The sequence below is a fragment of the Sphingomonas sp. BT-65 genome (assembly GCF_026107375.2).
GTDB lineage: Bacteria > Pseudomonadota > Alphaproteobacteria > Sphingomonadales > Sphingomonadaceae > Sphingomonas.
On the sequence record NZ_JAPCIA010000001.1, the window covers coordinates 1 to 112274 of the forward strand.

The window sequence follows — 112274 nt, forward strand, 5'->3', positions numbered from 1 at the left end:
CCCCACCCGGCCACCCATATGATGCTACCGCTGGGTGGCCGGGTGGGGGAGCGGGCCGGCGCCGCCAACCAAGCAAATGAACGCGCCGATCATCGTCACCGCTGTTCTGGGTCGTTCGGAGCAGGCGGCGCTCGATGCGTTGCGCCGCGAGCATTACCCGCCCGAGCGCAACGTGCTGCCCGCACATCTCACGCTGTTCCATCATCTCCCGCCATCGGTGGAGGACGAGCTCAAGCGCCGGCTGAGCGAGGCGACGCGCGGGGTGCGTGCGCCGGCGGCGAAGGCGGCGGGACTGATGTCGCTTGGGCGCGGGGTGGCGGTGAAGATCGAATCGCCGGGTCTAGCGGCGATCCGGCGCGAGCTGTGCGAGGCGTTCGCCGGGTTGCTGATGCCCCAGGATGCGGGCGGCTGGCGGCCGCACGTGACGATCCAGAACAAGGTTGCGCCGTCGATGGCGAAGCTGCTGATGGCGGCGCTGACCAAGGAATTCCGGCCGCGCGAGGTCGAGATCGCGGGGCTCGCGTCGTGGTGGTATCGCGGCGGACCGTGGGAGCCGCTGTCGCGCCACATGTTCGCTTGACCCGGTTTCAAAGCGCACTTATGTGCGCCGCTCGCCCGCGCCAGACCCGGCGGCGGGCCGCCTTGGTAGGGCGGAGTAGCTCAGTTGGTTAGAGCACGGGAATCATAATCCTGGGGTCGGGGGTTCAAGTCCCTCCTCCGCTACCATCAATGCCCCCGGGACGCTGCTCATACACCGCCCATCCCCGAATCACGGATCGTCTCCATCGCCACGAAGGTCGAGGTGCTGGCGACATGCGGAAGGCTCGAGATGCGCTCGCCGAGCACTTCGCGATAGCGGCGGATATCGGCGGTGCGGACCTTGAGCAGATAGTCGAAGCTGCTCGCGATCATGTGGCATTCCTCGACCTCCGGGATGCGCAGCACGGCGCGGCGGAAGGCGTCGAGCGCGTCCTCGCGCGTGTCGGAGAGCTTCACTTCGGTGAAGGCGATATGGTCGAGGCCGAGGCGTGCCGGATCGACGATCGCGCGGAAACCGCGGATCGTGCCGTTGGCGATCAGCCGCTTCACGCGCACTTGGCAGGGCGTTTTGGACAGGCCGACGCGGGCGGCGAGATCGGTGATCGCGATACGGCCGTCGGCGCGGAGCACGTCGATGATCTTGCGGTCGAACAAGTCCAGATCGGCGGCTTTGCCAGTCATATTTGCCTTCGCGTGGCGGAAAATGAAGGCAGAACGATACGCCAATGGGCCAGCAAAAGTCCAATCGCGAGGCGCAAAGCTGATAGGATGGTGCGACCATCTCGTCCGAGGCTCTCGATGACCGCACCCTTCGCCGATTTCGCGCCGCCCATCCGTCCACAGATCCCGCTGCGCGCGGCGATCACTGCGGCCTATCGCCGGCCCGAGCCCGAGTGCTTGCCCCCGTTGGTAGAGCAGGCGACGCTGCCCGAGGGCACGCGCCAGGCGGCTCGGGCGACCGCGGCGGCGCTGATCACCGCGCTGCGCGCCAAGCACAAGGGCACCGGCGTCGAAGGACTGGTGCAGGAATATGCGCTGTCGAGCCAGGAGGGCGTCGCGCTGATGTGTCTTGCCGAGGCGCTGCTGCGCATCCCCGACGACGACACGCGCGACGCGCTGATCCGTGACAAGATCGCCGATGGCGACTGGAAGTCGCATGTCGGCGACGGGCGCTCGCTGTTCGTCAACGCGGCGACCTGGGGACTGGTGGTGACCGGCAAGCTCACCGGCAGCGTCAACGATGCCGGGCTGGGCGCTGCGCTGACCCGGCTGATCGCGCGCGCGGGCGAGCCGGTGATCCGCCGCGGCGTGGACATGGCGATGCGCATGATGGGCGAGCAGTTCGTGACTGGTGAGACCATCGTCGAGGCGCTAAAACGCGCCCGCCCGCTGGAGGCGCGCGGCTTCCAGTACAGCTACGACATGCTGGGCGAGGCGGCGACGACGATGGTCGACGCCGAGCGTTATTATCGCGATTACGAGAACGCCGTGCGCGCGATCGGCGAGGCGTCGGCGGGACGCGGCGTGGTCGGCGGTCCGGGCATCTCGATCAAGCTCTCGGCTTTGCATCCGCGTTATGCACGGGCGCAGGCGGGCCGCGTGATGGGCGAGTTGCTGCCCAGGGTGAAGGCGCTGGCGGTGCTGGCCAGGGGCTATGACATCGGCTTCAACATCGATGCCGAGGAAGCCGACCGACTGGAGCTGTCGCTCGACCTGCTCGAGAGCCTGGCGCTCGATCCCGACCTCTCCGGATGGGACGGGCTGGGGTTCGTGGTGCAGGCCTATGGCAAGCGCTGCCCGTTCGTGATCGACTGGATCGTCGATCTCGCCGCGCGCGCTGAGCGGCGGATCATGGTGCGGCTGGTCAAGGGTGCGTACTGGGACGCCGAGATCAAGCGTGCGCAGGTCGACGGGCTGCCTGACTTCCCGGTGTACACGCGGAAAATCTATACCGATGTGGCGTACATCGCCTGCGCGCGGAAGCTGCTGGCGAACCGCGACAAGGTGTTCCCGCAGTTCGCGACGCACAATGCGCAGTCGTTGGCGACGATCTATCAGATGGCGGGACCGGATTTCGCGGTCGGCGATTACGAGTTCCAATGCCTCCACGGCATGGGCGAGCCGTTGTACGACGAGGTGGTCGGCCCGGCCAAGCTCAACCGGCCGTGCCGCATCTATGCCCCGGTGGGCACGCACGAGACATTGCTCGCTTATCTGGTACGGCGCCTGCTCGAGAACGGGGCCAACTCGTCCTTCGTCAACCGTATCGCCGATCCCGAAGTGTCGGTGGCCGAGCTGGTAGCCGATCCGGTCGAGCAGGTGCATTCGATGGATGTGGTGGGCGCGAAGCATCCCCTGATCGCGCTGCCCGGCGATCTCTACGGCGCGCGGCGCAATTCGGACGGGCTCGACCTGTCGAGCGAGACGGTGCTGGCGGGGCTCGGCGATGCGCTTCGGGCGAGCGCGGCGGCGGGCTGGGCGGCGGAACCCGCCGACCGGCTCGGCACTTCGCGGCCGGTGTACAATCCGGCGGACGGCAAGGACGTCGTCGGCACGGTGGTCGAGGTCAGCCCCGAGGCGGCGCAGGCCGCGGTTGCTGCGGCGCAGGCGGCTGCGGTGGGCTGGGCGGCGGTGCCTCCGGCCGAGCGCGCTGCATGCCTCGATCGCGCGGCGGACATCATGCAGGAGCGGATGCAAGTGCTGATGGGCCTGATCATGCGCGAGGCGGGCAAGTCTGCGCCCAACGCGATCTCCGAGGTACGCGAGGCGATCGACTTCCTGCGCTATTACGCCGCACAGGCGCGCGCGATGCTCGGCGCGGCGCACAAGCCGCTGGGCGCGGTCACCTGTATCAGCCCGTGGAACTTCCCACTGGCGATCTTCACCGGCCAGATCGCGGCCGCGCTGGTGACGGGCAACACCGTGCTCGCAAAACCTGCCGAGGAGACGCCGCTGATCGCCGCGCAGGGCGTCGCGATCCTGCATGAGGCCGGCATTCCCGCCGCGGCGCTGCAACTGGTGCCGGGCGACGGGAAGATCGGCGCGGCGTTGGTTGCCGCGCCGGGGACTCAGGCGGTGATGTTCACCGGATCGACCGAGGTGGCGCGGATCATCCAGAAGGAGCTGGCCAGGCGGCTGACCGCCGATGGCGCGCCGGTGCCGTTCATTGCCGAGACCGGGGGGCAGAACGCGATGATCGTCGACAGCTCGGCGCTGGCCGAGCAGGTGGTGGGCGACGTGATCGCCTCCGCGTTCGACAGCGCTGGGCAGCGTTGCTCGGCGCTGCGCGTGCTGTGCCTGCAGGAGGATGTGGCGGACCGCATCCTGGGCATGCTCAAGGGTGCGCTGCACGAGCTGTCGATCGGGCGCACCGACAGCCTCGCCACCGATATCGGCCCGGTGATCACCGCCGAGGCCAAGGCCAATATCGAAGGCCATATCGAGAAGATGCGCGGCATGGGCCGGGCGGTCGAGCAGATCGAGCTGGCGGGCGAAACCGCGCAGGGCACCTTCGTGCCGCCGACGATCGTCGAGCTGCAGAGCATCGCCGATCTCGAACGCGAAGTGTTCGGACCGGTGCTGCATGTGGTGCGCTACAAGCGCCGCGATCTCGACCGGGTGATCGATGCGATCAATGCCACGGGCTATGGCCTGACCTTCGGCCTGCACACGCGGCTCGACGAGACGATCGAGCATGTGACCGAGCGGGTCGAGGCGGGCAACCTCTACATCAATCGCAACATCATCGGTGCGGTGGTGGGCGTGCAGCCGTTCGGCGGACGCGGGCTTTCGGGCACCGGGCCCAAGGCGGGCGGGCCGCTCTATCTCGGCCGGCTGGTGCAGGCGGCCACGGTGCCGCCGGGGGTCGCTTCGACGATCGGCGATCCGGCGCTGCGCGACTTCGCGTTGTGGCTTGGCGATGCAGGCGAGGTCGCGCGAGCGGCGGGCGAGGCTTCGCTGGTGGGCGCGCAGGTCGAGCTACCGGGGCCGGTGGGTGAGCGCAACGTCTATGCGCTGCATCCGCGTGGCGCGATCCTGTTGCTGCCACAGACTCGCGAAGGGCTGATCACGCAGGTCGCGGCGGTGCTGGCGACGGGCAATCGCGCAATGATCGGCAACGCGGCGCTGCGTGGCGAGCTCGACGGCGTGCCGGCGCGGGTGTCGGCACGGCTGAGCTGGGCTGACGACTGGCGCAAGGCCGGGCCGTTCAGCGGCGCGCTGATTGAGGGGGATGCCGAGGCGCGCCTGGCGGCGTTGGCGGCGATTGCCGAGCTTCCCGGACCAATCGTGCTGGCGCAGGCGGGGACGCCGCGGCTCGACTGGCTGGTCGAGGAGGTCTCGACCTCGATCAATACCACTGCTGCGGGCGGCAATGCCAGCCTGATGGCCGTGGCCTGAGCGGCAAGCCGCGCTTGGCGCGCCCATAGGGGTTCGCCTTTGCCGCGGCGTTCCGCGCCTGCTACCCGCGCAGCGACGCTTGGGGAGAGGCGAATGCATTACGACGTGGTGATCGTGGGAGCCGGGCATGGCGGCGCGCAGGCGGCGATCGCGCTGCGCCAGGCGAAGTTCGAGGGGAGCATCGCGATCATCGGCGAGGAGCCGGAGCTGCCCTATGAGCGGCCGCCGCTGTCGAAGGAATATTTTTCGGGGGAGAAGGGGTTCGAGCGGATTCTCATCCGTCCGCGTTCCTTCTGGGAAGAACGGAACATTTCCATACTTACCGCCACTCGCGTTGCCGCGGTGGATCCCGCTTCGCACGAGGTAAGGACGGAACAAGGCGACAGCATCGGGTACGGCCACCTGATCTGGGCGACCGGCGGCAACCCGCGGAAGTTGAGTTGCGACGGCGGAAGTTTGCCCGGAGTCCACACGGTGCGCACGCGCGCCGATGCCGACCGGATGCTGGCCGAGCTGCCCCAGGTCACCCGCGCGGTGGTGATCGGCGGGGGCTATATCGGGCTCGAGGCAGCCGCAGTCCTCGCCAAGGCGGGCAAGCAAGTGGTGCTGCTCGAAGCGCTCGACCGCGTGCTGGCGCGGGTCGCGGGCGAGGCGCTCTCGCGCTTCTTCGAGGCCGAGCACCGCGCGCATGGCGTCGACGTGCGGCTGGGCGTCGCAGTCGACGGCATCGAGGCTGCGGACGGCAAGGTCAGTGGCGTGCGGCTCGCGGACGGCGAGCTGATCCCGGCGGAAATGGTGATCGTGGGCATCGGCATCGTCCCCGCGGTCGAGCCGCTGATCGCGGCCGGCGCGGAGGGCGGCAACGGCGTGTCGGTCGACGGCCATTGCCGCACCTCGTTGCCCGACGTGTTCGCGATCGGCGACTGCGCGCTGCACGCGAACGCCTTTGCCGACGGGATGCCGGTGCGGTTGGAGTCAGTGCAGAACGCGCACGACCAGGCGACCGTCGCGGCGAAGACGATCGCCGGGATCGAAGCGCATTACGACGCGGTGCCGTGGTTCTGGTCGAACCAGTACGACTTGAAACTCCAGACGGTAGGGCTTTCGACAGGGCACGACGCGACCGTGGTGCGCGGCGATCCGGCGGCGCGCAGCTTCTCGGTGATCTACTTGAAGGACGGGCAAGTGATCGCGCTCGACTGCGTCAACGCGACCAAGGACTATGTCCAGGGCCGCAAGTTGGTGGTCGAGCGAATGGCGGTCGATCCGGCAAGGCTGGCGGATGCCGCGACGCCGCTCAAGGAACTGGCGGGCTGAGAACCGGATTTCAGCTCATGCGTTGAAGGCGCATGCCTTCGAGCGTGATCCGCAGCTGGAATTACGATCCGGACGCCGCCCGGCTCGACATCCTGTTCGTGAGCGGGCGGCGCTACCGCTATTACGACGTGCCCGACCGCATCGCGCAGGGGATGCGCAGGGCAGTGTCGAAGGGGCAGTATTTCAACCGGCGTATTCGGGACCGATTTCGGTACAAGCTGCAGCGATGAATCCTCAACCGTTGGGCAGGATCAGGTATTTCTCGCCGGTCGCGCGGCGGTTGTAGGCGACGATGATGTCGGGCTGCACCGCCTGGTCGAGCGTGATGCGGCTGGTGTAGCTGCTGGCGAAAGTGGTGCGGAGTTCGGCGGCGACCTTGGTGCGCATGCGGACGACTTCCTCCATGCCGGCCGCCTGGAGATAGGGGGTGAGCAGCCATCCGCCGACGCCCCATTTCATGCCGAAGCCGCGCGCGATCTCGGTCGGCGCGGTGCTGAGGCCGCCATAGATATAGACCTGCTTCATCGTGGTGGAGCCATAGGGGCCGTTGGCGGGATTGGTGCGTACCGCGGCGGCCTCCATCGCGGTGAGGATTTGCCCCGCAAGCTTGCCGCCGCCGATCGCATCGAAGGCGAGGAAGGCCTGGGTCTCGGCGATGGCCTCGATCAGCTGCGCCATGAAATCCGGCGTGCTGCTGTCGACGACATGGGAGGCGCCGAGATCGCGGAGCAGCGCCGCCTGTGCTTCGCTGCGCACGATGTTGACCAGCGGCACGTCCTCGCTGCGGGTGAGCTTGACGAGCATCTGGCCGAGATTGGAAGCGGCGGCGGTGTGGACGAGGCCGGTATAGCCCTCGCGCCGCATCGTGCCGACCATGCCGAGCGCGGTCATCGGATTGACGAAGGAGGAAGCGCCTTCCTCGGCGCTGACGCCCTCGGGAAGCGGAAGGCAATCGCGGGCGCGGAGCAGGCGATACTGCGTGTAGAAACCGCCGCCCGCGGCCGCGACCGTCTTGCCGATCAGCGCCTGCGCAGCGGGATCGTCGCCCGCGGCGGCGACGGTTCCGGCCCCCTCGTTGCCGATCGGGAGCGGCTTGCCGGCGCGCGGGGCGACGGCGCGGCGTGCGGCCTCTGGGATTGCGGCACGGGCGCCGTCGGCGGTGGCGGTAAAGGCGCTGCTGTCGGCGGCGCTCAACAGCACGGCGAGATCGGAAGGGTTGATCGGGGTTGCCTCGACCCGGATCAGCACCTCGTCGCCCTGAGGCGCGGGGACGGGGACGTCGCGTATCGACAGTTCGAGCTGGCCGTCCTCGGTGACCGTGGAGAAGAGCTGGCGGGCCTGCGCGGGAAGGTCGGTCATCTTGGGCATCCTCCTGTTCCCCTCGACCATACCGCCATTTCTAAAAACCGTTCAACCCGACGCCCGCACGATAATCCGCTCGCTTGTGGCGGCGCCTTACGTTAAGGTGAGGTCCATGACCCAGGCTGCTGTCCCGTTCGAAGTTCCGATCCCCGTCGATCCGGCGGATATCGACTTCATGGGGCATGTGAACAATGCCAGCTATCTCAAATGGGTGCAGGAAGCGGTTCTCAGCCATTGGCAGAAGCTCGCTCCGACCGAGGAGGTCGCCAAGCACCTGTGGGTCGCGCTCAAGCACGAGATCACCTATCGCAAACCCGCCTTTCTGAACGACGAGGTGGTGGCGACGGTGCTGCTTGAGAAGGTGCAGGGCGTGCGTGCCTTCTACGAGACGGTGATCCGGCGCGGCGACGAGGTGCTGGCCGAGGTCAAGTCGAGCTGGTGCTGCGTCGACGCCAAGACGTTGCGCCCGGCGCGGATCGCCGAGCATATCGTCGAGCATTTCTTCGGAAAGCGCGAGGGGTAGGGGCGGAAGGCTCCGTCCTTCTCAGACCCCTACGCGCGCGGTCAGCGCCGCCACCATCCAAGCAGCCGCGGACGCGGGCCAATCGCGTTGCGATGCGGTCTGCGCCGCTCGCGTGCGCGGTGGATCGGGGCGACGACGATCATCGAGAAAATGGTGACGATTGCTATCGCAACCGCATAGGCACTCATGAGTCGGGGATCGATAGCAAGTCTCCGGCCGGTAAGCGGGAGCACGAGGTCCCCCAGCCAGCGGCGCTTACGGTCAAATAGACTGCCGATGATTTGAGGAGGCTAGCAGGCCGCGGGGGCCGCGGCCAGCGGCAAGCGCCGATTCAGCCAAGTATTTCGCGCACCGCGGCAACGGCAATCGCCGTTGCCCGGGCATCCTCCGCGTTGCGCGCACGGCGCAGGCCGGAAGTATCGATCAGATGTTGTAGGGTTCGTTCGATTCGGTTGTTCTGAAATTTCACTGGTTTTCCTGTTGGGGTTGCGAAGCCGGTTCGCGGCGTTCGCGCGCGCGATCGACGCTTTCCTGTCGTGCGGCCATGGCGAGCCAGGCGGCTTCGGCACGAAGGCAGCGTTCACGCACATTTTCGAGCGTCGCGGCATCGGCGTCGGCGCGTGCTCGCGCCGCGTGTTCACGATATGGGACTTGCGCCATCGAGTGGCTCCATTGTGGTCGGTGACTGGCGTGCGGCGCGCCGGGGCGACGCCGCACGCTTGAATCGCGGTTACTCTGCCGGGCTGAGATTGACCGCGGCCATCTTGCCGCGGCGATCCTCTTCCAGCTCATAGGTCACGCGCTGGTCCTGGGTGAGCGTGGCCATGCCCGACCGCTCGACGGCCGAGATGTGCACGAACGCGTCGTTGGTGCCGTCATCGGGGGCGATGAAGCCATAGCCCTTGTCGGCGTTGAAGAATTTGACGGTGCCGGTGATGCTCATGGAAAGTTCCTTCTTGTTTCGAGGGGCGAACCGACTGCCGGGATCGCCCCGGTGCCGCGGCTGCAGAAAGAAGGAAGTTGGGGCCGCAAAGCTCCGAGAACCGTCGATTTGCGACTGTAGCGATGGGAATATGGAGCAATAGCGTGAAAAAATCAAGGAGCTCTGCAAAGTCTTCGCGTATGGGCAATAAAATGAGCGAAAAATATTATCCGGCCCGAGGTGCGATCAGTTCCTTGCACCGCGTCATGACCGCAATGCCCTTCGCATCGGTTTCATAGCCACAAATGGTGAATCGGGCACGAAGATTGACGATCGGCATTGCGGCATTGACAATGCGCGCGCGGCTCAGAGCCAGCGCGGCACGCGGTTGGCATAGTCGATATAGGCGTCGCCAAACTTGCCGGCCATGTAGCGCTCCTCGCGCAGCACCACGCCATAATGGATCGTGACCGCGAGCGGGATCAGCATCCAGAACACCACCGGCGCATCCGCGGCGACGCCGATCGCGCAGTAGATCAGTGTCATGCCGAGATACATCGGGTTGCGCGTGAAGCGGTAAATGCCCTGGGCGACGAAGGCGGTGGTCGGCTGCCAGGGCGGCGCGGGCGTGCCGGCGCGGCGGAAGCGCGACACGGCCGCGACGATCGCCGCGACGCCGAGGAGCAGGAACAGCGCGGTGACGGTCCAGCGCAACGCCGCGGGCATGTCGAGACCCTGCGTCCGCACGACGAGGAATTCGAGCGCGAGGCCGAGAATCAGGAAGCCGAGATACAGGAGCGGCGGTGGGGCGATAACGCCAGCGGTGTCGCGTGTCGGTTCGGTCATGGCGGTCCCTTAACCCGTCGAATCGAACTTGTCGCGCTTGCGCTGGCCGAACAGCAGGCGGCGCTCGAGATGGAGGCGCGCGGCGGTGTAATAGGCCTCGAGGAAGGCGCGGTCCTCGCTCCAGCTTCCGCCCTGGTCGCGGCGGCCGATCTTGCGGCGGATGACCCCGGCGACGGTCGTGACCGTGTCGGGGTCGTTGCGGTGGAGCACGTCCTCCAGCCGCTGGATCTCGAACTGGCCGTAGGTTTCGAGCTCGTGCGGCGTGAAGCCCCAGGCGTCGGTCCGCGCGCTGTCGTTGGCGGCGAGCAGATCGGGCGCGATCTTCGGCCGCTCATTCTCCACCACCCAGGTGCCCGCGATCAGGTCTCCGGCGCGCAGGCGGTCGCGATTGAACAGCGGCATGAACAGGAAGATCCCCGTCCAGGCGAAGCCGAGCAGCGCCAGCCAGCGATTGCTGAACCCCTGGGCCTGCGCGCTGAGCAGGAAGATGAGCGGCAGGAACACCTCCACCTCGCGCATCAGGTTGCGCGCCAGGATCGCGCCGCCGGTGAGCCGTCCGCCGTCGCGCGCGACGACGCGCAGCTTGAGCATGCGCTTGCCGGGCGTGGCGGCGCGCACGCCGCTCTCGAACAGGGTGAAGTAGAAATTGCGCAGCAGGAAGAAGCCGAGCAGCCAGATGATCGCGGCCGGGCCGATGGTGCGGAAGCCGCCGATGATGAAGAAGGCGAGGACGGTGAGCGCGATGAGGATCACGAGCATGATCACCGCGTCGACCGTGAACGCGCCCGCGCGCGACCCCGCGCTGGCGAGGCGCAGGTGAAGCGTCACGCCCTCCGGCGTCACCAGCTCGCGCAGGCGGCGCTCCTTCTTGTCGGCGGCGGTGCGCGGCTCAGCCATGCGCGCGGCGTCCGCCCAGCGCGAAATAGCCGACCCACAAAGCTAACATCGCCGCGGCGATCGCGAAGCGCGCACCATCGGCGGTGATCAGCTGGCGCGCAAAGCCTTCGAGCAGGCCGGCGACGAGCAGCATGATCACCACCCCGATCATCACCAGCGCAGCGCGGCGCCCGGCCTCTCCGGCGGCAGCCATACGCGTGCGCGTGCCGGGAAAGGCGACGGCGCGCCCGATATGGAGGCCCGCCGCGCCGGCGAGGATGATCGCGCTCAATTCGGTCGAGCCGTGGATCATCAGCCAGCCGGTGAGGCCGACGCCGAGCCCCTTGGGGATGAACGCCGCGTACATCGCGCCGAGCAGCACGCCGTTGCTTGCGATCAGGAAGAAGGTCGGGATGCCGAAGGCGAAACCGAGTGCGAACGCCATGATCGAGATCTGGGCGTTGTGGGTGAAGAGGAAGGTGGCGAACACCTCGAGCCCGCCCTCCTTGGGACGGTCATAGAGGGTGGAGCGGAGATAGTCGGCGGTCGCGTTCATGTCGCGGCCGCTCGCCATCTCGGGCGGGATGATCGCATTGAACCAGGCCGGATCGCTGAGCACGAGGAAATAGCCCGCGACCGCGCTGGCAAGGAACAAGGCGGCGATCAGCAAGGTCTCGGGAAAGATGCCGCGCACCGCGGCGGGCCAGCCATAAGCGAAGAAGCCGCCGATCTGGCGCCAAAGCGGCTCGCGACAGCCGTAGAGGATGAAATAGGCGCGGGTGGAGAGGCTCTCGAGATAGGCGATCATCGACGCGTCGAGCGAGGTTTCGCGCGCGATCGACAGCGCCGAGAGCGTGGTGCGATAAAGACGCGGGAGTTCGACCAGATCCTCGTTGGTGAGGCGCTTGGGCGACTTCTTCTCGACGAGGTCGAGCAATGCTTCGAGACGCTGCCAGTCGGCCTCGCGCTCGGTGCGGAAATGGCGGACGCCGAAGGCGGGAGCGGTAGAGGCGGTCATGGGCGTTCGCGGTCCCGGACATAGCGTTCGGCGAGAGTGAGGGCGAGGTCGTCGGGATTTGCCTCGAGCACGTCGATGCCGAGACGCTTCAGCCGCTCGATGACGATACGGCGCTCGCGGATCAGGGTGTGGGCGATATTGACGCGGATCACATCGTCGACCTGCTCGGGGCGCGCATCGAGGATCGCGTCGAGCTCGGTGTCGTGGAACAGCACGAACAGCACGCGGTGGCGCTTGAGCATGCGTGCCGCGGCGGAGATCATCAGTTCGGCCGAGGTCGGATCGGTGAACTCGGTGAACAGGATGACGAGGCTGCGGCGCTGGAGGCGCTGGTCGAGCGTGACGAGCGAGAGGGTGAAGTTGCTCTCCTCCGCGCCATAGTCGATTGCCGCGGCGGTGCGGTGGAGCGTGGCGAAACCGCTGCTTCCGCTGACGCTGCCCGAATCCGCGCTGGGGCGGCCGGCGAAGCCGAACAGGCGGACCTGGTCGCCGGACTTGAGCGCGACGAACGCGGCGAGCAGCGCGGCGGAGACGGCGCGGTCGATGCGGGGGAGGCCGTCGACGGGCTCGCTCATCGCGCGGCCGCAGTCGATCGCGAAGACGACGCTGTTGTCGCGCTCGGTGCGGAATTCGCGTGCGAGTAGGGAGAAGTGGCGCGCCGAGGCCTTCCAGTCGATCGCGCGGCGCTCCATGCCCGGCTGGAAATCGGTGAGCGACTGGAACTCGGTGCCGTCGCCGCTGTCGGGACGGATGCGCGTGCCGAACTGGCGGCTGCGCAGGAACTGGCGCATGCCCTGCTCGCGCACCGGGCGCAGGCTGGGCAGGACGCGCACCTCGCCGTCCTCCGCACGGCTGCGCTGGCGCCAGGCGAGGCCGAGCGGGCCGGCGACCCGGGCCCAGATGCGCGCGACCTTCGCCGTGCCGCGGCGGCTGGCGGCGTAGCGGAGCGGCGCGGCGGCGGGATCGAGCGGTGCGGAGACCTCGGCGGCGTAGCGCAGCGCCGGGCCGCCCGCAGGGACGAGCTCGACCTTGTCGCCGACCTCGACCGAGCCGGGGAAGGCGGTGGCGAGATCGGCGTCGCGCAGCCGCGGGGCGAGCGCGCCGTCGAGGAAGGTGAGGACGAGGATCGCGAACACCCAGAACAGCGCGAACAGCCAGCCGTCCGGGCGAACAACGCCGAGCACCAGCGCGAGCGGGGCGGCCGCCAGCACCAGCGCCACCGCGCGCTGGGTGGGAACGATCAACGCGGTGCCTCGACCCGGTCGATCAGCTGCGCGACGATATCGTCGGCGCGGCGCCCGTCGATCTCGGCCGCGGGCGAGAGCACGACGCGATGGCGCAGCAGCGGCTGGGCGAGCAGCTTGACGTCGTCGGGGATGACATAGTCGCGGCCCTCGAGCGCGGCGGCGGCGCGGGCGGCGGCGGCGAGCGCCGAGGCCGCGCGGGGCGAGGCGCCGTTGGCGAGATCGGGATGGCCGCGGGTCGAGCGGATCAGCGCCACGACATAGGCGATCACCTCGTCTGCGAGCTTGACGCCAAGCACCGTTTCGCTCGCAGCGGCGATCCCGGCATGGTCGGCGACCTGCGCGACGCCGCTGTCCTCGGGCCGCGGCGATCCGGTGCGGGTGCCGTATTGCGCGACGATCGCGCGCTCGGCTGCTTCGTCGGGATAATCGATCGCAAGCTTGAACAGGAAGCGGTCGAGCTGCGCTTCGGGCAGGGGATAGACGCCCTGCTGCTCGATCGGGTTCTGAGTCGCGACGACGGTGAAATGGTCGGAGAGTTTTTCGGTGCCGCCGTCGATGGTTATAGACCGTTCCTGCATCGCTTCGAGAAGCGCGGCCTGAGTCTTGGGCGGGGTGCGGTTGATCTCGTCGGCGAGCAGCAGCTCGGTGAACACCGGGCCGCGCTTGAGCTCGAAGGTCGAGGTCTGGAAGTTGAACAGGCTGGTGCCAAGGATGTCGCCGGGCATCAGGTCGGGCGTGAACTGGATGCGGCCGAATTCGAGCCCGAGCGTGCGCGCGAAGCTCTGCGCGAGCAGGGTCTTGGCGGTACCGGGGGCGCCCTCGAGCAGGACATGGCCGCCCGAGAGCAAGGCGACGGTGAGCAGCCGCGTCGTCGCCGACTGGCCGACGACCGCTTTCGCCACCTCGGCATCGATCGCCGCGCCCAATGCGCGGACGTCTTCCAGGTTCATGCCTTCACTTCCTTTCGCCAATCGTCGAGTTTCTGTGCCGCGTGGAGCAACTCCGCCTCGGTTTTCGCGGTGCGGACCTGCGAGGCCGAGGCGGCATAGGAGGTTTGCGTGGGCAGGGCGTCGAGATGCGCGTCGAGCGTCTCGCCCTGCAGGGTGCGCGGTAGCGCGAGGCGGCGTGCCGCCCAGTCGCGGATCGCGTCCGCAAAGGCTTCGCCGCCGTCACGCGTGCGGCCGGCGCGGCGGGCGAGGCTGACGATGTTCTCGATCAGCGCACGCTTGCCGAAATCGAGCGCGCGCGGCTCGCGGCGCGGCGGGCCGAAGCGCGCCCAGGTGGCGAGGCCAGCGAGCAGCGCGGCGGCGAACAGCGCGAGCGTGACGCCGAGGAAGGGTGGCTCGAGCATCAGTTGGACGAGATTGCGGCCGCCCGCGCCATAGGGGAGCATCGTATCGAAGTTGATCGTGCCGGGATTGTCGGGGTCGAGCGCGGCGAGCAGCGCAATCGCGGCCTGGGCGTTCTGGCGATGCGCCAGGCCATAATTGTTGAGCAGATCCGGGTCGGCGAGGATGTAGATGTGCTTGCCCGGCACCTCGCCCAGCACGGCGCTGCCGTCCGGCGCGGCGATCAGCGAGTAGATCTTGTCGCCGTCCAGCGACTGCACGGTCTCCGGCGTGCGGAACGGACGGAGGTCGAGGCTGGTGGGGTAGGTGAGCCGCACCTTCGAATGGTGGTCGACCGTGACCTTGGTGACCGGCGCGAGCATGCGCATCAGCGTCGGTGCGGCGATCGCGGTCAACCGCTCCTCGCGATTCGGCCGAAGCTGCTGCGGGGCGGAGACCCATTTGGGCAGGATGATCAGCACCGGCGCGCTCTCGCCCGCCGCATCCTTGAGCGCGGCCTCGAGCTCGGCAGGCTTGGTCTGCAGGTTCGGGGTCAGGATCAGCAGCCCTTGCCCCGGCCGCGCGGCGGCGTCGCCCGAGAGCGCGACGGTGCCCCCGGACTGCTCGATCAGGTTGTTGAGCGCGCGGAAGCCGGTGGCGAAGCGCGAAGTGGGGCTAGGGGCATTGCCGCGCTGGCGGTCGACCAGCCCGCCATAGCCGCTGACCAGCAGGAAGCCGAGCATGAGCGCCACGCCGGCGGCGATCAGCAGCAGGACAGTGCGCGGACGGAAGGGGTTGACGGCATCGGCACCAGGCTCGCTTATTCCTCCCCCGGAGGGGGAGGGGGACCGCCGAAGGCGGTGGAGGGGTAGTCGCCACAAATGGACCGGCCCGCGGGGGGAGAATACCCCTCCACCAGCTTCGCTGGTCCCCCTCCCCCTCCGGGGGAGGAATTGAGTTGATCTGGCGCCGTTCATCGGTGCCCCAGCGCGAATCCGGCATAGTCGGCGCGGGCGCGGGTCCAGTCCGCCTCGCCGAGCGGATTGCCGGCGAACAGGCTGCGCTCGACGTCGGCGACGATCCGGCCGAAGACGGTGCGGGCGGCGTCGGGCAAGCTCTCGAACGCTGCGATGTCGCGGCTGGTGAGCGAGGGGCGCAGCGAATCGCCGCGCCAGCGCTCGATATCCTCGATGCTGCGATGGAGGATCAGGCGCACCGCCTCGGCATAGCGGCCCGCGGCGGCGAGGCGGTCGGCCTCGTCGAGCAAGGCGCGCGCGGCGCCGGCGTCGGGCGTCCAACCGGCGGGTTCGACGCTAGCCTCGCCGCGGCGGAACAGGCGCGCGGAGATCCATTCGCGGACCACGGGGAACAGGGCGAGGAGGAGGGCGATCACCACCAGCGCGATCGCGATCCACATCAGCACATACCAGCCGCCGCCGACCCAGTCGACGAAGCGGGCCAGCGCCTCGAACAGCTCGATCAGCCAGCGCGGCGGCTGGTTGACCTCGGGCTGACGCCAGGGAAGGTCGAACTGGATCGCGGGATCGGCACGCACCGCGCGATGCGCGGCATCGACGCGCGCCGGATCGCCAAAGGCGGCGGCGCCCTGCTGAGCGGCCCCCTGCTGAACGGCGCTGCCTGCGCCCGGTGCCGTCACTGGATTTCCCCCATGGCTGTGAGCGTTGGAGCAAATCGCCAAATTGCGCGCAACGCTTTTCGACCCTAACGGTTGGGAAACCGGGCTGTATGACCGGAATCGATCGAGCAGAGAGGGGCACAGCGAGTTGATCCGTACCATTATCGGCGTCGCCGCCGCCGCAGGCCTGGCCGCGTGTTCGGCCAGCGCGGAGGACAAACCCAAGAGCGCCGCGTCGGATGCGCCGGCGCAACGCGGGCCGGGCAAGGGCAAGGGGTTCGACCATGATCCCTATCCCTCAACCTACCGGGTCTATCCGGGCGTGCCGACGCTGTTGACCAACGTCACGATTCTCGACGGCGAGGGCGGGCGGATCGACAATGGCGCGGTGCTCTTCCGCGACGGCAAGATCGCCGAGGTCGGCCAGTCGATCGCGGCGCCCGAGGGGGCCCAGGTGGTCGACGGGCGCGGCAAGTACGTTACCCCCGGCGTGATCGATGTGCACAGCCATCTCGGCGACTATCCGAGCCCCGGCGTGCAGGCGCATTCGGACGGCAACGAGATGACCGCGCCCGTGACCGCTGAGGTCTGGGCCGAGCACAGCGTGTGGCCGCAGGACCCGGGGTTCAGCCGTGCGCTGACCAATGGCGGGGTGACCACGCTGCAGATCCTGCCCGGCTCGGCCAACCTGTTCGGCGGGCGATCGGTGACGCTCAAGAACGTCTATGCCCGCACGATGCAGGGGATGAAGTTCCCGGGCGCGCCCTATGGCCTCAAGATGGCGTGCGGCGAGAACCCCAAGCGAGTCTATGGCGCGCGCCAGCGCATGCCGGCGACGCGGATGGGCAACATCGCGCTCGACCGCGCCACCTGGGCCAAGGCGCAGGAGTATAAGCGGCGTTGGGACCGTTACGAGGACAAGGGCGGCGAGGTTCCCACGCGCGATCTGGCGATGGACACGCTGCGCGGCGTGCTCGACGGCGAGATCATCGTCCACAACCACTGCTACCGCGCCGACGAGATGGCCATCGTGCTCGATATGGCCAGGGAGTTCGGGTACAAGGTGGGCACGTTCCACCATGCGGTGGAAGCCTACAAGATCGCCGACCTGCTCAAGGCCAACGGGACCTGCGCGGCGGTGTGGGCCGACTGGTGGGGCTTCAAGATGGAGTCCTATGACGCGATCAAGGAAAACCTTGCGATCCTCGAGCGCGAAGGCGCGTGCGGCATGATCCATTCGGACGACGCCAACGGCATCCAGCGCCTGAACCAGGAGATCGCCAAGGTGCGCGCCGCGGCGAAGCGCGCCGGCTTCGACGTGCCCGAGGAGATCGCGTGGAAATGGGCGGCAATCACCCCGGCGAAGGCGCTGGGGATCGACAAGGTCACCGGCAGCCTCAAGCCTGGCAAGATGGCCGATGTGGTGCTGTGGAACGGCAATCCGTTCAGCGTCTATACCCGGCCCGAAAAGGTGTGGATCGACGGCGCGCTCCTATATGACGCTTATGACCCCAAACGACGGCCCGTATCCGACTTCGAGCTGGGTCAGCCGGGCGAGGGAGACGTGAAATGAAGGCGCTCCTTCTTACAGCGGCCGCGCTCGGCGTGGCGGTGCCGGCGGCGGCGCAGACCGTGGCTGTGACCAATGCCAGGCTGGTGACCGGTGACGGAGCGGCGCCGCTCGAGGGCGGCACGGTGGTGGTGCGCGATGGGCGCGTGGTCGCGGCTGGGCGCGGGGTCGCGGTACCGGCGGGCGTGACCGTCGTGGACGCGGGCGGACGCTGGGTGACGCCGGGCATCTTCGCGGGCTTCACGCGGATGGGCATCGTCGAGGTCGACGGAGTCAACGAGACCAACGACGCGGGCGCGAACAGCTCGCCGTTCAACGCGGCGATCGATGTGGTGCCCGCGGTCAACCCGCGGACCAGCGCGATCACCGTCAACCGCGCCGAGGGCGTGACGCGCGCGGTGGTCGCGCCGCAGGCGCGCGGGTCGATCTTCGGCGGGCAGGGCGCGATCATCGATCTTGGCGCCGATATGGACGCGGTGACCAAGGCGCGCGCCTTCCAGTTCATGGAATATGGCGAGACCGGCGCGGCGCGCGCCGGGGGCAGCCGCCCGGCCGCCTATGCGATGCTCAAGAACATCCTGTTCGAGGTGCGCGACTATGCCCGCGCGCCGGGCAGCTTCGCCGATCGCGGCAAGGATGCGCTGCTGACTCGCGCCGACGCGCAGGCGCTGGTGCCGGTGGTCAACGGCACGGTGCCGCTGCTGGTTCATGTCGAGCGAGCGTCCGACATCCTCGTGATGCTCGACCTCAAGCGCGAGATGCCGGGGCTCAAACTGGTGCTGGTCGGCGCGACCGAGGGCTGGACCGTGGCGCGGCAGATCGCGGCGGCGAAGGTGCCGGTGCTCGCCTCGGCGCTCGCCGACCTGCCGGCCTCGTTCGAGCAGCTCGCGGCGACCCAGTCGAACATCGGGCGGCTGCAAGCGGCAGGCGTGACCGTGGGTATCGGGATGATCAACGATGACGAGGCGCGGCAGGCGCGACTCGTCAAGCAATATGCCGGCAACCTCGTCGCTTTGGGCAAAATTCCGGGTGCGGCAGGGCTCGACTGGGGGCAGGCGTTCGCGGCGATCAGTTCGAAGCCGGCCGAGGCGATGGGGATGGGCGGCGAATTCGGCTCGCTGCGGCCTGGGCGGCGCGGTGACGTGGTGATCTGGGATGGCGACCCGCTCGAGATCGGAACCGCGGCCGTGCGCGTGTTCATCGACGGGGTCGAGCAACCGCTCGACACGCGCCAGGACAAGCTCAAGCAACGCTATTTCGATCCGAAGGAGGGTGCTTTGCCGAAGGCGTACGAGCGCTGAGCGCGAACGAACAGCCCGGTACCCTGGCGGAGCCGCGCCGCGCCGGACGGCCGCGCGACCCCGCCAAATATGGCGCGATCGTCGAGGCGGCGCGCGAGGCATTCTTTGCGCGTGGCTTTCAGGCAGCGACGATCGAGGACATCGCGCACACGGCGGGCGTGTCCAAAGTGACCGTCTATAGCCGCTTCGGGGACAAGGAGACGCTGTTCGAGGAGGTGATCCGCGTCGAGAGCGGGCGGATGGCGGCGGCGTTCGAGGATACGCTGGCGCGCGGGCATACGCTGGAGGACCAGCTCAACGCATTCGGCATCGCGCTCGCCGAGTTCAAATATAGCGAGGAGCATCAAGCGGTCGACCGCGTGCTGATGAACGAGATCGCGCAGATCCCGGAACTCGCACGGCGCTTCTATGCGGCGGGTCCGCAGCTCTGTTTCGACCGGCTGTCGCAGGTGCTGGGCGATGCCGCGGCGCATGGCGAGATCGAGATCGACGACCCGATGCGCGCGGCGGAGGATATTTGCGGGCTGTGGCTGGGCGCTGGCGATATGGGGATCAAGCTGGGGCTCGAGCCCTTGCCCTCGCCGCAGGTGATCCGCGCCAAGGTGATGCGGGCGACGCGGCTATTTCTCAAGATGGTCGGATCGAAGCCGTGACGATCGGCGTTGTGGGCGCGATGGAGGTGCAATTCATGCGGACGACTTATCTGACGATCACCGCGGCGCTGGCGCTCTCGGCTTGCGGCGGTGGCGGGCAGCAGGCGGTGAACGACGCCGCGGCCAACAACATGGTCGAGAATGTCGCGGACGCGACCAACTATCAGGCCGAAGTGATCGCACTGCCGCCGGCGCTGCAGAATGGCGTGTTCCTGCGCGCGGTGCGTGATGCTGGGTTCAATTGCCAGGAAGTGACCGAGACCGAGCGCTTCGATCCGGTCCAGGGCAATCCGGCGTGGCGCGTGACGTGCGACAACCGCACCCCGCACCTGATCTCGATCACGCGCGACGGCACCGCGAAGATCGTCAGCCGCACCGACGCGAGCTAGGTCCTAGCCCGATAAAAGAGGGGAGGCGGGCGGACCCGCCTCCCCTGAAGGCTCGGGGTTCAACTCCCGGCCGTGACCCGGTTGTGCCGGGCCACGGCCTTGTTCCTTGATCAGAGGGCGACCACGCCGCCGTCGTTCTTGGTGATCGCGACGATCGCCGAGCGCGGACGCGTGCCCGCCGGGGCAGTGCCGGTGGCCTGGGTCGCCGGCCAGCCGCTGGTCGGTGCGGCCGGTGTGCCGCCCTCGCCCGGGTGCTGGATACCGACGAACAGCGTGCGCCCGTCCGGGGTCGTGTCGACGCCGGTGATCTCGCACTCGACCGGGCCGACCAGGAAGCGCTTGAGCGTCGCGTCGGTGGCCAGCGCGCCGCGGCGCGTGGTCTGGGTCGCGGTGGCGCCGCCGGTGCCGCGGTTGGTGATCGTCACCGACGCGCCGTCGCCGGTCGTGCCCGGCATCGCGACGAGCATCTGGTTGTTGGTGCGATCGGTAAAGGCGCCGTCGTCGGTCTGGATCCACAGCAACGGATTGACCAGGCCACCGGCATTCTGCGGCCGCGAGAACCACAGGCCGTCGGGGCTGGAGAAGTCGTTGTTGGCGGTCAGGCCGGAGATGTTGACGTCGCTGTTCGAATCCGTCGAGTCGGCACCGAACAGGTAGATGTCCCATGCGAAGCTGGTCGCGGCGGGATCATCGGCAGTCTCGCGCAGGCGCAGGATATGGCCGTTGGGGTTGCCGAACTGTGCCGTGTTCGTCGCGCCGCGCGGGTCGTTATAGTGGCGCGGATTGGCGGCGTCGGTGCCGTTCAGCGGACGCAGCGTGGCATTGTTGTTGGTGAGGGTGAGATAGATCTCGCCGGTCACGTTGTTGGTCGCGGTCCATTCCGGACGGTCCATCTTGGTCGCGCCGACCGCGTCGCCCGCCAGCCGGGTGTTGACGAGGATGTCGATCTGGTTCTCGAACACATATTCGATGTCGCTGCCCTGTGCCGGGCGGTTCGGAACCTGGCCGAACACCAGCGGCACCCAGGTGCCGGTGCCGTTCGCGTTGAACTTGGCGACATAGAGCGTGCCGCTGTCGAGATACTTGTCGCCCACCGCCAGACGATCGGCGCGCTGCGCGTCGGCGAAGGTCCACGAGGCGGCGGTCACGAACTTGTAGAAATACTCGCCGCGCGCATCGTCGCCGAGATAAACCGCGAGCTTCTTGCCCTCGATGAACTTGCCGTACCACGCGCCCTCGTGGCCGAGGCGGCCGAGCGCGGTGCGCTTACGCGGTGCCTGGGTCTTGTCATAGGGATCGAACTCGACGCACCAGCCGAACTGATTCGGCTCGTTGCGCCAGTCGGTCGTCGCCGAGCCGCCCACGCCGGCGCGTGCGTCCCAGCGGCGGAAGGTGGTGTTCGTCGCATCCGCGGGGGTCACGGTCGACCAGCCGAAGCTGCCGCTGCCGCTGGTCACGCCATAGCGGCGCAGCGCGACCAGCTCGCGCGCAGTACGCTGGGCATCGTCGCCGCTGCGGCGGAAATAGCCGGCCCAATTCTCCTCGCAGGTGATGTTGGTGCCCCACAAAGTGTGGCCGTTGGCGCAGTTGTTGATCGTGCCGCGGCCCGCGGTGCCGTCGGTCGAAAAGGGCGTACGCAGCCATGCGCTACCGCGCACAGGGCCGTTGAACACGACCGGCGTGTTCGGCGTGATGCGGCGGTTGAAGGTCGAGTTCTGGACATAGCTCCAGGCGCGGTTCGCCCCCTCGACATATTCGGTGACCGACACGCCGTGCGCCTCGATCTCCTTGAGCGCTTCCGCCTCCGGGCGGACGCCGCCCGGGCTGGTCGGGCCGGCCGGGTGGAGATACTGGTCGTTCAGGTTCTCGTGGTTCTGGACCATCAGGCCGCGCACCGAGCTGTTGTCGTCGCGCGCGCCGGCGGCGGTGAGGCCGTACCAGTAGAGCGCGTCGCCATGGTCGCCGATGCGCTGCGCGAAATTGGTGTCGGTGCCGTCATTCTTGTACGCTGCGACGCCCGAAGCGATCGGATCGCCGAGACGGGTCATCACGGTGACGGTGTAGCCCGCCGGGACGGTGACCACGTCGTTCCTGTTCTTGGCGATCGAGGTGAAGCCCATGACTGCGGGGCTGACGGCGACGGTGGTCGTGCCCTGGGTCGTCTGACCCGCGTTGTCGGTCGCGCTGTACTGGAAGATCAGCGTCTGCTGCGCCGACACGCTCGGCGCGACGAAGCTGGCGTTCGCCGTGTTCGCGCCGATCAGCGTGGCGGCGGGGCCGCTGGTCTGCACCCAGGCGGAGGTAATCGCGCCATTGTCGGTCGCCTGACCGGTGAGCGTGACGACGCGGCCCGAGCTGGTGGCGCCCGAGGAGCCGACCGAGATCAGGTTGGGGAAGGGGTCCGCATCGGCGTTGGCGCTGTCGCACGCGGCGAGGACGCCGCCGCCGAACACCGCGACCGCCGCCGCCGAGGCGCCCGAACGCAGTGCGTCACGGCGCGAATAACGCTGCTCGATCAGCGCGTTGAGCGTGGGATTGGCGGTGTTGTTGGTGTCGACGTCGCCGTCGCTATAGCCAAAGGCCAGATCGGTGCTCTCGATCATGTTCTGGAACCCCCTTTTTGTCACCCTCATCCAGTGCGGATAGGGCTGTCGGGGCTGTGACCGCGGCGCTTTACAGTGTGATGGAGAAGCGTTGACGGCACCGTGTCGATTTGGCGACTCTTCGATGACAGGCTGTTTTTTACGGGGATAGATCGGTAGGGCGCAGGCGATGGAGGATGCGCGGGACAGCCTGGCCGATCGCATGGCGCAGCGATTCGCGGCGCGCGAGGTGCGGGCCGAGCCTCGATCGCCCGGACCGGTGAACTGGCGTCTCGCAGCCGCGCTGGCGGGCATGATCGCGCTGGGGCCACTGACGACGATCGTCGGGGCGGGCGTGATCGAGCATGGCGCGCGAGCGGAAGCAGCGCGGCTCCAGACGCAGGCGGCGCCACGGCTCAACGCGGAAGAACGGGAGCGGGCGGTGCGTGCGGCGCTGCGCACGGCGGCGCGCGACGCGGGCGTCGCGGTATGGCTCGACCGGGTGGCGGTCGCGATTCCGGCCGAGGCACGGGTCGCGCGCATGGTCAAGGCGGCGGACGGCGCGTTTGAGCTCGAGATCTCGACGCCCGATCCCGACCTGTTGCGCGGTGCGCTACGGGCCGATCCGGCGCTGGCTGGGTTCCGCGAAACCGGGCAGCGGCGCGCGGGCGCGATGATCGCGGTTACCTTGAGGTACGCCAAATGAACCGGGCGACGCTGATCGCGGGGATCGGTGGCGGCCTCGCGGTGGTGGCGCTGCTGGCGCCGGCGACCGGCACGGCGCTCGGTAAGCTGGGTCGCGCGCGCGAGGCTGCCACGGCGGCGAAAGCGGCGGTGGCGGCGCCGCGATCGGTCGCGGTGCCGCTGGTAGCCGCCGGGTTGCGCACACCGGGCGGTAGTGAAGCCGAGGCGGTACGCGGCTTGACCGGCCGGGTGCGGCGGCTGGCGGCCGAGGGCGGCGTGCTGGCGGAACAGGTCGCAGCGGTGCCGGCGGGCGAAGGGCTGGTGCGGTTGCGCTTGCGGCTCTCCGGGCCGGACAAGGCGGTGGTTGCGCTGGCCGACCGGATCGAGCGCGCGACGCCGCTGACGCGCTTCGCGGCGTGGCGGGTGACCGCGCTTCCCGGCGGCGGTCTGCGGCTCGAGGGCGAGGTGGTGGCGGCATGGCGTTGAACCGGACCGATGCGCTCGCGCTGGGCGGAGCGGCGCTGTTCGCGGTGGTGATGCCCGTCGCGCTGCTATGGCCCGGCGCAGATGTGAAGCTTCCGGCGCGTGCAGCCGACACGCGCGCGGTGGTGCCGCCGCCGATGCCGGTAGTCGCCGCGGTCTATGAGCGGCCGTTGTTCGCCGCGGTCGAGGCGAGCGACGAAATCCCCGCCGACGCACCCGCGCTGGTCGGCATCGCCGGGCGGCTCAACCGCGATGCGGTGGCGCTGGTGCGGCTGGCCGACGGCAGCTCGCGCAGCCTTGGCGTCGGCGAGAGTGTCGACGGCTGGCGGCTGGAGAGCCTGGCAATCGACGCGGCCTTCTTCACGCGCGGACGCGAGCGGGTGCGGGTGGCGATGGGCGCGTCCGATGCCACCGAAGATTCGGCGGCAGAAGAGCCCGTTCAGTAAATCCCGTCGATCTCCAGCGTCAGCCGCGGCTTGAGCGGTTTGAGCAGCAGGTTGCTCGGGGTGTTGAGATCCAGCTCCTCGCTGCGCAGCCGGGCATATTTTGCCTTGGCCATCGCCGCCGCGTCCTCGCCGTTGCGCAGGATGGTGGGCTTGAGGAAGATGAACAGCGTGCGCTTGTTGCGGCTTTCGCGGCGGCTCTTGAACAGCTCGCCGAGGATCGGGATGTCGCCGAGGATCGGCACCTGGCTCTTGACCTGGCCGTAATCGTCCGAGGTGAGGCCGCCGAGTACGATCGTCTGGCCATTGTCGACAAGCACGGTGGTGTTGATCGCGCGGCGATTGGTGATGAGGTCGCTTGCCTGCGTAAGCTGGGTGGCGGCGATCGACGAGGCTTCCTGCGCGACCTCGAGCCGGATGGTATCGCCCGCATTGATGCGGGGCAGCACTTTGAGCGTGATGCCGACATCCTTGCGCTCGATCGAGGTGTAGGGATTCACGTCGCCCCCGCCGCTGGGCAGGATCGAGCCCGTCACGAACGGCACTTCCTGCGCGACGACGAACTCGCCGACCTTGTTGTCGAGCGTGGTGATCTGCGGCGTCGAGAGCAGGTTCGACTTGGACGAGGTGCCGAGCGCCTGGACGAGGATCGAGAAGCTGTCGCCAATCGCGATATTGGCGGTGAGACCCGGGCCGAGCGCGGCGGCGAACGGCACGTCGAGCGCGTCGAGGATCTGACCCAGCGAGGGGCCGGCATTGCTGAACGAGGTCGCTGCGCCCTCGATCTGGTTGAGCACCGCGCCGCTGGTGCCGAGCTGGACCGCGAGCGCTTCGGCCTCCTCGCCGGTGATCTCGGCGATCGCGGCCTCGATCAGCACCTGCGGGCGGCGGACGTCGAGATCGGTGATCAGCGGCTCGATCGTGGCGATCGCGCTGGGCGTGCCGCGGACGACGACCGCGTTGATGTCGGGCGAGGGCTGGACGGTGAGCTCGGGCGTGGAAAAGCCCTGCGGGGTTTCGGTGCGCTGTTGCCCGAGCTGTGTCTGCTGCGCCTGGAGCGCGGCGCTGGCGGCGGCAGCGGCGGTGTCCGCCGGATTGCTGCCGCCCGATGCGACCATACCCCCGAGCACGCTGGTGGGGCTGCGGTAGCCGCCGCGCCGGTCGGAGAGGCTGCGGGCGACGGCATTGTTGGTCGTCGCCTCCTGGCCGAGCACGCCGCGCAGCACCTCGGTCACCGATTCGGCGTCGGCATAGTTGAGGCGGAACACGCGCGTCATCGGCGTGGCGCCACCCGGCGCGTCGAGCGAGGCGATCATGCGGCGCGCATCGGCGACCGCGGTCGGCGTGCCGCGCACGATCACGGTGTTGCTGCGCGCATCGGCCGCGACGCGCGCGCCGCCCGAGGCGGGGTCCCCGAGCACGCCCTGCAGCGCCTGCGCGACATCGAGCGCGCTGCCGTTGCGCAGCGCGATAGTGGCGAAGGTGAGGCCGCTGCCATTGCCGTCGAGCGCGCGCAAGATGCCCTCGATGCGGCGGACATTGTCGGCATAGTCAGTGACGACCACCGCGTTGGGCTGGGCCAGCGGCTCGACGCTGCCGAAGCTCGCGACCAGCGGCCGGGCAACGCGTGCCGCCTCCGCCGAGGGCACGTTCGACAGGCGAATCATGCGCGTGATCAGTTCCTGGCCGGAAGCGCCGCGCGAGGGAACGCCGCCGTCGCGCACGGCGTTGCCCGCCGGCACGATCCGCCACGCGCGGCCCGAGCGGACCGCCGCGAAACCATTGGCGCGGAGCACCGAGAGGAACAGCTCCCACACGCCGCTGGGCGAAAGCGGGCTCGCCGAGGTGACGGTGACGGTGCCCTTGACCGCCGGGTCGAGGATCAGCGTGCGGCCGGTGAGGCGCGAGATCTGGTCGGCGACGTCGGCGATCTCCACCCCGCGCATGTTGACGACGATATCCGCCGCCTCGCTTTCCTGCGCGAGGATAGGCTGCGCGGTCATGGCGACGAGCGCGAGGGTGAGGGCGGTGTTGCGGATCGGATTGGGCACGGGCGGGATACCTAGCGGGTCGGGACGGTCAGCGTCACGGGCTTTCCATCGCGAGTGATCTGGATCTGGACGGAGCCGAGCGACTGCGCGGCGGCGAGGGCATTAGCGGCCTGGCCCTGGGTGTTGATCGCCCGACCGTTGACGGAGGTGATGACGTCGCCTTGCTGAAGCCCCGGGGGAGCGCCGGCGCCAATCTGCACGCCTCCAGGAACGGGGGTCAGGCCGGAGACCAACGCCGAGGAGAGCGCCACGGCATTCGGCGAAAGCTGCGCGGCCGAGGCGGGCGGCTGGGCCGCCTGGGTCTGTTGTGGCGCGGGCTGGGCCGCGGCGGCTGCCTGCTGGTCGGCGGTCAGCGTTGGATCGGGGAACGCGAGGAATTCGATGCGGCCATTGACGCGCAGCAGCACGCGATCGCGCAGGATACCCTCGATCGTGCCGCCGCCCGGCGCCTCGCCGATGCGGAACGGCTTCGCAGGCTCGCCGCCCACCTCGATATAGGCGACCGACAGGTCGGCGGGGGAGGCGGCGAACACGCCGCGCAGCTTGAGCGGGAGTGCGGTGGCCTGCGAGGCGTCGGTGATCGCGCCCTTGCCGAACGGCGCGAAGGCGAGTGCGGCGGTGACGTCGGCGGGCTGCGCCACCGGCCGAGCGCCCGAGGGCACGGTGACCGCGCCGGTGCTGGCATGGCCCGCGATCCGCCAGGTAAGGCCGGCGAGCGCGATGGCGACCGAAACCACGACCGCCGCGGTCGCGATGTCGAGCGCGGTGCGCGCCTGACGCGGCGAGAGATCGGGCAAGCGGATCATGCGCGGCTGCCCTCGACGAAGCCGTCGAGCGATGCAAGCGGAGTCCGCTCGCCCTTCGCGAATACCTGGATGCGGACCTTATCGATGGCCCCGTCGTCGGTGCGCGTGCGTGCGATCTGGACGCGCCATTGCTGGCCGAGCAGCTCGGTTTCCCGCGTGTTGGCTGCGGGGTCGGCGAGCTGGATCTCGGCGAGGCGGTTCTCGGCCACCCACATCGCAGCGGCGCGGCGCTCCATCGCGCGAGTCGAATCGATGTGGCTTTCGGTCGCGCGAACCAGGCCGACCGTGGCGATGGCGAGCACCGCGAGCGCGACCAGCGCCTCGATCAGCGAGAAACCCTGTTCGCCCTTCACGACGCGGCTTCCACTTTCGTGGCGGTGGCGGTCATGCCGTCATAGCGCACCAGCCACTTGTCCGCGCCGTTCTCGACCAGCGCGCTCATCGGCTTGCCGCCGCCGTCGACGCCGAGCAGCAAGGGCGGCTGGACGTCGATCGTGACCGTGATGCCGGCAGGCAGCGTGTGCGGCGCCAGCGCGTCGCCGAGCGGCTTCATCGATCCGTCACGGCCGATCGCGGCGAACCCGTAGCCATGGCGCTCGGCGGTGAAGGCGAGGATACGGTCGCCGATCATCGCGTCGTCGGCCGCGGCCTGGAGGCGGAGCGCGAGGCGGCGCGCTTCGGTCTCGACCGAAGGTGCGCGAGTCGCGGCGCCGACGCCAAGCGCGATGCCGCCCGCGGCGATGCCGATGATGACGAGCACGATCAGCATCTCGATGAGCGTCATGCCGCGCTCGGCGTTGCTGATCCTCTCCCCCCGCACGGTCGTTATCCGCCCTTCGCGTCGAGATCGGCGTCGAGCCCCTCGCCGCCGGGCCGGCCGTCCTTGCCGAGCGACTTGAGCTCGAAGCCGCTGCCGGCCGAGGAATAGACGTACGGATTGCCCCAGGCGTCGACCGGATTCTCCGAGACATAGCCCCCTTCGGGCCATGCGGCGGGAACGGGCGGCGTGACCGGCTTCTCGGCGAGCGCCTTGAGGCCCTGCTCGGTGGTCGGATACTGGCCGTTGTCGAGACGGTACATCTTGAGCGCGCTCGACAGGCTCGCGAGATTGGTCTTGGTGGTGGTGACGCGGGCCTGGTCGGGTCGGCCGACGACGTTCATGGTAACGAGGCCCGCGACGATCGCGATGATGACGAGGACGACGATCATCTCGAGCAAAGTGAGCCCGGCTTCGCTGTGCGGGACGGGGCGGCGGCGCTTGCCCTTCGAGGCCGAGACTGCCACGGTGTCATGGAACTGTTTCAAAACTATGCGCATCGCGGCCCCATGCGTCCTTCCCGTGAAAGCAATGTTACAACCAGAGCATCCCGCGGAGCACCCGGAACCATGACCGGCCAACCCATTTCGGACCCCGCGGAGCCTCGCGCCGGCGGCGTGTGGACGCTGTCGGGCGGGCGGCCGATCATAGCCGAGCCGGACGGTCCTGCAACCTTGCTGGTGCCGAGCGAATCGGTGCTGCTCCTGGTGGTCGACCTTCCGCTCGGCACGCACGCCAAGCGCGTGGCGGCCTTGCCCTTCGCGATCGAGGATCGGATCGCCGATCCGATCGACGCGGTGCACATCGCGCTGGGCAGCGAGATCGCGCCGAAACGCTATCTGGTGGCGGTGGTCCGGCACGCGCGGATGCGTGAATGGGTCGAGATCGCGGAGGCCGAGGGGCTGGCGCATGCCGCGATGGTGCCCGACGCACTGGCACTGCCCGTGCCCGACGAGGGCTGGACCGCCGAGGCGGGTGACGGCCGCGTGCTGGTACGCAGCGGGGACGGGACTGGTTTTGCGATATCTTCGGCGCTGGTGGGGCAGGCCTGGGAAGCGGCTGGCCGGCCGCGCATCTGGAATGCCGGATCGGTGCCGGTTGGCGAGCTGCCGCAGGAGCCGCGCCCGGCGGGCGGCGGTGGATTGGCCGAGCGGTTGGCTAGGCCCGCGGTCGACTTGCGGCAGGGTGTCTATGCGCGGCGCGCGGCGGGCGGGAGCGGCTGGCTCAAGCGGCTGGGCTGGATCGCCGCGGCGGGAATCGCGGCCCATACGATGATCGCCGCGGCCGATGCGGTGATGCTGCGCGTGATCGCGGAACGTCGAGCGGACGATACGCGTGCGGTGGTGGCACAGGCCGCGCCGGGCGCGAATCTCGGCGAGGATCTGCAGGCCAGCGTGACGGACATGCTGCCGCCCCCTGGGGTGGCCGGCAGCCGGTTCGTGCCGCTGGTCACGCGCACCTCGAACGCGCTCGCGCCGCTGTCGAGCGCAGTGACGGCGCGTTCGATGCGGTTCGAGGGGAATGCATTGGTGATGGAGATCGAGCCGGGCGAGCCCGGGCTTGCCGGCCGCATCCGCGATGCGATGCGCGCGGCCGGGGTCAGCGCCGACGTGGCGGCGGGCGCGGACGGCGCGGTGCGTCTGACGGTGCGCGCATGAGCGGGGTTCGCATCACGCGCAGCCCGACGCTCGATGCCTGGGGGGCGAGGCTCAGCCAGTGGTGGAGCGGGCTCAGCTCGCGCGAACGCTGGATGGTGGGCGCGCTGGGCGCGATCCTCGCCGCGCTGGTGCTGGTGTTCGGCATCGTCAAGCCGCTGCAGGCGGCGCGTGCTGAGGCGCTGGCCGATATCCGCACCTATGAGACGCTGACCGCGCGGGTGCGCGCGGCGGGGGTGCTGACCCCGCAGGGCGCGCGGCCGCAACAGCGCTCAGGTACTCCAGCTGAAGCCGCCCAAGCGGCTGCTGGCGATGCGGGGATCACGGCGAACGTCGCGCCGGGCGGCGCCGGGCTGACCGCGCAGGTCGCCGAGGCGCCTTATGAGGCGGTGGTCGGCTGGATCGCCGACGTCGAGCGCACCACGCCGCTGCGCGCGCGCCGGGTCGAGCTGCGCAAGGGCGGCGCGGCCGGGCGGGTGAGCGCGACCGTCGAGTTCGCGCAATGAGCGAAGTGATCGAGCCGGTGACGCTGCCCTACAGCTATGCGCGCCGCGCGGGCGTGGTGCTGCGCGCGGGGGCAGGCGGACTCGAATGCGTGCATCGGCCCGATGCCGCGCTCGATGCGCTTCTCGAAGTGCAGCGAATCGCCCCTTCGGCGCGATTTGTGGCGGTCGAAGACGCCGTGTTCGACCAGGCGCTGGCGGCGAGCTATTCGGGAAGCGGCGCGGCCGCGGCCGAATTCGACCTTGGCGGCATGGACCTCGCGGCACTCGCCGACAGCGCAGCGGCGGTCGACGACCTGCTCGACACGCGCGACGATTCGCCGGTCATCCGCCTGATCAACGCGCTGCTGCTCGAAGCGGTCAAGGAAGGCGCGTCGGACGTGCATGTCGAGACGCAGGAGAAGCGCGTCGTGGTGCGCTTCCGCATCGATGGCGTGCTGCGTGACAAGCTGGAGCCGCAGCGCGCGCTGGCGCCGCTGCTGATCAGCCGCATCAAGGTCATGGCCAAGCTCGACATCGCCGAGAAGCGCGTGCCGCAGGACGGCCGGGTGACGCTGCGCATCGGCGGGCATGATGTCGACGCGCGCGTCTCGACCTTGCCCACCCAACATGGCGAGCGGGTGGTGATGCGTCTGCTCGAGAAGGGCTCGCTCAAGCTCGACATGGAAGCGCTCGGCATGAGCGCGCGCGACCGTGAGGTGTTCTCGCGGCTGCTCGAACGGCCGCATGGCATGCTGCTGGTCACCGGGCCGACCGGATCGGGCAAGACGACCAGCCTCTATGCCGCGCTCCAGCGCCTGAACGACCGCAAGCGCAACATCATGACGGTGGAAGATCCCATCGAGTACGAGCTTCCGGGGATCGGCCAGACCCAGGTCAACACGCGCACCGGGATGACCTTCGCCCGCGGGCTGCGGGCGATCCTGCGCCAGGATCCCGACGTCATCATGGTCGGCGAAATCCGCGACCAGGAGACCGCCGAGGTCGCGGTGCGATCGGCGATGACCGGACATTTCGTGCTCTCGACGCTGCACACCAACAGCGCGGTCGGATCGGTGACTCGACTGATCGACATGGGAGTCGAGCGCTATCTGCTCGCGCCGATGCTGGTGGGCCTTGCGGCGCAGCGGCTGGTGCGGCGGCTGTGCCCGAGCTGCCGCCGCGAGGATGTGGCGAGCGAGGGCGATGCGATGCTGCTCGGCGGGGCGCTGAAGGCAGGCGAGCCGGTGTGGCGCGCGGCGGGATGCGATGACTGCCATGGCGACGGCTATCGCGGACGTGCCGGCCTCTACGAGGTGGTGGCGGTCGACGAGCGCTTCCAGGCGATGATCCATGACGGCGCGTCGGAGGCGGAGATCGAGGCGCATGCCCGGCGCGAGAGCCCGAGCCTGCTCGACGACGGCGTGGCCAAGGTGCGTGCCGGGGTGACCACGGTCGAGGAAGTCGCGCGGGTCGTGAGGGAAGAAGCGTGAGTGCTTCCCAATTCCTCCCCCTCCGGGGGAGGTGGCATCGCGAAGCGATGACGGAGGGGCGGCGCGCAGCGCCGTATCGTTCGCCGCTAGGTCCCCGGCCTGCGGCCGGCCCCTCCACCACCGCTTCGCGGCGGTCTCCCTCCCCCAGCAAGCTGGGGGAGGAATAGGATGCCCGCCTTTGCTTATCGTGCCGCCGACCAGGGCGGCGCCGAGAAGAAGGGGCGGATCGAGGCGACCAGCGCCGCCGCTGCGCGCGCGATGCTGCGCGAGCAGGGGTTGCTGCCGCTGGCGGTCGACGCGGCGGTCGAGCGGCGCTCGATCGGGAGCATCAGGCTGCCGGGCCTTGGCCGGACGGGCATGAGCGCGCGCGAGCTGGCGACAGCGACCCGGCAGATCGCGACATTGGTCGGATCGGACATCCCGGTCGAGGAATCGCTGCGGCTGGCGGCGAGCCAGTCGGAGGCGCAGCGCGTGTCGTCCATCCTGCTCGAGGTACGCGCGGCGATTCTCGACGGGCGCAGCTTCGCCAATGCGCTGGGGACGCACCCCAAGACCTTTCCCGAATTCTACCGCGCCTCGGTTGCGGCGGGAGAATCGTCGGGCAAGCTGACCCAGGTGCTCGAGCATCTCGCGCATTTCGTCGAGAACCGGCAGGCGAACAGCCAGAAGCTGCAACTGGCTTTGCTCTATCCAGGGCTGCTGGCGACCGTGTCGCTCGGCGTGATCGTGCTGTTGCTGGTCTATGTCATCCCCGACATCGTCAAGGTGTTCGTCTCGCGCGGGACCGATCTGCCGCTGCTGACGCGGATGCTGATCGCGATCTCCGGCTTCCTGCAGGCCTGGGGCCTGTACATCCTGCTCGCCGCGCTGGTGGGATTCGTGATCTATGGCCGCTGGGTGGCGAACCCCGCCAACCGGCTTAAGGTGCACCGCGCCTTCACCGAGCGCTGGCCGTTCCGCCGGTTCAGCCGCCAGCACAATGCCGCGCGCTTCGCCGGGAGTCTCGCGACCCTGGTGTCGAGCGCGGTGCCGCTGGTCGAGGCGCTGCACGCCGCGGCGGCGGTGACGCCCAATCGCTGGGTGCGGACACGCGCGCTGCACGTCGCGGCGCGGGTGCGCGAGGGAATCAGCCTGCGTGCGGCGATGACCGAGGCGGGGGTGTTCCCGTTGATGCTGACCGCGATCGTCGCCTCGGGCGAGGCGAGCGGACAGCTCGGCCCGGCGCTGAGCCGCGCGGCGGACGAGCTCGACCGCGAACTCGATGCGGTGACCAGTGCGATGGTGGCGCTGGTCGAGCCGCTGGTGCTGCTGCTGATGGGCGGGATCGTGCTGATGATGGTGCTGGCAATCCTGTTGCCGATCATCAACTTGAACGACCTGGTGCAGCTCTAGTCCGGGCGCATCACGCGCATGCGCACGGCGACGGTGTCGCCCACGCCGATGCCGGTCGCGACGCGCACCGCGACCTTGAGCGGTAGCAGATAGCCGCCGCCGCGCGGGAACAGCGAAGTCGTGAAGTGCTCGCCGCGCACCTCGGCCTCGACCGGCACGCAACCCCAGCCATAGCTCGCTTCGCGGGCGGCCCAGCGGACTTCGCCGACCTGCTCGTCGGGAATCGCCACGAAGACATGGGGGGCGGGGCCGCGCCATTCGACGGCGATGCCGTCGAAGCGAATGTCGATCAGCGGAGCGGTCATGCGCGCCGCGTCACATCATCCCTTCGACGGTCGCGCCGGCGGGCATGCCGGTGAAGGGGAGGATGCGCGCGCCGTCGGCGGTCATGCGGACGCTGAGCCGGCCGTCTTCGCTGAGCGTCGCGTCGACCAGCGTCTGGCGGCGCTGCGCGGCGGGCGCGATGCGGATGCGGGTGGCGGTGCCGATCTTCTCGGCGGTGAGCAGCAGCGAAGGCACAGCGACCGGCGCGCCGCCGCCCTTGGGGGTGCAGGTGCCGGGATCGGTGGTGAGCTTGCCGTCGATCGCCTGATCGCCGCCGCCGATCGCGATCTTCGCGAATTCGAGCTGCATCACCAGATCGCAGGTGAAGGGCAAATTGGGCTGGAGCCCCTGGAGGATCGAGCTGTGCGCGCTGCCGCTCACATCGTCGAGCACGGTGCGGCCGAAGCGCATCAGCCCGCGGCCGCCCATGTCGGTGTCGGGGCCGGTCGCCTTCCAGTCGGCGGTGAAGGCGAGGCTGGTGAGCGAACGCAGCGGCGCCCAGTCCCATTCGAACTTGCTGCCCCCGGCGACTCCGACCTCGCCGTTCCACACTGTGCCGGCGACGCCGGTGCGCCATGGGCGGTTCTTGAGGAACACACTGGCGGGCATCGTCGCGAGCATCGCCAGCGCATAAGCCGCTATGCCCAGCACGACGAAGACGGTAAGACGCCGCCGTGCCGACCAAGACGCCAATCCGGACACCGGCGTTTCACCGCCGCGACTTGTTGAAATCAGGCCTGTTGCTGCCGCCGGCATTGCTTGCGAGTCCCTCCGTGTTCGCCGCTGCCGTGCAGGACAAGAAGCCCAAGCGCGACAAGCGGCAAGTGGCGATGCTGCTGCCGCTTTCGGGGCCGCGCGCCGCGCTGGGCCTTAGCATGCGGCAGGCGGCGTTGCTCGCGGATTCTGGGCCGGAGATCACCGCTTACGACACCGGCGGGACCGCGGCGGGGGCGGCGCTGGCGGCGCGCAATGCGCTCAAGGCCAAGGCGGCGATGATCCTGGGGCCGGTGACCGCCGAGGAAGCGACCGCAGTGGCTCGCGAGGTGGCAGGGCGCGTGCCGGTGGTGGCGTTCAGCAACAACGCGGTGGTGCGCGCGCCGGGCAGCTGGGTGTTCGGCATCACGCCCAGCCAGGTGACCAGCGCGATCCTGCGCTATGCCCGTTCGCGCGGCATCAAGAGCGTCGTGGTGATCGACGATGCCTCGCCCTGGGGCGCCGCGGCGGCGCTGGCGGCGGGCAAGGTGCAGGGCGAGATCGGGATCGACGTGCGCGTGCTGACGGTGACCGCGGACCAGCCTTTGCCGGTGGCCGGCGACGCGCCCGACGCGGTGCTGCTGCCCGGGAGCGGCGAGGCGGTGCTGGCGGCGGCGCGCAACCTCAAGGAGACGGGCATCCAGCTGCTCGGCACGGTGCAGGCGTTGGATCATCGCCCGGCGTCGCTGGAGGTGCTGAACGGCGCGTGGCTCGCGAGCCCCGATCCTGCAGCATTCGGGCGCTTCGCCGGGGAGTTCCGCTCGCGCCACGGCGGCGATCCGGGGGCGCTGGCCGCGCTGGCCTATGACGCGGGCGGGATCGTCAAGATACTGCGCAACAAGGGCGAGATCAGCCAGGCGGCATTGCTCCGCGAGACCAGCTATCCCTGCGTCACCGGCAACGCCCGCTTCCGCAGCGACGGCAGCGTGGCGCGCGAGCTGGCGATTCTGCTCGCCGGGCCGACGGGGTACGAGCCGGTCGCGGTGAGCCTGGGGGCATGACGCCGCGCCCTGACGAGGGCGGGTTCACGCTGCTCGAGCTGATCATCTCGCTCGGGCTGTTCGCGCTGATTGCGGTGGCGGGGCTGGGGCTGCTCGACAGCGTGCTCAACGTCCAGGGGCGGACCGACACGCGGCTCTCGCGGCTGGCCGACCTGCAGCGCGCGATGTTCGTGATCCAGAGCGACCTCGACCAGATCACCCGCGGCGAAGTTTCGGGCGGCGGGAGCGGCATTGCCTTCACCCGGATCGCGGGCGGCATGGGCGGGCCGCCGGTGCCGGTGCGCTATGGCGCGGCGGAGGGCGTGCTGGTGCGCTCGGCGCCGCAGCCGCAGATGCTGCTGCAAGGCGTGGCGGAGACGCGGTGGCGGTTCCGCGACGGCAATGCCTGGATCGATCGCTGGCCGCCGAGCGAGAAACGCAAGGCCGAATGGCCGCGCGCGGTTTCGATCGAGATGCAGATCGCCGGGGTGCAGGGGCCGCAAGGTCTGCTGCGCCGGGTGGTGATGCTGCCCGACCAGCCGAGAGACAAGTGATGCGCCGCCGTGACGACGAGCAGGGCATGATCCTGGTCAACGTGCTGATGTTCGTCGCGATCGCGAGCGGGCTGGTGCTGCTGATGATCAGCCGCGAGGAGCTGGCGCTCGACCGGTCGCTCAGAGGCCGCGAGGCGGCGCGGGCGGCGGCGATCGTGCGCGGCGGCGAGCTCTCGGCGATCAGCGCGCTGCGGCGCGATGCGCGGGAGGCACCCGATGTTGATCATGCGGGCGAGGAGTGGGCGTCGATCGGGGCGAAGGGCGCGGCGATCGACGGGGGCAGCTTCGACCTGGCGGTGAGTGACGCCGAGGGCCGGTTCAACGTCAATTCGCTGCGCAGCGGCGAGGTGGCGCCGGTGCTGCTGTTCCAGAAGCTGGCGGCGATTGCCGGGCTCGATGAGGCGCAGATGACCGAGGCGATCGCCTATGTCCGCGGCCAGGGGCCGGTGACCGATGTGCGGCCGATCCGGCTGCTGCCCGGCGTCGATCAGGGCGCGATCGCGCGGCTCGAGCGGATGGTGACCGCGCTGCCCGGCAACACGCAGATCAACCTGAACGCCGCCGATCAGGAGTTGCTCGCGATCCTGTTCGACGATCCGGTGATCGCCGAGCGGCTGGTCGCGATCCGCAAGCGCAACGGGCAGATCACGCTGCGCGACCTGTCCGACCAGAAGGTGAGCCAGCCGCCGGGGACGAGCTTCCAGTCGAACACCTTCTGGGTGCGGGTGCGGGCGACGATCGGCGGGACGGCGCAGGACGGCGCGACGCTGATCCAGCGCAAGGTCGAGGAGGACGGCAAGATCGAGGTGCTGCCGGTGGCGCGCTGGCGCAACGCCGCGGTGCCGCCCGAGGCGCCGGTGCTGGGCGGCTGACGGCGCGGAACGTCGCGATGGTCGCCCACGCACGCATGAGGCGGGCGCCCGGCGAAGTTGACACCCCATGGAGGGGAAGTTGACAGAATCGGCGGGTTGTCACGCGCGGTGTCAAGCAACGGGATCGACGGTTTCAAATAGCCGGGCGGATAACGCCGCCGGGCCGAATTCGAGCAGGCGAAATCCAACATTGCAAGGCGCTTGCCCCTTGCAATGAATGATATAGTGTATCATCTGCATCGCGTGCAGTTGGAGCGACGTGATGCGGGCGAAGATCGGCAAGTGGTTCGACGGATTTGCGGTGAGCGCCTCGGCGCTGTGCCTGGTGCATTGCCTGGGCCTGCCGCTGCTGATCGCAGCGTTGCCGGCCATCGCAAACCGGATCGATCCGGGGGAGGGGTTTCACCTCGCCGTGCTGCTGTTCGCGATCCCGACGAGCGCGTTCGCGTTGATCGAGGGCTGGCGAAAGCATCGTGGACTGACGCCGCTGTTCGTGGGCGGTGTGGGGCTGACGCTGATGGCACTCGGGCTGGCGTTCGAGCAATGGGTTGCGGTTGAGACAGGGGTGACCGTGGCGGGAAGCCTGCTGCTGGCAGGAGCGCATGTGGCGAACTGGCGGCGGCGCGCCAGCCGGGCCGCCCGCCCGACCTAGCAAGTGCATCCGGTCAGCTCGCTCGATTGACTTGGTTTGCGCGGTTATATATCGCGTTATATACCATGTTATCGGAGTTGCGACATGACGGATTTAATGCAGCAGATGGGAGCCGTCTTTCTGGGAAGCCGCCTCAAGCGGTTGGGAGAGCGGATGCAGGCGGGCGCGGCGCGGATCACGGCGGATGCCGGCCTGCCGGTGCAGCCGTCGCACATGGCGTTCCTTGCCGCGCTCGACGGTCAGGCAATGACGATCGGCCAGCTGGTGCAGGCGGTGGGGGTCAGCCAGCCCGGCGTGACGCGCTCGGTCGGCCAACTGGTGGAACTTGGCCTCGCCCAGTCCGATCTGGGTGAGGATCAGCGGCAGCGGACGATATCGCTCACCCCCGCCGGAACCGCCGTGTTGGCGCGGGCCAAATTATATGTGTGGCCACAGGTGGAAGAGGCGGTCCATGCGTTGTTCGGGGGCAGGGCGGATTCCTTCGTCGACCAGATCACGGAGTTGGAGGCTGCGCTCGAGGCGACGCCGATCGACCTTCTGGCGAGCCGCGCCAGACCGGAAATTCTGACGATCCGGGAATATAGCGACGATCTGGCGCCGCATTTTCACGACATCAATGCCGAATGGATCAACGCGATGTTTCGCCTTGAGTCCATCGATCGCGAAGTGCTCGAAAATCCCCGCGCGAAAATCATCGAGCCCGGCGGGGTCATCCTGTTCGTCGAGGCGAAGGGGCTGGGCATCGTCGGCACCTGCGCGCTGCTGAAAACCGGCGCCAACAGCTACGAGCTCACCAAGATGGGGGTGCGCGAGTCCGCCCGCGGGCTGAAGGCTGGCGAGTTCCTGCTTTCGGCCGTGATCGATCGCGCCATGTCGTTGAACGCGGACCCGCTCTATCTTCTCACCAACGCCAAATGCGCCGCGGCCATCCACCTGTACGAGAAGCTCGGCTTTCAGCATGATGCGGAGATCATGGCCAGGTATGGCGCGCTTTATGCCCGATGCAATGTCGCGATGCGCTATCGCCCGGATCGAGGCTGAGCGGGCTTACAAAATCCCCGGCAGGTCGAGCCCCATCTCCTTCGCGCAGTCCCGCGCGATCTCGTAGCCGGCATCCGCATGCCGCATCACGCCGGTAGCGGGATCGTTCCACAGCACCCGCTCAAGTCGCCGGGCGGCTTCGGGGGTGCCGTCGGCGACGATGACCATGCCCGAATGCTGCGAATAGCCCATGCCGACGCCCCCGCCGTGGTGGAGCGAGACCCAGGTGGCGCCCGATGCGGTGTTGAGCAGGGCGTTGAGTAGGGGCCAGTCGGACACCGCGTCGCTGCCGTCCATCATCGCCTCGGTCTCGCGATTGGGGCTGGCGACCGAGCCGCTGTCGAGATGGTCGCGGCCGATCACGATCGGGGCCTCGAGCTCGCCTGAGGCGACCATCGCGTTGAAGGCGAGCGCGAGGCGGTGGCGGTCGCCCAGGCCGACCCAGCAGATGCGCGCGGGCAGGCCCTGGAAGGCGATGCGCTCGCGCGCCATGTCGAGCCAGTTGTGGAGGTGGTGGTTGTCCGGAAGGAGCTGCTTCACCTTGGCGTCGGTCTTCCAGATATCCTCCGGATTGCCCGAGAGCGCGGCCCAGCGGAACGGGCCGATGCCGCGGCAGAACAGCGGGCGAATATAGGCAGGAACGAAGCCGGGGAAGGCGAAGGCGTTGTCGACGCCCTCGTCCTTGGCGACCTGGCGGATGTTGTTGCCGTAATCGAGGGTGGGGATGCCGGCTTCGTGGAAGGCGAGCATCGCGCGGACATGGGTGGCCATCGAGCTACGCGCCGCCTTCTCGACCTCGTGCGGAGCGGTCTCGCGTTTGGTGAACCACTCGTCGAGCGTCCAGCCGGCGGGGAGGTAGCCGTTGACCGGATCGTGCGCGCTGGTCTGGTCGGTGACGATGTCCGGGCGGACGCCGCGGCGGACGAGCTCGGGCAGCACTTCGGCGGCGTTGCCGAGCAGGCCGACCGAGACGGGCTTGTCGCTGGTTCGAATGATTTCAAGTGCTTCGTCGATATTGTTCGCAGCGCGATCGAGGTAGCGGGTGCGCAGGCGCATCTCGATTCGGCTCGGCTGGCACTCGACTGCGAGGCACGAAGCGCCCGCCATGGTCGCGGCGAGCGGCTGGGCGCCGCCCATGCCGCCGAGGCCGGCGGTGAGGATCCATTTGCCCGACAGGTCGCCGCCATAATGCTGGCGGCCGGCCTCGACGAAGGTTTCGTAGGTGCCCTGAACGATGCCTTGGGTGCCGATATAGATCCACGATCCGGCGGTCATCTGGCCGTACATCGCCAGCCCCTTGCGATCGAGCTCGTGGAAATGCTCCCAGGTCGCCCAATGGGGGACGAGGTTGGAGTTGGCGATGAGGACGCGCGGGGCATCGGGGTGCGTGCGGAACACGCCGACGGGCTTGCCGGATTGCACGAGCAGAGTCTGGTCGGCGTCGAGCTTGCGCAGTGCTTCGACGATGCGGTCATAGCTTTCCCAGTCGCGCGCGGCGCGGCCGATGCCGCCATAGACGACGAGCGACTCGGGTGCCTCGGCGACGTCCGCGTCGAGATTGTTCATCAGCATGCGCAGCGGGGCTTCGGTGAGCCAGCTCTTTGCGGACAGGTCGGTACCGGTCGGAGCCTTGATGCGGCGGCTGTTGTCGGTGCGGGTCATGGCGCTAGTCATTCTGGGGCTTTCGCGAAATCGATGCAGGCGGTGAGGACGGGGCGGAGGATGGCCTGACAGCCTGCCGCGGTCTCGTCGTGCCAGGGCGGTGGCCAGTCTTCCGGGGTCTCGATCAGGTAGGTGCGCATCGCCAGCTCCATCTGGATCGTGTGCACCCCTTCGTCCGGCCGGGCGTAGTGGCGGGTGATCCAGCCGCCCTTGAAGCGGCCGTTGGTGACGCGGCTGTGCGGGCTGGCGTCGCAGATTTGCTCGACGGCGGCGGTGAGCGCGGGCGCGCAGGAGGTGCCGTCATTGGTGCCGATGTTGAAGTTGGGCAGCTCGCCGTCGAACAGCTTGGGGACGACGCTGCGGATCGAATGGGCGTCGTAGAGCACGATCGTGGGGTGCAGCGCGCGCAGCCGCTCGATCTGGAGCGCGAGGGCGAGATGGTAGGGATCGAACCACTCGACGCGGCGACGTTCGATCTCGTGCGCGTCGGGGAGCGCGCCGGGCTCGTAGAGGGACAAGCCGTCGAAGGTCTGGATCGGGCACAGGCCGGTGGTGAACTGGCCGGGATAGAGGGTGTGGCCGCTGGGGTCGCGGTTCACGTCGATCACGGTGCGCGAGATGGTGGTGCGGACGATGGTGGCGTCGAGCTCGCGCGCGAAGGTGTAGAGATGGTCGACGTAGAGATCGGCGTCGTGCCGGGCGAGTTCGGGGGAAACGAGGCCGAAGATGCCTTCGGGGATGTCGGTGCCGGCATGGGGGATGCTGACGATGAGCGGGGCGGCGCCCTGTTCGACGCGGATCATCGTGCTGCGCTCCGCTTCACGCTGAGAGTTGGTTCTCGCGAAGGCGCGAAGGCGCTAAGAATAAGGAAGAAGGTGGGTTCGCGCAGAGACGCGGAGACGCGGAGGCGGTGATCTTTGGCGCGAAGCGCCAGATTGCTCGCGCGGTTGCGGCAAGGACAAGCATTGGAGCGACGAGAGCCGCTGACGCGGCAAGTCGCCCTCTCTGCGTCTCCGCGTCTCTGCGCGAACCCACCTTCTTCGCGCCATCGCGCCATCGCGTGAACCAACTTGCTCATGCCCCCACCCCCGGCAATCCCTCACCGAGCGCGCCGCTGGCGACTAGCGCGGTGGCGGCGGCCATGTCGGGGGCGAAGTGGCGGTCGTCCTCGAGATGGGGGACCTGCTCGCGGAGCAGCGCACGGGCGGCTTCGAGCGGTTCGCTCGAGGTGAGCGGGGCGTGGAAGTCGCAGCCCTGCGCGGCCGCGAGATATTCGATGCCGAGGATGTGGGCGAGGTTGGCGGTCATGTCGAGCAGGCGACGCGCACCGTGCGCGGCCATCGAGACATGGTCTTCCTGATTGGCCGAGGTGGGGATCGAATCGACGCTGGCGGGGTAGGCGCGCTGCTTGTTCTCGCTGACCAAAGCGGCGGCGGTTACCTGGGGGATCATGAAGCCGGAGTTGAGCCCGGGGCGCGGGGTGAGGAAGGCGGGGAGGCCGGACAGCGCGGGATCGACCAGCATCGCGATGCGGCGCTCGGCGAGGCTGCCGATCTCGCAGATGGCGAGCGCGAGCATGTCGGCGGCGAAGGCGACGGGCTCGGCGTGGAAATTGCCGCCGGAGAGGGCTTCACCCGTATCCGTGAAGATCAGCGGGTTGTCGGTGACGCCGTTGGCCTCGATCGCGAGCGTGGCGGCGGCCTGGCGGATCAGGTCGAGGCAGGCGCCCATCACCTGGGGCTGGCAGCGCAGGCAATAGGGGTCCTGCACGCGCTCGTCGCCCTCGCGGTGCGAGGCGCGGATTTCCGAGTTTGCCATCAGGCCGGCGAGGGCGTCTGCCACTTCGATTTGGCCGCGATGGCCGCGCGCGGCGTGGATGCGCGGGTCGAAGGGGGTGTCGGAGCCTTTGGCGGCCTCGGTCGAGAGGGCGCCGGTGACCAGCGCGGCGCGGAACAGGCGTTCGGTCTCGAACAGGGCGGCGAGGGCGTAGGCGGTGCTGAACTGCGTGCCGTTGAGGAGGGCGAGACCTTCCTTGGGGCCGAGGGTAAGGGTGCCGAGCATCTGGCGTGCGGGGCGAGCGATGCCGTCGATGAGGACGTCGCCGGTGCCGATCATCGCCGCGGCGAGATGCGCGAGCGGGGCGAGGTCGCCGCTCGCGCCGACCGAGCCCTGCGACGGGATCAGCGGGGTGATGCCGCGATCGAGCATGTCCTGAAGCATCGCGATCGTCGCCGGCTTCACGCCGCTATGACCCTGGGCGAGGCTGGCGAGCTTCAATGCAATCATCAGGCGGACGACCGGGGCGGGCATCGGGTCGCCGACGCCGGCGGCGTGGCTGAGGACGATGTTGCGCTGGAGGGTTTCGAGGTCTTCGTCGCCGATCCTGACCGAGGCGAGTTTCCCGAAGCCGGTGTTGATGCCGTAGACCGGCTCGTGGCGGGCGAGAATGGCTTGGACGGCGTCGGCGCTGGCCTGGACCTTGTCGTGGCACGACGGATCGAGCGGCGCGGGCTCGCCACGATAGATGGCGTTCCAGCTGGCGAGCGGGGTGTTGCCGGGGGTGATCATTGGCCTGCGTGGATCCGGGCGTGAAGGGGGTTGGCGCCGATGCGGTAGACCAGCTCGGCGAGGTCGGTGACGTTCCAGATGGCGAGGTCGGCGGATTTGCCGGGCTCGAGGGTGCCGACGAAACGATCCATCGCCAGCGCCTTCGCAGCGTTGCATGTGACGCCGCGCAAACACTCTTCCACCGTCAGCCGGAAGAGGGTCGCGCCCATGTTCATCGCCAGCAGAATGGACGCCATTGGCGAGGTGCCGGGGTTGCAGTCGGTGGCGATGGCGATCGGCACGCCCGCCGCGCGAAGTGCAGCGACAGGCGGCAGGCGGGTTTCTCGCGTGAAATAGAAGGCGCCGGGGAGGAGGGTGGCGACGGTGCCAGCCGCCGCCATGGCGGCGATCCCCGCGTCGTCCAGATATTCCAGATGGTCTGCGGAGAGAGCACCGTGGCGCGCGGCGAGGGCAGCGCCGTGGAGGTTGGAGAGTTGTTCGGCGTGGAGTTTGACGCGAAGGCCATGCGCTTTCGCCGTCGTGAAGATGCGATCGACTTGTTCGGCGGAGAACCCAATTCCCTCGCAATAAGCGTCCACGGCATGGGCTTCATGCCGGGCAGCCGGGATCATCTGATCGCAGATCAGATCGACATAGGCGTCCGCGTTCCCCTTGAACTCAGGTGGAACGGCGTGGGCGGCCAGAAGCGTCCTGAATATGTTGATGCCGCGCCCACTCCAGCCGAGCTGGTGCGCGGCGCGGAGCATCTTGAGCTCGTCGTCGAGGGTGAGGCCGTAGCCGGACTTGATCTCGACGGTGGTGACGCCCTCGGAAATGAGCTGGTCGAGGCGGGGGAGAGCGGAGGCCACCAATTCGTCTTCGCTCGCGGCGCGGGTGGCGGTGACGGTGGAGAGGATGCCGCCGCCGGCGCGGGCGATCTCCTCGTACGTGGCGCCTTCGAGGCGGGCCTCGAACTCCTTGGCGCGGTTGCCGGCGTGGATCAGATGGGTGTGGCAGTCGATCAGCCCGGGGGTGATCCAGCGGCCCTCGCAGTCGATGATCTCGGCGGCGTCGGGTGCGTCTATTTCGGGGCCGGCATAGGTGATCGCGTCGCCCGTGGCGGTGATCGCGCCGCGCTCAACAATGCCCGGGCCGCCGCCCGTCATCGTCGCGAGACGGGCGTTGCGCCAGAGCTTGTCCGCGGGAGTCGCCATGCGCCTTATGGTTGGACATGGCGTCGATTATGTCTAGACATAATCGGATGGACTTGTGGTTCGAATCCGCATTGCTGGAAGATGGCTGGGCCGATCGGGTGCGGCTTCGCCTGGCGGGCGGGCGGGTCGAGGCGATCGAGGCCGGGGTCGATCCAGCGGCAGGTGACGAACGGCATTTCGTGGCGCTGCCGGGGCTGCCCAATTTGCACAGCCACGCCTTCCAGCGCGCGATGGCGGGGCTGACCGAAGCGCGCGGGCGAGCGGACGACGATTTCTGGTCGTGGCGCGAGCTGATGTACCGCTTCGTGGGGCGGATCGGGCCGGAGGAGTGTGAGGCGGTCGCCGCGCTGGCCTATGCCGAGATGCTCGAGGCTGGGTTCACGCGGGTCGGAGAGTTTCATTACCTCCATCATGCGCCGGACGGGTCGCGTTACGATGACGTCGCCGAGATGTCGGGCCGGATCGCGGCGGCGGCGGAGACAGCGGGGATCGGGCTGACGCTGCTGCCGGTCTTCTATGCGCATGGCGGCTTCGGCGGGCAGCCGGCGGGGAAGGCGCAGGCGGGGTTCCTGAATGACGTCGATGGCTTTGCCGAGCTGGTCGAGCGGGCGAGTGTGAAGTTGGCGAAAGACGGGGTGATCGGGATCGCGCCGCATAGCCTGCGCGCGGTGACGCCCGAGGCGCTTCGCGAGCTGTTGCCGGTGGCGGAGGGCGGGCCGGTGCATATCCATATCGCCGAGCAGGTGAAGGAGGTCGCCGACTGCCTCGCCTGGAGCGGGCGTCGGCCAGTGCGCTGGCTGCTCGACGAGATGCCAGTCGATGCGCGCTGGACGCTGGTGCACGCGACGCATGTCGAGCCGGACGAGGTGGCGGGGATCGCCGCCAGCGGCGCGGTCGCAGGCCTGTGCCCGATCACCGAGGCCAATCTGGGCGACGGCCTGTTTCCCGCGGCCGAGTTCATGGCACAGGGCGGCATGATCGGGGTGGGGAGCGATTCGAACGTGCGGATCGACGCGGCAGAGGAATTGCGGCTGCTGGAATATGGGCAGCGGCTGACGCGGCGCGCGCGCAACGTGCTGGCCGGCGAGGAGCGGCCCGCGACGGGTGCGCGGCTGTTCGAAGCAGCAGTAAAGGGCGGTGGGCGGTCGCTGGGTGTGGAGACGGGATTGGCGGCCGGACGTCCGGCGGACATCGTCTCGCTCGATCGCGACGAACCGGCGTTCGCCGAGCGCGGTGGCGATGCACTGATCGACAGCTGGGTGTTCGTCAGCCATCGCGCGGTCGACTGCGTGTGGCGCGGTGGCGTCAAGCAGGTGGCGGGCGGACGCCACCGGCAACGCGACACGATCGAGGCGCGTTATCGCACCGCGCTGGCGAGGCTGTTGGCGTGAGCGTCGAGGCGCGAATCCGCGGCGACATCGAATCACGTATCCGCTCGGGCGAATGGGCGCCGGGGGTGCGCGTGCCGACCGAGCATGAGCTGGTCGAAGCCTATCGCTGCGCGCGCGCGACCGCGAACAAGGCGTTGAGCCGGCTGGCACGCGAGGGGCTGATCGAGCGCAAGCGGCGCGCGGGGAGCTTCGTGGCGCGGCCGCAGATCCGGACGGCCGTGGTCGGTGTGCCCGATATCGGCGCACTGATCGAGGCGCGGGGTGAACCTTATCGCTGGGAGCTGCTGACGGTCGAGCTGCAGCGCCGCGCGCCCGAAGGCTTTCCGGCGCGCGCCGGGGGCTGCTGGCTGGCGCTGTCGGGCATCCACCATGCCGGCAAGACGCCGTTCGGCTGGGAGGAGCGCTGGCTCGACCTAGCGGTGGCGCCGGGCGCCCAGGATGCCGATTTCGCCGCGACCGCGCCAGGCGCCTGGCTGCTCGCCAATGTCCCCTGGACCGATGCGCGGCACCGGATCGGCGCGGTAGGCGCGGAACCGGTCGCGGCGCGGCATCTGCGTATTGCGGCGGGTGCGCCGTGCCTGCAGATCGAGCGCTGGACGTGGCGTGGCAAGGAGCCCGTCACATCCGCGCGGCAGGTGTTTCCGGCGGATCACTATCAGCTGGTCGAAGATTTCACCCCCAGAGGGTGACGGGATCGGCTAAAGTATCGGTTGAAACCAAGGAGTGCGCATGTTCGACAAGGTCTTCCTGAAGCACCCGCGCGAGGTGGGCGAGAGCTATGGCGAGCATTTCGCGACCGCAACGGGGTTTGGTGCGCGCATGGTGGTGGGCGGGCTGGCCTGCATCGTCCATGGCGTGATCCCGGCGCTGTTCGTGCGCACGGCGAGCGACACGGTGAAGTCGCTCTACGGCCGGATGAAGGCGCGCCAGCCGGCCTTTGCCGAGAAGCCCCCGGCGTTCACCGAGCCCGCATGGCAGATGGAATACGAGATCTAAGCCGGAATCGGGGGGACCAATGCCGGTCGAACATGTCGCGATCGTCGGCGCGGGCTTTTCGGGCACGCTCCAGGCGATCAACCTGCTCCGCCACGAAGGGCCGCGCGCCACGCTGATCGAGCGTGGCAGCCGCGCGGGCGAGGGGCTGGCCTATGGCGCCGCCCATCCGAGCCATGTGCTCAACGTGCGCGCGGGCAATATGAGCGCGCTGCCCGACGATCCGGGGCATTTCGCGCGCTGGCTGGAGGCGCGCGGCATCAAGGACGCGGCGAGCGCATTCGCGTCGCGCGTCACGTACGGCGAATATCTGCGCGAGATGCTCGACGCGGCGCTCGCCAATAGCGGAGGCCGGCTGACGGTGCGCTATGGCGAGGTGGTGGATGCGACCACCACCCGTAACGGGGTCACGCTGGCGCTGGATAACGGGGAGACGATCGCGGCCGATGCGGCGGTGCTCGCGGTGGGCAATTTGCCGCCGCACGATCCGCCGGGGCTGACCGACGGCGCGCTGCCGGACGATCTCTACAAGGGCGATCCCTGGGCGGCGGACGTGGCGGAAGGGCTAGGCGCGGGAGACACCGTGCTGGTGATCGGCACCGGGCTGACCATGGTCGACGTCGCGCTGATGCTCGAGGCGCGGGGATTTTCCGGGCGGATCGTCGCGCTGTCGCGGCGCGGGTTGTTGCCGCGGCGGCATGATCGGACCAGCGACTGGGCGCGGATCGAGGAGCGGCCGGCGACGATCGCATCGGGGCTGGTGCGCCAGTTGCGCGCGCGGGCCGAGGCGATCGGCTGGCGCAACGCGGTGGACGAGCTGCGCCCCTTCACCCAGCCGATGTGGGCCAATGCCAGCGAGGCCGAGCGCGCGCGGTTCCTGCGGCATCTGCGGCCATGGTGGGACGTGCACCGCCACCGGCTGGCGCCCGAGGTGGCCGACCGGCTGGCGGCGATGCAGGATCGCGGGCAGCTGCACGTGCTGGCGGGCAAAACGATCGCGTTCGCGCCCGAGAATCGTGGGGTGACTATGACCTGGCGGCCGCGCGGAGGTGACGCGCCTGAGACGATGAAGGTGCGGCGGGTGATCAACTGTACCGGGCCACTGGGCGACCTCAATCGCACCATCGATCCACTGCTGGTCGCATTGCGCGAGCGCGGGACGATCCGGCCCGATGCGGCGAACCTGGGGATCGACGTCAACGGCGTGGGACAGGTGATCGGCGCGAACGGGCGGCCGAGCGAGCGGCTCTATGCGCTGGGGCCGATGACGCGCGGCGCGTTCTGGGAGATCGTCGCGGTGCCCGATATCCGGCGCCAGACCTGGGACGTCGCGCGGCGCCTGTCGAACGCCCACTGGGTGGGCGGCGAGGGGCTGTAGCGATTCGCCCCCCAATCCTCCCCCGCCAGGGGGTGGATTGATATGTGCGGAGGGTTCTAGCCCTCGCCGCGCAGGGCCAGGCCGCGCTCGATATCGCGCGCGACAACCGAGGCGGTGAGGCGCTCGACGAGCCGCTGCGCGCTGCGCCAGGCGGAGGCTTCGCCGGCGCGATGGCGGTTGCCGGCGATTAGGCGGCTGCCCCAGCTTTGCGCGAAGGGGGCGAAATCGGCCGGGTCGCTGCCCGGCAGGCGATCGGCGACGACCATCGAGGGAAAGGGCAACGCGGTGCGCGGCGAGGCGAACAGGTCGCGCTTGCCGGCGGCCGCTTCGGCGGTCTCGGGATCGAACAGCAGCGCCCCCGCGACGCGGTCGACATAATGCGAAGGCGACAGCCGCGCCCACCATGAGGCGGCGAAACAGCCCAGCCCCTCGGCGACCAGCAGCACCGCGCGGTCGGCGCGCAGCACCGCGTTGTCGAGCTGGGCGGCGAGGATCGAGCGGTTGCCGTTCGGATCGAGCGCGAGATGGGTATCGCCAAAGGCCGGCCAGCCGAAGCGTTCGCTCCAGGCAGGCGTCTGCGATTCGCTGATCGTTATCACCGAGAAGCGATGGGAAGCGGGTGCGAGCGCGAGCGTCATGGCAATCTCCGTTGCGCGCAAAATGCCAAATCCATGGCCGTTCGCGCAAGGTGCGAACGCGTGATCATCCTTTGGAGGTACGAAAGCAATGCTTCAGTGATGTGAAGCGGAGGTGCATGCGGCGGCGCGTTCAAGGAGGAAGGTGCGTTCCCGCGCGTTGCGCGTGAGCGCTGCGGCTGCTTCGAACTCGGTCTTCGCCTCCGCGAGGCGTCCGGCGCGGAACAGGAAGTCCGCGCGTGCTGCGGGGAGCGGGGCGTAGTTGCGCAGCGCCGCGGCTTCGGCGAGCTCGTCGACCAGGGCGAGACCCGCCTCGGGGCCGAACGCCATGCTGTGCGCCACGGCGCGGTTGAGGTCGACCACGGGCGAGGGCATTACCGCGCGCAGCCGGTCGTATAGCGCGGCGATGCGCGGCCAGTCGGTGTCCTCCGCCCGGCGCGCGCGGGCGTGGCAGGCGGCGAGCGCGGCCTGGAGTGCATAGGGGCCGCCGGCGCCGCCCAGCGCCTCGGCGCGGGCGAGGGCGTCGAGACCGCGGCGGATGAGCAGCTGGTCCCAGTGTGCGCGGTTCTGATCGGTGATCGGGACGAAGGCGCCGTCCGGGCCGGTGCGGGCGCGCAGGCGCGAGGCCTGGATCTCCATGAGCGCGAGCAGGCCATGGACTTCGGGTTCGCCGGGCATCAACCCCGCGAGGATGCGGCCGAGGCGCTGCGCCTCGGCGCACAGCGCGGGGCGGATCAGGTCCTCGCCCGCGGTGGCGGCATAGCCTTCGTTGAAGATCAGGTAGACCACCTCGAGCACCGAGGCGAGGCGCGCGTCGCGCTCGGCGCCGCGCGGCACCTCGAAGGCGAGCGCGGCGCTGCCGATGGTCTTCTTGGCGCGGACGATGCGTTGCGCGATCGTCGGCTCGGCGGAGAGGAAGGCCCGGGCGATCTCGTCGGTGGTAAGCCCGCCGATCAGGCGCAGCGTCAGCGCCGCGCGCGCCTCGGCCGAGATCACCGGGTGGCAGGCGGTGAAGATCAGCCCGAGCAGCTCGTCGCCGATATCGTCGTCCATGGCGGCCTCCAGGGCCTCGACGCTCGAATCCGCTTCGTCGAGGTCGCGGGCGATCTCCGCATGCTTGCGCTCCTGCATCTTCGCGCGGCGCAGGCCGTCGATCGCGCGGCGCTTCGCCGCGGCGGTGAGCCATGCGCCGGGATTCTGCGGGACGCCGGTCTTCGGCCATTCGGCGAGCGCGATCAGCAGCGCGTCCTGCGCCAGCTCCTCGGCCCGGTCGACGTCGCGGGTCATGCGGGCGAGGCTCGCGATGAGCCGCGCCCGCTCGATCCGGAAGACCGCCTCGATCGCCCGCTGGGTTGTTGCGTCCGCCGCCATGCCCAAGGGTTAGGGGAGCATGGCGGCGGAGAGCAAGCGGGTCAGCGCTTCTCGAGCTTTTCGCGCACGCCGTCGTGGATCGCCTCGGCCTCCGCCGGGATGAGATCAGCGAAGTCCTCCATCTCGAACAGCGGGCGGATCTCGATCTCGCTCGGGCCGAACATCGGGTTGGGGCAGCGCTTCACCCAGGCGACCGCCTCGTCCATGTCCTTGACTTCCCACAGCCAATAGCCGGCGACCAGCTCGCGCGTCTCGGCGAAGGGGCCATCGATCACGGTGCGGCTGGGACCGTCGAACGCGACGCGCTTGCCGTAGGACGAGGGCTTGAGCCCGTCGCCCGCGACCATCACGCCGGCATTGACCAGCTCCTCGTTGAACTTGCCCATGTCCACGAACATCTGGCTGAGCTCGGGCGAGGGCTTCATGCCTTCTTCGCTGTCCTCGGTCGCCTTCACGAACACCATCACACGCATTGGAATTCTCCTTGGTTGGCGAGGTCCGATCGGCCTCGTATCCTGACGACGAGCGAGCTTGCGCGGAATCGACACGGTGCACGAATTTTTTTCGACGGGCGTGTTTTCGTCGCCTGTGTCAGGCGAGTTCGGGCGCGCGCGTCACCATTTATAGCCGGTGTGCGTGGCGGGATTCTGCACTTTTGTCCGGTATTTGCCGCATGGTTTGGCCTTGGTCGGCTTGCAGGCCTTCTGGGGTATGGCCTTGGCTCGCGGGCATCTGATGGTCTTGCCTGCCGCGTCCTTGCAGGGCGCTGAGAGAGCAAGGCTGCCGGTGCCCGTCATGACGGCAATTGCTGCAACGAGGATGAAGCTCTTCATCGATGCCACTCCCGATCCGGGTGGCACGCAATGTGCCCGCGCGATGGCGCTGGCGCAATGGCTGGCTGGGCTGCGAAGTCATCGCCGGCCCTCGCGCAAGCCGGACGCGCATATCGATGACGCCGAACGATCATCGTGGTAAGAGAACAAACTTCTCTTCCGGATGCAGCGAATGGGCAACCAGCACAGCCGGCGCCTGGTTCTCGGACTCGGGATTTCCGTCGCTGCGTTTCCGCTGTTGGCTTCCTGCGCGCATCGCGTGACGACGAAGCGCGTTCCACGCATCGGTTTCATCATGGGCACTGGCCTCCCGGCAATGACCGAGGCCTTCCATGGCGAGTTGCGCAGGCTCGGATACATTGAGGGGAAGAACATCATCGTCGAGACGCGCCTGATTCGGCCCAACTCCACGGACGGCGCGACATATGTGGCCGAGCTGGCGCATATGGACCTGGACCTGATCGTTGCACCATCGCTGCCGATCGCGCTGGGTGTGCGCGAGGAAAATCCTGCCATGCCGATGGTGGTGGCGACCGCTCCCGGAATGGTGAGCAACGGTCTAGCGCGGAGCCTCGAACATCCCGGAGGCAATGTGACCGGGATGGACGAGCTTCCACCGGGTTTGACGGCAAGGCGCCTGAAGCGGCTGAAGGAGGCGGCACCCGCGGTTTCACGCGTGGCCCTGCTCTCGACCACGCCCGGGCGGGGCGGGCATGAGATCCAGCTGGCCGACGCCGAGCGGGCGGCACCGGGGATCGGTGTGAGTGTGAAAGCCTATGTCGTCAGGTCGTTGCCCGAGCTTCAGACCGCGCTCGCGGCGATGATCGATGACGGGATGGACGGGCTGCTCAATTTTCAGGGCGCGCTGTCACTCGCCAACCGGCAGCTCATCACCGACTTTGCGGCCAGGCACCGCGTCCCGGCAATCTATCAGTCGAAGCTCTTTGTCGAGGCGGGCGGACTCATGTCCCTGGCGCCGGACCAGGACGAGCAGTTCCGCATTGCGGCACGCTATGCCGATCGGATTCTGCGGGGCGCCAGGCCGGGGGATCTGCCGATCCGGCATCCGGCCCGTTATTTTCTCACGATCAATGCAAAGGTCGCGAACGCGTTGGGCCTGAGCCTTTCACCGGGTTTGCTTGCCGACGCCGACAGCGTCGTTCGCTGAACGAAGCGACCAGGGACTCGTTGTGCACCTCACCCAGTGCGCAGCACCATATCCCAACGATAGCGAAGAATGCCCGATGCATCGGCACCCGTGGTGGCGGCGATCACCATCGCCGGGCGGATGTTCGCGCGAAGCAGGGCGTCGGTCGCATTGAGCGGCTCATCCGGAAAATACATCTGGACGACCAGCCGGTCCGTGCGCCCGGCGAGGTCGAAATGGATATGCGGCGCGCGCATCCCCCGGCGGCCACCGGGATAGCCGGCGGGCTTGACCGTGATGATCCGGTACCTGCCGTCCGCATCGGTGGAGAGCGACGCATAGCCCTGGAAATTGGGGTCGAGTGGCGCAGGATTGTCATCGCTCGGATGCGCGTAGCGCCCGGCGGCATTGGCTTGCCAGATTTCGAGACGGGTGCCCGGCACCGGACGTCCTCTCAGATCCATGATCTGGCCCGATATCTCGATGACCTGGCCGATCGCCCGGCCCGTCCGGCCGGCAACCATCGTCAGGTCGGCATCGGTATCGGCCGGCTTGGCGAGCGGATAGAAAGGGCCGACGATCTCGTTCGGCGTCGGTTCGAGCCGCGCCTGCAGGGGCCGGGCAAGGGCGGGCGCAGCGGCCGCGGCTCCCGCGAGCTGCCCGAGGATCTGGCGTCGGGATTGCAGCATGGCACATCCTCCGCTCGTCACGTTGCGCGACGTATAGCATGGGCCGGCAGTCGCCGAACATCCGCTACGCTTGATCGAGGGCAGAAGCTTGGTTGGAATCGCCACCCGGTATGGTCAGGGCGATTGCGGCGATGATGGTCGGGGAGAGAGGATTCGAACCTCCGGCCCCTGCCTCCCGAAGACAGTGCTCTACCAGGCTGAGCTACTCCCCGACGGAGTGCCGGATCCTTGAAATGCCCCGGGTTGGGCGGACCGGCTTTCGCTTGGAGGCGCGCCTATAGCCAGCCGTTTCGTGGTGCGCAAGCGGGTGCGCGAAAGCTTTTTCAGCTGCCGCGTGCGCCGAGCATCGCCTCGATCGAGGTGAATTTCTCGCGCGGGGCGCCGTCGCGCGCGGCGGCGATCTCGGCGGCCTCGATCCTTTGCCAGTCGCGGAAGGTGACGACCTCCGCACCGCGCGACGCGAGCAAGGCGTCGAGACCGGCGCGTCCCGCCTTGCGGCTGCCGGGCTCGGTGTCCGCGGCGATCTTCTCGACGATCGCGAAGCCGTCGGGGCGGTTGGTGCCGATCGTACCGGTCGGGCCGCGGCGCGCCCAGCCGACCGCGTAGAGGCCGGGCAGCACGCGCCCCTCGTCATTGGCGAAGCGGCCGGCGCGGTCGTCATAGGGCACGCCCTCGATCGGCGGGGTGCGATAGCCGATGCACGAGACGACGAGGCTGGCGGGCACGGCATAGGTCTCGCCCGTGCCGACCGCGGCGCCACGCGCATCGAGCGTGGTGCGCTCGACGATCACGCGCTCGACCTTGCCGGCGCCCTCGATTCGCACGGGCATGGCGAAGAAGTCGAAGATGATGTGCACCGGCTTCTCGACATGCGCGGCGGCGAAGTTGCGCAGATGCGTGATCGACTTGCGGTGCCCGGGCTCGAGCATCGCATCGTCGATCTCGGGCGGGAAGTCGGCGGCATCGACCACCGGGGCGGCGCGCTCGAGCTCGCCGAGCTCGCCGAGCTCCTTGGGGGTCATGTTGATCTGGTGCGGGCCGCGGCGGCCGAGCAGGGTGATGGTGTCGATCGACGAATTCTCCAGCGCAGCGAGCGCATGGCCGACGATATCCGAGCCGGCGAACTCGGCCTGGGTCTTGGCGAGGATGCGCGCGACGTCGAGCGCGACATTGCCGTTGCCGATCACCACCGCGCCGGGGCCGCCGAGCGGCGGGGCGAGATCGGCATAGTCGGGATGGCCGTTATACCAGCCGACGAACGCCGCCGAGCCGGTGACCCCGGGCAGATCGGCGCCCGGAACCTCCAGCGGCCGATCGCGCGGCGCACCGGTGGCGAGGACGACGGCATCGTAGAGATCAAGCAGCTCGGGGATCGTCACCTGCTCGCCGATCGTGACGTTGCCGACGAAGCGGACATTATCGGTGAGCGCGGTCGCCTCGTAGCGGCGTGAGACGCCCTTGATCGACTGGTGATCGGGCGCGACGCCGGTGCGGATCAGGCCGAAGGGAACGGGGAGGCGATCGATGATGTCGACCCGGACCTGATCGCCGAACTGCTTCTGACATGCCTCCGCGGTGTAGTAGCCTGCCGGTCCCGAACCGATCACCGCGATATGCCGCATGCCCGACCCTCGTTCCTGTTGCGCAGCGAATGCTGCGTAGAGGCGGCACCGCCCTCCGCCATCATTCCAACGATCCTTCGGATCGCCGGAACCTTGGATGGCTCCGCCCGCTCCCCCACCCGGCCACCCATATGATGTTGGCGCTGGGTGGCCAGGTGGGGGAGCGGGCCGGTGCCGCACCCAGGACGCGAGCCTAGCGGCGAATGTGCGAAGGGCAAGCACTCGACGGGCGCGATTTCCTGCGGCAAGCCATTGCGATGAACCCCCTGGAGATCGCCGCATCGGCGCTGCTGCTGCTCAACATCGCGCTGGTCGCGCGGCGGAGCATCTGGAACTACCCCTTCGCGATCGCCGCGGTCTCGCTCTACGCGGTGCTGTTCTATGAGACCAAGCTCTACAGCGACATGCTGCTCCAGGGCTTCTACGTCGCGCTCAACCTTTATGGCTGGTTCAACTGGTCGCGGTCCAGGGCCGAGGCGGGCGAGGTGGTGGTGCGGACGCTGGGCTGGCAGGCGCGCGGGGCGTGGCTCGCGGGATGCGCCGCGCTGACCGGCGGGTGGGGGTGGCTGATGCACCGGCTGACCGATGCGGCGATGCCGTGGTGGGACGCGGGCGTGGCGATGACCAGCGTGGCGGCACAGATCCTGCTCTCGCGGCGTTATCTGGAGAATTGGGTGCTGTGGATCGCGGTCGATATCGTCGCCGTGCCGTTGTTCGCGATGCGCGGATTGTGGCTGACCGCCGGCGTCTATGCGATCCTGCTCGGGCTTTCGGTGTGGGGGCTAATTGACTGGCGCCGGGCATATCGTCGAAGGGCAGCGGCATGACGCTGCGCACCATCTGCCTCCACGGCCCCGAAAGCACCGGCAAGTCCACCCTCGCGCCGCGGCTCGCCGCGCATCTCGGCGGGGAGGTGGCCGAGGAATATGGCCGCGAATATGCCGAGACCCGGGGGATCGACTTCACCATGCAGGACCTGGTCGAGATCGCGCGGACGCATGACGCCGGGGTACAGACGATGCTCGCGGCGGGTCTGACGCCGCTGATCCTCGACACCGATCCGCTGATGACCGCGGTGTGGGCCGACATGCTGTTCGGCAGGCGCGACCCGTGGTTCGACGCATGGGAGAGAACGGCGGACCTCTATCTGCTGTTCGACATCGACTTGCCCTGGGTCGCCGACGGGACGCGGATGTTCGGCACGCCCGAGCTGCGCCAGCGCTTCTTCGACCTGTCGAAGGCGGAGCTGGAGCGGCGCGGCGTGCGCTGGGCGCTGGTCAGCGGCGAGGGCGAGGCGCGGTGGCAGAGCGTGCTGCGCGCGGTGGAGGGGGCTTCCTAGAGCGCCAGGGCCCAGGCCCGCTGCGCATCGGTATCCGGAACGGACAACCCCCGCGCGCTGCCGATTGCAGCCAGCGCAGCGGCCGGGTCGATGCCATTGTTCACCAGCACGGCGACGGCGATGATCGACGATCGTCCGATGCCGGCGCGACAGTGGATCGCGACCGGCCTTCCCGTTGCGGCGATTTCCGCGGCGAAGCGCTTTGCGGCGGCTGCGTCCTCCGGCACCGTCCGATCCGCGATCGGAAAGGAAACGAAGCGGATTCCATTCTGCTCACAAATTGCAGCTTCTTCCTCCAACCCCAGTTCAGCCACCTCCTCTGGCTCGAGAAGGCTGACCGCGATCTCGACACCTGAGCGTTTCCAGTGCTCGATTTCGTCCTCCAGCCAGTCACCGGAGCGTGGGCGAGCCATGATCGCCAGTCGCTGGCTGGATTCGGTATCGATCCAGTAGAGGTCGGAGGGCATGTTCGTTCCTGAAAGAAGGGGCTAGGGCACCCGCGTCACCGCGAGGCCGTCGCCATTCTTGCCGACGTCGATGCGGCGCAGCACCTTGCCGCTGTCCGCGTCGATCTCGGCGACCTGGTTGCGCGCGGTCTCGGCGGCGTAGAGGCGCTTGCCGTCTCCCGACCAGATCAGCGTGACCTGCGCCGCCTGCGGATCACCCGAGATGGGGAAGCTGCGCAGCACCGCGTGCGTCGCGGCGTCGATCAGCGTGACGCTGCCCTTGTTGACGTTGCTGGTGGCGACGGTCTTGCCGTCGGGGCTGGCGATCACGCGGATCGCATTGCCGTCGATCGCGAGCTCGGCGAGCTTCTCATAGGTGCCGGCGTCGAACACGGTGATGCGCGGCGCGGTGAGGTCGCCGACGAACACCTTGCCGCCCGCGACCGCGACCCCCTCGGGCTTGCCGCCGACGGTGAGGTCGCGGAGCTTGGCGTTCTTCACCAGGTCGAGCACGCTGACCGTGCCCGAGCCGATATTGGCGATGAAGGCGCGCTCCTCGCCGAGCAAAGCGGCCATGTGCGAACCCTGCTGCCCGGTGGCGATCGAGGTGATCTTGCCGTCGGGCTCGACGATCGCGACCGAGCTGCTGCCCTCGGTCGTGGCGATCAGCCGCTCGCTCTTGGGCATCCACAGCAGCCCGTGCGGGCGCTTGTTGGGCGAAAGCTCGATCGTCGCGACCTTGCCCAGCGGATCGAGGTCGACAATGTCGATCGAGGTGCCGCCATAGGAGACCACCGCCGCCTGGGTGCCGTCGCCCATCACCGCGATCTCGTGCGGCTGGGTGCCGGTCGGGACCTTGGCGAGCTGCTTGCCGTCGGCGAGATCGTAGATGCCGAGCGTGTCCTCGCCCTTGTTGCCGACCAGCAGCAGATCGCGCGCGGCGGCGGGGACGGCGGCGGTGGCGAGAAGGGCGGTGGCGAGGATCAGGCGGCGCATCGGTGTCTCCGGCGTTGGCGACGGAAGACTGGGCATTTCATGAAGGGCCCGCAAGCGAAAAGGCCCGCTCCACGACGGCGGAACGGGCCTTTCGCGCGACGTGGCCGAAGCCGCTTATTGCGACGGCGCGAGCCCGGTGTTGAGCACCCAGCCGACATTGTCGTTCTCGTCGGCGACTTCCCACCACAGGCCGTTCTTGTTCCCGGTCGGATAGACGATGCCGCCGGCGGGGATGGTGCGGATCACCTTGGCGCCGCCGGCCGCCGACACGCGCATCGCCACCGGGCGCTGCGCAGTGAAGGTCTTGGCCGGTGCGGCCTGCGCCGTGCCGGTATCGCCCGGACGCACCAGCCCGAGCTCGGTCACCAGATTGGTGTAGGCCTGGATGAACGACAGCGTGACGATGCGGCCGATCTCGGTATTGTCATAGCCGCCGCCGACCGCGCCCATGCCGCCGCCGAGGATTCCGACGCCACCGCCGCCGCCGAAGGCGAGGCTGTTCTTGGCGGCATAGCCTTCGGTCGTGGCGATCGTCTCGGTCGTGCGGACGTTGGTGATCGAGAGGACGGTGTTCGCTTCCATCTTCTTGCTGCGGATGCCGGCCGCGAGTCCGCCGAGCCGGCCGCCGACGAGCCCGCCGATCAGGCCGCCGGCCGCGCTGCCGCTGACATTGCTGTTGGCGCCCTGGATCTCGGCGACGAGAACGTAATCGGCCGCCTTGATCTGGCCCTGGCCGACATTCGAGCCGCGCTGCAGCCCGAGATTGCCGCCAATGGCGCGCTCACGCTCGGCCGCCTGCAGCCCGGAGCCGCGATCGACTAGGTTGAAGCAGCCCGAGCGCTGGACCAGCACCTTGAGCAGCTTCTGCGGCGGCGCCAGCGAATATTGCGTCCAGGGGCGGGGATCGTCGCCGTCGACGACCGAGATGGTACCGAGCTTGCGCGTGCAGCGCGGCACGTCGGTCATCGTCGCTTCCTGCAGCTTCTGGCCGCCGCTGGGCTTGGCGAGTCGCTGGGCGTGGGCGGAGCCCGCAACGCACAGAGCGAGCGCGGTGAGGGCCACCGCGGGAGACTTCAACATCGATTTCTTCCCCTGTTACCAGTCGTCCCGGAATAGCCGATCCCGCTCGCGGTGGGAATAGTTTCGAGGCCGGAATCGGTCGTCCAAAATGGGTAGCGCTATCCCTCGGCGGAGGGGTCAGGGGTCGATCTTGGTGTGCTCGCTCGAGCCATTCTCGATCGTCCAGAGATCGCCGAAATCCTCGTGCTTGAGCTCGCCCGGCCGCTTGCCGCCGAGCTGCGCGACGATGTCGGGGACGGTGTTGCTGTGGCCGACGATCAGCACCGGGCCGCGGGCCGCCCTGGCGCGGGCGACGATCGCGGGAGTGTCCTTGGGGTCATAGGTCTCGACAGCGACGTCGAGCATCGCGGCGAGCGGTGCCGCCGTCTGGCGCGTGCGCTTGAAGTCGCTGACATAGATCGCCTTGAGCGTGCGGCCGTAGAACCACGCCGCGAGCTTCTCCGCGCGGGCCTTGCCCTGGGGCAGGAGGTCGGGATCGGGTTGGCCGGCGGGGGTGTCGTAATGGCGGGTGACGTAGATCGGGGCGTCTTCCGATTGGCCGGCGAATGCGCTGGCGGCGCAGAACATGCTGAGCAGCGCGACGAGATACTTCAGGACTGGCATGGCGATTCACCTCCGCGCCGCTGCTTGGCGCAGTCGCGGGCGTGCGGCAAGCGAACCTGTCAGATCAGTGCTAGCGCATCGCGCGTCGCGGCGCCGCTGGCGGTATTGTCGAGGATGATCCAGCTGCGGGCATTGGCGGCAACCGCGCTTTGCCGCCACGCCGCCAAGGCCGCGTCGTCATAGGCGGACCAGTAGATGCGCGGGCTGCCGTGGAGGCGGAAATAGGCGAGGCCGCGCCATCCGCCCGGCATGGCGGCGGCCGGAACCGGCGCGGGATCGGCGGCGACGCGCGCGACGCGGTGCGCGACGAGCAGCGCGTCGGCCTGCGCATCGAACCAGCTCGGATGGCGCGGCTCGAACGCGATGGGCCCGCCGACAATGGCATCGAGCTGGGCGAAGAAGGTTTCGGCGAGCTTGACATCGAAGGCGAAGCTGGGCGGGAGCTGGACGAGCACCGGGCCGCGCTTCCCGCCAAGCCCGGCGATCTCGTCGGCGAAGCGCGCGAGCGGCGCCTCGCAATCCGCCAGCCGGGCCTCGTGCGTGATCGCCTTGGGCAGCTTGACGGCGAAGCGGAAGTCCGCCGAGACGCTCGCCGCCCAGCGCACATAGGTCGAGCGGCGATGGGGGCGGTAGAAGCTCGAATTAATTTCGGTCGCATTGAAGCGCCGCGCATAGCGTTCGAGGTTGCTGGCGCCGGGCGGGAAGCTGTCGCGGACGTCGCGCGGAAGTGCCCAGGCGGCGGTGCCGATGCGGAGAGTCATGCCGCACCAGCGCATGCGGGCGCGGGGGGTTCCTGCGCGGCATCTGCCCTGCTAACGGGCGCCGATCATGGCAACCGACCTTTCCCGTATCCGCAATTTCTCGATCATCGCGCATATCGACCATGGCAAGTCGACGCTGGCCGACCGGTTGATCCAGCGCACCGGCGGCCTGACCGCGCGCGAGATGTCCGAGCAGGTGCTCGACAACATGGACATCGAGAAGGAGCGCGGCATCACCATCAAGGCGCAGACCGTGCGCCTCGACTGGAAGGGGCCGGACGGGCTCGACTATGTCCTCAACCTGATGGACACGCCGGGGCATGTCGACTTCGCCTATGAGGTGAGCCGGTCGCTCGCCGCGTGCGAGGGCGCGCTGCTGGTGGTCGACGCGGCGCAGGGGGTCGAGGCCCAGACGCTCGCCAATGTCTACCAGTCGATCGAGCATGATCATGAGATTGTGCCCGTCATCAACAAGATCGACCTGCCCAGCGCCGAGCCCGAGAAGGTGCGGCACGAGATCGAGGAAGTGATCGGCATCGATGCGTCGAACGCGGTGCTGGCGAGCGCCAAGGCGGGAATCGGGATCGAGGAGATCCTGAACGCCGTGGTCGAGCGGATTCCGGCCCCGAAGGGCGATGCGAACGCGCCGCTCAAGGCGATGCTGGTCGACAGCTGGTACGACCCGTATCTGGGCGTCGTGATCCTGATCCGCGTGATCGACGGGACAATCAGGAAGGGCCAGCAGATCAAGTTCATGGCGGCGGGGACGACGCATCTGGTCGACCGCGTCGGCGCGTTCCGGCCGAAGATCGAACAGCTGCCCGACCTTGGCCCCGGCGAGATCGGCTTCATCACCGCGCAGATCAAGGAAGTGGCGCAGGCGCGCGTCGGCGACACGCTGACCGACGCCAAGCGGCCCGCCGCCGAGCCGCTGCCGGGCTTCAAGGAAGTGCAGCCGGTGGTGTTCTGTGGCCTGTTCCCGGTCGATGCCAACGACTTCGAGAAGCTGCGCGAGAGCATTTCGAAGCTGCGGCTCAACGATGCCAGCTTCTCGTTCGAGATGGAGACGTCGGCAGCGCTGGGCTTCGGCTTCCGCTGCGGGTTCCTCGGCCTGCTGCATCTGGAGATCATCCAGGAGCGGCTGATGCGCGAATATGATCTCGACCTGATCACCACCGCGCCGTCGGTGGTCTACCAGATCGAGCTGACGCATGGCGGTGGGCATATCGAGCTGCACAATCCGGCGGACATGCCCGAGCCGAACAAGATCGAGAGCATCGCGGAACCGTGGATTCAGGCGGTGATCTATGTGCCCGACGAGTATCTCGGCTCGATCCTGAAGCTGTGCCAGGACCGGCGCGGCATCCAGAAGAACCTGACCTATGTCGGCGGCCGCGCGCAGGCGACCTATGAGTTGCCGCTGAACGAGGTGGTGTTCGACTTCTACGACCGGCTGAAGTCGCTTTCCAAGGGCTATGCCAGTTTCGATTACGAACAGATCGGCTATCGCGAGGGCGATCTGGTGAAGATGGGCATCCTCGTCAACGAGGAGCCGGTGGACGCGCTGAGCATGATCGTCCACCGCGCCACCGCCGAGGTGCGCGGACGCGGCATGGTCGAGCGGCTCAAGGAACTGATCCCGCGCCACCTGTTCAAGATCCCGATCCAGGCGGCGATCGGCGGCAAGGTGATCGCGCGCGAGACGATCAGCGCGATGCGCAAGGACGTGACCGCGAAATGCTATGGCGGCGACGCCACCCGCAAGCGCAAGCTGCTGGAGAAGCAGAAGAAGGGCAAGGCGAAGATGCGCGAGTACGGCTCGGTCAGCATCCCGCAGGAAGCCTTTATCGCCGCGCTGCGGATGGGCGAGGAGTAGGGCGCTCTAAATCTCGACCTGGCTGCCCAGCTCGACCACGCGGTTGGGCGGCAGGTTGAAGAAGCTCATTGGCTGCTCCGACACGCGCGCCATCCACGCGAACAGCCGCTCGCGCCAGATCGCCATGCCGGGCCGCGAGGACGCGATCAGCGTCTGGCGGCTGAGGAAATAGATCGCCTTGGCCGGCAACGCCGGATCGAGCTCGGCGAGCGCGGCCGGAATGTCGGGCTGCTCGGCGAAACCGTATTTGATGATGATGCGCGTGACCGTTTCGGTCAGCATTTCCGCCCGTACTCGCTCCGCCGGATCGACCCGGGGCGTCAGCGCGGTGCGGACCGTGACGAGGAGAATCCGCTCGTGCAGGACCAGGTTGCATTTGAGGTTGTGGAGCAAGGCCGGCGGGATGCCCTCGGCGTTCGAGGTCAGATAGACCGCGGTCAGGGGCACGCGATGCACCTTCGCGCTCGATCGCTCGAACAGCTCGACGGGCATCGCAGCGCCGGCCAGCTTCTCCCGGAGCAATTCGCGCCCCTTGCGCCAAGTGGTGAAGATCAGCACCAGGACCGCGGCGATCACCGCGGGCAGCCAGCCGCCGTCGAGGAACTTGGTGGTGGAAGCCGCGAACAGCCCGAGATCGAGCGTGAGCAGCAGGCCATAGAGCGGAATCGCCCAGAGCGGGCTCCACTTCCAGATGCGGAAGATGACGAAGCCGATGAGGAGCGTGGTCAGCACCATCGTCGCGGTGACCGCGAGGCCGAAGGCGGCAGCAAGCGCGGTCGAGCTCCGGAAGCCGAGCACCAGCGCCACCACCGCGACGAACAGCATCGCATTGACGGTGGGCGAAAAGACCTGGCCGCGCTCGCTGGCGGAGGTATGGGCGATGCGCAGGCGGGGGAGATAGCCAAGCTGCACCGCCTGCTGCGTGACCGAGAAGGCGCCGGAGATGATCGACTGGCTGGCGATGATCGTCGCCGCGGTGGCGAGCAGCAACAGCGGCACCAGCGCGGCGGGGGGTGCCATCAGGTAGAAGGGCGAGCGGATCGCCGCCGGATCGGCGAGCACCAGCGCCGACTGGCCGGCATAGCAGAGGATCAGCGCGGGGAGCGCGAGCAGCAGCCAGGCGCGTGCGATCGGCTTGCGCCCGAAATGCCCCATGTCGGCGTAGAGCGCCTCCGCGCCGGTGACGGCGAGCACGACGGTACCGAGGGTGAAGAAGGCGCGCACTGGATCGGTGAGCAGGAATTGGACCGCATAGGCAGGGTTGGCGGCGGCGAGGACGTGCGGATTGGCGACGACCTGCCACCCGCCGAGCAGCGCGATCACGGCGAACCACAGCACCATCACCGGCCCGAACAACCGCCCGATCAGATGCGTGCCGTGCCGCTGCACCGCGAACAGCCCGGCAACCAGCGCGAGGGTGAGCGGGATGATCCAGGTGTCGAGATCGGGGCCGAGCAGTTCGAGCCCCTCGACCGCCGAGAGGATCGAGATGGCCGGCGTGATCACTGCATCGCCATAGAAGAGCGCGGTCGCAATCAACGCGGCGATGCCGATCAGCGGCAGCGCCGGGGACGAGCGCGCGACTCGCTGGATGAGGGCGAGCAGCGCGAAGCTGCCGCCCTCGCCGCGATTGTCGGCGCGCATCGTGACGAACACATATTTGACCGTGACGACCAGCAGCAGCGCCCAGATCAGCATCGACAGCACGCCGAGCACATGGAACCGGTCGAGCGGGAGCGGGTGATGGCCGATGAAGCTCTCGCGAAAGGCGTAGAGCGGGCTGGTGCCGATATCGCCGAACACGACCCCGGTGGCGCCGAGCGCGAGCTTCCATTGGCGGCTGGCGTGGCTGGCGTCGTCCGTTACGGTCATCGGGTCGTCCTGATGGGAGGCACCGGGACCAGGTAGCGGCGAGCGGCATTAAGATTCCATATGGAATTGCGCTGCTCAAGGTACCTCGCTTCTGGAGGGTCCTGCCGCCGGTCAGGTGTGCAGGGAGGGCGGTCGCACCCCCGGCGTCATCCGCGCCATCACTTCGTCGCGAACCATGAAATGGTGACGCAGCGCGGCCCCGATATGGACAAGCAACAGAATGAGCATCGCGTAGCCGAGAATCTCGTGCGCCTCGTGCCCGAAATCGGACATCGCTTCCGACACCGGCAGATAGGGAATGTCGAACAGGCCGAACCAGGTCAGCGGCCGGGGGTTGGGCCCGGACGACATCGCCCAGCCCGACAGTGGGATCGCCAGCATGAAGGCATAGAGCAGGAAATGCGAGACGCGCGCCGCGGTTCGTTGCCAGCCCATAATGTGCGCGGGAAGGCGTGGCGCGGGATGCGTGAACCGCCAGCCGATCCGGGCAAGGGTCAGGACAAGAATGGTGATCCCGATCGCCTTGTGGATCGGCATGATGCGCCAGTCGCGCGGCAGGCTGTCATGAAGCAAGCCATAGGCGAGATTGAAGATGAGGAGCGCCGCGATCAGCCAGTGAAGGAAGATCGCGCCGCGCGAATACCGCACCAAAGCTGATTCCGTGTTCGCCATTCGCGCGCTCCGTTTCGGTTCAGGGCATTGTTGTGCCGCGCCGGAACCGCTGCGTCGAGGGCGTAGCTAGAAAGCGTACGGCACAGGCGCGCGCACGTCGGGGTCGATGCGGATCTCGCTCGCGGCGGGCGGGAAGGCGCGCTGGTCGCAGTCGGTGCGCGGGCAGATGCGGCAACTCGTGCCGATCGCGGTGGCGACGCCGCCGGTGCGCAGGCTGTCGGCATAGACGAAGTCGGCGGCATGCGCCTCCTCGCAGCCCAGCGCGACGGCGTAGCGGCGCGGCGGGCGGGCATAGCTTGCCGAGGGCTTGACCAGCCCCTTGGCCATCGCGACGTAGCGGACGCCGTCGGGCGTCTCGGCGAGCTGGACGAGGATGCGGTCGGGGATCGCCACCGCTTCGTGCACCACCCACAGTGGGCAGGCCCCGCCGAAGCGCGCGAATTCGAGCCGGGTGGCCGAGTGGCGCTTGGTGATGTTGCCCGCCATGTCGACGCGGCAGAAGAAGAAGGGAATGCCCTGCGCGCCCGGCCGCTGAAGAGTAGAGAGGCGGTGGCAGGCTTGCTCGAAGCTGCTGCCGAAGCGCTGGCGCAAGCGGTCGATGTCGTGACGCACCTCGCGCGCCGCCTCGCGGAAGCGGGTGTAGGGCATGAGCAGCGCGCCCGCGGCGTAGTTGGCGAGGCCGAGCGAGAGCAGTTCGCGCGCGGCGGGGGAGGCGAGGCCGCTGGTTTGGCTGACCGCGCGCATCTGCTCGCCGAACTCGATCACGGCGAGGCGGTGCGCGAGCAGGAAGGCGCGGCTTTCGGGCGGGAGCACGCCGCTGATCGTGAGGCGGCGGCTGTCGGTGGCGAAGCGCGAAAGGCGCGTGTCGTCGTCGCGCGAATCCTCGATCCGCACGCTGTGGGTGTCGCGCAGCCGGTCCTCGATCGCGCGGGGATGGTCGAAGGTTTCGGCGAGCGCTTCCGCGGCGCGGTCGAGCACGTCGATATAATTACCCTCGGCCTGGTACCAGTCGCGCACCTCCTCCCATGGCAGCGATCCGGCGGTGCCCGCGCCGCTCTCGACCTTGTCGTCGAGCACGCGCAGCTGCGCCTGGCCGCGGCGCCAGGCATCGTGCAGCGCGACCATGCGGCGCGTGAGCGCGGGATGTTTCTCGACCCCGCGCTGGACCGCGGCTTCGTCGAGCGCGCCGCCGGGAATGCTGCTGTCGGTGCCGGCCTCGATCGCGCGGACGAGATCGGCGGTGGCCTCGTCCTCGCCGACTTCGCCCCACAGCTGCGGGAATTCGCGGGTCAGCGCGATCAGCACCGGCGGGGTGAGCGGGCGCTCCTCATTCTCGATCTGCGAGAGATAGCTGACCGAGACGCCGAGCCGCGCGGCCAGCGCCGCCTGCGGCAAGGCGAGGCGCTTGCGCAGGTCGCGGACGCGGGCTCCGGCGAAGAGGCGGCGGCGGGGTTGCTCCATCGCCCTGCCATATTCCGCAGATATGGACGATGCAACTTCGCAACATTGCATTTGCGCGGGAGCCCGTGTCCTGTGAAGGCGCCCGGCCAAGGAGAAATGCATGTCTTCGACGATCGAGGAACTCGAGCGCCGCCGCGCCGCGGCGCGGCTGGGCGGCGGGCAGAAGCGCATCGACGCGCAGCACGCCAAGGGCAAGCTCACCGCGCGCGAGCGGGTCGAGGTGCTGCTCGACGAAGGATCGTTCGAAGAGCTCGACATGTATGTCGAGCATAACTGCGTCGATTTCGGGATGCCGGATCAGGTGGTGCCCGGCGACGGCGTGGTCACCGGATCGGGCACGATCAACGGCCGCCTCGTCTTCGTGTTCAGCCAGGACTTCACCGTATTCGGCGGATCGCTGTCCGAGCGGCATGCGCAGAAGATCTGCAAGATCATGGACATGGCGATGAAGGTCGGCGCGCCCGTGATCGGCCTCAACGACAGCGGCGGCGCGCGCATCCAGGAGGGCGTCGCGTCCCTCGCCGGCTATGCCGAGGTGTTCCAGCGCAACGTGCTGGCGAGCGGCGTGGTGCCGCAGCTTTCCCTGATCATGGGCCCCTGCGCCGGAGGTGCAGTTTACTCGCCCGCGATGACCGACTTCATCTTCATGGTGAAGGATAGCTCATACATGTTCGTCACCGGACCCGATGTAGTGAAGACCGTTACCAACGAGATCGTCACGCAGGAGGATTTGGGTGGAGCGGTGACGCATACCACGAAGTCGGGCGTCGCCGACGTCGCCTTTGACAACGACATCGAGGCGCTGCTCGCGGCGCGCGACTTCGTGGACTTCCTTCCCGCCAGCAACCGCGAGCCGGTGCCCGAGCGGCCGTGCGAGGACCCGTGGGACCGGATCGAGAACAGCCTCGACACGCTGATCCCGCCCTCGGCCAACCAGCCCTATGACATGCACGAGCTGATCCGGAAGACGGTCGACGAGGGCGATTTCTTCGAGGTCCAGCCGACGCATGCGGGCAACATCATCATCGGCTTCGGCCGGATCGAGGGACGGACGGTGGGCATCGTCGCCAACCAGCCGATGGTGCTGGCGGGCGTGCTCGACATCAACTCGTCGAAAAAGGCGGCGCGGTTCGTGCGCTTCTGCGACGCGTTCGAGATCCCGATCGTGACCTTCGTCGACGTGCCGGGCTTCCTGCCGGGCGTGGGGCAGGAGCATTCGGGCATCATCAAGCACGGCGCGAAGCTGCTGTTCGCCTATGCCGAGGCGACGGTGCCCAAGATCACGGTGATCACGCGCAAAGCCTATGGCGGGGCGTATGACGTGATGGCGTCGAAGCACCTGCGCGGGGACTTAAACTATGCCTGGCCGACCGCGGAGATCGCGGTGATGGGCGCCAAGGGCGCGGTCGAGATCATCTTCCGCGGGCGCACGCCGGAGGAGATCGCGGAGCGGACGGCGGAATATGAGGCGCGCTTCGCGAATCCCTTCGTCGCGGCGAGCAAGGGGTTCGTCGACGAGGTGATCATGCCGCACTCGACCCGCCGCCGGATCGCGCTGGGGCTACGGAAACTGAGGAACAAGGCCCTCGAGAATCCGTGGAAGAAGCATGACAATATTCCGCTGTGACTGAGGGCAGCTGGATTTCGTGGGTTTTCGTAACCTTGGTTGGGGAGGCTGTCATTTGGCTCTTCATCCGGCACGCGACCAACAACCGGCGGGTGAGTTTTTTCGGCTTTGCCGCGACGCGGGAGGCTGATGACCCGGTTAGGTACAAGAAGATCGTCCAGCTTTACCGTGTTCAGATGATCCTGTTTCCCGTCATTGCGTTTTTTATCGTGTTTGCCCCGAGGTAGAAAATTGGGACCCAGCCGCCTTAACCACATCGGTGCCGCTATGTCCTCGATGGAGGCGTCGCTGTGACCGTGACCTCGCTCGAGCGGCTATGGGCCTATCTGTTCTTCGTCGGCGCGTTCGCGATGCTGGTGGCCATGGTGCGAACCGCGATCCGGGGTTGGGCCAGGGACGAGGATGGCGTGGTCCATTATCGCGACGACGGCCCCTACGCCTTCATGTTCATGCAGGCGTTACAGCTTGGCAGCGTCGCGCTTCTGGTGGCGCTTGGATTCATGGCATTGAACGAATGGAAATGACGCGATGAAACTCGGACGCCTCAACCATATCGGTGTCGCCACGCCCTCGATCGAGGCGTCGGTCGCGTTCTGGCGCGACGTGATGGGCGCGGAGACGATCCACATGCCGTTCGACCTGCCCGCGCAGGGGGTGAAGGTGTGCTTCGTCGATACGCCCAATACCCAGATCGAGCTGATCGAGCCGCTGGGCGCGGATTCGCCGATCCATGGCTTCCTCGCCAAGAACCCGGCGGGCGGGCAGCACCATGTCTGCTATGAAGTGCCCGACATCCACGAGGCCAAGGCGTGGTTCGAGGCCAAGGGCGCCAAGGTCCTGGGCGAGCCGCGGATCGGTGCGCATGGCACGCTGATCTTCTTCGTCCACCCCAGGGACATGGGCGGCGTGCTGACCGAGATCATGGAGTCACCGCGTGAAGACCACTGATCGTCACCCCGGCCTTGTGCCGGGGCCCGCCGCGCGGCAGGCGATGCAGCCGAGGTTGAGCGCAGCGCGCGCGGACGCGTGGATCCCGGCACAAGGCCGGGATGACGAAGGGGGTGATTGATGAGCGAAGAAACCGTCCTCTACGCACTCGACAAGGGCGTCGCGACGCTGCGACTCAACCGGCCGGACCGGCTGAATGCGGTGACCGGCGAGATGCTCGACCTGATCCGCGCCTCGCTGCTGCGCGCGGTGAACGAGGGCGCGCGGGCGGTGCTGCTGACGGGCGAAGGGCGGGCCTTCTGCTCGGGTGCCGACCTGATGGCGCGCGCGGACGGCGGGCCGGTCGATCCCGCCGACAATCTGGAGTTCCACTATCATCCGCTCGCCGAGACGCTGTCGAAGCTGCCGATCCCGGTCGTCACCGCGGTCAACGGACCGGCGGCGGGGGCGGGCGTGGGAATCGCGCTCGCCGGCGACATCGTGGTGATGGCGAGGTCGGCCTATCTGCTGCTTGCCTTCTCCAACATCGGATTGGTCCCCGATTGCGGCGCGACCTGGCTGGTCGCCAAGTCCGCCGGGCGCGCCAAGGCGCTGGAGATGGCGTTGCTCGGCGAGAAGATGAGCGCGGACGATGCCTTCGATTCCGGGCTGGTTGCGCGGGTGGTCGAGGACGATGCGCTGCTGGCGACCGCGGGCGAGATCGCAGCCAAGCTCGCCGCCAAGCCGACGATCGCGCTGGGCCTGATCCGGGCGCAGGTGAAAGCGGCGCTCAACTCGACGCTGTCCGAGACGCTGAGCATCGAGGCGCAGCATCAGCGCATCGCGGGCAAGACCGAGGATTTCCGTGAGGGTGTGATGGCGTTCATTCAGAAGCGGCCGCCGGAGTTCAAGGGCAAGTGACCGACAAGCCAGACCTCGATGCGTGGAAGGCGCTTTCCGACAAGGAAGTGAAGGGCCGCGATCTCATCTGGCACACGCCGGAAGGGATCGAGGTCAAGCCGCTCTACACGGCGGAGGACGTGGCGACCGATCCCGGGCTGCCGGGCTTCGCGCCGTTCACGCGCGGGGTGCGTGCGTCGATGTATGCCGGGCGGCCGTGGACGATCCGGCAGTACGCTGGCTTCTCGACCGCCGAGGAATCGAACGCCTTTTATCGCCGCAACCTCGCGGCGGGGCAGAAGGGGCTCTCGGTCGCCTTCGATCTGGCGACGCATCGCGGCTATGACAGCGATCATCCGCGTGTGCCGGGCGATGTCGGCAAGGCGGGCGTGGCGATCGACAGCGTCGAGGACATGAAGATCCTGTTCGACGGCATCCCGCTCGGCGAGATGTCGGTCAGCATGACGATGAACGGCGCGGTGATCCCGGTGCTCGCCTTCTTCATCGTCGCGGGCGAGGAGCAGGGCGTGCCGCTTGCCGCACTCGACGGGACCATCCAGAACGACATCCTCAAGGAGTTCATGGTCCGCAATACGTACATCTACCCGCCCGAGCCGAGCATGCGGATCATCTCCGACATCTTCGCATATACCTCGGCCAACATGCCGAAATTCAACAGTATTTCGATCTCCGGCTATCATATGCAGGAGGCCGGGGCGACTCAGGTGCAGGAGCTCGCCTTCACCATCGCCGACGGCATGGAATATGTGAAATACGGGGTCGCGAGCGGGCTCGACATCGACAAGTTCGCGGGGCGGCTGAGCTTCTTCTTCGCGATCGGCATGAACTTCTTCATGGAGGTGGCGAAGCTGCGCGCGGCGCGGGTGCTGTGGCATCGCGTGATGACCAGGCTGGGTGCGAAGGACGAACGCTCGAAGATGCTGCGCACGCATTGCCAGACATCGGGCGTGTCGCTGACCGAGCAGGACCCGTACAACAACGTCATCCGCACCACGATCGAGGCGATGGCGGCGATGCTCGGAGGCACGCAGAGCCTGCACACCAATGCGCTCGACGAGGCGATCGCGCTGCCCACCGACTTCTCCGCCCGGATCGCGCGCAACACGCAGATCGTGATCCAGGAAGAGACCGGGATGACCAAGGTCGTCGATCCGCTCGGCGGCAGCTACTATGTCGAGGCGCTGACGCAGGAGTTGGTCGACAAGGCGTGGGCGATCATCGAGCGCGTCGAGGCCGAGGGCGGGATGGCCAAGGCGGTCGCGGCGGGCTGGCCCAAGGCGATGATCGAGGAAGCTTCGGCTGCCACCGCCGCGCGGATCGACCGCGGCGAGCAGGTGATCGTGGGGGTCAACAAATACCGCAAGGCCGAGGAAGACCCGATCGACATCCTCGACGTCGACAACCATGCGGTGCGCGAGGCGCAGATCGCGCGGATCAAGAAGATGAAGGCGGCGCGCGACGAAACCAAGTGCCAGGCGGCGCTGGATGCATTGCGGGAGGGCGCGCGGGGCAGCGAGAACCTGCTGGCGCTCGCCGTGGAGGCGGCGCGGCATCGTGCGACCTTGGGCGAGATCAGCCTGGCGATGGAGGATGTGTTCGGCCGCCACGGTACCGTGCCGACGCCGGTCAAGGACATTTATGGCAGCGCTTATGGCGACGATGCGCGCTGGGAGCGGCTCAAGGAGGGCGTCACCGCAACCGAGCGGCGGCTGGGGCGGAAACCGCGCATGCTGGTCGCCAAGATGGGGCAGGACGGGCATGACCGTGGCGCCAACCTCGTCTCCTCGGCGTTCGGCGACCTGGGATTCGAGGTAGTGCCGGGGCCGCTGTTCCAGACCCCGCAGGAAGCCGCCGAGCTGGCGGTCGCCGAGAATGTCGACGTGGTCGGCTGCTCGAGCCTCGCCGCCGGGCACAAGACGCTGATCCCGCAGATGATCGGGCACCTCAAGGATGCCGGCCGCGGCGATATCAAGGTCATCGCGGGCGGGGTGATCCCGGCGCAGGACTATCAGTTCCTGCGCGACGCGGGGGTGCAGGCGATCTTCGGACCCGGAACGAACCTTGTAAATGCCGCCGCAGAGGTGTTGACGCTGCTTGGGCATAATTTGCCGCCCGAGGAGGAAGCAGCGGAATGACCGAAGTTCGCAACGACTGGACTCGCGAGGAAATCGCGGCGCTGTTCGACCTGCCTTTCCCCGAACTGCTGTTCCAGGCGGCGAGCGTGCACCGCGCGCAGTTTGCGGCGGACGAGGTGCAGCTCTCCACGCTGCTGTCGATCAAGACCGGGGGCTGCCCGGAGGATTGCGGCTATTGCAACCAGTCCACCCATGCCGAGACGGGCCTGAAAGCCACCAAGCTGATGGACGTGCGCGCGGTGCTGCAGGCGGCGGCGCAGGCCAAGGACAATGGCTCGTCGCGCTTCTGCATGGGGGCGGCGTGGCGCAACCCCAAGGACCGCGACATGCCCGCCATCGTCGAGATGGTGAAGGGGGTGCGCGGGATGGGCATGGAAACCTGCATGACGCTCGGCATGCTCAGCGAGAAGCAGGCCGCGATGCTCGCCGATGCGGGGCTCGATTACTACAACCACAATATCGATACCTCGCCTGAACGCTATGGCGAGGTGATCACCACGCGGACCTTCGAGGACCGGCTCGAGACGCTCGAGCATGTGCGCGAGGCGGGGATCAACGTGTGCTGCGGCGGGATCGTCGGCATGGGCGAAACGCGCGCGGATCGCGTGGGCTTCATCCATGCGCTGGCGACGCTGCCGAAGCATCCGGAGAGCGTGCCGGTGAACGCGCTGGTGCCGGTCAAGGGCACGGTGCTGGGCAACATGCTGGCCGACATGCCGCTCGCGAAGATCGACGAGATCGAGTTCGTGCGCACCGTAGCGGTGGCGCGGATCACGATGCCGGCGAGCATGGTGAGGCTCTCTGCGGGCCGCGAGAGCATGAGCGATTCGACTCAGGCTTTGTGCTTCATGGCGGGCGCCAACTCGATCTTCACCGGCGACAAGCTGCTCACCACCGGCAATGCCGGCGACGACAAGGACGCGGCGCTGTTCGCGCGGCTGGGGATGCGGCCGATGCAGGGCGAAGTGAAGGTCGAGCTGGAGGCGGCGGAGTGACGTTGCAGACGACCGAACGGCCAGCGCTTCGACTGCTCGTCCGCGTCGTCTGCACGCTTGCTTGCACGGTGATTTCGCTGGCGATCCTGCCGCTGCCCGCAATGGCGCAACCAGTCGGCACGCCGATCATTATCGGCCAGTCCTACCAGCTCCCCTCCACCACCATGGGCGCGGCGCGGACGATCAATGTGTGGCTGCCGCCGGGTTATGAGAAGGGGTCGCAGCGCTATCCGGTGCTGTATCTGCTCGACGGCGGGGTGGATCAGGACTTCCATCATATCAGCGCCCTTGCGCAGCTCGGCACGGTCGTGGGTACGACGCGCGATGTGATCGTGGTGGGGATCGAGACGGTCGACCGGCGCAACGAGCTGGCCTTTCCGGTCGCGGCCGACGCCAAGCTCAAGGCCGATTATCCCACTGCAGGCCAGTCCGAACGCTTCCGCCGGTTCATCGCTAGCGAGGTGAAGTCGTGGGTCGAGAAGAGCTATCGCACCAGCGGCGAGAATGCGCTGATCGGGGAATCGCTTGCCGGGTTGTTCGTGATCGAGACGATGCTGCGCGCGCCGAGCCTGTTCGACACCTGGATCGCGATCAGCCCGAGCCTGTGGTGGGACAATGAGGCGCTGGTGAAAGCCGCGCCGGCCCTGTTGCCCAAGGCGCACGGACGCCTGTGGCTGAGCGTCGCCAACGAACAGGGGATGGGCGTCGCGCCCTTCGCCGCGCTGCTCAAGGACAAGGCGCCCGCCGCGCTCAAATGGACTTATTTGCCGCGTCCCGAAGAGACCCACGCCACCATCTATCACGGCGCCGCGCTGGCGGCGATCCGCCAACTCTACCCGCAACCGAGCCAATAGGGGTCGCAATGTTCAAGAAGATCCTGGTCGCCAATCGCGGTGAGATCGCCTGCCGGGTGTTCCGCACCGCCAGGCGGATGGGGATCGCGACGGTCGCGGTCTATTCGGATGCCGATGCGCGTGCGCCGCATGTGCTGATGGCCGACGAGTCCGTGCGGCTGGGGCCGGCGGCGGCGAGCGAGAGCTATCTCAAGGCCGAGCTGATTCTCGCCGCGGCCAAGGCGACCGGGGCGGATGCGATCCATCCGGGCTATGGCTTTCTCTCGGAGCGCGAGAGCTTCGCCAAGGCTTGCGCCGAGGCGGGGATCGCGTTCATCGGGCCGCCGCCCAATGCCATCGCCGCGATGGGCGACAAGATCGAATCCAAGAAGCTCGCCAAGGAAGCGGGCGTCAACGTCGTGCCCGGCTATCTGGGCGAGATCGCCGATACCGACGAGGCGGTGAGGATCGCGTCGGAGATCGGCTATCCGGTGATGATGAAGGCCTCGGCCGGCGGCGGCGGCAAGGGCATGCGGCTGGCGTACAGCGAGCAGGACGTGCGCGACGGCTTCGAGGCGACCAAGCGCGAGGGGCTGGCGAGCTTCGGCGACGACCGTGTGTTCATCGAGAAATTCATCGAGCAGCCGCGTCATATCGAGATCCAGGTGCTGGGCGACCAGCATGGCAACATCGTCTATCTCGGTGAGCGCGAATGCTCGATCCAGCGGCGCCACCAGAAGGTGGTCGAGGAGGCGCCGTCGCCCTTCGTCACGCCCGCGATGCGGCGCAAGATGGGCGAGCAGGCGGTCGCGCTGGCGCAGGCGGTCGGCTATTACAGCGCGGGCACGGTCGAGCTGATCGTCAGCGGCGCCGACAAGACCGGCGACGGCTTCTACTTCCTCGAGATGAACACAAGGCTCCAAGTCGAGCATCCGGTGACCGAGGCGATCACGGGACTCGATCTGGTCGAGCAGATGATCCGCGTTGCGGCGGGCGAGAAGCTGGCGTTCGGACAGGACGATGTGAAGCTCACCGGCTGGGCGATCGAGAACCGCATCTATGCCGAGGATCCGTACCGTAGCTTCCTCCCCTCGACCGGGCGGCTGGTCCGCTATCGCCCACCCGCGGCGCAGGACACGCCGTACGGAGAAGTTGGCGGATATGGCTATGTCCGCGTCGACGATGGTGTCGCGGAGGGCGGCGAGGTCAGCATGTTCTATGACCCGATGATCGCCAAGCTGGTCACCTGGGGCGAGACGCGCGATGCGGCGGCCGACCTGCAGGTCGCGGCGCTCGACCGGTTCGAGCTGGAGGGGCTCGGCAACAACATCGATTTCCTCTCGGCGCTGATGCAGCATCCGCGCTTCCGTGCGGGGGCGCTGACCACCGGCTTCATCGCGGAGGAATATCCCGAGGGCTTCGCGGGTGCGCCGGCCGATGCGGCGCTCACCCGGCGGCTGGCGGCGGTAGCGGCGGCGCTGAGCTGGCGTCAGGCCGAGCGCGCGTCGCTGATCTCGGGCCAGCTGGGCGCGATGCCGCTGACGCCGTGCGACTGGGTCGTGCACATGGGCGCGATCGCGCATGAGGTGACGCTGGGCGACGGCGCGGTCGTCGATGGCGAGCTGATCGAGGGCAGCGTGGAGTGGAACCCGGGTGACCGGATCGCGGTGGCGCGCTCGGACGAGGGCGAGCTGGCGGTGCGCGTGACGAGGACGCGCACGGGCTGGGTGCTGACCACGCGCGGCGCGGCGCATCGCGTCGAGGTCTATCGCCCGCGCGTCGCCGAGCTGGCGAAGCACATGATCGAGAAGATCCCGCCCGACATGAGCCGCTTCCTGCTTGCGCCGATGCCGGGACTGCTCACGCGGGTCGAGGTGGCGGCGGGCGACCAGGTCGAAGCCGGCCAGCCGCTCGCGGTGGTCGAGGCGATGAAGATGGAGAACATCCTGCGCGCCGAAAAGTCGGGGACGGTCAAGGCGGTCAATTTCGGCGCGGGCGAGAGCCTGGCGGTGGACGCCGCGATCCTCGAGTTCGAATAGCTCAGTCGAGCCCGGCGTCGAGCGAGTCGAGGATGCGCGCGCCGGCCATGAACACCGCGATCGGGCAGGCGGCGAACAGCAGCCAGCCGCCCGCGCCGGGATATTGCTCGAGATAGTGGATGCCCCGGTCCACCGCGCCGACGCCGAGCGCGTAGATCACCATGAACGCCTCGAAGCGGGTCTTGATCGTGAACAAGCGTTTGACGCGGGACCACATGCCCAGGTTAACGCAAGAACCGGACCAGCGGCGGAAAAGGCCGGTTCCGCGTTAACGAATATGGTTACCTGTCAATTAATTCGACAGTTCCGAGCAGGTCGAGCAGCGTGGTGCGCGCCGCTTCGATGCGGGCGATCAGCGCGGGATCGCCGATCTCGTCCTGCGCGATCGACTCGGGCCAGTGCGTCTCGATCAGCGCGGCGATGCGATCGAGTTTGGCGTCGTCGACCAGGAAGCGCGGGTCGACCGTCGCGGGATCGGCGACGACGCGCAGGCGCAGGCAGGCGGGGCCGCCGCCATTGGCCATCGACTGGCGGACATCGACCACCTCGAGATGCCGGATCGGGCCGTTTCCGGCGACATGCGCCTGCAGCCAGTCCCACACGCTCGGCGTCTCGCGCGCCTCGGTCGGGAGGATCAGCGCGGTCTCGCCCGAGGGTAGCGTCACGAGCTGGGCGTTGAAGAGGTAGGAGGAGATGGCGTCGGCGAGGCTGACGGCGGATGCCGGGACCTCGACGATCTCGACCTCCGGCATCAGGCGGCGCAGGTCGGCGTAGAAGCTGTCCTTGTCCGCGAACGCCTGCTCGTGGGCGAACAGCACGCGGCCATTGCCCACCGCGACGACGTCGTTGTGGAAGGCGCCGGCGGCGATGGCTTGCTCGGACTGCTGGACGAATAGCGTCCGCGCCGGGTCGAGGCCGTGGCGGCGGGCGACGGCTTCGCTCGCCTCGCGATGCTGGCGCGCGGGGAAGGGGCCGCCGGAGATGCCATAGACGAACACTTCGATGCCGGGCGCGTCGTGCTCCGGGCAGAGGCGCATGTGGTTTGCGGCGCCTTCGTCGCCGAAGGGTGCCGGGACGGGCCCGTGGACGCGGAAGGCATCGTTGGCGAAGGCGAGGCGGAGCTGGGCTAGCGTCTCGGCCCATTCGTGGCTGCGGTGGGGCATCGTCACGAGATTGGCGACTGAGACGTGGCAGCGGCCGTCCTCGGTGTCCGGCGCCGGAGAGACGGTGGCAGCGTTGGCGGCCCACATCGCCGAGGCCGACAGCGCCTGCGCCTGGAGGTGCGGCGCGGCATCGGCGTAGTCGGTCGCCAGCGTTTCCAGCCAGCGATGGTCGGGACGGGCATGGGGCAGGAAAATGCCCTGGTGCAGCCCGAGCGCGATGTTGGCGCGCATCTTGGCGATGCCCTGCAGCGCCGCGGCGCGGGGCTGCGAGACCGCGCCGCTGTTGCGGGTCGCGGCGAGGTTGCCGGGGCTGAGGCCGGCATAATTGTGGCTGGGGCCGATGATGCCGTCGAAATTGATCTCAACGCGGGGCATGGCGGACCTCTTGCCCCGGCTCGACGCCGAGGATCGCAGCCGACGCGGAGTCGAGCGTCACGCCGCCGTCGGTCAGCCCGACGCGGCCGTGGCAGGCGCGGAAGGCGCCGAGCGTGCCGCGGGCGACGATGCTGGCGGTGCCTCCGTCGGCAAGCGCGGCGACGGTGTCGGTGCGGGAATCGCGGACCGTTGCGACCTGGTCGATGCGCGCGGTCATGGTCGGGCCGCCGTCGAAGATGTCGATGTAGTTCTCGAACGCGAAGCCCTCGGTCTCCAGCATCCGCATCGCGGCGCGGCCCGAGGGGTGGGGCAGGCCAATGACGCTGCGGGCATGCTCGGTGAGCATCGCGGTGTAGATCGGATGCTTGGGCATCAGGTCGGCGATGAACTGGTTGCCATGGATCGCGTTGAACTCGTCGGCCTGCTGGAAATTCATGCCGAAGAAGCGCCCGGCGACGCCGTCCCAGAAGGGCGAGCCGCCGGCCTCGTCGATCACCCCGCGCAGCTCGGCGAGGATGCGCTCGGCGAAGCGGGCGCGGTGCATCGCGATGAACAGGTAACGGCTGCGGGCGAGCAGCATGCCGAGGCCGCCGGCGCGCTCGCCCGGGTGAAGGAACAGGCCGCCGACCTCGCTGCAGCCTTCGAGGTCGTTGACCAGGCTCAGGATTTCGGCGCGGAAGGTGCGGGCGAGCGCTTCGCTATGCTTGGTCTCGGTGCCGAGGCGATAGCTGTAGAAGGGCCAGCGCTGCCCGACCTGGGTGAAGATCTGGCAGGTGCCGCGCACCTCGCCGGTTTCGGTATTCTCGAGCACCAGCACGAACAGCTCGTCCTTGAGCGCATCGTCGTTGCGCGCGAAGGCGGCGGCGCTGCGGGCGAGCTTGGCGAGCAAAGCCGGCTTCTCGGGCGGCAGGTTGGTGAAGCCGCCGCCGGTGAGCTTGGCCATCTCGTAGAGCGGCTGCAGGTCGTCCTCGCGCGCCGGGCGGATCAGGAAGCTCATACGCGGCCCCGCTCGATGATGCGCAGGATGGTGAGGGCGGAGAGCGCAGCGCGCTCGGGCAGGCTTTCGGGGATCAGAAATTCCTCCGCGCTATGGATCGCGCCACCCCTCGCGCCCATGGTATCGACCACGGGCACGCCGCAAGCGGCGATGTTGTTGCCGTCGCACACCCCGCCGGTGGCCTTCCAGGCGACGGGGATGTCGAGATCGGCGCCGGCCTGCTTGACCAGGCCAAACAGGCGTTCGGCGGCGGGGTCGAGCGGCTTGGGCGGGCGGTTGAAGCCGCCATGGACATGGACCGAGACGTCGTGCGCTGCGGCGACTTCGGCGGCGGCGGTCTCGACGAGTGCGGCGGCGCGGGCGATGGCTTCGGCCGAGGCGGGGCGGAAGTTGACGCGCAGGATCGCCAGATCGGGCACGACATTGTTGGGGCCGCCGCCTTCGATCCGCGCCGGGTTGACCGCGAGGCCGTCGCCCCTGGCCGCGGCGAGGCGGAGCGCAAGGTCGGCGGCGGCGACGATCGCGTTGCGGCCTTCCTCGGGATTGCGCCCGGCATGCGCGCTGCGGCCACGCACCACGATCGAGAAATTCCCGGTGCCGCCGCGGGCGCCGGCGAGCGTGCCGTCGGGCAAGGCGGGTTCGTAGGTGAGGGCGGCGACCTTGCCCTTCGCGGCCTGCGCGATCAGCGCGGCGGAGGCGAAGGAACCGGTCTCCTCGTCGGAGTTGATCACCACCTCATAGCCGAAGCGTTCGGCGGGGGTCGCTTCGACGGCGCGCAGGGCGGCGAGCATCAGCGAAAGGCCGGCCTTCATGTCCGCCGCGCCCGGGGCGTTGAGGCGGCCGTCGGGGAGCCAGGTCGCGGTCTGGAACGGGTGATCGGCGGGGAAGACGGTGTCCATATGCCCGGTGAACAGCATCTGCACCGGCGCCTCGGGCCGCACGCGCAGATGCAAATGGCGGCCATGGGCGAGCGGGAGGACGTCACCCTTGCCATCGACCGTCTCGACCGGCGCGGGCTCGACCAGCGTCAGCTCACCGGGGAGGGCGGCGAAGGCGCTGGCGAGCATCTCGGCCATGGTGGCGAGGCCGGGCAGGTTGCGCGTGCCGCTGTTGACCGCGACCCAGCGTTCGACCTGGGCCAGCATCGGCGCCGCGCGGGCATGCTCGATCGCGGCGATTTCGATTGCGGAGAGGCCCATGCGCGGGAGGTGTATCGGGACATTCGTGGCGGGTGAACCCCCGACGGATGAAAAGTATCGAGCGATACGAAGTGAGGGGCGGGCCGCGGTGAAACGTCCCAAAGGTCACACTGCCACGCGTGCGCGAGGCACGGATGCAGCGGGTGCTGGACCATATCGACCGGCATCTCGACGGCGATCTGGACCTGGACACGGTGAGCCGGGTCGCCGCCTTCTCGAAATTCCATTTCCACCGGCAGTTCACGGCGACCTTCGGGTTGTCGCTTCATCGCTATGTCCAGCTTGCCCGGTTGAAGCGCGCGTCGCACCAGCTGGCGACCAGGGACGCAAGGAGCGTCACGGACATCGCGATGGATGCCGGCTATGATGCGCCCGATGCCTTTGCCCGCGCCTTTCGGCAACGGTTCGGGCAATCCCCGTCATCGTTCAGGAAGTCGCCCGACTGGGCGCCGTGGCTTGCGGCCTTCGGGCCTCTCGACAATGCGAGGAGCAAGCTCATGCAGATTACCTATACCCCTGACGATGTGACGATTCAGGAGATGCCGCCGACGCCGGTGGCGATCCTGGAGCATCGCGGCGACCGCGCGACGCTCGGCGCCACGATCGAGCGGTTCATCGCCTGGCGCAAGTCCATGGGGCTGTCGCCGGAGAACAGCGCGACCTTCAACATCTTCCGCTCCGAGCGGACGCCTGCGAACCCGGCCGACTACAGCATGGACCTGTGCGTCGGCACCGACCGGCCGATCGACCCGGACGATGCGGACATGAAGCCTGGGGTGATCCCGGGCGGGCGCTGCGCGGTGCTGCGTGTCGTGCACGACACCCACAATCTCGAGCCCGCTGCGCTGTATCTCTATCGCGACTGGCTTCCGGCGAGCGGCGAGGAAGCGCGGGATTTCCCGCTCTATTGCCGGCGCCGGCTCGGCTTCTTCCCCGGCGCGGAGGTGCATGAGGTGACCGTGGAGCTGTTCCTGCCGCTGAAATAGGGTCGTGAGGGCGGCGCGGGGATTGCCGAGCTGTATTGCTCATGTAATACGGTTCATATGGAGATGCTCACGATCCTGTCGCTCGTCCTGGCAGCGCCTGCTGCCCGCACCCCATCGCCGAACGATGCCGTGCTGGCCGCGGACGCCGCGTTCTGGCGCGCGTTCAACCAGTGCGACGCGGCGGCGATGGGCCGGTTGCTCGCCGCCGACATCGAATTCTACCACGACAAGACCGGATTGACCGCGGGGCGGGACAAGGTGGTGGAGTCGCTGGTGAAGGGGCCGTGCGGTACGCCCGGGCTGCACGTGCGGCGCGAGGAGGTTGCGGGCAGCGTGGCGGTCGATCCGGTGCCCGGCCTTGGCGCGATCGTGAGCGGGGTGCATCGCTTCTACGCGAAGCAGGGCGATGCCGCGGAACGGCTGGACGGCGACGCGCGGTTCGCGGTGGTGTGGCGCAAGTCGGACACCGGATGGGCGATGGCGCGCGTGCTGAGCTACGCGCACCGTCCGGCTGGATAGGCAGCGGTCCGGGCTTTCGGAAATCGACCAGCAGCGACACTGGCAACGTCGGGTGGATGTGCAAAAGGCGCTATCAACCCCCTAGAGCACTCTGGAAATCTCCACCGTGGCCCTTTGCGCGGTGCCTGCGTTCGTGAAACTGGGCACGATGTCGATTCCAGGGAGCCCGTCACTGGCTGGCTTGACGACCCGCAATGACAGTTTTGAGCCAGTGCCGGCATGTTCGACGAACGCGCCATCGAAATCCTTATCGACGCCCAGCGTGCTGGACATGAGGACGACCGGAAAGTGCACGATCGCTTCCAGCGCCCAGGGGTTGCCGTCTCCCTCGTGATCATAGCTGATCCGGGCGACATAGGTGCCTGCGGTAAGCACGCCCGCAGCGAGGACGGATTTCGTAACGCCCGACGCAAACGGTCCCGCCACAACTCTAGTGATATCGGCGGCACCTTGATGCTCGCGAGCGCCATAGTTCTGGAAGTCCTCCTTGCCGACGGAGATATTGGCAGGACTGCGGTTGGTAACCAGACGAGCGGGATGCTCAGCCCTTCCCCCCTTGAAGAGGACCTTCGCGTTCCAATTCGCGCCGGTAGGGTCGGTAGGACCCGACATGCTTGAACCGAACATGTTGATATCAGCTGGTACCGGCGGAGAATCGCTACCCGACGCACAAACCGAACCAATCCAGTTGATTTGCGTGACAAGAACAACGTCGAACAAACAGTGATCGGGTTTAACCGGGAATTGGCAGCCAATGATGGTGATTGAGCTCACGGTATGTCCGGCTTCACCTGGGCTGCCGCTGCTGAACACGGCGCCTGTCCGAACGTTCGAATAGCTCTGCGCGCCTTCAAGGGTGACCGCATTGTTGCCCGTTTGCTCGACGCAGAATTCAAATCCATTGTAAACGCCGCCGAATATTCCCGCGTTCTGGCAGGTCAGGCGCACGACCCCGGTATCAACGGTCAAATCGTACAAATAGAGTGATCCTCCGCTACTCTCTATATTGAGAGGCACGCCGGTGCCATCACCGTTAGTTCGATACGTGACATTGCGGAATACAGTCTGATTGTTGTTGCTCGCCTCATGGCCTATGCCGGGGTTTCCGCCATTGGCGGATGTACTTAGATTGAGATTTTCAAATACGATATCGTTGTAGTTATTCAACTGATGGGGCCCTACCTCCCACCAGCTTGTATCAAGCCAGATCAGGCCAGCGTTATTGCTGCCGTCCACGCGAAAATCGCGAAGCGTAACCCCTGCCATATTCTTGGCAAAAATCATCAGGCCTGACATTCCGCTCTTGGCCTTGATGATCGATCCATAGCCCTCACCGAAGAACTGAGCAGGACCAGCAGAAGGTTCGTCATCTGCCGCGAAGCGGCAAAGCTGAATCGTCGAATTGATGTAGTATGTCCCCGCCGGAAGAAAGATCGCGCTGGAAATCGCGCTCGTCATCGGCTCCGAAACTTCCCCAGCGGCAACATGGCAAGCCTGTGTGATCGCGAGCGCATTGTCAGTGTTTGGGTTGCCATCCGCAACAGCACCAAACCATCTCGCATCAACAACGAGGCCTCCTTTTCGGAATACGAGCTTTCCATTCAATTGGTAGCCACCAGTCGAACGATCACCGCTGCCGCTCAAAACAAAGCACTGATAACCCCCGCATTCGAAATCGTTCAAGAACGTGATATTGTAAACACCGCAGACAAATTTTCCACCTTCCATGCGTACCGCTTTGGCGCCCAGGACGACATTCTCCGTCAACGTGTGGTCTTTTCGGATAACCAGCTCGGCATCAACCGTCACCGCGTACGCATCAGCGTCCGACAGTGAGGCAAAAATTGGATCATCATCGTACACTGTTCCCGGCATGGTCTAGTGTCCTTTGCTTTGCTTGGTTCCGTTACTTGGAGAAATTCAGTTTATCCCGTCGCCGCGCATTGGAGAGGCGGCGCCGAAGTTTGCGGCTGACTTCAGAAATCGACCAGCAGCGACGCGCGGCTCGTCGTGTCCGTCGTCTTGCGCCCCAGCGGCGGCGTGCTTTCGTAGTTCACCGCGTAGGACATCTGCGCGGAGAGGGGGCCGAACAGCTTGGCGCGCAGCGCGGTCTTGCCGGTGATCGTGCTGTTGGTCTGCTGCACATAGGCCGCAGCGTCCTGGCTGAAGGTGATGCCGCGCGACAGCTTCCAGTCGAAGTCGAGCTTGCCGCGCGCGGCGAGCTGGCTCTCGATCGTGTCGTCGGTGAGCACGGTGTGGCGGAAGGCCGGGCCGAGCTCGACGTCGAGCCGCATCGCGCCATCGTCGATCGCGGTGTAGCCGGCGCCCGCCGACACCGAATAGCGCTGGTAGAAGCCGGCGAAACGGTCGCTCTCGAACATCGCCGCGCCATAGATATAGGCGCGGTCCTCGACCTTGTAGTTGAGGTCGTAGGCGGCGATGTAGCGCTCCTGCGCGACGCGCCCGAGGCTTTCCTGATAGTCGGCCTGGAGCCGCAGCTTCTGGCGCCACAGGAAGCCGTCGCGCTTCAAATCGAGCACGCCGGTGAGGCCGACCGTCTCCGAGTTGCCGGTGTTGATGTAGCCGCCGAGCTCGGCGCGGCCCTTCACCAGATCGAGGAAGCGCGCCTCGCGCAGGCGGCGCATCGCAGCCTCGCGCCGCTCGTCCCTCCAGTCGCCGGCAGCGCGCTGGACCAGTTCGGCGCTCGGCCGGTCGCCGGCCTTGGCGTATTTGGCGATCGCGTTGACCGCGGCCTCGTCGCCCGCGCGCATCGCGGCGTCGAGCATGGCCTTGATCGCGGGGTGCATCTCGGGCGGCGCGGGCTCCTCTTCGGGCTCCTTCTTTTCGGAAGACGCTGCATCCTGCGCCGCCAGGGCGGTCCCGGGCAGCATCGAGGCGAGGATCAGCGGGGCGAGCAGGGGGAGGATCGGCCGGCGCATATTCGTCTCACTAATTCCGCAATGCGGCAAAATCGAGATCGGATCACCGTTTGATACTCAATCCTCCCCCGCCAGGGGGAGGTGGCAGGCGCAGCCTGACGGAGGGGGAGGACTCACCAACACTCGTTCTGGCATCCGCCCCCTCCGATGCCTTCGGCGCCACCTCCCCCTGGCGGGGGAGGATAGAAATCCTAAGCGGTGCGGCCGGCAGGCAGACCGAGCGGCTTGGCGAAGATTTCGAGCAGCCGGGCGTAGAGCTCGCGCTTGAACGGCACGATCACATGCGGAAGCTCGGCGGGCTCGATCCAGCGCCAGGCGCGGAACTCGGGCTCGGCGGTGGCGATGTCGATCGCTTCGTCGCCGGCGATGAGGCGGAACAGGAACCAGCGCTGGCGCTGGCCGCGCCACTTCCCTTTCCACACCTTGCCGAGCAGGTCGTCGGGGAGGTCGTAGTAAAGTTCTTCCTGCGCCGCGGAGACCAGTTCGACATGCTTGCGGGCGACGCCGGTCTCCTCCCACAGCTCGCGATAGGCGGCGTCGAGCGCGTCCTCGCCCGGGTCGATCCCGCCCTGCGGCATCTGCCACGCCTCGAGCGTCGAATCGAGGCGCTGGCCGACGAACACCAGGCCGTCGCGGTTGACCAGCATCACCCCGGCGCAGGGGCGGTAGGGAAGCGCCTCGCGATCGATCATGCCGCGGCCTGCAGCATCACGCGGTTGGCCTCGGCCTCGACCAGCAGATCCTTGAACGCGGCGAGCATGCCGGCGACGTCGCCCTGCGCGGAGGGGATCGCCTTGCGCAGGGTGATGAAGCCATGGATGTTGCCGGCCGCCTCACGGAACACCACCGGCACGCCCGCCCCGATCAGTGCGGCGGCATAGGCGCGGCCCTGGTCGCGGATCGGATCGAGGCTGGCGGTGACGATCACCGCAGGCGGGAGGCCGGTGAGCGAGGGGCCGCGCATCGGCGAGCAGCGCGGGTGCGCGGTGTCTGCCGCATAGCATTCGGCGAACCAGTCCATGCCGCGTTTGGTCAGCAGATAGCCCTCGGCAAAGGCGTCGAGCGAGGCATGGTGGGTGCCGAGATCGGTGGCGGGATAGATCAGCAGCTGGGCGATCACTGGCACCGCGGCGGGCCTGTCGCGCAAGTCGATCGCGGCGACCGCCGACATCTGTCCGCCGGCGCTGTCACCGGCGAGCGTGATCGCGGTGACCGCGCTGCCGAGCTCGGCCGGGCTCGAGGCGACCCAGCGCGCCGCGGCCTCGGCATCGTCCGATGCGGCGGGCCAGGGATGCTCAGGCGCTAGACGGTAGCCGACCGAGACCACCGGGAGGTCGAGCGTGCGCGCCATCTCCGCGGCGATTCCGGCGTGGGTGTCGATGTCGCCGATCACGAAGCCGCCGCCATGGAAATAGACCACCGCGGGTCCCGGCGCGCGCGCGGCACGCGCATCATAGAGGCGCGCCGGGATGGCGCCCGCGGGGCCTGGGATCTCGAGATCGCGGACCGTGGCGACCTCGCCGACGGGCAGGTCCACGAGATCCTTCATCGCGGCATATTGCGCGCGGTAGACGGCCGGCTGGGGCGGCCATTCGGGCTGCGGCATCGCTGCGATCATGTCGAGAAAGGCGCGCACATCGGGGCGGACGAAGGATTCGGCCAAGGCATCGTCTCCTGCTTGCTTGGCAGCGTTCTAGGCGAGCGGTCGCGCCCGCGTCCATCGGGTGAACCGCAACTTCGCCGGGCGACAAGAAGAAATTCGCTGTTCCCTCCGCAATCCGGCTGCTAGGGGCGCACCATGTTTCGAAAACGGCCCATTATCACCGCCCGGAACGCGACCCGCTGATCCAGCCGGTCGCGGCGTTCGGGCTGCCGCGAAACATCTCCAGCCGGCGATCCGCCCGCTGACTTTCCAAACCGAAATGACTATGTCGCTGCCCGAACCACCGGGCGGCTTGACCGCATGAAAGGGTCTTACATGGGTTATCGTGTCGTCGTCGCAGGCGCCACCGGCAATGTCGGTCGCGAGATGCTCAACATCCTGGCCGAGCGGGAATTCCCGATCGACGAGCTGGCGGTGGTCGCCTCGTCGCGCTCGACCGGCGACATGGTCGACTTCGGCGAGACCGGGAAGCAGTACAAGATCCAGAATATCGAGCATTTCGATCCCACCGGCTGGGACATCGCCCTGTTCGCGATCGGCAGCGAGGCGACCAAGATCCACGCCCCGCGCTTCGCCGCGGCGGGCTGCACGGTGATCGACAATTCGTCGCTCTACCGCATGGACCCGGATGTGCCGCTGATCGTGCCCGAGGTGAATCCCGAGGCGATCGACGGCTATAAGGCCAAGAACATTATCGCCAACCCGAACTGCTCGACCGCACAGATGGTGGTGGCGCTAAAGCCGCTGCACGATGCCGCGACGGTCAAGCGCGTGGTGGTCGCGACCTATCAGTCGGTGTCCGGCGCGGGCAAGGCGGGGATGGACGAGCTGTTCGAGCAGTCGCGCAACATCTTCGTCGGCGATCAGGCCGAAGCCAAGAAGTTCACCAAGCAGATCGCGTTCAACGTGATCCCGCATATCGACAGCTTCCTCGACGACGGGTCGACCAAGGAAGAGTGGAAGATGGTGGTCGAGACCAAGAAGATCCTCGACCCCAAGGTCAAGGTGATCGCGACCTGCGTGCGCGTGCCGGTGTTCGTCGGCCATTCGGAAGCCGTCCATGTCGAACTCGAGCGCGAGCTGTCGGCGGAGGATGCGCAGAAGATTTTGCGCGAGGCGCCGGGGATCATGTTGGTCGACAAGCGCGAGGACGGCGGATACGTGACCCCGGTCGAGTGCGTCGGCGACTATGCGACCTTCGTCAGCCGCGTGCGTGATGACTCGACGGTCGAGAACGGCCTCGCCTTCTGGTGCGTCAGCGACAACCTCCGCAAGGGCGCGGCGCTCAACGCGGTGCAGATCGCCGAACTGCTCGGCCGCCGGCATTTGAAGAAGGCGTGATCCACCGCGCCGCGGCGGGGATCAGTGCCCCGCCGCGGCCGGATCGTTCTCGACCGGCCCCTTTGGCTTCCTCAGGAACAGCACGAGCGGGATCGACAGCGCGGTGACGATCATCATCGCCTTGAAGTCGTTGAGATAGGCGATCATCGCCGCCTGGCGCGTGACCTCGGCATTGGCCATCGCCATCAGCACGTCGCCGCTGCCGCCCAGCGCCTGGAGCAGGCCCGGGTCGAGCGTGTCGAGCCGCTCCGGCGTAATGTGCTGGGCGAGATCGGCGTGGCTCGTCTGGGTGCTGCGCGCGAGCACGGTCGTGACCAGCGAGATGCCGATCGACGCGCCGATGTTGCGTGACAGGTTGAGCAGGCTCGCCCCCTCGGTGCGCTGGTGCGGAGAGAGGGTGGCGAAGGCCATGCCGTTGAGCGGCATGAAGATCAGGCCCATGCCGAGCCCCTGGATGAAGCCCGAGACGATGAAGGGCGTGCTGCCCATCTCCAGCGTCCATTGCGTCATGTCATAGAGCGACCAGGCGGCGAGGATGAAGCCGGCGGCGACTGCGATGCGCGGATCGAGCCCGCGCTGGATCAGCCGCGCCGACAGCGCCATCGTCACCAGCACGCCGATGCCGCGCGGCATCAGCAGCAGGCCGGTGTCGATCACCGGATAGCCGAACAGGTTCTGCAGCATCGGCGGGAGCAGCGCCATCGTCGCCATCATCACCACGCCGACCACCTGCATGAAGGCGAGCGCGGTGACGAGGTTGCCGTTCTTCCACAGATTGCGCTCGAACATCGGGTTCCTGCCCGTCGCCATGTGCACCGCGAACATCCACAGCGCGGTCGCGGCGAGCAACATCTCGATCCAGATCTCCGCCGAGCCGAACCAGTCCTCGCCCTGGCCGCGGTCGAGCATCAGCTGCAGCGCGCCGATGCCGATCGCGAGCAGCGAGAAGCCGAACAAGTCGAAGCCGCGCTTGCGGATCGGTCGGCTCGGCAGCAGCCACCACAGGATCGCGAGACAGATCGCGCCGAGCGGCAGGTTGACGTAGAACACCCAGCGCCAGTTGAAATTCTCGGTGAGGTAGCCGCCGAGCACCGGGCCCAGGATCGGGCCGATCATGATGCCCATGCCCCACACCGCCATCGCGCGCTGCTGGTCCTTGGGCTCGTTGATGTCGAGCATCACCGTCTGGCTGAGCGGGTTCATGAACGCCGCCGAGATGCCCTGGAGGATGCGGAAGGCGACCATCTCCTCGAGATTCTGCGCCATGCCGCACAGCGCCGAGGAGATGACGAAGCCGATGATCGAGATCAGGAACAGGTTGCGCGAGCCGATCCGGTCGGAGACCCAACCGGTGATCGGGATCGCGATCGCCGAGGCGACGATGTAGCTGGTCAGCACCCAGGTGATCGTGTCCGCGGTCGCGCCGAGCGAGGTCTGCATGTGCGGCAGCGCGACATTGGCGATGGTGGTGTCGAGGATCTGGATGATCGTCGCCAGCATCACGCCGAAGGTGAGCAGCCCCTTGTTGCGCACCGGCAGTGCCGCGCCGCTGACGGGCGGCGGCGCCGGTGGCGCTGGCGTGGAGGCGGCGGCTGCGGTGGCCATCGTCGGAGGCTTACTTGCCGACGTCGACCGTCACGTCGGCGGAGAGGCCGGCGATCAGCTGGCGCGGGCTCTTCTCGTCGATCGCGATGCGCACCGGCACGCGCTGCGTGACCTTGACCCAGTTGCCATTGGCATTCTGCGCCGGGAGCACCGAGAATTCGCTGCCGGTGCCCGCGCCGATCGAGGCGACATGGCCCTTGAGCTTGAGTCCGGGATAGGCGTCGAAGCTGACCTCGGCCGGCTGGCCGACGCGCATCTTGTTGAGGTCGGTCTCCTTGAAGTTCGCCTCGATCCACGAACCGCCCGAGCGGACGATGGTGACCGCGGGCAGGCCCGACATCATCATCTGCCCGATCTGGAGCCGGTCGGCCTGGCTGACCACGCCGTCGACCGGCGCGTAACGCGCGGTGCGCGAGAGATCGAGCGCGGCCTTGTCGCGCTGCGCGCGCGCCGAGGCGATGCCCGGGTTGACGCCGGGCACGGCGGCGCCGTCGGCGAGCTTCGAGCGCGCCTCGGCGGCATCGGCGACGGCGCGCTGGTAGCTCGCGCGCGCCTGCTCGACCGCGTGCAGCGACTGGTCGTAGCGGGCGCGAGTGGTGAAGCCGCGGTCCATCAGCGCCTTCTGGCGGTCATAATCCTCCTGCGCCGAAGCGATGGTGTCGCGCGCGGCCTGGATGTCGGCGCCGGTGCCGACATAGCTCGCCTGGAGCGTGCCGACCTCGACCTGCGCATTGGCGATCGCGGCGTCGGCCTGTTCGAGGGCGATGCGATAGGGCTCGGGGTCGATGCGGAAGAGGAGGTCGCCGGCCTTGACGACCTGGTTCTCCTTGACCGCGACCTCGGTAATGCGCCCCGCGACGTCGCTCGCGACCGAGACCTTGTCCTGCTGGACATAGGCATTGTCGGTCGAGACGGTGTCGGCCGACAGCGTCCACCACGTGCCGACCGCCACGATCAGCAGCAGCGGCACGCCGAACATCAGCAACGGGCGCAGCCAGCGGCGCTTGCGCGGCTCGGCGGCTGCTTCGGGTGCGATCTCGATCGCTTCGGTGGTGTCGAGCTTGGGGTCTGCGTCAGCCATTGGCGGCCTCTTTGATATCGTCGGCGGTGAGATTGGCGTGAACGGCGGCGAGGAGCTGGTGAAGGCGCGTGCGATCGGCGGCGCTGAGGCCGGTCAGCACATCGTCGAACAGCTCGTCGGCGATCTCGCGAAGCTGGAGCAGCACGGGTTGCGCCGCCTCGGTCAGATGGATGCGCCACACGCGGCGATCGTTGGGATCGCGACGGCGCTCGACCCAGCCGGCCTCTTCCAGCCGGTCGATCATGCGGCCCATCGTGATCGGCTCGATCTCGAGCAGTTCGGCGAGCGCGCCCTGGTTGCTGCCCTGATAGCGCTCGAGCAGCTTGAGCGTGCGCCACTGCGCGCGTGTGGTGCCAAGGCCGCGCACGCGCTCGTCGAAGCGCTTGCGCATCAGTCGCGAGATATCGCTGATCAGGAAGCCAAGTGAGTCGGTCATGTCGCGTGACATAATGAGCATGCTTATAATTTCCAGAGTGATTAGTTGCATTGTGCAACGCGACGATTGCGTATCGTGCAATCAGCTGAGGGTTTCACCCGGCGGCGAAGTGCGGCATCTCGGCAGCCATGCAGACTCAGACGTTCGAAAGCTTCGACGGCACAAGGCTGGCGTGGCGCGAGATAGGGGAGGGACGGCCGGTGGTGCTGATCCACGGCTATTTCTCCGACGCCGACACCAACTGGATCAAATACGGCACTGCCGCGAAGCTGGTGGAGGCGGGGTTCCGGATGATCATGCCGGACCTGCGCGCGCATGGGCAGAGCGACAGGCCGCAGGATGCCGCCGCCTATCCGCCCGATGCGCTGGCGATGGATGCCGAAGCGCTGATCGCGCATCTCGGACTCACCGACTACGACCTGGGCGGCTATTCGCTGGGCGCGCGGACCACGGTGCGCGTGCTGGCGCGCGGCATCGCGCCCAGACCGCGGCGCGTGGTGCTGTCGGGGCTGGGCGACGAGGGCGTCGTGGATACCGGGCGGCGCGCGGGCTTCTTCCGCCGGGTGCTGACCAATTTCGGCAGCTTCAAGCATGGCGATCCTGAGTTCATGTCGCAGGCCTTCCTCAAGACGACCAAGGGCGATCCGCAGGCGCTGCTGGGTGTGCTCGACACCTTCGTCGATACCCCGGCGGAAGATGTCGCGAAGATCGACCTTCCGGTGCTGGTGGTCGGCGGCGCGGCGGACGACGAGGTGGGATCGTTCGAAGACCTCGCCGCGATGCTGCCGCAGGGCCGCTTCGTCGAGATCCCCGGCAACCATATGAGCGCGGTGACGCGCGCCGAGCTGGGCGACGCGATCGTATCATTCCTGACTGCTTGACCGCGTCCGGAGGCGGGAGCAGTGTCCGCCGCATCCATAAAACACGAGTCTTGAGGGGCCCATGATCCGCACCGGAATTTCGACGATCGCGCTCGCCATGCTGATGGCCGCGCCTGCCGCCGCGCAGGAGAAGAAGGCAGCGCCGGGCGCGGCAACGCCGGCGGCCGCCGACGCGTTCCTCGAGCGCGCGACCAAGGAATTTGACGAATTCTCGCAGGACGATGCGCGGATTCAGTGGCTCTACGCGACCTATATCAACGACGACACCTCCGCCCTGGTCGCCAAGAGCCAGGCCAAGGGCACCGAGATGTTGGTCGGCTTCGCGCTCGAGGCGGCGAAGTACGATCGGGTGCAGGGCCTGTCGCCTGACACCAAGCGCCAGCTCGACATCCTGCGCAGCGGCATCACCTCGCCCGCGCCGACGCGCGCCGGGGCGGCTGCCACGCTGTCCAAGCTGCAGACCGACATGCAGACGGTCTATGGCACCGGCAAGGGCACGCTGAAGGGCCAGCCGATCAACGGCAGCGACATCGAGGCGGCGATGGGCACCAATCGCAACCCCGACGAGCTCAAGGAGATGTGGACGAGCTGGCACGACAATGTCGGCGCGCCGCAGCGCACCGACTATCAGCGTGCGGCCGGCCTGCTCAACGAGGGCGCGCGCGAGCTCGGCTTCAAGGATGTCGGCGCGATGTGGCGCTCCAACTACGACATGTCGCCCGAGGAGTTCGCCAAGCTCACCGACAAGCTTTGGAACGAGGTGAAGCCACTCTACGAGTCGCTGCACACCTATGTCCGGTGGAAGCTCAACGCGAAGTACGGCGACGCCGTCCAGCCCAAGACCGGCCCGATCCGCGCCGACCTGCTCGGCAACATGTGGGCGCAGGAATGGGGCAATATCTATGACGTCGTGGCGCCGCCGGGATCGGGCGACCTGGGCTTTGACGTCACCGACCTGCTGACCGCGAAACAATATGACGCGATCAAGATGGTCAAGACGGGCGAGGGCTTCTACTCCTCGCTCGGTTTCGCGCCGCTGCCCGAGACTTTCTGGAAGCGCTCGCTGTTCGTGAAGCCCGCCGATCGCGAGGTGCAATGCCACGCCTCGGCCTGGGACCTCGACAATGTCGACGATCTGCGCATCAAGATGTGCATCAAGGTCAATTCGGACGACTTCGTCACGATCCACCACGAGCTGGGGCATAATTATTATCAGCGCGCCTACAACAAGCAGCCGCTGATCTACCGCACCGGCGCCAATGACGGCTTCCACGAGGCGATCGGCGATTTCGTCGCGCTGTCGATCACGCCCGACTATCTCGTCTCGATCGACCTGCTCGATCAGAGCAAGGTGCCGAGCGCGGACAAGGACACCGGGCTGCTGCTGCGCCAGGCGATGGACAAGGTCGCGTTCCTGCCGTTCGGCCTGCTGATCGACAAATGGCGCTGGGGCGTGTTTTCGGGCGGGATCAAGCCGACCGGCTACCAGGCGTCGTGGGACGCGCTGCGGCTGCAATATCAGGGCATCACCCCGCCGGTGAAACGCGACGAGACCAAGTTCGACCCGGGCGCCAAATATCATATCCCGGCGAACGTGCCGTACACGCGCTACTTCCTCGCGCGGCTGCTGCAGTTCCAGTTCTACAAGGCGGCGTGCGACCAGGCCGGGTGGAAGGGGCCGCTCCACCGCTGCTCCTTCTACGGCAACAAGGAAGTCGGCACCAAGCTCGACGCGATGCTCAAGATGGGTGCGTCCAAGCCGTGGCCCGATGCGCTCGAGGCGTTCACCGGCAGCCGCGAGATGTCAGGTGCGGCGATGGTCGAGTATTTCGCGCCGTTGAAGGCGTGGCTCGACGAGCAGAACAAGGGCAAGCCGACGGGGTGGTGATCTTCCAAATCCTCCCCTGAGCTTGCTCAGGGGAGGGGGACCGCCGGAGGCGGTGGAGGGGTCGCCGTCGCAGACGGCGGAATTTCGCTGAGCCGTTCTCCGCCCTCTGCGGGGCGGCCCCTCCGTCAGCGCTGCGCGCTGCCACCTCCCCCCGATGGGGGAGGAATTTACTTGCCCTTTGGCTTCGGCTTGGCTGCATCCGGAGGGCCACCCGCGCCCTTCTTCACGGCGTAGAAGATGCCCGCGACCGTCGCGCCGATCGCGGCGGCGCCGCCGATCAGCGTGGCGAAGAAGTTGCGGTCGCCCATCTGCTCGCGCTTTTCGGCGGCGAACTGGACCGGTGCGGATTCCTTGACGGTCTGCGCGGCCGATTGCGCGGCGGCGCTGACCTTGGCCGCGGCTGCCTGTGCCGCGGCGCGGGGGCGGCTCGTGCCCGGTTTGGCGGCCGTGGCGCGCGGCTTGGCGGCAGCAGCCGGCTTGCGTGCGGCCGCCGTACGGCGCGGCGGGGGCGCCTTGTCGGCCGCGGCCTTGGCAGGGGCCTTCGCCGGAGCCGGAGCTGCGGTCTCGACCTTGGGCGCGGCGGCGGGCTTGGCCGCCCCTGGCTTCGCAGCCGGCTTCTTCGCGGCCGGCTTCTTCGCCGGGGCTTTCTTCGCGGCAGGTTTCTTGGCGGCCGGGGTGCCGGCTGCGTCGGTGGTCGGCTTGCTCGGGGCCTTGGCCATCACGATACTCCAGTGGTTTCGTGGCTGTAACCACCCTGACGCAATTCGGTTTCCGCCGTCAATGCAGGAAGATCAGCGGAAGGGGGGCTCGTTGAACGCCCGCAGCTTGCGCGAGTGGAGCTTGGCGCCCTCGCGGCGGAGCTGCTCGCACGCCTCGATCCCGATCTTCAGATGCTCGGCGATTGCGCGTTCGTAGAAGCGGTTGGCCTGGCCGGGGAGCTTGAGCTCGCCGTGCAGCGGCTTGTCCGAGACGCAGAGTAGCGTGCCGTAGGGAACGCGGAAGCGATAGCCCTGAGCAGCGAGCGTGGCGCTCTCCATGTCGACGCCGACCGCGCGGCTGAGCGAGAAGCGCAGCGCCGAGCGCGAGAAGCGCAGCTCCCAGTTGCGGTCGTCGGTGGTGACGATCGTGCCGGTGCGCAGCCGGCGCTTGAGTTCCTCGCCCGACTGGCCCGAAACGGTCTCCGCGGCGCGGGCGAGCGCCTGCTGCACCTCGGCGATCGCGGGCACGGGGATTTCGGGCGGGAGCACGTCGTCGAGCACGTGATCGTCGCGCAGATAGGCGTGGGCGAGGACATAGTCGCCGATCCGCTGGCTCGGACGGAGACCACCGCAATGACCAATCATCATCCACGCCTCGGGCCGCAGCACCGCGAGGTGATCGGTGATCGTCTTTGCGTTGGACGGGCCGACGCCGATATTGACCAAAGTGATGCCATCGCTGTTCTCGGCCATCAGGTGCCAGGCCGGCATCTGGTGCCGCCGCCATGCGCTGTCGGTGAGCAGCGTCTCCGGGTCATCGCCCGCGCGGATCACGATGCCGCCGGGACCCGAGACGCCGGTGAAGCGCCCCTCATTTCCCTGCTCGTCCGGGCCGAGCTGCGCGCACGACCAGCGTACGAACTCGTCGACATAGCGGTGATAGTTGGTGAACAGGATGTACTGCTGCGTGTGCTCGGACGGCGTACCGGTATAGTGGCGCAGCCGCGCGAGGCTGAAATCGGTGCGCAGCCCGTCGAACAGCGCGAGCGGGCGCGTCTGGTCGAGGCTGAGCCAGGTGCCGTCGGCGATCTCGTCGCCAATATGCGCAAGCTCGGTCGCCGGGAAATGCCGCGCCAGTTCGCTCGCCGAAACCTCGTCGAGCCGCAGCGCGTGACCGGGATCGAGGACATAGGGGAAGGGGATTTCCTGCCGTCCGGGGACTGCGGTGACCTCGACGTCATAATCCTCGATCAGCAGGGTCAGCTGCTCGATCAGATAGTCGGCGAACATCGCGGGCTTGGTGACGCTGATCGCATAATCGCCCGGGGTGACCAGCCGGCCGAAGGAGCGGGCAGGGGTGGGGCGGTCGACCTCGTCGCGATAGGCGAGGCGGATCTCGGGATAAGCGAAGCTGCCATCCTTGCGATGCGCAGGATCGGGCGCGATACCCTTGGTGAGATAGAGGTCGAGGGCGTCCTGAAGGCGCGTGACGGACGCGGTGTAGAGCCGATCCAGTTCGGCGACGATGTCTTCTGCTGTTGTCATCTTCCGCGGCTAATGCGCGAACGTGACATTAGCAAGTCCGGCGCGCGCCGGAACTGTGACGCGCGAGCCGGATGCCCGCGCGTCTTGCCAGTTACTCGGCGCTTTCCTTCTCGCGCAGCTTGCTGATGCCATAGGCGGCACCCGCAACTGCGGCGGCTGCGCCCGCGGCGACCGCGGCGGTCGTCGCGGGATGTTTCTTCGCGGCATCGAGCGCGGTTGTGACGGCCTCGCTCACCGCGTCGCGCGCGTCGGCGAGGGCATCCTTGGTGCGGTCGAGCAGCGAATCCTCGGCCGCGGCCTCAGCCGTGGTGTCGGGGGCGGTCTTGTCCTTCATCTGGCGTCTCCCTTCCACCGAACAGAACCGCCCGCAGGCGCGCCGGTTCCCGCCGCGGGCGGCGAACCGGCGCGCCTGCGAAACGGTCAGGCGTCAGAGCTGCTCGAGCAGGTGCTCGGCCGAGCTCACCTTGAACTCGCCCGGGGCCTCGACATTGAGCTGCTCGACCACGCCGTCGTTGACGATCATCGAGTAGCGCTGGCCGCGCGTGCCCAGGCCGAACTTGCTGCCGTCCATCTCGAGACCCACCGCCTTGGCGAACTCGCCATTGCCGTCGGCGAGCATCGTCACGTCGCCGGCCTCGGCGCTCTTGCTCCACGCGCCCATCACGAACGCGTCGTTGACCGCGGTGCAGGCGATCTCGTCGACGCCCTTGGCCTTGAGCTCGGCCGCCTTCTCGACATAGCCGGGCAGGTGGCGGGCGGAGCAGGTCGGAGTGAAGGCGCCGGGTACCGAGAAGAGCGCGACCTTGCGGCCCGCGAAGAACTCGTCCGAGCTGACCTGCTCGGGGCCATTCTCGGTGGGCTTGACGAAGGTGGCGCTGGGCACGCGATCGCCGACTTGGATGGTCATGCTGGTCTCCTCGGGCCGCGGAATGCGGACGCGCCTCAATTGGCGCACGGCGCGGCTTTTTCAAGCGTGGCGGAGCCGATCGGCTGCCGATATGTTGAGCGCAAATGGAGTCCTCAGCGTATCTCACCGGACAGGTCCTGCTCGCACTGCCGGGGATCGGCGATCCACGGTTCGAACGCGCGGTGATCGCGATGTGCGCGCATGACGACAATGGCGCGCTCGGCATCGGCGTCGGGCAGACGATCGCCGGGCTGGGGCTGCACGAGCTGCTCGATCAGTTCGAGATCGATCCCGGCAGCGCGCCCGATGCCCCGGTGCATTTCGGCGGCCCGGTCGAGCCGCGCCGCGGCTTCGTGCTGCATTCGACCGACTGGGGCGGGCAGGACACGATCGAGGTCGCCGGGCGCTGGGCGCTGTCGGGGACGATCGACATATTGCGCGCGATCGCCGAGGGCATTGGCCCGTCGCGCTGGCTGGTCGCGCTCGGCTATGCCGGCTGGGGCGAGGGGCAGCTCGACGAGGAGATGACCCGGCACGGTTGGTTCAACGTGCCGGGCGATCTCGACCTGCTCTACGGCGTCGAGGCGCACCGGCGCTGGGAGCAGGGGTTCGAGCGCGAAGGCATCGATCCGCGGCTGCTCGCCGCGAGCACCGGCACGGCCTAGCCGCCGTAGCGGGCGGCGAGCGCGTCGGCGATGCCGCGCATGGCGTCGCGCAGCGCGACGGGTTCGAGCACCTCGACCTCGGTGCCGAGCTTGAGCAGCTCGCGCGCGGCGTGGTCGGTCGACTCGATCGGGATCTCCGCATCGACCCAGCCCATGGCATCCGGCGCGGAGGCCGTCGCCCGTGCCATCGCGATCGCCGCCGCCGCGAGCACGGAGAGCCGGTCCATGCCCAACGGCGACAGCCGGATCCGCGCTGTCCCGTGATAAAGGCTCGCTTCGAATGCGCGGACGCTGGCGGCCCAGTGCACGGCGAGGTCGAAATCCGTCGGGCGTTCGAACCGCTCCCCCGTCGCCTCGAGCGCGCGGATCGCGTCCACACGATAGGTACGCGGCACCGAGCTGCCGATCGCGACGAGATACCAGGTGCCCGCTTTGAGCACGAGGCCGAGCGGGGCGAGGGTGCGGTCGGCGATCCCGGACCAGCTCTCGTAGCGGATGCGGATGCGCTCGGCGCCCCACACTGCGGCGGCGAGCTGGGGCAGGAAGGCGAGGTCGCTCGCCGTACGGTACCAGTCGACCGGATCGAGGTGAAACCGCGCGGCGACGCGCGAGGCGTCGGCGCGGCGCGCGGAGGGGAGGGCGGCGAGCAGCTTGCGGCGGGCGGCGGCGGTGGACTCGGCGAGGCCGAGCGCCGCGGCTGGCCCTTCGAGACCCGATAGAAACAGCGATTCCGCCTCGGCCGGGGTCATGCCGGTGAGCCGGGTGGTATAGCCGTCGAGCAGCTGGAACCCGCCGTCGCGGCCGCGATCGGCATAGACCGGCACGCCCGATGCGCTCAGATCGTCGATGTCGCGATAGATGGTGCGGATCGACACCTCGAACTCGTCCGCCAGCGCCCGCGCAGTCATCCGCCCGCGCGCCTGCAGAAGAAGAAGGATCGAAACCAGACGGCTCGCACGCATTTTCCTACCCTAGCAGGAAAAGCTGACAAAGGGTGTCAGCTTTACGGGGTTACCCCTTCCTTCGATCGCAACGAAGGAGACCTCGCATGCACACCCCACACGACACGCGCCGCGGCGCGCTCATCCGGGCGCTCGGCCTCGCCGCGACCGGCGGGCTGCTCGCCCAAGGCTTCCGTGCCGAAGCTGCGGCCGCCGGGCCGGCATTGGATTGGGCGTGGCTGGCCGGCAGCTGGAAGGTACGCCATCGCCGCCTCAAGTCGCGGCTGACCGGGAGCAAGGAATGGCAGGAATTCGACGGCACCTGCGTCAACTGGCCGCTGATGGGCGGCGCCGCGAATGTCGACAACAATGTGATCGGGCTGCCCGCGGGCGACTATCACGGCGTGGGGCTGCGCTGCTTCCATCTGGAGAAGCGCCAATGGGGCATCTGGTGGATCGACTCGCGCTTCGCCCGGATCGAGCCTCCTGTATGGGGCGGGTTCAGGAACGGCGTCGGCACCTTCATGGGCGAGGACACGCATGAGGGCACGCCGGTGACGGTGATGTTCCGCTGGTCAGCGATGACCGCCACCTCGGCGCACTGGGAGCAGGCTTTCTCGATCGACGGCGGCAAAAGCTGGGAGAGCAATTGGCACATGGATTTCGCGCGCGTTTCGGGATGAGCGAGAGCCGCGCCGAACCGGGGCGCAGACGGGATATAAAGATATCTTTATGTTTCGTTTGCGCTCGCGCGGCGAATTCGCTAGTGGCGCGGCCATGCCGCCGGGATTCCCGGCCGCGACGCTACACAAACGGAGAACCAGCGTGGCCACCGTGCTCGAAAAGACCGATTACGTCGTCAAGGACATCTCGCTCGCCGATTTCGGCCGCGCCGAGATCAACATCGCCGAAACCGAGATGCCCGGCCTGATGGCGCTGCGCGCCGAATTCGGCGCGAGCAAGCCGCTCAAGGGCGCGCGCATCACCGGCTCGCTGCACATGACGATCCAGACCGCGGTGCTGATCGAGACGCTGGCCGAGCTCGGCGCCGAGATCCGCTGGGCCTCGTGCAACATCTTCTCGACCCAGGACCATGCCGCCGCCGCGATCGCCGCGCGGGGCATCCCGGTCTTCGCGGTCAAGGGCGAGACGCTCGAGGAATATTGGGACTATGTCGTCCGCATCTTCGACTGGGGCACCGACACGGTCTGCAACATGATCCTCGACGATGGCGGCGACGCCACCATGTTCGCGCTGTGGGGCGCGCGCGTCGAGGCGGGCGAGGACCTGTTCGTGCCGTCGAACGAGGAAGAGGAGATCTTCGTCGCGACGCTCAAGCGCTTCCTCGCCGAGCGTCCGGGCTATCTCACCAAGACCGTCCAGACGATCAAGGGCGTGTCGGAAGAGACCACCACCGGCGTCCACCGCCTCTATGAGCTCGCCAAGAAGGGCAAGCTCCCGTTCCCGGCGATCAACGTCAACGACAGCGTGACCAAGTCGAAGTTCGACAACCTCTATGGCTGCAAGGAATCGCTGGTCGACGCGATCCGCCGCGGCACCGACGTGATGCTGGCCGGCAAGGTCGCCTGCGTCGCCGGCTTCGGCGATGTCGGCAAGGGTTCGGCGGCGTCGCTGCGCAATGGCGGCGCGCGCGTGCTGGTCACCGAGATCGACCCGATCTGCGCGCTGCAGGCGGCGATGGAGGGCTATGAGGTCGTGACGATGGAAGAGGCGGCGACCCGCGCCGACATCTTCTGTACCGCGACCGGCAACGCCGACGTGATCACCGTCGACCATATGCGCGCGATGAAGCCGATGGCGATCGTGTGCAACATCGGCCACTTCGACAGCGAGATCCAGATCGCGGGCCTCGCCAATTTCAAGTGGACCGAGGTCAAGCCGCAGGTCGACCTGGTCGAGTTCCCCGACGGCAAGCAGATCATCATCCTGTCGAAGGGTCGCCTGGTGAACCTGGGCAACGCGACCGGCCACCCGTCGTTCGTGATGTCGTCGAGCTTCACCAACCAGGTGCTGGCGCAGATCGAGCTGTGGACCAAGGCCGACGAGTACAAGAACGAGGTCTATGTCCTGCCCAAGCATCTCGACGAGAAGGTGGCGGCGCTGCACCTCGAGAAGCTCGGCGTGAAGCTGAGCAAGCTCAGCCAGCAGCAGGCCGATTACATCGGCGTGCCGGTGGAAGGGCCCTTCAAGCCGGATCATTACCGCTACTGAGTTCGGCGCTGCCGACAAAGTGCGACTGTCGAAAAGGGGCGCGTCCGGCAACGGGCGCGCCCCTTCCGATTCCCGCCGTTTACGCTTTGGGAAGGATCGTTCGGCAGGTGTGACGCCGACGCAACACCCCGTCGGAAAACCGGCACAGAGGGTTGCACGATGCGGCCGGCCGGGCGCAATCGATACGTTCGAGGGTAATCAAAAGGGATTAGGTATGCGTTCACTCCTCTCCTCCCGTAAGGCGGGGTATCGCCTCGCAGCTTCGTTCACCGCCATCGCGCTCGCAGGGGCGGCGCCGGCTTTCGCGCAGGATGCTCCCCAAGAGGAGGCCCCCGCGGCCGATGAAGCGAGCAGCGGCGAGACGGTCGTCATCACCGGCTCGCGCATCCAGCGTCCCGAGTTCGCGACGCCGAACCCGATCCAGGCCTTTGACGCCGAGACGATCGAGCAGTCGGGCGAAACCAACATCACGCAATTCCTGGCCGACTCGCCCGCGCTGCTGGGCTCGAGCCTCAGCTCGGACAACGCCGGATCGAACGCGGGTGGGGCCTCGACCGTCGGCGGCAATTATCTCGACCTGCGCAACCTCGGCACCAACCGCACGCTGGTGCTGGTCGATGGCCGCCGGCATGTGGCCGGCATTCCGGGTAGCGCGGCAGTCGACATCAACTCGATCCCGCTCGACCTGATCCAGCGCGTCGATGTGCTCACGGGCGGCGCCTCGGCCGTCTACGGCGCCGACGGCGTGTCGGGCGTCGTGAACTTCATCATGAAGCGCGATTTCGAGGGGCTGCGGCTGCGCGGCCAGGCCGGCATTTCGGAGCGCGGCGATGCGGGCAACCGCTATATTGGCGTCACCGCCGGCAAGAATTTCGCCGGGGGCCGCGGCAACGTCACCCTGTCCTACGAATATTCGAAGGACGACCGCTTCAGCCAGCTGCAGCGCCTGAACTACGGCCGCACCGGCCCGACGTGGCGCTTCGTCGCCAATCAGGACGACCCGTTCGACGCGGATCCGAACACCCCCGATTATCTGCCGCTGCGCGACCTGCGCTGGGCGGACACCTCGCCGGGCGGCGCGTTCGACCTCGATTACGACTTCGCCCCGGACTTCACCGGCGAGGGCAAGGTCTATGATCCCGGCACCTATGTCCGGAACGAGCCGTTCACCATCGGCGGCGATTCGACGCTGCAGGAAATCTATTTCGGCGATACCAATCCCGAGAGCGAGCGCCATGTCGCCAACCTGCTGACGAGCTTCGAAGTCAGCCCCGCGCTGCGCCTGTTCGCGGAAGGCAAGTACGCCCGGTCCAAGGCTTCGACGCTGTCGCAGCCGGTCTATGACCTCTACGTCCAGATCTATGGCGACAACTATTATCTGAACCAGCGGTTCGGCAGCGCCGTGGTCGGCGATGCGCTGCTGCTCGGCCGCGACCATTTCGATTTCGGTGTCCGCCGCGCCAAGGCGGATCGCGAGACGATCCGCACGGTGGTCGGCGCCGATGGTGAGATCGGTTCGAACCTGAACTATGAATTCTCCTATACCTTTGGGCAGACCAAGACCGAGGCGTTCTCACAGTCGCGCGTGCGCGATCGCTATTACGCCGCGATCGACGCGGTGAGCGACGGCGCCGGCGGCGTCACCTGCCGCATCAACCGGCCCGGCGAGACGCTGATCAAGAATTTCGGCTATATCGCGACGCAGCAATACGGCACCTTCAACCCCGTCACCGGCAACTATGAGGGCGCCGCAGCGACGTTCAGCCCCGGGGAGTGCGTGCCGCTCAACATCTTCGGTGCGGGTTCGCCCAGCCAGGAAGCGCTGGACTTCGTGTTCGTGGACGACATGGAGCGCGTCTCGATCCGCCAGCATGTCGTATCGGGCTCGATCCGTGGCAACACGGAATCGTTCTTCAAGCTGCCGGGCGGCCCGGTCGCCTTCGCCGTGGGTGCCGAATACCGCAGCGAGAGCACGCGCTTCGACCCGTCCGAATGGACCGAGGCCGGATTGCTGCTCGATAGTTCGCAGGCCTTCCCCGACAGCGGCAAGTTCGACGTCAAGGAAGTGTTCGGCGAAATCGACCTGCCGATCCTGCGCGACCTGCCGTTTGCGCACATCCTCTCGATCGGCGGTGCGGTGCGCTTCTCCGATTATTCCACGATCGGCAACACCACGACCTGGAGCATCAACGGCGTCTACTCGCCGATCCGCGACATCACCTTCCGCGGCACGCTGGGCCAGGCGGTGCGTGCACCGAACCTGGGCGAGTTGTTCAACGCGCCGTCGGGCACCTACCAGTTCATTCCCGACCCGTGCGGCATCGACCGCATCACCGACGGCACCGCGACGCGCCAGGCCAACTGCACCGCGATCCTGAGCGGCTTGGGGATCGATCCGACGACCTTCGATCCCGCGGGCGACGCGATCTCGCCGGAGAATACCAGCCTGCTCGGCCGGGCCGGCGGCAACCGCGAGCTGCAGGAAGAATCGGCGCGGACCTGGACGGCCGGCGTGGTCCTGCGGCCGCGCTTCATCCCGGGCCTGCAGCTCGCCGTCGACTGGTACGACATCAGCATCCGCCAGGCGATCAACACGCCGAGCGCGCAGGAACTGGCCGAGCTGTGCGTCGACCAGCCGACGATCGACAACGTCTATTGCGCCAATCTGAGCCGCGATCCGACGACCGGCTATATCTCGAACTTCCTGGTCCAGCCGGCCAACGTCGCCAGCTTCGACACGGAAGGTCTGGACGTCGTGCTGAACTATCGCGTCACGCCGGGCTCGTTCGGTACGTTCAACCTTCGGATGGCGGCCAACTACCTGCACAAGCTCGAGTTCATCCCGACCCCCGGCGCGGAAGTCGACGACGACCGCCTCGAGTCCGCCGTGCGCGCTCCCGAGTTCAGCGGAACCGCGGACCTCACCTGGATCTACGACAACATCAGCCTGAACTACGGGATCAACTATTTCTCGAAGACGCTGCGCTACTCGCGTGAGCAGGTCGAGGCCGATCCCGACATCACCTCGGCCGAGTACATGTACATCAAGCCGCGCTGGGAGCATGAGCTGCAGCTGTCGGTCAACGTCAACGACAACTTCACTTTCTATGCCGGTGCGAACAACTTGTTCGACAGCAAGCCGGATGTCGGCATGACGAACTATCCGGTCAGCTCGGTGGGCCGTTACCTCTACGCGGGCTTCAAGGCCAAGGTGTTCTAAGGCAAGACGATCGAACGACTTGGGGGCCGGGACGCATGTTCCGGCCCCTTTTTATGCGCGAATGGCGGAGGCCGGTTTGGCCGCAGACTTTCGCGCGCTCGTCGCTTCGCATCCGCGCGCTGGCTTTGCGCGGGCGAATGCATGCCCTAAGAGCCGGAAGATGAGGGCCCGGCGCGGTGATTGAGATTTCCAACGCGGCAGCGGTGACGGCGGGTGCCGTGCTGGCGCTGTTGACCGCGCTCGGCGGGTTTACGCTGTTTGCGGGGCTGCGCGCACGGGCGCGGGCGAGCGCGCTGCTCGACGCGCACCGGCGCGCCGATGCGCTCGCCGAGATCGGCCCGGCGCAGGCGATGATCGTACGCGCCGACGGGCGGATCGAACTGAGCGACAAGCTTGCCGACCTGTTCGGGCTCGAGGCGATCCCGAGCCATCTCAGCGAGATCGTCGGCAACGAAGCGGTGTTCGAGGCGAGCGAGGCCGCGGCGCTGGAGCGCGACATTGCCGCGGCGCAAAAGGCGGCGCGCCCGTTTCGTGCGACCGTGCGGGCGCGGGGCTCGTCGCGGACGCTGTTGATGATCGGGCAGCGCGCGCCCGATGCGGTGCGCGCGCCGGGCGGGGTGGTGCTGTGGGTGTTCGACGCCACCGAGGCGCAGGAGGAAGTCGCGCGCCTGTCGACCGAGGCCGCGCGCTATCGCGAGGCGTTCGAGGCGCTGACCGGCCTCATCCAGTCGGCGCCGATGCCGATGTGGTATCGCGACCGCGAGCTCAAGCTGGCGATGGTCAACAACGCCTATGTCTCCGCGGTCAACGGCAAGGATGCCGAAGCCGTGGTGCGGGCGGGGATCGAGCTGGTCGACGCCTCCGCGCCGGGCGGCCCGCTCGCCAGCGCGGGTGCGGCGCGCGATGCGCGGCGGGCCAAGATGGTCAAGCTCCCCGCGACGATCGGCGGCGCGCGGCGGATGCTGCACATCCACGACGTGCCGCTGCCGACTGGCGGCGTGGCGGGGTTCGCGGTCGATGTCGAGGAGCTCGAGCGCGCCCGCGCCGGGATCAAGCTCGCCGACGAGGCGCAGCGCGAGATGTTCGACCGCATGTCGTCGGGCGTCGCACAGTTCGGAGCCGACCGCAGCCTCGTCTTCTGCAACCAGCCGTTCCGCCGCATGTTCGCGATGCGCAGCGAGTGGCTCGCCGACGGGCCCGAGTTCGAGCGCGTGCTCGAACGCATGCGCGAGGCCAACCGGCTGCCCGTGGTGCGTGATTTCCCGGGCTGGAAGGCCGAGCGGCGCGACTGGTTCGTCGCCGCCGACGCGGCGCGCGAGGAGAATTGGACGCTGCCCGGCGGCACGCATCTGCGCGTCGTCGCCCAGCCGCTGCCCGAGGGCGGATTGCTGCTGCTCTTCGAGGATCTGACCGAGCAGGTGCAGCTCGCCAGCGCGCGCGACACGCTGCTGCGTGTGCGCACCGCGACGTTCGACAATCTGTTCGAGGCGCTGGGTGTGTTTGCGGCGGATGGCAGGCTGCAGCTGTGGAACAACCGCTTCCGCCAGCTCTGGGGATTCGAGGAAGCGTTCATCACCAGCCATCCGCGAGTCGATGCGCTGGCGAAGGAGGCCGGCGCGCGGCTCGCGAGCCCGGGCCGTGCGGTGCTGATCGCCGAGCTGGTGCGTGCGGCGACGGTCGAGCGCCAGCAGCGCGGCGCGATGATCGAGTTCAATGACGGGCGTTATTTCGAGGCGGCCGCGGTGCCGTTGCCCGACGGCAACGCGCTGTTCACGATGCTCGACATCTCGGACCGCCGCCGCGTCGAGAATGCGCTGCGCGAGCGCAACGAGGCGCTGGAAGCGGCCGACCGGGTCAAGACCGCCTTCGTCGCGAACATGAGCTACGAGCTGCGCACGCCGCTCACCTCGATCCAGGGCTTCGCCGAGATGCTGCACGGCGGCTATGCCGGCGAGTTGTCGCAGAGCGGGATCGAATATAGCGAGGCGATCCTCGATTCGGTCGCGCGGCTTGGCGCGCTGATCGACGATGTGCTCGACCTGACGCGCGAGGATGGGGCGCCAGCGCGTGGTGCGGTGGACTTGGAGCTCGCCGCGGGCGCGGCGGCCGAGGCGGTGGCGCCCGCAGCGCAGGCCAAGCGGATCGAGCTCGCGGTCGAGATTCTGGGCAGCGCGGGGGCGGTGCAGGGCGATGCGCGGCGCATCCGTCAGACGATCGAGCATCTGCTGCGCCACGCGGTGGCGGGAACCCCGGAGGCGGGACGCGTGCTGCTGCATATCGACGGCACGGCCGAGGGGGCGCGGATCGTCGTGTCGGATAACGGGCCGGGCATGGCCAAGAAGTTCGCAGACAAGGCGTTCGAGCGTTTCGCCCAGCCGGGGATCAGCCGCGGCGGCGACCGCGCGCTAGGTCTGGGGCTGCCGCTCGCCAAGCAGTTCGTCGAGGCGCATGGCGGGACGATCGAGCTGGTGTCCGAACCGGGGCAGGGGACGATGGTCACCGTCGAGCTGCCGCGCGGATGATCCGGCTGGCGGATGCGGCGGCGAGTGAGGCGCTGGGCGCGCAGCTGGCGGCGGTCGCGCGGCCGGGCGATGTGATCGCGCTGTCGGGACAGCTGGGCGTCGGCAAGACGAGCATCGCGCGCGGGCTGCTCGCCGCGCTGGGTCTCGAGGAGGAAGCGCCGTCGCCGAGCTTCGCGATCGTGCAGCCCTATGGCCCGCCCGAAACGCGCTTTCCGGTGCTGCATGTCGATCTCTACCGGATCGAGAATCCAAGCGAGGTGGATGAGCTCGGGCTCGACGACGCGCGCTACGATTCGCTGCTGATCGTCGAATGGCCCGAGCGGTTGCCAGCATCGGCATGGAGTGAGGCACTGTGGCTCAGCCTGACGATCGAGCCGGACGGCGCGCGCGGCTTGACAGCGCAGGTGCCCGCGGCATGGAAGGATCGATGGTCCCAATGACTTCGATGCACGACATGAATCCGCCCGCCCGGGCGCCGCATTTCTTGAACGAGCTGGGCTGGGGGGATGGCGAGATCCTGCCGCTGGCCGGCGACGCCTCGTTCCGCCGCTATTTCCGCGTGCAGGCACCGGGGCGTACCGCGATCCTGATGGACGCGCCGCCGCCGCACGAGGACCCGCGCCCGTTCATCCATGTCGCGCGCTGGCTGACTGGCCGAGGCTTCGCGGCGCCGCACATCTATGGCGAGGATCTGACGACGGGGCTCGTCCTGATCGAGGATTTCGGCGATGCGCGGCTGCGCGAGACCGCCGACGCCGCGCCCGAGAGCGAGCTGCGCCTGTACGAGGCCGCGATCGACGTGCTGGTGCGGCTGCGCGAGCATGAGGCGGCGGATGTCGGCCCCTATGACCGCGACGTCTATCAGCGCGAGGCGGCGCTGCTGACCGACTGGTACTGCCCGGCGGTGGGGCTCGATGTCGATGCCGCCGGCTATGCCGCGGCATGGGACGCGGTGCTCGGGCCGGTGGCGAGGGACGGCGCGCCGGTGACCGTGCTGCGCGACTATCATGCCGAAAATCTGATGCTGATCGAGGGCAGCGAGACGCTGGGCCTGCTCGACTTCCAGGACGCGCTGGCGGGACACCCGGCGTACGACCTGGTCTCGCTGCTGCAGGATGCGCGGCGCGACGTGCATCCGGACCTGGAGGCGGCGTTGCTCGACCGTTATCGGCGGATCACCGGGGCGGACGACGCCTTTTTCGACGCCTATCACGTGCTCGGCGCGCAGCGGAATGCCAAGATCATCGGCATCTTCACCCGCCTCTGGAAGCGTGACGGCAAGCCGCGCTATCCGGGGCTGTGCCCGCGCGTGTGGGGCTATCTCGAGCGCGACCTCAGGCACCCGGCGCTGGCGCCGGTTGCGGCGTGGTTCGATGCGAATATCCCTGCCGCTCTGCGCGGCGATCCGATGACGGTGACGGCGTGAGCATCAAGAAGACGCTCGCGCTGCGCCCGGTGCCCGCCGCGCAAGTGCCGGAGACGGCGATGGTGATGGCTGCGGGCCTGGGCAAGCGCATGCGCCCGCTCACCGCGACCCGCCCCAAGCCGCTGGTCGAGGTCGCGGGCAAGCCGCTGATCGACCATGTGTTCGATCGGCTGCGCAGCGCGGGGGTCAAGCGCGCGGTGGTCAACGTCCACTATCTCGCCGACGCGCTCGAGGCGCATGTCTTACACCGCGTGAAGGACATCGAAGTGATCGTGTCTGATGAGCGCGGGCAGCTGATGGAGACCGGCGGCGGCCTCGTGCAGGCGCGCGAATGGCTGGGGGACAAGCCGTTCCTGTGCGTCAACAGCGACAATCTCTGGATCGACGGCCCGATCGACGCGATCCGCCAGCTCGCCGCGGCGTGGGATGACGAACGGATGGACGCGCTGCTGCTGCTCATCCCGCTCGCGCGTGCGCATTGCCATCGCGGGCAGGGCGATTTCCACCTCGACGCGTTCGGCAAGATCGTTGGCCGCCGCAAGCCCGGCCGCCTCGCGCCGTTCGTCTATACCGGCGTCCAGATCCTCTCGCCGCGCGTGATCCGCGACTGGCCTGAGGGGCCGTTCTCGACCAACCTGTTCTGGCAACGCGCGATCGAGGCGGGCCGCGCCTATGGCGTGGTGCACCAGGGCCTGTGGTTCGACGTCGGCTCGCCGCCCGCGATCCACGCGACGGAGGCAGTGCTGGCGGATGGCTAGTCACACGGCGGCGGCGTACTCTCCCGAAAGCTGGATTCGTTCGATATCGCGCCGCGGTGGCGCGCCGAACAGGCGGCGATATTCGCGGCTGAACTGCGACTGGCTTTCATAGCCGACCGCGAAGCCCGCTGAGCCAGCGCTTGCGCCCTCGGTCAGCATCATGCGGCGTGCCTCCTGCAGCCGCAGCTGCTTCTGATATTCGAGCGGCGTCATCCGCGTGACCGCCTTGAAATGCGCGTGGAACGAGGATGCGCTCATGCCCGCCGCCGCGGCGATCTCGCCGACGCGGAGCTGCTCGTGGAAGCCGCGGCGGATCCGGGCGATGGCGCGGCTGACCTGCCCCAGATGGCTGTCCGCCACCGCCATCTGCCGCAGCGTCGGGCCGTGTGGGCCCGTAAGCAGCCGGTAGAGGATCTCGCGCTCGATCAACGGCATCAGCGCGGGGATGGTCTCGGGCCGGTCGAGCAGCCTCACCAGCCGGCAGGCGGCATCGACCAGGTCGGGGTCACTGGGATAGACGGCCAGCATCGGCGCGTCGGCGCGCGGGCCGGGACTGCCCTCGGCGAGGATTAGGTCGGCAAGCGCCGCCTGATCGAGGTCGATCTTGCAGCAAAGATAGGGCGCATCGGGACTTGCCTCCAGGACATGGCCGACGAGCGGCAGATCGACCGAGACCAGAAGATAGCGCGCGGCATCATAGATCACGCTGTGATCGCCAAGCGACACGCGCTTCGATCCCTGGGCGATCAGGCAAAGTGACGCTTCATAGACCGAAGGCGTCGCGACCGTCGGCTGATTGGCGCGAATCAGCGACAGGCGTGGGATCGCGGTGCCGCCAAGACCTGGTTTTGGCATGTGCCGGGCGATCAACGCGGCCAGTTCTGCAACAGGTTCCATGCTCTCCGTTTCCACCCGGTGCGCACAAGTCGCAAGCCCGCCCGTCGCACTTTTGGAGGATCGTGCAAATGCTTCGGGCGATCGGCCTAACGGTTGCGACCGGCTCTACTCCATTTGTGGCGAGGCAATGAAGAAAGGAACCGACCATGACTGGATTGAGCGACAAGACCATTCTCATCACCGGCGCATCGAGCGGGATCGGCGAGGCAACCGCCCGTGAACTGGCCGCGGCTGGCGCGAAACTGGTGATCGGCGCGCGGCGGATCGATCGGCTCCGAGCGCTGGCGGAGGCGTTGGGCCCGCAGGTGGCGGCGCAGGAGCTGGACGTCACCAACCCGCAGAGCTTCGAAGCGTTCGTCGCCGCGGCGGAGGAGCGGTTCGGGCGGGTCGACGTGCTGGTCAACAATGCCGGCGTGATGCCGCTCTCGCCGCTCGCCGCGTTGAAGCGCGACGAATGGACGCGGATGATCGACGTCAACATCCATGGCGTACTCAACGGCATCGCCGCGGTGCTGCCGCGCTTCGTCGCGCAGCAGGGCGGGCATGTCGTCAACGTCGCCTCGATCGGTGCGCACCTCGTCGTGCCGACCGGCGCAGTCTATTGCGCGACCAAATATGCGGTCTGGGCGATCACCGAGGGTCTGCGCCAGGAACATGCCGAGGTCCGCGCGACGATCATCTCGCCCGGCGTGGTCGCGACCGAACTGGGGCACGACATTTCCGATCCGGAGGTCGCAGCCGGGCTCCAGCTGTGGCGCGCCAATTCGCTCAGCCCCGACGCGATCGCCCGCGCGATCCGCTACGCGGTCGAGCAGCCCGATGGCGTGGACGTCAACGAAGTGATCGTCCGTCCCTCCGGCTCGCCGATGTAGGCCGCGTCACAACCGCCTTCGAAATGCGGTCGGCCTCGCGACGATTCCGCCTCCTCCCGGCCAGACGCACTGGCCGGGAGATCGGCGTTGGCGACAGGACGGGGAAAGCGATGCGCATCAAGGTCGAGTCTGCCGGCCGAGGTCGCTTGCCTCAACCGCGTCCCTCGCTACGGTTTCGGGACGCATATGTCCGCACGCCTCCACCTCCACACGATTCCGCCGCACCGGGCGTTCGCCGATGCGCTCGCCAAGGGCCTGATCGAGCGGTTCGGCAAGGATCCGATGCGCCTGGCGCGCGGGATCGTTTTGGTGCCAACCAATCGCGCCAAGCGCGCAATCACCGATGCGTTCGTGCGCGCCAGCGGGGGCGGGTTGCTGCTGCCGCGGCTGGTGGCGGTCGGGGATCCGGAGCTCGACGAGGCGGCAGGGCCGTTCCTTGACCCGGCGGATGACGAGGACCCGGTCCCGCCTGCAGTCGATCCGCTGCAGCGGCGGCTGATCCTGGCGCGGCTGGTGCAGGCGGCCCAGCCCGGGATCGACGCGGCGGAGGCGGTGCGGCTGGCCGGGGATTTGCGGCGCACGCTCGATCAGCTGCTGATCGAGGAGGTCGACCCCCGCCGGATGCGCGACATTGCGGCGGGCGAGCTGTCCGAGCATTGGCAGCGCTCGCTCGACCTGTTCGAGATCGTACTGAGCAAATGGCCGCAAGAGCTTGGGAAGCTTGGGCGCATCGATCTGGCCGAGCGGCGCAACCGGCTACTCGACCGGGTCGCGATGCGCTGGCGGACCGATCCGCTCGACCGCTTCGTCTGCGCGGCGGGCATCACGACCTCCGCCCCGGCGATCGCGCGATTGCTGCGTGTCGTGGCTGGATTGCCGGCGGGAATGGTGGTGTTCCCGGGCGTCGATCTGGCGATGCCGGCGGAGGAATGGGCGATGCTCGGCCCGTTCGAACCGGACCCGGTGACCGGACGGCGCAAGCGCGCGCTCGAGACGCATCCGCAATTCCATTTGAAGCTGCTGATCGACCGGATGGGCGTGCAGCGTGGCGAGATCGAGCAATGGCGCGTCGCGACCGAGCTCGACGCGCTGCCCGCGCGGAGCAAGGCGATCGCGAGCGCGATGATGCCGGCTGAGCTCACCCGGGGGTGGAGCGACCTGCCAGCAGCCGAGCGCCGCCTCGGCGGCGTGAGCGGGCTCGAGGTGGCGACGCCGGCGGAAGAGGCGCAGGCGATCGCGCTGGCGCTGCGTGGGGCGCTGGAGGTCGAGGAACGCACCGCCGCGCTGGTGACGCCCGACCGCGCGCTGGCCAAGCGCGTGGCGGCGCATTGCGCGCGCTGGGGCATCGCGCTCGACGATTCGGCCGGCGCGCCGCTCGCCAGCCTGCCGCCCGGGACGTTGCTGCTCGCGCTCGCCGAGGCGGGCGCGCAGGCGTTCGCGCCGCTCGCCTTGCTGGCATTGCTCAAGCACCCGCTGGTCGCGGCCGGCGAGGACCGGCTGGCGTGGCTCGAAGGGGCGCGGTCGCTCGACCTCGCGCTGCGCGGGCCGCGCCCGGCGACCGGGCTGGCGGGGATCGAGGCGCACCTTGCAGATCCTGAAGGCCATGACGCGCATGTCCGGCGTGTCGCGCTGAGCTGGTGGCGTGAGATCGCGCCGACGTTGGCGCCGCTGGAAGCGCTCTATGCGGGCGGTGCGGCGCCGCTTCCCGGATTGCTGGCGCAGCTGCGCGAGACCGCGACGGCGCTGTGCGGCGAGGGGCTGTGGGGCCGCGCCGAGGGCCGCGCGGCGGCGGCGTTGCTCAACGATCTCGAGCGTGAGGCCGGGCATGGCCCGGCGCTGGTCGAGCCCGAGAGCCTCGCGGCGATGCTGCGCACGCTGATGGACGAGGTAGCGGTGCGGCCGCCGCAGGGCGGGCATCCGCGCCTCGCCATCTATGGCCTGATCGAGGCGCGATTGCAGACCGCGGACCTGGTGATCCTCGCCGGACTGAACGAGGGCGTGTGGCCGGGACTGCCCGCGCCCGACCCGTGGCTGGCGCCGCGCATCCGCAGCGAGCTGGGGCTGGCCGGGCTGGAGCGCCGGATCGGACTTGCGGCGCATGACCTTGGACAAGGTCTCGGCGCGCGCGAGGTGCTGCTGACCCGGGCGAAGCGCGATGCGGGCGCGCCGACCATCGCCTCGCGCTTCTGGCTGCGGCTCGAAGCTTTGTCGGGCGGGCTCGAGCGCGCCACCGAGCTGGAGGCATGGGCGCGGGCGATCGACGATCCCGGCAAGCACGAGCCCGCGGCGCGGCCCGAGCCGAGCCCGCCCACCGCGAGACGCCCGCGCGTGATTCCGGTCACCGATGTCGACCGGCTCAAGGCCGACCCCTATGCCTTCTACGCCAAGCGCATGCTGCGGCTGCGGCAGCTCGACCCGGTCGATGCCGATCCGAGCGCGGCGTGGCGGGGGACAGCAGTGCATGACGTGCTGGAGAAATGGGCGAAGCTCGACGCGTGTGATCCGGAGGCGCTGGAGCCGCGCGTGCTGGCGATGCTCGCCCAGGCCCACCCGATGATGCGCGCACTGTGGCAGCCGCGGCTGATCGAGGCGGTGCGCTGGATCGTGCGCGAGATCGCGGCACGTCCGCAGCGGCGCGTGCTGGCGGTCGAGCAGGAAGGGGCGATCGATGTCGCCGGGGTGACGCTCAAGGGCAAGTTCGACCGGATCGACGCGATGGGCGACGGCACGCTCGGCATCGTCGACTACAAGACCGGCCAGCCGCCCAGCACCAGGGCGGTGCGCGCGGGGTACAGCCTGCAGCTCGGGCTGCTGGGGTTGATCGCCGAGCGGGGCGGTTTCGAGGGGATCGCGGGCCGCGCGAGCTGCTTCGAATATTGGTCGCTGGCGCGCAAGGGCGGCGAGTTCGGCTATGTCCAGTCGCCGGTGGATGCAGCGGGCAAATACGGGAAGATGCTGCCGGAAGAGTTCGTGCCCGTCGCCGCGGAGAATTTCGCCGACACCGCGCGGGCCTATCTCACCGGCGACGCGCCGTTCACCGCCAAGCTGCACCCCGAATATGCGCCCTATTCGGAATATGACCAGCTGATGCGCCGCGACGAATGGTATGGCCGTGAGCGGCGCTGAGGTCCGCGCGCTCGATGCGCTGGTCGGGAGCCAGGCCGCCGCGTCCGCTCCCGACGGCAGCGTGTGGCTGTCGGCGTCCGCAGGGACGGGCAAGACGCATGTCCTCGCCTCGCGCGTGTTCCGGCTGCTGCTGCGCGGGGTCGATCCCGGGGCGATCCTGTGCCTCACCTTCACCAAGGCCGGCGCAGCGGAAATGGCCGCGCGCGTGAACGGACGCCTGGCGTATTGGGTACGTGCGAAGCGGGGCGAGATCGCCAACGATCTCGCGGCACTGGGCGAGGATTTCGGGCCGGAACGAGTGGCATTCGCCCGCACGCTGTTCGCCAAGGTGCTCGACGCGCCAGGCGGCGGCCTGCGCATCCAGACGATCCACAGCTTCTGCCAGACCCTGCTGTCTTCCTTCCCGATCGAGGCAGGGCTGACTCCCGGCTTTCGTCCGCTCGAAGCGCGCGAGGAGACCGCGTTGGCGCGCGATACGCTGGCGGCGATGCTGGCGGATGCGGGGCGTGAGGGGCGGGATGGGCTGATCGATGCGGTCGGCGCGCTCAGCTTGCGGCTGGGCGAGGGCAAGGCCGAGGCCTTCCTCCACGCCTGCGCCAAGGCGCCTGATGCGATGGCCGCGCTGCCCTCGGGCATCCAGCCGTGGTTGCGCCGCGCGATGGGATTGCCGCAGGGCGATGTGCTCGAGGAAGCCGCGCGCTGGTGCGCCGACGACAATTTCGACGTGGAGGGACTGCGCCGCATCGCCGACGCCAATTACGCTTGGGGCACGGCGACCGGAACCGAGGCGGCGGCGGTCGCGGAAGCGTGGCTCGCGGCGGATTCGGCGGCGCGGGTGGCGATGCTGGGCGAGCTCAAGAAGCTGGTGCTGACCGCCAAGGACGAGCCGAAGAAGGTGTCGTCCAGGCTCGCGGCGCTCGATCCGGATTACGAGATGCTCGCCGCCGAACTGGGCGAGGCGTGCATCGCGGTTGCCGGGATGATCGCGCGCGCCGGCTATGCCGACCTGCTCGCGCAGGGCCTCACCGCCGGGCGCGAATATGCCGCGGCCTATGCCCAGGCGAAGCGGCGTGCGGGCGCTGTCGATTTCGACGATCTGATCGGGCGCACCGTTGCGCTGCTCGACCAGCCGGGGATGGGCGACTGGATCCGCTTCAAGCTCGACCAAGTGACCAGCCATGTGCTGATCGACGAGGCGCAGGACACCAACATCGCGCAGTGGCGCATCGTGCGCGCGCTGGCCGACGAGTTCTTCGCGGGCGAAGGCGCGCATGGCGAGGAGGTGCGCACGCTGTTCACCGTGGGCGACTACAAGCAGGCGATCTTCGGCTTCCAGG

Annotated in this window: 108 protein-coding genes, 2 tRNA genes and 1 pseudogene (1 of these 111 running past the window's edge); 55 read left to right on the forward strand and 56 right to left on the reverse strand. The window is 68.1% G+C overall.

Annotated features, from left to right (window positions below; all coding sequences use genetic code 11):
- Nucleotides 1-76 precede the first annotated feature (76 nt).
- The gene (locus OK349_RS00005; protein WP_265115788.1) at nt 77-580 is read left to right on the forward strand and encodes a 2'-5' RNA ligase family protein; all 504 of its coding nucleotides are present in this window, start codon (nt 77-79) and stop codon (nt 578-580) included.
- A gap of 69 nt (nt 581-649) precedes the next feature.
- Nucleotides 650-726: transfer RNA gene (locus OK349_RS00010), tRNA-Met, on the forward strand.
- 21 nt (nt 727-747) lie between these two features.
- Here OK349_RS00010 and OK349_RS00015 read toward each other — a convergent pair.
- Nucleotides 748-1221: an Lrp/AsnC family transcriptional regulator gene (locus tag OK349_RS00015; RefSeq protein ID WP_265115789.1), complete on the reverse strand. Its 474-nt coding sequence runs from the start codon at nt 1219-1221 to the stop codon at nt 748-750.
- Between the two features lie 117 nt (nt 1222-1338).
- Between OK349_RS00015 and putA the strand changes: the two genes are divergently transcribed.
- From putA to OK349_RS00030, 3 genes are all read left to right on the forward strand, one after another.
- Nucleotides 1339-4938: a trifunctional transcriptional regulator/proline dehydrogenase/L-glutamate gamma-semialdehyde dehydrogenase gene (putA, locus tag OK349_RS00020; protein WP_372340523.1), complete on the forward strand. Its 3600-nt coding sequence runs from the start codon at nt 1339-1341 to the stop codon at nt 4936-4938.
- 93 nt (nt 4939-5031) lie between these two features.
- The gene (locus tag OK349_RS00025; protein WP_265115791.1) at nt 5032-6255 is read left to right on the forward strand and encodes an NAD(P)/FAD-dependent oxidoreductase; all 1224 of its coding nucleotides are present in this window, start codon (nt 5032-5034) and stop codon (nt 6253-6255) included.
- Between the two features lie 44 nt (nt 6256-6299).
- Nucleotides 6300-6485 carry a KTSC domain-containing protein gene (locus tag OK349_RS00030; RefSeq protein ID WP_265115792.1) on the forward strand — a complete coding sequence of 62 codons (186 nt, stop codon included), beginning with the start codon at nt 6300-6302 and terminating at the stop codon, nt 6483-6485.
- 4 nt (nt 6486-6489) lie between these two features.
- On the opposite strand, the gene OK349_RS00035 is transcribed toward OK349_RS00030, so the two are convergent.
- Nucleotides 6490-7614: a zinc-binding dehydrogenase gene (locus OK349_RS00035; RefSeq protein WP_265115793.1), complete on the reverse strand. Its 1125-nt coding sequence runs from the start codon at nt 7612-7614 to the stop codon at nt 6490-6492.
- A 115-nt stretch (nt 7615-7729) separates the two neighbouring features.
- On the opposite strand from OK349_RS00035, the gene OK349_RS00040 reads away from it, so the two are divergent.
- Nucleotides 7730-8140 (forward strand): acyl-CoA thioesterase, encoded by a 411-nt coding sequence (locus OK349_RS00040; protein ID WP_372340524.1) that lies wholly within the window; start codon nt 7730-7732, stop codon nt 8138-8140.
- A gap of 331 nt (nt 8141-8471) precedes the next feature.
- Here the strand turns inward: OK349_RS00040 and OK349_RS00045 are convergent, their stop codons facing one another.
- The 10 genes from OK349_RS00045 to OK349_RS00090 all read right to left on the reverse strand — a co-directional run bounded on the left by OK349_RS00045 (nt 8472) and on the right by OK349_RS00090 (nt 16034).
- Nucleotides 8472-8609, reverse strand: a complete 138-nt coding sequence (locus OK349_RS00045; protein WP_265115795.1) for a hypothetical protein — start codon at nt 8607-8609, stop codon at nt 8472-8474.
- Complete coding sequence (locus OK349_RS00050) at nt 8606-8800, reverse strand: hypothetical protein (protein WP_265115796.1); 195 nt, start codon at nt 8798-8800, stop codon at nt 8606-8608. The genes OK349_RS00045 and OK349_RS00050 overlap by 4 nt, the downstream gene beginning before the upstream one ends.
- A gap of 70 nt (nt 8801-8870) precedes the next feature.
- Complete coding sequence (locus OK349_RS00055; RefSeq protein WP_265115797.1) at nt 8871-9083, reverse strand: cold-shock protein; 213 nt, start codon at nt 9081-9083, stop codon at nt 8871-8873.
- 345 nt (nt 9084-9428) lie between these two features.
- A complete protein-coding gene (locus OK349_RS00060; RefSeq protein ID WP_265115798.1) occupies nt 9429-9908 on the reverse strand; it encodes a methyltransferase family protein in 480 nt (159 codons plus the stop codon).
- A 9-nt stretch (nt 9909-9917) separates the two neighbouring features.
- Nucleotides 9918-10805: an RDD family protein gene (locus OK349_RS00065; RefSeq protein ID WP_265115799.1), complete on the reverse strand. Its 888-nt coding sequence runs from the start codon at nt 10803-10805 to the stop codon at nt 9918-9920.
- Entirely contained in the window at nt 10798-11802 is a 1005-nt protein-coding gene (locus tag OK349_RS00070) for a stage II sporulation protein M (RefSeq protein WP_265115800.1), read from the reverse strand. Before OK349_RS00070 ends, OK349_RS00065 begins: the two co-directional genes overlap by 8 nt.
- Nucleotides 11799-13046, reverse strand: coding sequence for a DUF58 domain-containing protein (locus OK349_RS00075; RefSeq protein ID WP_265115801.1), 1248 nt, complete (start codon nt 13044-13046; stop codon nt 11799-11801). The genes OK349_RS00070 and OK349_RS00075 overlap by 4 nt, the downstream gene beginning before the upstream one ends.
- On the reverse strand, nt 13043-13999 hold the full coding sequence (locus OK349_RS00080; protein WP_265115802.1) for an AAA family ATPase: 957 nt from the start codon (nt 13997-13999) through the stop codon (nt 13043-13045). Before OK349_RS00080 ends, OK349_RS00075 begins: the two co-directional genes overlap by 4 nt.
- Complete coding sequence (locus OK349_RS00085) at nt 13996-15120, reverse strand: DUF4350 domain-containing protein (RefSeq protein WP_372340562.1); 1125 nt, start codon at nt 15118-15120, stop codon at nt 13996-13998. The genes OK349_RS00080 and OK349_RS00085 overlap by 4 nt, the downstream gene beginning before the upstream one ends.
- Before the next feature lie 230 nt (nt 15121-15350).
- Nucleotides 15351-16034: a hypothetical protein gene (locus tag OK349_RS00090; protein WP_265115804.1), complete on the reverse strand. Its 684-nt coding sequence runs from the start codon at nt 16032-16034 to the stop codon at nt 15351-15353.
- Between the two features lie 127 nt (nt 16035-16161).
- Here OK349_RS00090 and OK349_RS00095 point away from each other — a divergent pair, with 127 nt between their 5' ends.
- The 4 genes from OK349_RS00095 to OK349_RS00110 all read left to right on the forward strand — a co-directional run bounded on the left by OK349_RS00095 (nt 16162) and on the right by OK349_RS00110 (nt 19926).
- On the forward strand, nt 16162-17586 hold the full coding sequence (locus tag OK349_RS00095) for an amidohydrolase (RefSeq protein WP_265115805.1): 1425 nt from the start codon (nt 16162-16164) through the stop codon (nt 17584-17586).
- Entirely contained in the window at nt 17583-18884 is a 1302-nt protein-coding gene (locus OK349_RS00100; RefSeq protein ID WP_265115806.1) for an amidohydrolase family protein, read from the forward strand. Before OK349_RS00095 ends, OK349_RS00100 begins: the two co-directional genes overlap by 4 nt.
- Nucleotides 18885-18961: 77 nt before the next feature.
- Nucleotides 18962-19537: a TetR/AcrR family transcriptional regulator gene (locus OK349_RS00105; protein WP_265118497.1), complete on the forward strand. Its 576-nt coding sequence runs from the start codon at nt 18962-18964 to the stop codon at nt 19535-19537.
- Nucleotides 19534-19926: a hypothetical protein gene (locus OK349_RS00110; protein WP_265115807.1), complete on the forward strand. Its 393-nt coding sequence runs from the start codon at nt 19534-19536 to the stop codon at nt 19924-19926. Before OK349_RS00105 ends, OK349_RS00110 begins: the two co-directional genes overlap by 4 nt.
- Nucleotides 19927-20036: 110 nt before the next feature.
- Here the strand turns inward: OK349_RS00110 and OK349_RS00115 are convergent, their stop codons facing one another.
- Nucleotides 20037-22529, reverse strand: a complete 2493-nt coding sequence (locus OK349_RS00115; protein WP_265115808.1) for a PhoX family protein — start codon at nt 22527-22529, stop codon at nt 20037-20039.
- Between the two features lie 169 nt (nt 22530-22698).
- On the opposite strand from OK349_RS00115, the gene OK349_RS00120 reads away from it, so the two are divergent.
- The 3 genes from OK349_RS00120 to OK349_RS00130 are packed head-to-tail and all read left to right on the forward strand — an operon-like array spanning nt 22699 to nt 24121.
- Nucleotides 22699-23214: a hypothetical protein gene (locus OK349_RS00120; RefSeq protein WP_265115809.1), complete on the forward strand. Its 516-nt coding sequence runs from the start codon at nt 22699-22701 to the stop codon at nt 23212-23214.
- Nucleotides 23211-23678: a hypothetical protein gene (locus tag OK349_RS00125; RefSeq protein ID WP_265115810.1), complete on the forward strand. Its 468-nt coding sequence runs from the start codon at nt 23211-23213 to the stop codon at nt 23676-23678. The genes OK349_RS00120 and OK349_RS00125 overlap by 4 nt, the downstream gene beginning before the upstream one ends.
- The gene (locus tag OK349_RS00130) at nt 23669-24121 is read left to right on the forward strand and encodes a hypothetical protein (protein ID WP_265115811.1); all 453 of its coding nucleotides are present in this window, start codon (nt 23669-23671) and stop codon (nt 24119-24121) included. The genes OK349_RS00125 and OK349_RS00130 overlap by 10 nt, the downstream gene beginning before the upstream one ends.
- On the opposite strand, the gene gspD is transcribed toward OK349_RS00130, so the two are convergent.
- From gspD to gspG, 5 genes are read right to left on the reverse strand one after another with little or no spacing between them, the layout of a single operon-like run.
- The gene (gene gspD, locus OK349_RS00135; RefSeq protein WP_265115812.1) at nt 24115-26169 is read right to left on the reverse strand and encodes a type II secretion system secretin GspD; all 2055 of its coding nucleotides are present in this window, start codon (nt 26167-26169) and stop codon (nt 24115-24117) included. The two genes, OK349_RS00130 and gspD, sit on opposite strands and share 7 nt — an antisense overlap.
- Nucleotides 26170-26180: 11 nt before the next feature.
- Nucleotides 26181-26975 (reverse strand): type II secretion system protein N, encoded by a 795-nt coding sequence (locus OK349_RS00140; protein ID WP_265115813.1) that lies wholly within the window; start codon nt 26973-26975, stop codon nt 26181-26183.
- Nucleotides 26972-27328 (reverse strand): type II secretion system minor pseudopilin GspI, encoded by a 357-nt coding sequence (gspI, locus tag OK349_RS00145; RefSeq protein ID WP_265115814.1) that lies wholly within the window; start codon nt 27326-27328, stop codon nt 26972-26974. Before gspI ends, OK349_RS00140 begins: the two co-directional genes overlap by 4 nt.
- Nucleotides 27325-27795 carry a prepilin-type N-terminal cleavage/methylation domain-containing protein gene (locus OK349_RS00150; protein ID WP_265115815.1) on the reverse strand — a complete coding sequence of 157 codons (471 nt, stop codon included), beginning with the start codon at nt 27793-27795 and terminating at the stop codon, nt 27325-27327. The genes gspI and OK349_RS00150 overlap by 4 nt, the downstream gene beginning before the upstream one ends.
- A 5-nt stretch (nt 27796-27800) precedes the next feature.
- Nucleotides 27801-28280 (reverse strand): type II secretion system major pseudopilin GspG, encoded by a 480-nt coding sequence (gene gspG, locus OK349_RS00155; protein ID WP_265115816.1) that lies wholly within the window; start codon nt 28278-28280, stop codon nt 27801-27803.
- A gap of 81 nt (nt 28281-28361) precedes the next feature.
- Between gspG and gspL the strand changes: the two genes are divergently transcribed.
- From gspL to OK349_RS00175, 4 genes are all read left to right on the forward strand, one after another.
- A complete protein-coding gene (gene gspL, locus OK349_RS00160; protein ID WP_265115817.1) occupies nt 28362-29450 on the forward strand; it encodes a type II secretion system protein GspL in 1089 nt (362 codons plus the stop codon).
- Nucleotides 29447-29953, forward strand: a complete 507-nt coding sequence (locus OK349_RS00165; RefSeq protein WP_265115818.1) for a type II secretion system protein M — start codon at nt 29447-29449, stop codon at nt 29951-29953. The genes gspL and OK349_RS00165 overlap by 4 nt, the downstream gene beginning before the upstream one ends.
- Entirely contained in the window at nt 29950-31422 is a 1473-nt protein-coding gene (locus tag OK349_RS00170; protein ID WP_265115819.1) for a GspE/PulE family protein, read from the forward strand. The genes OK349_RS00165 and OK349_RS00170 overlap by 4 nt, the downstream gene beginning before the upstream one ends.
- A 168-nt stretch (nt 31423-31590) precedes the next feature.
- Nucleotides 31591-32814, forward strand: coding sequence for a type II secretion system F family protein (locus OK349_RS00175; RefSeq protein WP_265115820.1), 1224 nt, complete (start codon nt 31591-31593; stop codon nt 32812-32814).
- Here the strand turns inward: OK349_RS00175 and OK349_RS00180 are convergent.
- Nucleotides 32811-33119, reverse strand: coding sequence for a DUF1905 domain-containing protein (locus tag OK349_RS00180; RefSeq protein WP_265115821.1), 309 nt, complete (start codon nt 33117-33119; stop codon nt 32811-32813). The two genes, OK349_RS00175 and OK349_RS00180, sit on opposite strands and share 4 nt — an antisense overlap.
- Before the next feature lie 10 nt (nt 33120-33129).
- Complete coding sequence (locus tag OK349_RS00185; RefSeq protein ID WP_265115822.1) at nt 33130-33789, reverse strand: type II secretion system protein N; 660 nt, start codon at nt 33787-33789, stop codon at nt 33130-33132.
- A 122-nt stretch (nt 33790-33911) separates the two neighbouring features.
- Between OK349_RS00185 and OK349_RS00190 the strand changes: the two genes are divergently transcribed.
- From OK349_RS00190 to OK349_RS00210, 5 genes are all read left to right on the forward strand, one after another.
- The gene (locus tag OK349_RS00190) at nt 33912-34892 is read left to right on the forward strand and encodes a penicillin-binding protein activator (protein WP_265115823.1); all 981 of its coding nucleotides are present in this window, start codon (nt 33912-33914) and stop codon (nt 34890-34892) included.
- Nucleotides 34889-35425, forward strand: coding sequence for a type II secretion system protein GspJ (locus OK349_RS00195; RefSeq protein ID WP_265115824.1), 537 nt, complete (start codon nt 34889-34891; stop codon nt 35423-35425). Before OK349_RS00190 ends, OK349_RS00195 begins: the two co-directional genes overlap by 4 nt.
- Nucleotides 35425-36297: a type II secretion system minor pseudopilin gene (locus OK349_RS00200; RefSeq protein ID WP_265115825.1), complete on the forward strand. Its 873-nt coding sequence runs from the start codon at nt 35425-35427 to the stop codon at nt 36295-36297. The genes OK349_RS00195 and OK349_RS00200 overlap by 1 nt, the downstream gene beginning before the upstream one ends.
- A 262-nt stretch (nt 36298-36559) precedes the next feature.
- A complete protein-coding gene (locus OK349_RS00205; RefSeq protein WP_265115826.1) occupies nt 36560-36949 on the forward strand; it encodes a MerC domain-containing protein in 390 nt (129 codons plus the stop codon).
- Between the two features lie 84 nt (nt 36950-37033).
- Nucleotides 37034-37990 carry a bifunctional helix-turn-helix transcriptional regulator/GNAT family N-acetyltransferase gene (locus OK349_RS00210; protein ID WP_265115827.1) on the forward strand — a complete coding sequence of 319 codons (957 nt, stop codon included), beginning with the start codon at nt 37034-37036 and terminating at the stop codon, nt 37988-37990.
- A 6-nt stretch (nt 37991-37996) separates the two neighbouring features.
- Here the strand turns inward: OK349_RS00210 and hutU are convergent, their stop codons facing one another.
- The 4 genes from hutU to hutI form a co-directional block, all read right to left on the reverse strand.
- Nucleotides 37997-39652: a urocanate hydratase gene (hutU, locus tag OK349_RS00215; RefSeq protein ID WP_265118498.1), complete on the reverse strand. Its 1656-nt coding sequence runs from the start codon at nt 39650-39652 to the stop codon at nt 37997-37999.
- A gap of 8 nt (nt 39653-39660) precedes the next feature.
- A complete protein-coding gene (gene hutG / locus OK349_RS00220) occupies nt 39661-40455 on the reverse strand; it encodes an N-formylglutamate deformylase (protein WP_265115828.1) in 795 nt (264 codons plus the stop codon).
- A 271-nt stretch (nt 40456-40726) separates the two neighbouring features.
- Complete coding sequence (gene hutH, locus OK349_RS00225; RefSeq protein WP_265115829.1) at nt 40727-42220, reverse strand: histidine ammonia-lyase; 1494 nt, start codon at nt 42218-42220, stop codon at nt 40727-40729.
- Nucleotides 42217-43413 (reverse strand): imidazolonepropionase, encoded by a 1197-nt coding sequence (gene hutI, locus OK349_RS00230; RefSeq protein ID WP_265115830.1) that lies wholly within the window; start codon nt 43411-43413, stop codon nt 42217-42219. The genes hutH and hutI overlap by 4 nt, the downstream gene beginning before the upstream one ends.
- Before the next feature lie 47 nt (nt 43414-43460).
- Here hutI and OK349_RS00235 point away from each other — a divergent pair, with 47 nt between their 5' ends.
- The 4 genes from OK349_RS00235 to OK349_RS00250 are packed head-to-tail and all read left to right on the forward strand — an operon-like array spanning nt 43461 to nt 47175.
- Nucleotides 43461-44804 (forward strand): formimidoylglutamate deiminase, encoded by a 1344-nt coding sequence (locus OK349_RS00235; RefSeq protein ID WP_265115831.1) that lies wholly within the window; start codon nt 43461-43463, stop codon nt 44802-44804.
- A complete protein-coding gene (locus OK349_RS00240; protein WP_265115832.1) occupies nt 44801-45493 on the forward strand; it encodes a UTRA domain-containing protein in 693 nt (230 codons plus the stop codon). The genes OK349_RS00235 and OK349_RS00240 overlap by 4 nt, the downstream gene beginning before the upstream one ends.
- A gap of 40 nt (nt 45494-45533) precedes the next feature.
- On the forward strand, nt 45534-45800 hold the full coding sequence (locus OK349_RS00245; protein WP_265115833.1) for a DUF6356 family protein: 267 nt from the start codon (nt 45534-45536) through the stop codon (nt 45798-45800).
- Nucleotides 45801-45819: 19 nt separating this feature from the next.
- The gene (locus tag OK349_RS00250) at nt 45820-47175 is read left to right on the forward strand and encodes an FAD/NAD(P)-binding protein (protein ID WP_265115834.1); all 1356 of its coding nucleotides are present in this window, start codon (nt 45820-45822) and stop codon (nt 47173-47175) included.
- Nucleotides 47176-47231: 56 nt separating this feature from the next.
- Here the strand turns inward: OK349_RS00250 and OK349_RS00255 are convergent, their stop codons facing one another.
- From OK349_RS00255 to OK349_RS00270, 4 genes and pseudogenes are all read right to left on the reverse strand, one after another.
- Nucleotides 47232-47813 carry an alpha/beta hydrolase gene (locus OK349_RS00255; RefSeq protein ID WP_265115835.1) on the reverse strand — a complete coding sequence of 194 codons (582 nt, stop codon included), beginning with the start codon at nt 47811-47813 and terminating at the stop codon, nt 47232-47234.
- A gap of 93 nt (nt 47814-47906) precedes the next feature.
- Nucleotides 47907-49181, reverse strand: a complete 1275-nt coding sequence (locus OK349_RS00260; protein WP_265115836.1) for an RNA polymerase sigma factor — start codon at nt 49179-49181, stop codon at nt 47907-47909.
- A gap of 113 nt (nt 49182-49294) precedes the next feature.
- A pseudogene (locus OK349_RS00265) lies at nt 49295-49654 on the reverse strand (YciI family protein); the annotation flags it as partial.
- A 141-nt stretch (nt 49655-49795) separates the two neighbouring features.
- Entirely contained in the window at nt 49796-50014 is a 219-nt protein-coding gene (locus OK349_RS00270; protein ID WP_265115837.1) for a hypothetical protein, read from the reverse strand.
- On the opposite strand from OK349_RS00270, the gene OK349_RS00275 reads away from it, so the two are divergent.
- Both OK349_RS00275 and OK349_RS00280 read left to right on the forward strand, forming a co-directional pair.
- On the forward strand, nt 50001-50156 hold the full coding sequence (locus OK349_RS00275) for a hypothetical protein (protein ID WP_265115838.1): 156 nt from the start codon (nt 50001-50003) through the stop codon (nt 50154-50156). The two genes, OK349_RS00270 and OK349_RS00275, sit on opposite strands and share 14 nt — an antisense overlap.
- A 30-nt stretch (nt 50157-50186) precedes the next feature.
- Complete coding sequence (locus OK349_RS00280) at nt 50187-51182, forward strand: ABC transporter substrate-binding protein (protein ID WP_265115839.1); 996 nt, start codon at nt 50187-50189, stop codon at nt 51180-51182.
- Nucleotides 51183-51211: 29 nt separating this feature from the next.
- On the opposite strand, the gene OK349_RS00285 is transcribed toward OK349_RS00280, so the two are convergent.
- The 3 genes from OK349_RS00285 to OK349_RS00295 form a co-directional block, all read right to left on the reverse strand.
- On the reverse strand, nt 51212-51850 hold the full coding sequence (locus tag OK349_RS00285; protein ID WP_265115840.1) for a dioxygenase family protein: 639 nt from the start codon (nt 51848-51850) through the stop codon (nt 51212-51214).
- A 135-nt stretch (nt 51851-51985) separates the two neighbouring features.
- Nucleotides 51986-52062 (reverse strand) — tRNA-Pro (locus tag OK349_RS00290).
- Nucleotides 52063-52173: 111 nt separating this feature from the next.
- Nucleotides 52174-53472, reverse strand: coding sequence for an FAD-dependent oxidoreductase (locus tag OK349_RS00295; RefSeq protein ID WP_265115841.1), 1299 nt, complete (start codon nt 53470-53472; stop codon nt 52174-52176).
- A gap of 203 nt (nt 53473-53675) precedes the next feature.
- Between OK349_RS00295 and pnuC the strand changes: the two genes are divergently transcribed.
- Nucleotides 53676-54299, forward strand: coding sequence for a nicotinamide riboside transporter PnuC (gene pnuC, locus OK349_RS00300; RefSeq protein WP_306310653.1), 624 nt, complete (start codon nt 53676-53678; stop codon nt 54297-54299).
- Entirely contained in the window at nt 54296-54811 is a 516-nt protein-coding gene (locus OK349_RS00305; RefSeq protein ID WP_265115842.1) for an AAA family ATPase, read from the forward strand. The genes pnuC and OK349_RS00305 overlap by 4 nt, the downstream gene beginning before the upstream one ends.
- Here the strand turns inward: OK349_RS00305 and OK349_RS00310 are convergent.
- The 5 genes from OK349_RS00310 to OK349_RS00330 form a co-directional block, all read right to left on the reverse strand.
- Nucleotides 54808-55278 carry a phosphatase domain-containing putative toxin gene (locus tag OK349_RS00310; protein ID WP_265115843.1) on the reverse strand — a complete coding sequence of 157 codons (471 nt, stop codon included), beginning with the start codon at nt 55276-55278 and terminating at the stop codon, nt 54808-54810. The genes OK349_RS00305 and OK349_RS00310 overlap by 4 nt on opposite strands.
- A 21-nt stretch (nt 55279-55299) precedes the next feature.
- Nucleotides 55300-56253: a YncE family protein gene (locus tag OK349_RS00315; protein WP_265115844.1), complete on the reverse strand. Its 954-nt coding sequence runs from the start codon at nt 56251-56253 to the stop codon at nt 55300-55302.
- A 114-nt stretch (nt 56254-56367) separates the two neighbouring features.
- Complete coding sequence (locus tag OK349_RS00320) at nt 56368-57333, reverse strand: CsgG/HfaB family protein (protein WP_265115845.1); 966 nt, start codon at nt 57331-57333, stop codon at nt 56368-56370.
- 117 nt (nt 57334-57450) lie between these two features.
- Nucleotides 57451-57936, reverse strand: coding sequence for a histidine phosphatase family protein (locus tag OK349_RS00325; protein WP_265115846.1), 486 nt, complete (start codon nt 57934-57936; stop codon nt 57451-57453).
- 59 nt (nt 57937-57995) lie between these two features.
- A complete protein-coding gene (locus tag OK349_RS00330; RefSeq protein WP_265115847.1) occupies nt 57996-58697 on the reverse strand; it encodes a DUF72 domain-containing protein in 702 nt (233 codons plus the stop codon).
- A gap of 67 nt (nt 58698-58764) precedes the next feature.
- Between OK349_RS00330 and lepA the strand changes: the two genes are divergently transcribed.
- The gene (gene lepA / locus OK349_RS00335; protein ID WP_265115848.1) at nt 58765-60573 is read left to right on the forward strand and encodes a translation elongation factor 4; all 1809 of its coding nucleotides are present in this window, start codon (nt 58765-58767) and stop codon (nt 60571-60573) included.
- Between the two features lie 6 nt (nt 60574-60579).
- On the opposite strand, the gene OK349_RS00340 is transcribed toward lepA, so the two are convergent.
- The 3 genes from OK349_RS00340 to OK349_RS00350 form a co-directional block, all read right to left on the reverse strand.
- On the reverse strand, nt 60580-62445 hold the full coding sequence (locus OK349_RS00340; protein WP_265115849.1) for a potassium transporter Kup: 1866 nt from the start codon (nt 62443-62445) through the stop codon (nt 60580-60582).
- Between the two features lie 111 nt (nt 62446-62556).
- A complete protein-coding gene (locus tag OK349_RS00345) occupies nt 62557-63117 on the reverse strand; it encodes a cytochrome b (protein ID WP_265115850.1) in 561 nt (186 codons plus the stop codon).
- Nucleotides 63118-63183: 66 nt separating this feature from the next.
- Complete coding sequence (locus OK349_RS00350) at nt 63184-64578, reverse strand: short-chain fatty acyl-CoA regulator family protein (protein ID WP_265115851.1); 1395 nt, start codon at nt 64576-64578, stop codon at nt 63184-63186.
- Between the two features lie 100 nt (nt 64579-64678).
- Here OK349_RS00350 and OK349_RS00355 point away from each other — a divergent pair, with 100 nt between their 5' ends.
- From OK349_RS00355 to OK349_RS00390, 8 genes are all read left to right on the forward strand, one after another.
- A complete protein-coding gene (locus OK349_RS00355) occupies nt 64679-66205 on the forward strand; it encodes an acyl-CoA carboxylase subunit beta (protein WP_265115852.1) in 1527 nt (508 codons plus the stop codon).
- A 290-nt stretch (nt 66206-66495) separates the two neighbouring features.
- Nucleotides 66496-66729 carry a hypothetical protein gene (locus OK349_RS00360; protein ID WP_265115853.1) on the forward strand — a complete coding sequence of 78 codons (234 nt, stop codon included), beginning with the start codon at nt 66496-66498 and terminating at the stop codon, nt 66727-66729.
- Between the two features lie 4 nt (nt 66730-66733).
- Entirely contained in the window at nt 66734-67153 is a 420-nt protein-coding gene (mce, locus tag OK349_RS00365; RefSeq protein WP_265115854.1) for a methylmalonyl-CoA epimerase, read from the forward strand.
- Nucleotides 67154-67273: 120 nt separating this feature from the next.
- Nucleotides 67274-68053, forward strand: a complete 780-nt coding sequence (locus OK349_RS00370) for an enoyl-CoA hydratase-related protein (protein ID WP_265115855.1) — start codon at nt 67274-67276, stop codon at nt 68051-68053.
- Nucleotides 68050-70188 (forward strand): methylmalonyl-CoA mutase, encoded by a 2139-nt coding sequence (gene scpA, locus OK349_RS00375; RefSeq protein ID WP_265115856.1) that lies wholly within the window; start codon nt 68050-68052, stop codon nt 70186-70188. The genes OK349_RS00370 and scpA overlap by 4 nt, the downstream gene beginning before the upstream one ends.
- Nucleotides 70185-71183 carry a biotin synthase BioB gene (bioB, locus tag OK349_RS00380; protein WP_265115857.1) on the forward strand — a complete coding sequence of 333 codons (999 nt, stop codon included), beginning with the start codon at nt 70185-70187 and terminating at the stop codon, nt 71181-71183. The genes scpA and bioB overlap by 4 nt, the downstream gene beginning before the upstream one ends.
- Entirely contained in the window at nt 71180-72037 is an 858-nt protein-coding gene (locus tag OK349_RS00385) for an alpha/beta hydrolase (protein WP_265115858.1), read from the forward strand. The genes bioB and OK349_RS00385 overlap by 4 nt, the downstream gene beginning before the upstream one ends.
- An 8-nt stretch (nt 72038-72045) precedes the next feature.
- Nucleotides 72046-74055, forward strand: a complete 2010-nt coding sequence (locus OK349_RS00390) for an acetyl-CoA carboxylase biotin carboxylase subunit (protein WP_265115859.1) — start codon at nt 72046-72048, stop codon at nt 74053-74055.
- Between the two features lies 1 nt (nt 74056).
- On the opposite strand, the gene OK349_RS00395 is transcribed toward OK349_RS00390, so the two are convergent.
- The 4 genes from OK349_RS00395 to OK349_RS00410 form a co-directional block, all read right to left on the reverse strand.
- On the reverse strand, nt 74057-74272 hold the full coding sequence (locus tag OK349_RS00395) for a hypothetical protein (RefSeq protein ID WP_265115860.1): 216 nt from the start codon (nt 74270-74272) through the stop codon (nt 74057-74059).
- Between the two features lie 64 nt (nt 74273-74336).
- Nucleotides 74337-75593, reverse strand: a complete 1257-nt coding sequence (locus OK349_RS00400; RefSeq protein WP_265115861.1) for an N-succinylarginine dihydrolase — start codon at nt 75591-75593, stop codon at nt 74337-74339.
- Entirely contained in the window at nt 75580-76590 is a 1011-nt protein-coding gene (locus OK349_RS00405; protein WP_265115862.1) for an arginine N-succinyltransferase, read from the reverse strand. The genes OK349_RS00400 and OK349_RS00405 overlap by 14 nt, the downstream gene beginning before the upstream one ends.
- Nucleotides 76587-77789 carry a hydrolase gene (locus OK349_RS00410; RefSeq protein ID WP_265115863.1) on the reverse strand — a complete coding sequence of 401 codons (1203 nt, stop codon included), beginning with the start codon at nt 77787-77789 and terminating at the stop codon, nt 76587-76589. The genes OK349_RS00405 and OK349_RS00410 overlap by 4 nt, the downstream gene beginning before the upstream one ends.
- 134 nt (nt 77790-77923) lie before the next feature.
- On the opposite strand from OK349_RS00410, the gene OK349_RS00415 reads away from it, so the two are divergent.
- Together OK349_RS00415 and OK349_RS00420 are read left to right on the forward strand one after the other, a co-directional pair.
- The gene (locus OK349_RS00415; RefSeq protein ID WP_265115864.1) at nt 77924-78775 is read left to right on the forward strand and encodes an AraC family transcriptional regulator; all 852 of its coding nucleotides are present in this window, start codon (nt 77924-77926) and stop codon (nt 78773-78775) included.
- 57 nt (nt 78776-78832) lie between these two features.
- Nucleotides 78833-79294: a nuclear transport factor 2 family protein gene (locus OK349_RS00420; protein ID WP_265115865.1), complete on the forward strand. Its 462-nt coding sequence runs from the start codon at nt 78833-78835 to the stop codon at nt 79292-79294.
- 81 nt (nt 79295-79375) lie between these two features.
- On the opposite strand, the gene OK349_RS00425 is transcribed toward OK349_RS00420, so the two are convergent.
- The 4 genes from OK349_RS00425 to OK349_RS00440 all read right to left on the reverse strand — a co-directional run bounded on the left by OK349_RS00425 (nt 79376) and on the right by OK349_RS00440 (nt 83896).
- The gene (locus tag OK349_RS00425) at nt 79376-81169 is read right to left on the reverse strand and encodes a pectate lyase family protein (protein ID WP_265115866.1); all 1794 of its coding nucleotides are present in this window, start codon (nt 81167-81169) and stop codon (nt 79376-79378) included.
- A gap of 101 nt (nt 81170-81270) precedes the next feature.
- Nucleotides 81271-82233, reverse strand: a complete 963-nt coding sequence (locus OK349_RS00430) for a DUF481 domain-containing protein (RefSeq protein ID WP_265115867.1) — start codon at nt 82231-82233, stop codon at nt 81271-81273.
- A gap of 191 nt (nt 82234-82424) precedes the next feature.
- On the reverse strand, nt 82425-82925 hold the full coding sequence (locus OK349_RS00435; protein WP_265115868.1) for an RNA pyrophosphohydrolase: 501 nt from the start codon (nt 82923-82925) through the stop codon (nt 82425-82427).
- Complete coding sequence (locus OK349_RS00440) at nt 82922-83896, reverse strand: alpha/beta hydrolase (RefSeq protein WP_265115869.1); 975 nt, start codon at nt 83894-83896, stop codon at nt 82922-82924. Before OK349_RS00440 ends, OK349_RS00435 begins: the two co-directional genes overlap by 4 nt.
- Nucleotides 83897-84211: 315 nt before the next feature.
- Here OK349_RS00440 and OK349_RS00445 point away from each other — a divergent pair, with 315 nt between their 5' ends.
- Nucleotides 84212-85237 carry an aspartate-semialdehyde dehydrogenase gene (locus tag OK349_RS00445; RefSeq protein WP_265115870.1) on the forward strand — a complete coding sequence of 342 codons (1026 nt, stop codon included), beginning with the start codon at nt 84212-84214 and terminating at the stop codon, nt 85235-85237.
- Nucleotides 85238-85258: 21 nt separating this feature from the next.
- On the opposite strand, the gene OK349_RS00450 is transcribed toward OK349_RS00445, so the two are convergent.
- The 3 genes from OK349_RS00450 to OK349_RS00460 are packed head-to-tail and all read right to left on the reverse strand — an operon-like array spanning nt 85259 to nt 88359.
- Entirely contained in the window at nt 85259-86842 is a 1584-nt protein-coding gene (locus OK349_RS00450) for a DHA2 family efflux MFS transporter permease subunit (protein ID WP_265115871.1), read from the reverse strand.
- Between the two features lie 10 nt (nt 86843-86852).
- Complete coding sequence (locus OK349_RS00455) at nt 86853-87923, reverse strand: HlyD family secretion protein (protein ID WP_265115872.1); 1071 nt, start codon at nt 87921-87923, stop codon at nt 86853-86855.
- Nucleotides 87916-88359, reverse strand: coding sequence for a MarR family winged helix-turn-helix transcriptional regulator (locus OK349_RS00460; RefSeq protein WP_265115873.1), 444 nt, complete (start codon nt 88357-88359; stop codon nt 87916-87918). The genes OK349_RS00455 and OK349_RS00460 overlap by 8 nt, the downstream gene beginning before the upstream one ends.
- Before the next feature lie 128 nt (nt 88360-88487).
- Between OK349_RS00460 and OK349_RS00465 the strand changes: the two genes are divergently transcribed.
- Together OK349_RS00465 and OK349_RS00470 are read left to right on the forward strand one after the other, a co-directional pair.
- On the forward strand, nt 88488-89240 hold the full coding sequence (locus OK349_RS00465; protein WP_265115874.1) for an alpha/beta fold hydrolase: 753 nt from the start codon (nt 88488-88490) through the stop codon (nt 89238-89240).
- A 61-nt stretch (nt 89241-89301) separates the two neighbouring features.
- The gene (locus tag OK349_RS00470; protein ID WP_265115875.1) at nt 89302-91128 is read left to right on the forward strand and encodes a M2 family metallopeptidase; all 1827 of its coding nucleotides are present in this window, start codon (nt 89302-89304) and stop codon (nt 91126-91128) included.
- A gap of 167 nt (nt 91129-91295) precedes the next feature.
- Here OK349_RS00470 and OK349_RS00475 read toward each other — a convergent pair whose 3' ends face one another.
- The 4 genes from OK349_RS00475 to OK349_RS00490 all read right to left on the reverse strand — a co-directional run bounded on the left by OK349_RS00475 (nt 91296) and on the right by OK349_RS00490 (nt 94278).
- On the reverse strand, nt 91296-91847 hold the full coding sequence (locus OK349_RS00475; RefSeq protein WP_265115876.1) for a hypothetical protein: 552 nt from the start codon (nt 91845-91847) through the stop codon (nt 91296-91298).
- 72 nt (nt 91848-91919) lie between these two features.
- The gene (locus tag OK349_RS00480) at nt 91920-93371 is read right to left on the reverse strand and encodes an AMP nucleosidase (RefSeq protein ID WP_265115877.1); all 1452 of its coding nucleotides are present in this window, start codon (nt 93369-93371) and stop codon (nt 91920-91922) included.
- Nucleotides 93372-93462: 91 nt separating this feature from the next.
- Nucleotides 93463-93705: a hypothetical protein gene (locus OK349_RS00485; protein WP_265115878.1), complete on the reverse strand. Its 243-nt coding sequence runs from the start codon at nt 93703-93705 to the stop codon at nt 93463-93465.
- Between the two features lie 93 nt (nt 93706-93798).
- Nucleotides 93799-94278, reverse strand: coding sequence for a peroxiredoxin (locus tag OK349_RS00490; RefSeq protein ID WP_265115879.1), 480 nt, complete (start codon nt 94276-94278; stop codon nt 93799-93801).
- A 104-nt stretch (nt 94279-94382) separates the two neighbouring features.
- On the opposite strand from OK349_RS00490, the gene OK349_RS00495 reads away from it, so the two are divergent.
- Nucleotides 94383-94943: a YqgE/AlgH family protein gene (locus OK349_RS00495; protein WP_265115880.1), complete on the forward strand. Its 561-nt coding sequence runs from the start codon at nt 94383-94385 to the stop codon at nt 94941-94943.
- Here OK349_RS00495 and OK349_RS00500 read toward each other — a convergent pair.
- Complete coding sequence (locus OK349_RS00500) at nt 94940-95905, reverse strand: helix-turn-helix transcriptional regulator (protein ID WP_265115881.1); 966 nt, start codon at nt 95903-95905, stop codon at nt 94940-94942. The two genes, OK349_RS00495 and OK349_RS00500, sit on opposite strands and share 4 nt — an antisense overlap.
- Nucleotides 95906-95991: 86 nt before the next feature.
- On the opposite strand from OK349_RS00500, the gene OK349_RS00505 reads away from it, so the two are divergent.
- The 7 genes from OK349_RS00505 to OK349_RS00535 all read left to right on the forward strand — a co-directional run bounded on the left by OK349_RS00505 (nt 95992) and on the right by OK349_RS00535 (nt 106042).
- A complete protein-coding gene (locus tag OK349_RS00505) occupies nt 95992-96567 on the forward strand; it encodes a DUF1579 domain-containing protein (protein WP_265115882.1) in 576 nt (191 codons plus the stop codon).
- A gap of 142 nt (nt 96568-96709) precedes the next feature.
- Nucleotides 96710-98116, forward strand: coding sequence for an adenosylhomocysteinase (gene ahcY, locus OK349_RS00510; protein WP_265115883.1), 1407 nt, complete (start codon nt 96710-96712; stop codon nt 98114-98116).
- A gap of 214 nt (nt 98117-98330) precedes the next feature.
- A complete protein-coding gene (locus tag OK349_RS00515; protein WP_265115884.1) occupies nt 98331-101336 on the forward strand; it encodes a TonB-dependent receptor plug domain-containing protein in 3006 nt (1001 codons plus the stop codon).
- A 176-nt stretch (nt 101337-101512) separates the two neighbouring features.
- The gene (locus tag OK349_RS00520; RefSeq protein WP_265115885.1) at nt 101513-103858 is read left to right on the forward strand and encodes a PAS domain-containing sensor histidine kinase; all 2346 of its coding nucleotides are present in this window, start codon (nt 101513-101515) and stop codon (nt 103856-103858) included.
- Entirely contained in the window at nt 103855-104298 is a 444-nt protein-coding gene (gene tsaE / locus OK349_RS00525; RefSeq protein ID WP_265115886.1) for a tRNA (adenosine(37)-N6)-threonylcarbamoyltransferase complex ATPase subunit type 1 TsaE, read from the forward strand. The genes OK349_RS00520 and tsaE overlap by 4 nt, the downstream gene beginning before the upstream one ends.
- Nucleotides 104299-104312: 14 nt before the next feature.
- Nucleotides 104313-105284 (forward strand): aminoglycoside phosphotransferase family protein, encoded by a 972-nt coding sequence (locus OK349_RS00530; protein ID WP_265118500.1) that lies wholly within the window; start codon nt 104313-104315, stop codon nt 105282-105284.
- A 59-nt stretch (nt 105285-105343) separates the two neighbouring features.
- Complete coding sequence (locus OK349_RS00535) at nt 105344-106042, forward strand: nucleotidyltransferase family protein (protein WP_265118501.1); 699 nt, start codon at nt 105344-105346, stop codon at nt 106040-106042.
- Here the strand turns inward: OK349_RS00535 and OK349_RS00540 are convergent, their stop codons facing one another.
- Nucleotides 106043-106939: an AraC family transcriptional regulator gene (locus OK349_RS00540; protein WP_265115887.1), complete on the reverse strand. Its 897-nt coding sequence runs from the start codon at nt 106937-106939 to the stop codon at nt 106043-106045.
- A gap of 146 nt (nt 106940-107085) precedes the next feature.
- Between OK349_RS00540 and OK349_RS00545 the strand changes: the two genes are divergently transcribed.
- The 3 genes from OK349_RS00545 to addA all read left to right on the forward strand — a co-directional run.
- Nucleotides 107086-107811 (forward strand): SDR family oxidoreductase, encoded by a 726-nt coding sequence (locus tag OK349_RS00545; protein ID WP_265115888.1) that lies wholly within the window; start codon nt 107086-107088, stop codon nt 107809-107811.
- 186 nt (nt 107812-107997) lie between these two features.
- On the forward strand, nt 107998-110937 hold the full coding sequence (gene addB / locus OK349_RS00550; RefSeq protein WP_265115889.1) for a double-strand break repair protein AddB: 2940 nt from the start codon (nt 107998-108000) through the stop codon (nt 110935-110937).
- Nucleotides 110918-112274, forward strand: the 5' portion of a protein-coding gene (gene addA / locus OK349_RS00555; RefSeq protein ID WP_265115890.1) for a double-strand break repair helicase AddA. The gene runs 2051 nt beyond the window's last position; only the first 1357 of its 3408 coding nucleotides appear in the window; it begins with the start codon at nt 110918-110920; the stop codon falls past the right edge of the window. Before addB ends, addA begins: the two co-directional genes overlap by 20 nt.

Coding starts and splice junctions, on each gene's coding strand:
- OK349_RS00005 (WP_265115788.1), top strand. CDS start 77: ATGAACGCGCCGATCATCGTCACCGCTGTTCTGGGTCGTTCGGAGCAG.
- OK349_RS00015 (WP_265115789.1), bottom strand. CDS start 1,221: ATGACTGGCAAAGCCGCCGATCTGGACTTGTTCGACCGCAAGATCATC.
- putA (WP_372340523.1), top strand. CDS start 1,339: ATGACCGCACCCTTCGCCGATTTCGCGCCGCCCATCCGTCCACAGATC.
- OK349_RS00025 (WP_265115791.1), top strand. CDS start 5,032: ATGCATTACGACGTGGTGATCGTGGGAGCCGGGCATGGCGGCGCGCAG.
- OK349_RS00035 (WP_265115793.1), bottom strand. CDS start 7,614: ATGACCGACCTTCCCGCGCAGGCCCGCCAGCTCTTCTCCACGGTCACC.
- OK349_RS00040 (WP_372340524.1), top strand. CDS start 7,730: ATGACCCAGGCTGCTGTCCCGTTCGAAGTTCCGATCCCCGTCGATCCG.
- OK349_RS00050 (WP_265115796.1), bottom strand. CDS start 8,800: ATGGCGCAAGTCCCATATCGTGAACACGCGGCGCGAGCACGCGCCGAC.
- OK349_RS00055 (WP_265115797.1), bottom strand. CDS start 9,083: ATGAGCATCACCGGCACCGTCAAATTCTTCAACGCCGACAAGGGCTAT.
- OK349_RS00060 (WP_265115798.1), bottom strand. CDS start 9,908: ATGACCGAACCGACACGCGACACCGCTGGCGTTATCGCCCCACCGCCG.
- OK349_RS00065 (WP_265115799.1), bottom strand. CDS start 10,805: ATGGCTGAGCCGCGCACCGCCGCCGACAAGAAGGAGCGCCGCCTGCGC.
- OK349_RS00070 (WP_265115800.1), bottom strand. CDS start 11,802: ATGACCGCCTCTACCGCTCCCGCCTTCGGCGTCCGCCATTTCCGCACC.
- OK349_RS00080 (WP_265115802.1), bottom strand. CDS start 13,999: ATGAACCTGGAAGACGTCCGCGCATTGGGCGCGGCGATCGATGCCGAG.
- OK349_RS00085 (WP_372340562.1), bottom strand. CDS start 15,120: ATGCTCGGCTTCCTGCTGGTCAGCGGCTATGGCGGGCTGGTCGACCGC.
- OK349_RS00100 (WP_265115806.1), top strand. CDS start 17,583: ATGAAGGCGCTCCTTCTTACAGCGGCCGCGCTCGGCGTGGCGGTGCCG.
- OK349_RS00115 (WP_265115808.1), bottom strand. CDS start 22,529: ATGATCGAGAGCACCGATCTGGCCTTTGGCTATAGCGACGGCGACGTC.
- OK349_RS00120 (WP_265115809.1), top strand. CDS start 22,699: ATGGAGGATGCGCGGGACAGCCTGGCCGATCGCATGGCGCAGCGATTC.
- OK349_RS00125 (WP_265115810.1), top strand. CDS start 23,211: ATGAACCGGGCGACGCTGATCGCGGGGATCGGTGGCGGCCTCGCGGTG.
- OK349_RS00130 (WP_265115811.1), top strand. CDS start 23,669: ATGGCGTTGAACCGGACCGATGCGCTCGCGCTGGGCGGAGCGGCGCTG.
- OK349_RS00140 (WP_265115813.1), bottom strand. CDS start 26,975: ATGATCCGCTTGCCCGATCTCTCGCCGCGTCAGGCGCGCACCGCGCTC.
- gspL (WP_265115817.1), top strand. CDS start 28,362: ATGACCGGCCAACCCATTTCGGACCCCGCGGAGCCTCGCGCCGGCGGC.
- OK349_RS00165 (WP_265115818.1), top strand. CDS start 29,447: ATGAGCGGGGTTCGCATCACGCGCAGCCCGACGCTCGATGCCTGGGGG.
- OK349_RS00170 (WP_265115819.1), top strand. CDS start 29,950: ATGAGCGAAGTGATCGAGCCGGTGACGCTGCCCTACAGCTATGCGCGC.
- OK349_RS00175 (WP_265115820.1), top strand. CDS start 31,591: ATGCCCGCCTTTGCTTATCGTGCCGCCGACCAGGGCGGCGCCGAGAAG.
- OK349_RS00180 (WP_265115821.1), bottom strand. CDS start 33,119: ATGACCGCTCCGCTGATCGACATTCGCTTCGACGGCATCGCCGTCGAA.
- OK349_RS00195 (WP_265115824.1), top strand. CDS start 34,889: ATGACGCCGCGCCCTGACGAGGGCGGGTTCACGCTGCTCGAGCTGATC.
- OK349_RS00200 (WP_265115825.1), top strand. CDS start 35,425: ATGCGCCGCCGTGACGACGAGCAGGGCATGATCCTGGTCAACGTGCTG.
- OK349_RS00205 (WP_265115826.1), top strand. CDS start 36,560: ATGCGGGCGAAGATCGGCAAGTGGTTCGACGGATTTGCGGTGAGCGCC.
- OK349_RS00210 (WP_265115827.1), top strand. CDS start 37,034: ATGACGGATTTAATGCAGCAGATGGGAGCCGTCTTTCTGGGAAGCCGC.
- hutU (WP_265118498.1), bottom strand. CDS start 39,652: ATGACCCGCACCGACAACAGCCGCCGCATCAAGGCTCCGACCGGTACC.
- hutG (WP_265115828.1), bottom strand. CDS start 40,455: ATGATCCGCGTCGAACAGGGCGCCGCCCCGCTCATCGTCAGCATCCCC.
- hutH (WP_265115829.1), bottom strand. CDS start 42,220: ATGATCACCCCCGGCAACACCCCGCTCGCCAGCTGGAACGCCATCTAT.
- hutI (WP_265115830.1), bottom strand. CDS start 43,413: ATGGCGACTCCCGCGGACAAGCTCTGGCGCAACGCCCGTCTCGCGACG.
- OK349_RS00235 (WP_265115831.1), top strand. CDS start 43,461: ATGGACTTGTGGTTCGAATCCGCATTGCTGGAAGATGGCTGGGCCGAT.
- OK349_RS00245 (WP_265115833.1), top strand. CDS start 45,534: ATGTTCGACAAGGTCTTCCTGAAGCACCCGCGCGAGGTGGGCGAGAGC.
- OK349_RS00250 (WP_265115834.1), top strand. CDS start 45,820: ATGCCGGTCGAACATGTCGCGATCGTCGGCGCGGGCTTTTCGGGCACG.
- OK349_RS00255 (WP_265115835.1), bottom strand. CDS start 47,813: ATGACGCTCGCGCTCGCACCCGCTTCCCATCGCTTCTCGGTGATAACG.
- OK349_RS00260 (WP_265115836.1), bottom strand. CDS start 49,181: ATGGCGGCGGACGCAACAACCCAGCGGGCGATCGAGGCGGTCTTCCGG.
- OK349_RS00275 (WP_265115838.1), top strand. CDS start 50,001: ATGAAGCTCTTCATCGATGCCACTCCCGATCCGGGTGGCACGCAATGT.
- OK349_RS00270 (WP_265115837.1), bottom strand. CDS start 50,014: ATGAAGAGCTTCATCCTCGTTGCAGCAATTGCCGTCATGACGGGCACC.
- OK349_RS00280 (WP_265115839.1), top strand. CDS start 50,187: ATGGGCAACCAGCACAGCCGGCGCCTGGTTCTCGGACTCGGGATTTCC.
- OK349_RS00285 (WP_265115840.1), bottom strand. CDS start 51,850: ATGCTGCAATCCCGACGCCAGATCCTCGGGCAGCTCGCGGGAGCCGCG.
- OK349_RS00295 (WP_265115841.1), bottom strand. CDS start 53,472: ATGCGGCATATCGCGGTGATCGGTTCGGGACCGGCAGGCTACTACACC.
- pnuC (WP_306310653.1), top strand. CDS start 53,676: ATGTGCGAAGGGCAAGCACTCGACGGGCGCGATTTCCTGCGGCAAGCC.
- OK349_RS00305 (WP_265115842.1), top strand. CDS start 54,296: ATGACGCTGCGCACCATCTGCCTCCACGGCCCCGAAAGCACCGGCAAG.
- OK349_RS00310 (WP_265115843.1), bottom strand. CDS start 55,278: ATGCCCTCCGACCTCTACTGGATCGATACCGAATCCAGCCAGCGACTG.
- OK349_RS00315 (WP_265115844.1), bottom strand. CDS start 56,253: ATGCGCCGCCTGATCCTCGCCACCGCCCTTCTCGCCACCGCCGCCGTC.
- OK349_RS00320 (WP_265115845.1), bottom strand. CDS start 57,333: ATGTTGAAGTCTCCCGCGGTGGCCCTCACCGCGCTCGCTCTGTGCGTT.
- OK349_RS00325 (WP_265115846.1), bottom strand. CDS start 57,936: ATGCCAGTCCTGAAGTATCTCGTCGCGCTGCTCAGCATGTTCTGCGCC.
- OK349_RS00330 (WP_265115847.1), bottom strand. CDS start 58,697: ATGACTCTCCGCATCGGCACCGCCGCCTGGGCACTTCCGCGCGACGTC.
- lepA (WP_265115848.1), top strand. CDS start 58,765: ATGGCAACCGACCTTTCCCGTATCCGCAATTTCTCGATCATCGCGCAT.
- OK349_RS00340 (WP_265115849.1), bottom strand. CDS start 62,445: ATGACCGTAACGGACGACGCCAGCCACGCCAGCCGCCAATGGAAGCTC.
- OK349_RS00345 (WP_265115850.1), bottom strand. CDS start 63,117: ATGGCGAACACGGAATCAGCTTTGGTGCGGTATTCGCGCGGCGCGATC.
- OK349_RS00350 (WP_265115851.1), bottom strand. CDS start 64,578: ATGGAGCAACCCCGCCGCCGCCTCTTCGCCGGAGCCCGCGTCCGCGAC.
- OK349_RS00355 (WP_265115852.1), top strand. CDS start 64,679: ATGTCTTCGACGATCGAGGAACTCGAGCGCCGCCGCGCCGCGGCGCGG.
- mce (WP_265115854.1), top strand. CDS start 66,734: ATGAAACTCGGACGCCTCAACCATATCGGTGTCGCCACGCCCTCGATC.
- OK349_RS00370 (WP_265115855.1), top strand. CDS start 67,274: ATGAGCGAAGAAACCGTCCTCTACGCACTCGACAAGGGCGTCGCGACG.
- bioB (WP_265115857.1), top strand. CDS start 70,185: ATGACCGAAGTTCGCAACGACTGGACTCGCGAGGAAATCGCGGCGCTG.
- OK349_RS00390 (WP_265115859.1), top strand. CDS start 72,046: ATGTTCAAGAAGATCCTGGTCGCCAATCGCGGTGAGATCGCCTGCCGG.
- OK349_RS00395 (WP_265115860.1), bottom strand. CDS start 74,272: ATGTGGTCCCGCGTCAAACGCTTGTTCACGATCAAGACCCGCTTCGAG.
- OK349_RS00400 (WP_265115861.1), bottom strand. CDS start 75,593: ATGCCCCGCGTTGAGATCAATTTCGACGGCATCATCGGCCCCAGCCAC.
- OK349_RS00405 (WP_265115862.1), bottom strand. CDS start 76,590: ATGAGCTTCCTGATCCGCCCGGCGCGCGAGGACGACCTGCAGCCGCTC.
- OK349_RS00410 (WP_265115863.1), bottom strand. CDS start 77,789: ATGGGCCTCTCCGCAATCGAAATCGCCGCGATCGAGCATGCCCGCGCG.
- OK349_RS00415 (WP_265115864.1), top strand. CDS start 77,924: ATGCAGCGGGTGCTGGACCATATCGACCGGCATCTCGACGGCGATCTG.
- OK349_RS00420 (WP_265115865.1), top strand. CDS start 78,833: ATGGAGATGCTCACGATCCTGTCGCTCGTCCTGGCAGCGCCTGCTGCC.
- OK349_RS00425 (WP_265115866.1), bottom strand. CDS start 81,169: ATGCCGGGAACAGTGTACGATGATGATCCAATTTTTGCCTCACTGTCG.
- OK349_RS00430 (WP_265115867.1), bottom strand. CDS start 82,233: ATGCGCCGGCCGATCCTCCCCCTGCTCGCCCCGCTGATCCTCGCCTCG.
- OK349_RS00435 (WP_265115868.1), bottom strand. CDS start 82,925: ATGATCGATCGCGAGGCGCTTCCCTACCGCCCCTGCGCCGGGGTGATG.
- OK349_RS00445 (WP_265115870.1), top strand. CDS start 84,212: ATGGGTTATCGTGTCGTCGTCGCAGGCGCCACCGGCAATGTCGGTCGC.
- OK349_RS00450 (WP_265115871.1), bottom strand. CDS start 86,842: ATGGCCACCGCAGCCGCCGCCTCCACGCCAGCGCCACCGGCGCCGCCG.
- OK349_RS00455 (WP_265115872.1), bottom strand. CDS start 87,923: ATGGCTGACGCAGACCCCAAGCTCGACACCACCGAAGCGATCGAGATC.
- OK349_RS00460 (WP_265115873.1), bottom strand. CDS start 88,359: ATGACCGACTCACTTGGCTTCCTGATCAGCGATATCTCGCGACTGATG.
- OK349_RS00465 (WP_265115874.1), top strand. CDS start 88,488: ATGCAGACTCAGACGTTCGAAAGCTTCGACGGCACAAGGCTGGCGTGG.
- OK349_RS00470 (WP_265115875.1), top strand. CDS start 89,302: ATGATCCGCACCGGAATTTCGACGATCGCGCTCGCCATGCTGATGGCC.
- OK349_RS00475 (WP_265115876.1), bottom strand. CDS start 91,847: ATGGCCAAGGCCCCGAGCAAGCCGACCACCGACGCAGCCGGCACCCCG.
- OK349_RS00480 (WP_265115877.1), bottom strand. CDS start 93,371: ATGACAACAGCAGAAGACATCGTCGCCGAACTGGATCGGCTCTACACC.
- OK349_RS00485 (WP_265115878.1), bottom strand. CDS start 93,705: ATGAAGGACAAGACCGCCCCCGACACCACGGCTGAGGCCGCGGCCGAG.
- OK349_RS00490 (WP_265115879.1), bottom strand. CDS start 94,278: ATGACCATCCAAGTCGGCGATCGCGTGCCCAGCGCCACCTTCGTCAAG.
- OK349_RS00495 (WP_265115880.1), top strand. CDS start 94,383: ATGGAGTCCTCAGCGTATCTCACCGGACAGGTCCTGCTCGCACTGCCG.
- OK349_RS00500 (WP_265115881.1), bottom strand. CDS start 95,905: ATGCGTGCGAGCCGTCTGGTTTCGATCCTTCTTCTTCTGCAGGCGCGC.
- OK349_RS00505 (WP_265115882.1), top strand. CDS start 95,992: ATGCACACCCCACACGACACGCGCCGCGGCGCGCTCATCCGGGCGCTC.
- OK349_RS00515 (WP_265115884.1), top strand. CDS start 98,331: ATGCGTTCACTCCTCTCCTCCCGTAAGGCGGGGTATCGCCTCGCAGCT.
- tsaE (WP_265115886.1), top strand. CDS start 103,855: ATGATCCGGCTGGCGGATGCGGCGGCGAGTGAGGCGCTGGGCGCGCAG.
- OK349_RS00530 (WP_265118500.1), top strand. CDS start 104,313: ATGAATCCGCCCGCCCGGGCGCCGCATTTCTTGAACGAGCTGGGCTGG.
- OK349_RS00535 (WP_265118501.1), top strand. CDS start 105,344: ATGGTGATGGCTGCGGGCCTGGGCAAGCGCATGCGCCCGCTCACCGCG.
- OK349_RS00540 (WP_265115887.1), bottom strand. CDS start 106,939: ATGGAACCTGTTGCAGAACTGGCCGCGTTGATCGCCCGGCACATGCCA.
- OK349_RS00545 (WP_265115888.1), top strand. CDS start 107,086: ATGACTGGATTGAGCGACAAGACCATTCTCATCACCGGCGCATCGAGC.
- addB (WP_265115889.1), top strand. CDS start 107,998: ATGTCCGCACGCCTCCACCTCCACACGATTCCGCCGCACCGGGCGTTC.